This window comes from Tepidimonas alkaliphilus (assembly GCF_007556595.1).
GTDB classification, from domain to species: domain Bacteria; phylum Pseudomonadota; class Gammaproteobacteria; order Burkholderiales; family Burkholderiaceae_C; genus Tepidimonas; species Tepidimonas alkaliphila.
In genome coordinates, this window is the sequence record NZ_VJNB01000001.1 from 167,112 (window position 1) to 277,893 (window position 110,782).

The following is a 110,782-nucleotide window of genomic DNA, read 5'->3' on the forward strand; positions in this document are numbered from 1 at the left end:
CGCAATCGACGAGCCGGTGCGCGTCTGCTCGAGAAGCGTTTGCAAGTCGCTGCGCCGCAGCCCCTGCTGCAGTTTGGCCTCGAAGGCGCGCAGGTGCTCCAGCAGCGTCGAAAGCGCCATGCGCGCGTTGCCGATCGGGGTGTTGAGCTCGTGGGCCACGCCGGCCACGAGGCTGCCCAGCGCGGCCAGTTTTTCCGATTGCACCAACTGCTGCTGGGCTGCGCGCAGTTCATGCAGAGTTTGCTGCAGTTCGCGGTTGGTGAGTTCCAGGTGCTGCGTGCGTTCCTGCACCTTGTGTTCCAACTCGCGGTTGAGGGCGCGCAGCTGCTCCTCCAGTTGCTTCTGCGCAGTGATGTCCACGTCCATGCAGACAAACCAGTGGCGGCTGTCGCCGTCGCCCGGAATGGCAAAGAGCGTGGACAGCACCCAAAGCGTTCGCCCCTGCGCGTCGGTGAGCTGGCTCTCAAACGGGCCGGCGTAGCCCCCGCTTGCGTCGAGCTGCGCCAGCAGTTCCATGAAAGCTTGGTGTTGCGCTTCGCCGTAATAAAGCTCGCGCGGCGTGCGCTGCAGCGCTTGCGCTTTGGGGATGCCCAACAGCCGCTCCGTGGCGGGGTTCCAATCCAGCACCCGGCCTTGGGCGTCATACACCTGGATCAGCACGCGCGGGGTGGTTTCGATGATGCCGCGCAGGCGCTCCTCGCGTTTTTCGATTTGCGCGGCCATGTCGGCGATGGCTTGGTCGAGCTGGGCGACGTCGCGGCTGGCCTGGCGGCGCAGCAAGTCGCGGCGGCGTTCGTAGCGCCCCTGGGCGATGCTTTGCGCGACGTCGATCAAGTCGTGCAGCTCGCGGCCCATTTTGCGGGCCGCCCAGGTCATCAGCAGCAGGCCGGTGGCGGTGCCGGCCAGAATCGTCAGGCCAAAGATCAGCCAGGCGGCGCGCACCGGCTCTTCGGCGATGTCGTAGCGGTTGCCCAAAAACAAGATCCACTGCGGGTTGGGCAAGCGCAGCGCCTGCCCGATGTAGCGCTGGCCGTGGTAGTCCAGCGTGCCATACCAAGCGCCGGTGCTTTGGATGCGCTGCAACGTTTCCAATGAGAAAAACGTTTTGCGCTGCAGCCGGTCTTGTGGGCGGGGCGACTCGATGGTCAGCCCTGTCACGTCGGTGACCAGCAGCAGCTGGGCGCCGCCGTGCTGGGCGTCGCGTTGGCGGTGGCGTTCAAAAGCGCTTAAGTGCTGCAGCCCAAGTTCGATGACCAGCCAGCCCCCGCCGCTGGGCAAGCTGTAGGCGATGACGGGCTTTTGCGTCAGCGGCGATAGGTAGAGGTCGCTCCAAGCCGCTTGCCGGGTGGGCAGCGTGCGGCGTAGCGCTTCGGTTTGGCTGAAGTCAAAGCCGCGCTCCAAATAAAGATCGTGATGGCGGCGCGCGCGCGGATCCTGAAACAGCAGGTAGTCTTGCACCACGCCGTTGGCATCGGTCAGGATGATCGCTTCGGCCAGTGGCAGCCCATGCTCAAAAAATGGCAGCTGCACGCGCTGGCGTTCTTGCTGCGGTCGCTCAACCAGCAAGGCTGCCAGCGTAGCGGCAACCTGCTCGATGGTGCGCAGCTCGCTTTGCAACAGCGTGGCAATGTCGTCGGCTTGGCGCTCGATAGCCTCTTGCTCGTTAAGCCGCAGCTGCGGCAGCCGCCACACCAGCATCAGCGCGGTTACCACCGCCGCGCTGGCCAGCGCCACCGCGATGAAAACAATCAGCATCAGACGCGGCAGCGACAGCCGCGTCCACAGGCGGGTCCAAACTGGCGCCGACATCGACAAGCCGTTTTCGTCAGGCCAAGCGCCGCAGCGCGCCTTCCGCGATGGTACAAAGAACCATGGGGCGTTGGCAGTCGCCAAAGGCATCGAAGCGAATCATGCTTTGCAGTCCTTCAAAGGTTTGCAAACGCAAGAGGGTGTTTTTAAGCGACTCGGCGGGGCGCTGGGCGCGCAGGGCGCTCAGCAGGGTGAAGGCCGCGTCGTAGCTGCGCACGTCGTTGGCCATGGGCTCGCGGCGATAGATGCGCAGGAAACGTTCGCGAAACTGGCGGTAGCGTTCGCCCGGGTGGCCCGGGTCAAAGTCTCCCACCAGCCACACGCCCTCGGCGCCGCGGCCGCCCCATTGCAGCAACACTTCCGGGCTGACCCAGTCGGTGACCATCAGCTGAGCGGACCAGCGGCGCTTCAGCCGCTGCTGCGCCAGGTAGGCCGCATCGATGGAGGGGGTGACCAGCACGATCAGCTCGGGCCGCAGTTGCTCGATGCGGTCGGGCAATTGCTGCAGCCGTAGGCCCTGATGCGCGTGGTAAGCCAGCGTGCAGACATCGGCTCGCGGGTGATGGCTGAGGTAGTCGGCGCGAAAGTGCGTCTCCCAGCTTTCGGCAAACACCGGGTTGCGGTCGCTGCGCACGATGCAGACCCTTTTAGCGGGGCGTGGTTGCAGGGCGGCAAAGCGCGCCGCTTGCAGCGCGTCGGCGCGCGTGGAGGAGCAGGTGCGAAAAAACCAATCGTCGCGGTGACCCAGCACCTCCGCAGTGGCGGTGGCCGACATGGTCAGCAGCTTCAGTTCCTCGGCCCAAGGCAGCCAGTGCAGCGCCAAGGTGCTGGTGGCAGGGCCCAGCAGCGCCACCGGTTGCTCCTGCGCGATGCGCGCAGCCAGCGCCGGCAAAGAGCTGAGGTCATCCTGGTCGTCGTATTCCAACCATTCCACTTCAGGTTGCGGCGGCGGCAGATCTTGCAAGGCCATCCATGCGGCATGGCGTTGCGCCAAGCCCGCATCGGCGTTGGGGCCGGAGAAGGTGTTGAGGATTCCAATGCGCCAGCGCGGCACCGAGCGCGGGCAGCCCGCTAGCAAGGCCGCTGCGCCGCCACCCAGCAGGAAGCGGCGCCGGCTCACGCGGGGCGGGGCGGTCCGTCTGGCCATCTTGGCCCCCCAAGCAGGTAGGGGTGAACTAATTCGCGCTGCGAGCCTGGCGGGTGATGTGTTCGGCGCACCAGGCGTGCAGATCCGCGGCGGGCATGGGCCGCGCGATGGCCCAGCCCTGGCCTTCGTGGCAGCCCATGGTCTGCAAGCGCGCCAGCACCGCTTCGTCTTCGATGCCTTCAGCGGTGACCCGCAGTTGCAAATGGTCGGCCAGCTGCACGATGGTTTCAACAATGCGCTCGCACGACCGGCTCTGCAGCATGCGTTGAATGAAAGAGCGATCGATCTTCAGCCCGTCGATGGGCAGCTCCTGCAGCCGCTGCAGGTTGGAGTAGCCGGTGCCAAAGTCATCGATGACGATCGACAAGCCCAGCTTTCGCAGCGCCTGCAGCACCGGCAGGGTTTGCAAATGATCGGGCAGTCCCACCGTTTCGGTGATTTCAAGCTCCAACGCCTGAGCCGGCATCCCATGCTGTTGCAGCGCGTCGGCCACCTCATCGACTAACGCGGGGCGGCGCAACTGAATCGGCGAGAGGTTGATCGCCACGCGCGGCAGCGGGCAGCCCTGCGCTTGCAGCCACGCCCAGTCGCGGCAAGCCCGTTGGATGACCCACGAGCCGATGGCTTCGATCAAGCCGGATTGCTCGGCCAGCGGGATAAATTGATCCGGCCCGACGGCCAGCCCCTGTGGATGACGCCAGCGCAGCAGCGCCTCAGCCCCAACCAGGCGCCGCCCGTCCAGTGCCAGCTGCGGTTGATAGGCCAGATAGAGCTCGCCGTCGGCCAGCGCATGGTGCAGCTGCTCCAGCAGCTGGGTGCGCTGACGGGTGTCATGGCTCATGGCGGGGTCGTAGCGCAGCGCCGAGCCACGGTGATGGGTTTTCGCGGTTTTCAGCGCGGTGGCCGCGTTGCGCAGCGTATCGGCTCCGCTGCGGCCAAAATCGTGGCCTTCGCACCAGGCCATGGTCGTCTGGATTTTGAACGGTTGCTGGCGAACTTGCAGCGGGCGCTGCACGGCCTGGCGCAACGCCTGCAGCCACGTGCAGGGCGAAGGCCCCAACACCGCCAGGGTGTCGGAGCCCACGCGCGCAACCTCCATGGCTTCGTGGGCCTGGGGCGCGCTGCGGGCAAACTCGTGCAGCCGCGCCGCCAGCGCGCGCAGCACATCGTCGCCGAATTCGGCGCCCATACATTCGTTGATGCCGCTGAAGCGGTCGATATCCAACAGCGCCAGCGCGTGCGCCGACGCTTGGCCTCGGGCGATCAAGTCCTGCAGTTTTTGCTCCAGCCAGGTGCGGTTGTGCGCTCCCACCCGCGGGTCGTGGTAGGCCAGCTCGCGCAGCCGCTCGATCAGGTTGAGGTTGCGCAGGTAGGCGCTTAGGTTGAGGCAAAAAACATCAATTAGGCGCTGCGTGTCGGGGTCCAGGTGGTGCGCCATCGGCAGGTACACCGCCATGTCAACCTGATCATCCCCCGCGACGAACAGCACCGTCTCCTGCGGCAGAAAGAGGCTGCGCCGTTGACGCAGCGCTTCCAGCAAGTGCTGCGTCGATGGGTGGCCGCGCAGCGCTTCCAGGGGCTGCCCGATCAGATGGGCATACATGCCCGCAGCGGCCAAGATCAAGCAGGGCTGGCCGTCATCGGGGTGATGGGCGCAGACCAAGCCTTCCGGATCGACGTCGAGCAACGCGGCCAGCTGCGTGAGCACGCCGTCGGCAAACGCCTGCAGCCCGCGGCGCTCCAACAAGTCCGCCGAGGCGTCAATGATGCGCTGCAAGCCCAAACGGTGCGTCTCGATGCTGCGGATTTGCTGATACGAGCGCACCGCAGAGGTGATGGCGGCCAACAGGCGCGGTCGCGTCAGCTCAGATTTCGACTTGTAATCGTTGATGTCGTAGCGCTCCAGCGTCTGTTGCTCAGGAGCGTAGCCGGGCTGGCCAGTGCGCAGGATGATGCGCGTGGCGTGCATGCCGAGCTGCTGGCGGATGAAGGGCACCAGCTGCAGACCGGCGTCGGCGGTTTCCATCACCACATCCAGCAGCACCACCGCGATGTCGCGTTCGCGCTGCAAAATGTCACGCGCCTGCGCCGCGCTGTAGGCGTGCAGCAGTTGCACCATGCGGCCCAGCACTTCGGTGTATTCGAGCGCGAACACCGTGGCGGTGTGCACATCCTCGTCGTCATCCACCACCAGGACGCGCCAGATTGACCGATCGGCTCTTGAGAGCTCGTCAGGCCCATCGTCGAGAAATTCGACAGGCCGATCATCCGCGGGCGCTGGGGGCACGGTCGCAGTCATGGTGGCGTTGTCATCGCGAAGCATCGGAGAAGTGGCCTTCAACCTTAACACGGTGGTTTGCTAACCGACAAGCGTGCGCCGACGCAACGCCTCGGCGGCGTTGCGCGGGCGTTGAAACGCGAACGTTCGTCCTGTGCAAGGGGGCGTTTTCCCCGCGGCGGCGGTGTCGGTTCGCCCCCACTAGAATCACAAGCATCTCGTGTGCGTCACCGCCGGACTTCCAATTCGGAAATGACGCGCAGCATCTGACAAAACTGTGGCATTTCCATGACGCTTACCCCTCATCCAGCGGCGCCCCAGCATGACCCGTCGGCTGCGCCGGCGAGCTACGAGGCGGCGGTGCAAGAGCTCGAATCCCTGCTTGCGCGTCTGGAGTCCGGTCAAATGCCGCTTGACGATTTGCTGGGGGCGTACCAGCGGGCGGCGCAGTTGCTCGATTGGTGCCGCCAGCGGCTGGATGCCGTCGAGCAGCAAATTCGCCTGATCGATGCGCAAGGCGAGCGGCCTTGGGAAGGCGACGCATGACGTTTGTTGCCGCACCCGAGCAGGCCGCCTGGGTCGCCCGCGTGTTGCAGCGGCTGGAGGCTTGGCTGGAACGGCGCTTGCCCCAGCAGGCGCCGGCGCAGCTGCACGAGCCGATGCGCTATGCCGTGCTGGACGGCGGCAAGCGCTTGCGTCCGCTACTGGTGTGGGCGGCTTGGGAGGCTGTCGGTGGCGCGTCCGACGCAGACGAAGAGGCGCCGGTTTGGTCTGTGGCCGGCGCGGTGGAGTTGATCCACGCCTACTCGCTGGTGCATGACGATCTGCCCTGTATGGACAACGACGTGCTGCGGCGGGGCAAGCCGACGGTGCATGTGCGTTTTGGTCAGGCGCAGGCGCTGTTGGCTGGCGATGCGCTGCAGGCGCTGGCGTTTGAGTGGCTGTCGTCTCCGTCGTGGGCCCAGCGCGATCCAGCCCGCGCGCTGCGGCTGGTGCACGAGCTGGCGCAAGCAGCCGGCTGGCGCGGCATGGCGGGCGGGCAGGCGATCGATCTGGCCGTGGTTGGCTGCACGCTGGATCAGAATGCTTTGGAAGACATGCACCGCCGCAAGACCGGTGCGTTGTTGCGCGCCAGCGTGCGCATGGGGGCGCTGGCCGCTGGCGCCAGCGGCGCTCAGCTGGCCGTTTTGGATGCGTATGCGCAGGCGCTCGGCCTGGCATTTCAGGTGGTGGACGACGTGCTGGACGCCACCGCCGACACCGCGACGCTGGGCAAAACTGCGGGCAAGGATGCCGCCGCCGGCAAGCCGACCTTTGTATCGCTGTTGGGTTGCGAGGGCGCGTGCGGTTACGCTGAGGCGCTGCTTGAGCAGGCGTTGGCGGCGCTGAAGCGGCTGGACGCCGACACGGCACAGCTGCAGGCGTTGGCCCGGTGGGTGGTGCGGCGCGGCCGCTGACGCCAGTGGCCGCATCGGGTGGGCGCGACCCGGGAGCTCCTAGCGATGACCTCAGGTTTGTTGGCTTCGATCCACAGTCCGGCGGATTTGCGCCGCCTGCCGCGCGCGCAGTTGCGACCGCTGGCCGACGAGCTGCGCGAATTCATCGTGCAGAGCGTGGCGCGCACCGGCGGCCACTTCAGCTCCAACCTCGGCACGGTGGAGCTCACCATCGCCGTGCACTATGTGTTCGACACCCCGCACGACCGGCTGGTGTGGGATGTGGGTCACCAGACGTACGCGCACAAGATCCTGACCGGCCGGCGCGAGCGCATGGCCACGCTGCGCCAGCTGGGGGGCTTGAGCGGCTTTCCGGTGCGCAGCGAAAGCGAATACGACGCCTTCGGCACCGCGCATTCGTCCACCAGCATCTCGGCGGCGCTGGGCATGGCGGTGGCCGCGCACGCCAAGGGCGAGCGCCGGCGCGCCATCGCCATCATCGGCGACGGGGCGATGACCGCCGGCATGGCGTTCGAGGCGCTCAACAACGCCGGGGTCACCAAGCTGCCGCTGCTGGTCATCCTCAACGACAACGACATGTCGATCAGCCCGCCGGTGGGGGCGCTCAACCGCTACCTGGCGCAGCTGATGAGCGGGCGCTTCTACGCCGCCGCACGCCACGTCGGCAAGCAGGTGCTCAGCGTGGCGCCGCCGCTGCTGGAGCTGGCGCGCCGCTTCGAGGAGCACGCCAAGGGCATGGTGGCGCCGGCCACGCTGTTCGAGAAGTTCGGCTTCAACTACATCGGCCCGATCGACGGCCACGACCTGGACGCGCTGATCCCGACGCTGGACAACATCCGCCGGTTGCTCGACGACGGCGCCGGGCCGCAGTTCCTGCACGTCGTCACGAAAAAAGGACAGGGCTACAAGCTGGCCGAGGCCGACCCCGTCACCTACCACGGCCCGGGCAAGTTCGACCCCAAGGTCGGCATCGTGCCGCCGGCGCAGCCGCCCAAGCCGACGTTTTCGCAGGTGTTTGGCCGCTGGCTGTGCGACATGGCCGAGCGCGACCGGCGGCTCGTCGGCATCACGCCGGCGATGCGTGAAGGCTCCGGCATGGTGGAGTTCCACCAGCGCTTCCCCGACCGCTACCACGACGTCGGCATCGCCGAGCAGCACGCGGTGACGTTCGCCGCGGGCCTTGCGTGCGAGGGGATGAAGCCGGTGGTGGCGATCTACTCGACCTTCCTGCAGCGCGCCTACGACCAGGCGATCCACGACGTGGCGCTGCAGAACCTGCCGGTGGTGTTCGCGCTGGACCGCGCCGGCATCGTCGGCGCCGACGGGCCGACGCACTGCGGCGCCTACGACATCGCCTACCTGCGCTGCGTGCCCAACATGGCGATCGCCTGCCCGTCCGACGAGGCCGAGTGCTACCAGCTGCTGACCACCGCGTTCGGGCGCGACCATCCGGTGGCGGTGCGCTACCCGCGCGGCGCCGGCATCGGCGCGCCGATCCCCTCGGAGCCCCAGGCGCTGCCGTTCGGCAAAGGGCAGCGGCGCCGCAGCGGGCGGGGCGTGGCGATCCTGGCTTTCGGCACGCTGCTGCACCCGGCGCTGCAGGCCGCCGAGGCGCTGGACGCCACCGTGGCCGACATGCGCTGGGCCAAGCCGCTGGACCGCGAGCTGGTGCTGGAGCTGGCCGCCACGCACGAGGCGCTGGTGACGCTGGAGGAGGGCAGTGTGGCCGGCGGCGCCGGCAGCGCCGTGCTGGAGTTGCTGGCCGCCGAGGGCGTCGTCAAGCCAGTGCTGCAGCTCGGGCTGCCGGATCGCTTCATCGAGCACGGCGACCCCGGAGTGCTGCTGTCGCGGCTAGGCTTGGACGCCGAAGGCATCGAGCGCCAGGTGCGAACCCGCTTTGCGGCGCTGTGCCGGGCCAAGACCTGAAGTGGCGGCGGATGGGGCATGCGTGGCGCGCTTGGCGGCCTGTCGTCCGTGCGCGGCTCGCATCCTTCCGTCTGGCCGATCGTCGCAGCGTGAAAGGGCTGCAAGCCGGTTTTGAAATGATTTCAAAACTGCGGCGGCCGCTCCTAGGGTTTACACGTTGCCGAAACGCGTGTTGCGCTGCACTACACTAAGCATTGTGCCTGTCAGGAAGCGCGGCGCCGCTTCCCGAGCTGGTTTCCCCTTTTAGCAAGGAGACTTCATTCATGGATCGTCGTTCTGTCCTCAAACATGCCGGTCTTGCCGGTGTCCTGGCCGCGGCGGCGGCTCCCGCCGTGCACGCTCAGCCGACCGTGCGCTGGCGCCTGACTTCCAGCTTTCCGAAGTCGTTGGACACCATCCACGGCGGCGCCGAAGTGTTTGCCAAAGCGCTCAACGCCATGTCGGGCGGGCGCTTCCAAGTGACCGTGCATGCGCCGGGCGAGCTGGTGCCGGCGTTTGGCGTGGTCGATGCCGTGCAGCAAGGCACGGTGGAAGCCGGCCATACTTGCGCGTATTACTACTTTGGCAAAGATGACACCTTCGCCATCGGGACGGCTATTCCCTTTGGCATGAACAGTCGACAGCTGACGGCGTGGTATTATGAAGGCAATGGCCTGAAGCTGTTCCGGGAGTTTTACGATCAATACAACATCGTGAGCTTCCCCGGCGGCAACACCGGCGCTCAGATGGGCGGCTGGTATCGCAAGGAAATCAAAGGCCCGGCGGACATCAAAGGGCTTAAGATGCGCATCGGCGGCTTTGCCGGTAAGGTGCTGAGCCGCATGGGGGCGGTGCCGCAAAACATCCCTGGCGGCGAGATTTACCAGGCGCTCGAAAAAGGCACCATTGATGCCGCTGAATGGATTGGGCCCTACGATGACGAGAAGCTGGGCTTCTTCAAGGTCGCCAAGAACTATTACTACCCGGGCTGGTGGGAAGGCGGCGCGCAAATCGATTTTTACATCAACAAAAAAGCCTACAACGACCTGTCCGCTGAATACAAAGCCATGGTCGAGGCGGCAGCCGCGCAAGCGCACGTAACAATGCAGGCCATGTATGACGCCCGCAACCCGGCAGCGCTCAAGCGCCTGGTGGCCAACGGCACCAAGGTGCTGGCACTGCCCAAGAGCGTCATGGACGAAGCGTTCAAGCAAGCCATGGAGCTCTACAGCGAGCTCAGCAACAGCAACCCGAACTGGAAAAAGATCTACACCGACTACCGCAACTTCCAGCGCGATCAAAACCTGTGGTTCCGCTTCACCGAGGCGCGCTTCGACAGCTACATGCAAGCAGCCAAGCTGTGACTGCAGGCGGCGGGGGCGGGCGTTCTGGCGAGCCGCCACGCCCTCGCGTCCGGGCGTGACCCCGCGCAGGCGGGGTTTTTACGTTCACGGGCCGCAAACCGCGCACCCTGTGGCGACACCCCACGGCAGGGTAAGTATGCGGCCCCTCAAATTGTGGAGAGAAGCGATGACCTCGCTGTTGCGATGGGCCCGCTGGATTGATGCGCTCAACCGCGCCATTGGCTGGCTGGCGATGTGGCTGATTTTGGCGGCAACCCTGATCAGCGCGGGTAATGCCATCGTCCGCCGGGCGTTGGGTACCAGCTCCAATGCGTGGCTGGAGGTGCAATGGTATTTGTTTGCGGCCGTCTTTATGCTCGGCGGCGGCTACGCTTTTTTGCGCAATGCCCATGTGCGCATTGACTTTGTCTCAAGTCGGCTGAGCGCGCGCACGCGCAACTGGATTGACATCGTCGGAATTGTGGTGTTCATCTTGCCTCTGTGCGCGCTGATGATCAAGCTGGGCTGGCCTTTGTTTGAGCGCGCTTGGGCCAGCGGTGAAATGTCGTCCAATGCCGGAGGGTTGATCCGCTGGCCGGTGTATCTGCTGATTCCAGCGGGCTTTGCCTTGCTGGCGCTGCAAAGTTTTAGCGAGCTGATTAAACGGGTCGCGTTTCTGACGGGGCACGGGCCCGATCCGCTGGAGCATGAGGGTCCGAGCGAAACCCAGCGGTTGGCCAAGGACATTGCGGCGGCGGAAGCGGCGCGCCAATCCCAAAGTTCATTGACCAGCAAGCCGTGACGCACGGCGGAGTGCGATGTCATGATGGCTTTTTTGCATGACAACTTTGTGCCGGTGATGTTTGCCGGTCTGCTGTTCTTTTTGCTGACCGGCTTTCCGGTGGCGTTTGCGCTGGCGGCCACCGGGCTGTTCTTTGGCTTCATCGGCATGGAAATCGGGTTGTTCCCGGACAACCTGTTTCAGGCGCTGCCGCTGCGGGTGTTCGGCATTATGCAAAACGAAACCCTGCTGGCGATCCCGTTCTTTACGCTGATGGGCATCATCCTGGAGCGCAGCCGCATGGCCGAGGACCTGCTGGAGACGGTGGGTCAGGTGTTCGGCCCGGTGCGCGGCGGGCTGGCGGTGGCGGTGGTGCTGGTCGGCGCGCTGCTGGCCGCCACCACCGGCGTGGTGGCCGCGGCGGTCATCTCCATGGGCCTGATCTCGCTGCCGATCATGCTGCGCTACGGCTACAACCGCTCGATTGCCACCGGCGTCATCACCGCCTCGGGCACGCTGGCGCAGGCGATCCCGCCATCGTTGGTGCTGATCGTGCTGGCGGATCAACTAGGCCGCTCGGTAGGGGATATGTATGCCGGCGCGCTGATCCCCTCTCTGATGTTGGTCGGGCTGTATTTGCTTTTTATTGTCACGGTGGCGATCGTGCGTCCGTCATGGGTTCCGGCGCTGCCGCCTGAAGCGCGTATTTATCATGAACCTAACGGCGCCAGCGGGCACCGTTCGCTGCTGGCGCTGTTGGTTTTGGTGGCTGCCGCCGGTTGGGCTTGGGCCCAGGTGCACGCGGAGATCATGAACCCGCTGATGGGCCGGGCAGCCGATGCGCCGGCGCCGACCGATGAGGTGGTGGTGCTGTCCACCACCGTGGCGGCTTTGCTGGCGCTGGTGTTGGCCGCGCTCAACCGCCTGCTGCGGCTGGGCTTGCTGTCGCGTCTGGCCGAGCAGGTCACCTTCGTGCTGATCCCGCCGCTGGTCCTGATTTTCCTGGTGCTGGGCACCATTTTCCTTGGCGTGGCCACGCCGACCGAGGGCGGCGCGATGGGGGCGGTGGGCGCACTGGCGATGGCGGCAATCAAGCGCCGGCTGACCTGGCCGATGGTGCGCCAGGCGCTGGAAAACAGCACCAAATTGTCGATCTTCGTGCTGTTTATTCTGATTGGATCGACCGTCTTTAGCTTTACTTTTAACGCTGCCGATGGCCATATTTGGGTCGAGCATTTGTTCGACAAACTGCCCGGCGGGGAGTTGGGCTTCCTGCTGGTGGTCAACCTGCTGGTGTTCGTGCTCGGGTTCTTCATCGACTTCTTCGAGATCGCCTTCATCGTCATCCCGCTGCTGGCGCCGGTGGCCGACAAGATGGGCATCGACCTGATCTGGTTCGGCGTGATCCTGGCGATGAACCTGCAAACGTCGTTTTTGACGCCGCCCTTTGGATTTGCGCTGTTCTACTTACGCAGCGTGGCGGCGCGCGAGGATTACACCGATCCCGTGACGGGGCAGCGCATTGGCGCGGTGACCACGCCGCAAATTTACAAAGGCGCGGTGGCCTTTATCGCCCTGCAGCTGATCATGGTGGCGGTCTTGCTGGCTCGGCCCGAGTTGGTGACCAGCAGCCTGACCAAGGCGGTGGAGGGCGACACCGAGGCGGTGCGCCAGCAATTGCTGGAGATGCAGGTCGGCGACCCCGACGATGCCGATCCGTGGGCGGACGAGAAGGCCGGCGAAGCCGACAGTGAGGGTCAGGCCAGCGCTGATGGCCTGCCGCAGCCGCAGGCCGACGACAAGCCTGCCGAGGAGGACCCGCTGGAGGCGCTCAAGCGCTCCATGCAGGGCGGCGGCAAGCCCTGACGGAGCCGGCGCGATGCACGTCGAGCTCAAGATCCTGGACGAGCGGCTGCGCGCGCAGCCGCCGGTCTATGCCACGCCGGGCAGCGCGGGGCTCGACCTGCGCGCCTGCCTGCAGGCGCCGCTGGAGCTGGCGCCCGGCGCCTGCGAGCTGGTGCCCACCGGCATGGCGATCCATCTGGCCGACCCGGGCTATGCGGCGCTGATCCTGCCGCGCTCCGGGCTGGGGCACCGCCACGGGCTGGTGCTCGGCAACTTGGTCGGCCTGATCGACAGCGACTACCAAGGCGAGCTGATGGTCAGCGCGTGGAACCGCGGTCCGGCGCCGTTCACGATCCAGCCGCTGGAGCGCATCGCGCAGCTGGTCATCGTGCCGGTGGTGCAGGCGCAGTTTCGCGAGGTCGAGGCGTTTGGCCAGCCGAGCGTCCGAGGCAGCGGCGGCTACGGTTCCACGGGCCGGTCATAAGGCTCGCATCGATGGCCGGATGCGCCCGCGCCGCCTCTGGCGCATGGGGGGCTCAACGGGCGGCTGGCAGCGACAACAGTCCGCCGCCCACCGAGCCGCGGGCCAGCTCCTCAGGGGTGGCTGGGCGAACCCCGTGGATTTGCAGCGCGACCCTCAGCGCCATGCCGGCAAGGGGGTGGTTGCCATCCAGCACCACGTGGTCGGGGTAGATCTCGCTGACAAAGTAGATTCGATCGCGTGGAGCGTCGGCTGAGCAGCCTGGTGGAAGGCCCTCAAACGCCATACCGACTTCCAGTTCGGCTGGAAACGCGCTGCGCGGCTCCAGAAAAATCAAGCGATCATCAAAGTCGCCAAAGGCGTCCTGGGGCTCCAGGTGCAGCTCCAGCCGCTCGCCCGGCTCGCGCCCCTGCAGCGCGCGCTCGATGCTGGCCAGCAGGTCACGTCCGCCGACCAGGAACTCCACCGGCTCGTCGCTCTCGTCGAGCACGTCGCCCAAGGTGTCGGCGAGCGTCCAGGTCAGGCTCACCACGCAGGGAGGGGTCACGTTCATCGGACAATTGTCCCATGAAGTCAAGCTCCACCGCATCCCTGGCCCCCTGTGGGCTGGACCTCGAGGCGCCGACGCCGCTGCTCGGGGGACTGTCGCCGGCCGCCTTCATGCAGACGCACTGGCAGCGCCAGCCGCTGCTGATCCGGCAGGCCATCCCGGGCTTCGCGCCGCTGCTCAGCCGCGAGGCGCTGTTCGAACTCGCCACGCGCGACGACGTCGAGTCGCGCATCATCGAGCAGCACCCCGAGGCGGACGATCCGGCGCGCAGCTGGACGCTGCGCCACGGCCCGTTCGACCCGCGGGCGCGGCGCGGCCAGCAGGCCTTTCCGCCGCTGTCGCGCCCGAACTGGACGCTGCTGGTGCAGGGGGTGGATCTGCACGACGACGGCGTGCACGCGCTGATGCAGCGCTTCCGCTTCGTGCCGGACGTGCGGCTGGACGACGTGATGATCTCGTGGGCCAGCCAGGGCGGCGGCGTCGGGCCGCACTTCGACAGCTACGACGTCTTCCTGCTGCAGGCCAGCGGCCGGCGGCGCTGGCGCATCGGCCGCCAGAAGGACCTGAGCCTGCGTCCCGAGCTGCCGTGCAAGATCCTGCAGCGCTTCGAGCCGCAGCAGGAATGGGTGCTGGAGCCGGGCGACATGCTGTACCTGCCGCCGCGCTGGGCGCACGACGGCGTGGCGCTGGACGACGGCTGCATGACCTATTCGATTGGCTTTCGCGTGCCGCAGCGCGGCGCGCTGGCCGCCGAGCTGGTGCAGCGCATGGCGGAAGAATGGGAGGACGACGTGCTCTACACGGATGCGCGCCAGCCCGCCACCGACGAGCCGGCGCGCATCCCGCTGCCGCTGCGGACCTTCGCGGAAGTGGGGCTGCACCGCCTGCTGGCCGACCGCGACGCGTTGTCGGTGGCGCTGGGCGAGATCCTGACCGAGCCAAAGCCGCGCGTCTGGTTCGACCCGCCCGCGCAGCCCTGGCAGGAAGGGCCGCTGTCGCTGGATCGCCGCACCCGCATGGCGTGGGACGATGACCACGTCTTCATCAACGGCGAGGCCTACCGCGTGCGTGGCCGCGACGCCACGCTGCTGCGCCGCCTGGCCAATCGCCGCCGTCTGACCGCCGGCGAAGTGGGCCGCCTGAGCGAGCCGGCGCGCGAGGCGCTGCGCCAGTGGTGGGAGGCTGGTTGGCTGCGCCCTGGGCCAGCGCGCGTATGACAGGCTCGGTAGCATTCGTTACGATTGCTTACACGGGAAAACCCTGAGTTTTCTCGCATAATTCGCACTCTAAAGCGGCGCGCAAGCCCGACGGCGCGCCCTGCTGTAGAATTCTTAGCCCAGCGTCGAGCCGGCGGCGTCTGGGCGCGCCCCCAACCGGTGCTTTCCCAACCCTAACGGAACGACAATGAACAAGACCGCTTTGATGGCCGCTTTGTTGGCCGCTGCCTCGCTGACCGCCTGCGGCAAGAAAGAGGAGGCTCCTGCTGCCGCGCCGGCGCCCGCTCCGGCGCCTGCGGCCGCTCCGGCTGAGCCGGCTCAGCAGCCCGCTCAACAGCCCGCCGATGCGGCCCAACAGCCGCAGCCTGCGGGCGATCAAGCTCAGCAGCCTGCCGGTGAGCAAAAGCCGGCCGAGCAGAAGCAGTAACGCCAGCCTGGCCCGCGTGCCGGCAGGCGCTGCGGGTTCGCTCGCGCGACAGACGACCGCCCTTTACGGGGCGGTTTTTTTTGGAGGGGCGATGCCGAGCGCCAAGTGCAAAGCCGATCAGGGGTGTTGCACTTGATTATTGACTCCGCCCATCGAAATGATCGGCATGATTGCTCCCGGCGTGTCCGTGCGGAGGTCAGACCAGCCGCTTGACCAGCACTTGGCTGCGACGATCCCAGTTGTATTTGCGCTTGCGGGCTTCGGGCAGCCAGTCGGGCGAGACGGGCTGAAAGCCGCGCTTGAGGAACCAGTGCATCGTGCGCGTCGTCAGCACGAAGATGCTTTCCAGCCCCATCAGGCGCGCGCGCTGCTCGATGCGCTTGAGCAGCTTTTCGCCGTCGCCCTGACCCTGCGCCTGGGGCGAGACGGTCAGCGCCGCCATCTCACCGGTTTTGGCCTCGGGGTAGGGGTAGAGCGCGGCGCAGCCGAAGATGACGCCGTCGTGCTCCAGGATCGTGTAATTGGCGATGTCGCGCTCAATCTCGGTGCGGCTGCGCTTGACCAGCGTGCCGTCCTTTTCGAACGGTTCGATCAGCTGCAGGATGCCGCCGACGTCGTCCGGCGTGGCCTCGCGCAGGTTTTCCAGCCGCTCGTCCACCACCATCGTGCCGATGCCGTCGTGCACATACACCTCCAGCAGCAGCGAGCCATCGACCGCAAACGGGATGATGTGGCTGCGCTCCACGCCGCCCTTGCAGGCGCGCACGCAGTGCTGCAGGTAGAACGCCGGGTCGGTGGGGTGCGTCGGCGCCGGCGCGCGCGCCAGGATCGCCTCGGCGTCGGCCAGCGACAGCTCGGTGTCGATGGGGTTGTCGTCGCCGGGGGGGTCGAAGGGACGCACCCGAATGCCAGGGATTTCGGTGATGAAGATGAGCTTGTCGGCCTGCAGCGCCACCGCCACGCTGGTGGCCACTTCCTCCATCGCCAGGTTGAACGCCTCGCCGGTCAGCGAAAAGCCAAACGGCGACAGCAGCACCAGCGCGCCCATATCCAGCGCGCGCGTGATGCCGGCCACATCGACTTTGCGCACGACGCCCGAGTGCTGAAAATCGATTCCATCGACGATGCCGACCGGACGTGCGGTGATGAAATTGCCGGAAATCACCCGCACGCGCGCATCGGCCATCGGCGTGTTGGGTAGTCCCATGCTGAAGGCGGCCTCGATCTCGAAGCGCAGCTGGCCGGCGGCCTCCTGCGCGCAGTCCAGCGTGATGCCGTCAGTGATGCGGATGCCATTGTGGAAGCGCGCCTTGTGCCCTTTGGCGCGCAATTGCTCGTCCACCTGCGGGCGAAAGCCGTGCACCAGCACCACACGCACGCCCATGCTCTGGATCAGGGCCAGATCTTGCACGAGATTGGGCAGCTTGCCAGCGGCGATGGCCTCGCCCGCGACAGCCACCACGAAGGTCTGGTGCCGGAATTTGTGGATGTAGGGCGCCACCGCGCGGAACCACGGCACGAAGGTAAAGTTGAACACGGTGGACATGGCAACGCTGGGGCAGGGGGATAATCGCGCACCCATGCGCGACGAAGCGATAGTGTGCCACCAGCCGGCCGGCGGGCCGGTGCTGACCTTCCCCGAGACGTTGCCGGTGTCGGCGCGGCGCGCCGACATCGAGGCGGCGCTGCGCGACCATCAAGTGGTGGTGGTGTGCGGCGAGACGGGCTCCGGCAAGACCACCCAGCTGCCCAAGATCGCGCTGGCGCTGGGGCGCGGCGGCGGCGTGGACTGGCAGCCGCAGCCCGGGCGGCGCCGGCCGCTGATCGGCCACACGCAGCCGCGGCGGCTGGCGGCCACGTCGGTGGCGGCGCGCATCGCCGAGGAGACGCAGACCGAGCTGGGCGAACTGGTCGGCTACCAGATCCGCTTCCACGACCGGCTGCAGCCCGGCGCGGCGATCAAGCTGATGACCGACGGCATTTTGCTCGCCGAGACGCAGCGTGATCCCCTGCTGCGCGCCTACGACACGCTGATCATCGACGAGGCGCACGAGCGCAGCTTGAACATCGACTTCCTGCTCGGGTATCTCAAGCAGCTGCTGCCGAAGCGCCCGGATCTGAAGCTCATCATCACCTCGGCGACGATCGACGCGGAGCGCTTCGCGCAGCACTTCGCCGGGCCGCACGGGCCGGCGCCGGTCATCCACGTCAGCGGCCGCACCTATCCCGTCGAGATCCGCTGGCGCCCGTTCGAGGAAAGTCGCGATTACGGCTTGAATGAGGCGATCGCCGACGCGGTGGACGAGCTGTGGCGCGGCGGCGCGCACGATGGCGACATCCTGGTCTTTTTGCCGGGCGAGCGCGAGATCCGCGACGCCGCCGACCACCTGCGCCGCCACCTGAGCCGCCAGCCGGCGCTGCGCGGTGCCGAGGTGCTGCCGCTCTACGCGCGCTTAAGCGCCGCCGAGCAGAGCCGCATCTTCCACCCCAATGGGGCGCGGCGCATCGTGCTGGCCACCAACGTCGCCGAGACGTCGCTGACCGTCCCGGGCATCCGCTACGTGATCGACTCCGGGCTGGCGCGCATCAAGCGCTACAGCCTGCGCAGCAAGGTCGAGCAGCTGCTGGTGGAGCCGATCAGCCAGGCGGCGGCCCACCAGCGCGCCGGCCGCTGCGGCCGCGTCGCCGAGGGCATCTGCATCCGCCTCTACGACGAGCAGGACTTCGCGCGCCGGCCCCGCTTCACCGATCCGGAGATCCTGCGCTCGTCGCTGGCCGGCGTCATCCTGCGCATGAAGGCGCTGGGGCTGGGGGACGTGGAGGCGTTCCCGTTTCTGGAAGCGCCGTCGCGCCGCGCGGTGGCCGACGGGCTGCAGACGCTTGCCGAGCTCGGGGCGCTCGATGCCCAGGGGCAGCTGACCGAGACCGGCCGCCAGCTCGCGCGCCTGCCGCTGGATCCGCGCATCGGCCGCATGCTGATCGAGGCGCAGCGCCGCGGCGCGCTGCGCGAGGTGCTGGTGATCGCCAGCGCCCTCTCCATCCAGGACGTGCGCGAGCGCCCGCTGGAGCAGGCCGCCAAGGCCGACGCCGCGCACGCGCGCTTCGACGACGAGCGCAGCGAGTTCGTCGGGCTGCTCAAGCTCTGGGACTGGCTGCAGCAGGCGCGCGGCGGCCAGCATGCGCCGGGGCAGCCGCCGACGCCCAAGCTGTCCAACCGGCAATACGAGGCGCTGCTGCGCGAGCATTTCATCAGCGTCAAGCGCGTGCGCGAGTGGCGCGACGTGCACCAGCAGCTGCACACGCTGGCCGCCGAGCACGGCTGGCGCGAGCAGGCCGAGCCCGCCAGTTACGAAGCGCTGCACCTGAGCCTGCTGGTGGGGCTGCTGCCCAACGTCGGCCTCAAGCACGACACGGAGGACCACTACCAGGGCGCGCGCGGCATCAAGTGGTGGCCGCACCCGGGGTCGCGGCTCAAGCGCAGGCCGGCGCGCTGGATTGTCTGCGCCGAGCTGGTGGAGACCACCCGCCTGTATGGTCGCGGCATCGCCGCCATCGAGCCCCAGTGGCTGGAGCAGGTGGCCGCGCACCTGATCCAGCGTGAGCTGTCCGAGCCGCTGTGGGACCGCCGCAGCGCCGAGGTGATCGCGCACGAACGCGGCTCGCTGTGGGGCCTGCCGGTTTACAGCGGGCGGCGCGTGGCCTACGCGCGCATCGACCCGGTGGCCGCGCGCGAGGTGTTCATCCGCGAGGGGCTGGTGGCGGGCCTCACCGAAGACACCTGGGATTGCCGGCTGCCGTTCTGGGCGCACAACCGGCGCGTGCTGCGCGAGGTGCAGGCGCTGGAGCACAAGGCGCGCCGGCAGGACGTGCTGGTGGACGAAAGCCTGATCTTCGCCTTCTTCGACCGCCACCTGCCACCCGACGTGGCCAGCGGGCGCGACCTGGAGCGCTGGTGGCGCCAGGCCAGCGCCGAGCAGCGCCAGCGGCTGTTCCTGAGCCGCGACGAGCTGATGCGCCACGAGGCCGCCGGCGTCACCACCGACGCCTACCCGCCGCTGATCCGCCTGGGGGGCGTGGATTGCCGCGCGCACTACCTGCACGAGCCGGGCCATCCGCGCGACGGGGTCACGGTGGAGGTGCCGCTGTTCGCGCTCAACCAGGTCGATCCGCAGCGGCTGGCGTGGCTGGTGCCGGGGATGCTGGCCGAGAAGGTGCAGGCGCTGCTGAAGACGCTGCCTCAGAAGGTGCGCGCGCGGCTGGTGCCGCTGCCGGCCACCGCGCAGGCGATGGCCGAGCGCTGGGTCGAGGAGGGCCGCTTCGGGCAGGGCGACCTGCTGCAGGCGCTGCTGCAGGAGGTGCGCCAGCGCAGCGGCCTGCCGGTGCAGCCGGGTGACTTCAAGCTCGACGGCCTGCCGCCGCACCTGCTGATGAACGTGCGGGTGGTGGACGAGCACGGCCGCCAGCTGGCCATGGGGCGCGACCTGGCGCTGCTGAAGACCCAGTGGGGCGACCAGGCGCGCGGGGCGTTCGCGGCGCTGGCGGCGCTCAGGCGCCCGCCGGCCGCCGTACCCTCCGGGACGGCGGGTGGGGGGCGAGGGTCACACGGCGCCGCGTCGGCGCCCCCGTCCTCCGTGGGTGACGCGGCCCCATCTCCCGCCGCGGCCTCACCAGCCGGGGCGGGCGTCGCCGCCGACCCCGGCGTCTGGGACAGCGCCGCGCGCCACACGCGCTGGGTGTTCGGCGCATGGCCGGAGCTGGTCGAGATCCGCCACGGGCGGCAGACGCTGGTCGGCTACCCGGCGCTGCGCGACGCGGGCGACGCCGTCACGGTGGCGGTGTTCGACGAGCCGGAGGTGGCGGCGCGCGAGCACCGCGGCGGCCTGCGGCGGCTGTTCGCGCTGCAGCTGCGCGATACGCTCAAGGCCCTGGAGCGTCAGCTGCCGGAGCTGGCGCGCATGGCGGTGCTCTTCATGCCGCTGGGCACGGCGGAGGCGCTGCGCCAGCAGATCGTGGACTTGGCCCTGGAGCGCGCCTTCCTGGCCGGGCCGCTGCCGGCGGACGAGGCCGCGTTCGAGGCCCGCCTGAAGGAGGGGCGCACGCGCCTGGTGCTGATCGCGCAGGAGGTGGCGCGGCTGGCGCAGCAGATCCTTGCCGAATGGAGCGCCGCGCAGCGCAAGCTGAAGGAGGCGCGCCACCTGCCGCCGGCCAGCGCCGCCGACCTGCAGCAGCAGCTGCAGCGGCTGGTGGGCCCGCGCTTCCTGCTGGAGACCCCGTGGGAGCAGCTGGCGCACCTGCCGCGCTACCTCAAGGCCGTGCAGTTGCGCATCGACAAGGCGCGCCAGGATCCGGCGCGCGAGCAACAGCGCCTGGCCGAGCTGCGCCCCGCCGAGCAGCGCGTCTGGCGCCTGCTGCAGGAGCGCCGCGGCGCCGCCGACGAGCGGCTGCAGGCGCTGCGCTGGATGGTGGAGGAGCTGCGCGTCAGCCTCTTCGCGCAGGAGCTGCGCACCCCGTATCCGGTCAGCGTCAAGCGCCTGGACAAGGCGCTGGCGCAGTGGCAGGCCTGATGGCCAAAAGGTTTTCGGACGACATCGCAGGTGATACCATCCGCCGACGATGAGGCTGGTGCTCGATACCGACGTGGTGGTTGCGGCCCTGCGCAGCCCGGCGGGCGCCTCGGCGGAAGTGCTGCGGCTGGCCCGGCGGGGGCGGCTGGTGCTGGCCGCCAGCGTCAGTCTGTTCATGGAGTACGAGGCGGTCTGCCGCCGACCGTCGTATCGGGAGGCTGCGGGCCTGTCGGAGGCGGACGTCGAGGTCTTTCTCGACGCGCTGGCGCTGTTGGTCGAGCCGGTGCCGATCCATTACCTGTGGCGGCCGCAGCTGCGCGATCCGGCCGACGAGCTGGTGCTGGAAGCGGCCGTCAACGCCGGCGCCAACACCCTGCTGACCTTCAACGTTCGGCACTTTCGTGCTGCGGCGGGACGGTTCGGCCTGCCGGTTTCGCCACCCGGGCCGTGGCTGGCCCGCTTTCTGCAGAGGGATCCACGATGAGCGACGTCCGAACCTACCCGCTGCGGCTGCCGCAATCGCTGCGCGCCGGGGTCGACCGGGTCAGCAAGCGCGAGGGCGTCAGTGTCAACCAGTTCATTGCGCTGGCCGTGGCCGAAAAGCTGGCCGCGCTGGAGGCCGAGCGGTACCTCGAAGAGCGCCGCGCACGCGCCGATCTGGCCGCCTTCGACGCCCTGATGGCGCGCCGAGGCGGGGAGCCGCCGCGCCCCGGCGACGAGCTGCCGCCTTCGGCCACGCGTTCATAACCGCGCCAGCCGCCGCAGCGCCTCCTCCAGCGTCGCGTCGCGCTTGGCGAAGCACAGCCGCACGATGCCCTGGCTGCGGCCGTCGCCGTAGAAGGCCGACAGCGGAATGGCCGCCACGCCCACCTCGCGCGTCAGCCATTCGCAGAACGCCGCTTCGTCCAGCTGGCGCTCGGGCACGGCCAGCTCGCCATAGCGCACGCACTGAAAGTAGGTACCCTCGCACGGCAGCAGGCGCAGGCGCGTGCGCTGCAGCCCGGCGCGGAAGCGGTCGCGCTTGGCCTGGTAGAAGGCGCTCAGGCCCAGGTACGGCGCCGGGTCGGCCATGTAGGCCGCGAGGCCATGCTGCATCGGCGCGTTGACGGTGAAGACGTTGAACTGGTGCACCTTGCGGAACTCGGCCATCAGCGGCGCCGGGGCCAGGCAGTAGCCGACCTTCCAGCCGGTGACGTGGCAGGTCTTGCCGAAGCTGCTGACGATGAAGCTGCGCGCGGCCAGCCCCGCGTGCGTGGCCAGGCTGGCGTGCGGCTGGCCGTCATAGACCATATGCTCATAAACCTCGTCGCCGATCAGCAGCACGTCGGTGTCGCGCAGCAGCGTCCACAGGGTCTGCAGGTCGTCGGCGCGCCAGACGGTGCCGCTCGGGTTGTGCGGGGTGTTGAGGACGATGGCGCGCGTGCGCGGGGTCAGCGCCGCAGCCAGCCGCGCGAAGTCGGGGCGGAAGCCCTCCCCAAGCGGCACGCGCACCGGCACGCCGCCGGCCAGCTCGATGCCGGGCACGTAGCTGTCATAGCACGGCTCCAGCACGATCACCTCGTCGCCCGGCTGCACCACGGCCAGCAGCGCGGTCAGGATGGCCTGCGTGGCGCCGGCGGTGACGGTGACCTCGGCGTCGGGGTCGTAGGCGCGGCCATAGAGCGCGGCGGCCTTGCGCGCGATCGCCTGGCGCAGCGCCGGCACGCCAGCCATCGGCGGGTACTGGTGGTGGCCGGCGCGCATCGCCTCGGTCACCGCCTGCGGCAGCGCCGGGTCGGGGTCGAAGTCCGGAAAGCCCTGGCCGAGGTTGACCGCGCCGACCTGCTGCGCCAGGGCCGACATGACGGTGAAGATGGTGGTGCCGACGTTCGGCAGGCGGCTGGGCGGCGCCGGGGTGCGCAACGCGGCCTCACAGTCGATCGTCATCGTCATGCCCTTCCAGCGCTTTGTAGATCAGGTCGCGCGACAGCCGCTCGCTGAGCAATTCGGCAAAGCGCAGGACAAAGTGCCGCAAATATACGCCGCGTTTGAACGCCACGCGCGCCACGTTGGTGCCGAACAGGTGCCCGGCCGGGCGCACCGCCAGCTCCGGCGGACGCTCGTCACCGGCCACCGCCATCTCGGCGACGATGCCCACGCCCAAGCCCAGCTTGACGTAGGTCTTGATGACGTCCGAGTCAATCGCCTCCAGCACGATTTGCGGGGTCAGGCCGCGCTGCGCGAACGCCTGATCGATGCGCGTGCGGCCCGTAAAGGTCGGGTGATAGGTGATCAGCGGGTGCGCGGCCAAATCATCCAACGTGATGCGCTCAAGCTCCAGCAGCGGATGCGCGCTGGGCAGCACCAGCGCGTGCTGCCACTCATAGCACGGCAGCGTCACCAGGTCGGGGTAATGGGTCAGCGCCTCGGTGGCGATGCCCAAATCCGCCACGTCGTCCAGCACCCAGCGCGCCACCTGATCCGGCGCGCCTTGATGCAGGCTGATGTTGACTTTGGGGTAGAGCTGGCGCAGCCTTGCCACCGGCGCCGGCAGCACGTAGCGCGCTTGCGTGTGCGTGGTGGCGATCGACAGCGTGCCGCTGTCTTGCGCCGCGTATTGCTCGCCGATGCGCTTGAGGTTGGCCACCTCGCGCAGGATGATCTCGATGCTGCGCACGACCAATTGGCCGGGTTCGGTCAAGCGCTTGATGCGCTTGCCGTGGCGCGCGAAGATGTCAATCCCGAGCTCGTCTTCCAGCTCCAGAATCGCCTTGGAGACCCCTGGCTGCGAAGTGTGCAGGGCCTTGGCCGCCTCGGTCAGGTTGAGGTTGCGGCGCACGGCCTCCAGCACGAAGCGAAATTGATGCAAATTCATGTTCGATCATGCGCGTGCATATCAGCGGCGCAGCACCAGCCAGGCAAACGCCGCCAGCGACAGCCCCAGATACAGCGCTGCCGGCGCGCCCGCGGCCAGCCACGGCGCCCAGCCCAGCAGGTTGCCGATGTGGCCAAACAGGCCGTTGAGCAGCGCGTAGCTGATGCCCATCATCACCCCCACAAAAACCTGCGCCGACAGCGCCCGTTGACGGAAGTGCAGATAGGCAAACGGCAGGGCCAGCACCACCATCACCACGCATCCCAGGGGGTAGAAAAGCTTGCGCCAGAACTCAATCGCATAGCGCTGAGCATTTTGGTCGTTGCGCTCCAGATGGCGCACGTAGCGAAACAAGTCCAGCGTACCCATGCGCTCGGGCTTGAGCAGCGCCACTTGCAGCATCTCGGTGGTGAGTTCGGTCGGCCATGTGAGGCTGGCCAGAGCGTCCAGTTGCATAGCCCCGTCGGGCAGGTAGCGCTCGATGCGCACCTGCTGTAGCGTCCATGTCCGCGACGGCAAGGCTTGGCCGCGCTCGGCTTCCATGATTTCCCGCAGCCGGCCTTCGGCGTCAAAGCGGTAAACGCGCACGTGGCGCAGCTCGCCCTGCGGCGTCAAACCTTGCACGTTGACGATGCGCACGCTGTCGTCCTGCCGCTCGCGCAGCCAAGCTCCCGTGGCGCCGGCGCTGATGCCGCCCCGGTATTGCGCCTTGAGCAGTTGGGCTTGGCGGGCCGCCGCCGGCGCCACATAGTCGCCGATGACAAACGTGAGCAGCGCAAACCCCAGTCCTAAACCGATCACCAGGCGCAGCGCCAGCCCAGGCCCCAAGCCGCTGGTGCGCAGAATCACAAATTCGCTGTCGCGCGCCAACCGCGTCAGCGCCCACACCGTGCCGATCAGCACCGCGATCGGCAGCAGCTCGTAGGCGCGCGAGGGCAGCAACCAACCCACCGTGAGCAGCGCCTGCGGCCAGCCATAGCGCTGCCCGGGCTGGGTCAGCGACGGCGTGCCGAGCTCGCCGAGCTCCTCCACCAAGTCGAAGAACGCAAACAGCGCCAGGAAGCCCAACAGCACCCCGAGGGTGGCCTGAATGGCCTCGCCGTGCACCAGCCGGCGCACGATCAGCATGCCAGCGCTCCCCTCGGCAGCCTGCGCAGCCCGCCGTGGTCGCGCCAGGCGATCCAGCCCAGCGTGAGTGCCGCCACGCCGCCGTGCAAAGCCAGCGCCAGCATCCAAGGGTCGCCTAGGCCACGGCTGGCCCAGCCCTGAGTGGCCCCGAGCAAGTTGTAGTAAACCACAAAGGCCAGCAGCATAAACATCAAGTGTCCGGCGCGTCCCATCCGCGGCTGCGCGGCGGTGGCGGTCAAACCCAGCAGCGTCAGGTTGATGGCGCTCAACGCCAGTCCAACGCGCCACGCCAATTCGGCTTGATCGGCTGCGTCGCCCCGGCTCAACAGCCTCCAGGTGGGCGTGGCGCTGCGTCGGCGCAACTCCAGCTCCGGGGGTGCAGCGTCGGCCAGACGCAGCATATGCCGTTCAAATTGCGCTAGCTCGCGCTGCTGGCCGTCGGCGCTGCGCTGCCAGCGTTGACCCTCGTGCAGCGTCAGCCAGGTGCCGCGCTCGTCTCGATGCAGCTCGCCAGCGCGTGCTGTGATCACGGTCAAGCTGCCGTCGGGTTGGGTGCCGCTGACGAAAATGTGACGCCCGCTGCGGTCGGCTTCGGCGTTGCGATCGATAAACAACACGCGTCGACCATCCGCCGACTCTTGGAATTGGCCCGGAGTCACCCGCTGCAAATCGCCGCGCTGTTCATAGCGCTGGCGCAGCTCGTCGCGTTGCTGCTGTGCCCACGGAGCGGCCAGCAGCGCCAGCGCGCCCACCGCCAACCAAATCGGCCAGGCGACGCGCACCACGGGCCGCGCCAACCGGGTCAAACTGATGCCGCAGGTGCGCCAGATGATCCATTCGTGGTCGCGCTGCAGCCGCGCCAACGTGGCCACCACCGCCACCAGCAAGGCGACGGTCAGCACCACGCCGAGCTGGCCGATCAGGGCATAGGTCAGAAACAGCAGCAGCGCCTGGGGATCGACTTCGCCGCGGCTGGCTTGGCGCAACGTGCGCACCAGCGCCATCGTCAGCACCACGGTGAGAATCACCACCAGCGCAGCGCCAAAGGCACGCGCCAGTTCGCGGCGCAGCGACGATTCGAATAACATCCAAGGCTCCCATGGGATAACAAGCGCCAATTATGGACTTTGAACTTCGCCCCCTCGAGTGGTCTGAAGCCGCCCAGGTCGAGGTCGATGCCCTGGTGGTGGTGAGCTTCGATGGCTCTGTCGCCGCTGAGGCGGACGGGCCTTTGCAGCGTTGGATCGCGCAGGCTCAGCAGGCCGGCGATCTGGGGCAAGAGCCCGGTCAGTGGCTCGCGGCGTATCGGTTGCCTGAGGTGGCGGCGCGTCGGGTGGTGGCGGTGCGCGCAGGCGACGGCAGTCCGCGCCACGTGCGGCAGGCGGTGGCGGCCGGCTGGGGCGCGCTGCAGGGCGCGGCCCCGCGCACGCTGGGGCTGGTGCTGCCGCGCGCCGACGAGGCGGCGGTGACGGCGGCGGTGCTGGCCATCGCCGAGGCCAGCTACCGCTACACGACGACGCTGTCCAAGCCGAAGCCGCGCGTGCTGGAGCGCGTGCTGCTCGGCGTGCCGCAGGCCGCCGCCGTGCAGCGGGCGTTTGAGTGGGCTGCTGCCACCGTGCACGGCGTGGAGCTGGCCAAGGAGTGGGCCAACCGCCCGGCCAACCACGCGCGGCCGGCCGATCTGGCGGCGGCGGCCGAGGCGCTGGCCGGCCCCGACCTGGACGTGGAGGTGCTGGGGCCGAAGGAGGTCGAGCGGCTCGGCATGGGGGCGCTGCTGGCGGTGGCGCGCGGCAGCCGCGAGCCGCTGCGCTTCATCGTCTTGCGCTACCAGGGCGCCGGCAAGCGCCAGGCGCCGGTGGCGCTGATCGGCAAGGGCATCACCTTCGACACCGGCGGCATCTCGCTCAAGCCCGCCGCCGAGATGGACGAGATGAAGTTCGACATGAGCGGGGCGGCGGCGGTGCTCGGGGTGTTCGCGACGCTCGCCCAGCTGCGCCCGGCGGTCAACGTCGTGGGCCTCATCCCGGCGTGCGAGAACATGCCCGACGGCGGCGCCATCAAGCCCGGCGACGTGGTGCGCAGCCTGAGCGGCCAGACCATCGAGATCCTCAACACCGACGCCGAGGGGCGGCTGATCCTGTGCGATGCGCTGACCTACGCGCAGCGCTTCAAGCCGCGCGCCATCGTCGACGTGGCCACGCTGACCGGCGCCTGTGTGATCGCGCTGGGCGGCGTGCGCAGCGGCCTGTTCGCCAGCGACGACGCGCTGGCGCAGGCGCTGCTGGCCGCCGGCGAGGCGGCGCAGGATCCATGCTGGCGGCTGCCGCTGGACGACGAGTACGCCGAGGCGCTCAAGAGCCGCTTTGCGGACGTGGCCAACGTCGGCGGCCGCCCGGCCGGGGCGGTGACGGCGGCCAAGTTCCTGCAGCGCTTCGCCGGCGACGTGCCGTGGGCGCATCTGGACATCGCCGGCACCGCCTGGAAGGGCGGCAAGGACAAGGGCGCCACCGGGCGGCCGGTGCCGCTGCTGGTGCGCTGGCTGTTGGAACAGCAGGCTGAACCGGAGGTCGTGCTGCGACGTGCGCGGCGCGGGGCGCGCGCATGACGTCGGTGGCCTTCCACCTTCATGTTGGGGCCGATGAGCGCGCGGTGCGCGGCTATCTTTGTCGCTTGCTGGCCAAGGCGTATGCCGCCCGGGCGCGGGTTTGGGTCGTCGTGGAGCCGCCAGCCGTGGCCGCGTTGGATGAGGCGCTGTGGACGCTGCCCGCGGACGACTTTGTGCCGCACGTGCGCGCCGACCAGCCTGAGATGCTGCTGCGGCGCTCCCCGATTGTGATCGCGGCGCCGCAGCAGCCGCCGCAAGGCGTGCGCGACGTGCTGGTCAACGCGCAGCCGCAATGGTTGGCCTGGATTGAAGCCGCTGCGCCGGCGCGGGTGATCGAGGTGGTGGGCTCAGACGAGCAACTCAAGGCTCAAGCGCGGCTGCGCTGGCGGCGCTATCAACAGCTCGGCTGGCCGCTGCAGGTGCACGATCGCGCTGCCCGCAGCGCCGCGATGTCAGAATTGGCTCAGGAGGGGTGACGGCCATGGGCGCACACCGCCAGCCTCCGGCGCTGGTGCCGACGCTGACCGACATGGTGGAGCCGGCGCCCGAGCCGACCGCAGAGGCCGCGACCGCACTGTTGAACGGCTCAGCGGGTCCGCTGCAACCGTGCCAGGCCGAGGCCGCTCTCACGTCCCTCACGTTCGACGAGGCGGCCTTGGACGAGGTGGTGGAGCGGGTGCTGGCCCGTTTGCAGCCCCATCTGCAACAACAACTGCAGGCGGCCTGGGCGCGTTGGCTGCAGCAGCGCCTGGCGGAGGAGGGGCCGGCCTTGCATCAAGCGCTGCTGCGCGAGCTGGCTGGCTCCCTGCGGGCGGAGTTGACGCGGATCGGGCGCGAAGCCTTGGCGAACCGAGGAGGCTTGCATGGCCAGCATGATCCGAAATGACACTGGTTTTGGTGTATCTTTGTGAACCTGCGGGCATCAAAGCCGATGGTGCCCAGATCTTGTATCGTTGCTCATCCACAGAAAGGTCACCATGCAAAACTACACCAAAGTGGCGTTGGCCGCGGCTGCGGCGCTGGCGCTGACGGCGTGCGGCAAAAAAGAAGAAGCTCAGCCTGCGGCGCAGGGCAGCGCGGTGGAGCCGCTGATCGTCAAAATTGGTCACGTCGGGCCCACCAGCGGCCCGATCGCGCACTTGGGTAAAGACAATGAAAACGGCGCGCGCATGGCCATCGACGAACTCAACGCGGCGGGCATTCAGCTGGAGGGCCGTCCGGTCAAATTTGAGCTGCTGGCCGAAGACGACGCCGCCGACCCCAAACAGGGCACCGCGGCTGCCCAGAAGCTGGTGGATGCCAAGGTCAACGGCGTGATCGGCCACCTCAACTCCGGCACCACCATCCCGGCGTCGCAAATTTACAACGCCGCGGGCATTCCCCAGATTTCGCCGTCGGCCACCAACCCGAAATACACGCGGCAGGGCTTCAACAACGTATTCCGCGTGGTGGCCGACGACACGCATCTGGGCGGCACGTTGGGCAAATACGCGGTGGAAAAACTCGGCGCCAAGAAAGTGGCGGTGATCGATGATCGCACCGCTTACGGCCAAGGCGTGGCCGACGAGTTCGAAAAAGGCGTCAAGGCTGCCGGCGGCGAGGTGGTGGATCGTGAATTCACCAACGACAAGGCCACCGACTTCAACGCCATCCTCACCAAAATCAAAGCCAAGAAGCCTGATGTGATCTTCTTCGGCGGCATGGACGCCGTGGCCGGCCCGATGCTCAAGCAAATGAAGCAGCTGGGCATCAATGCCAAGTTCATGGGCGGCGACGGCATCTGCACCAGCGAGCTGCCGAAGCTGGCCGGCGACGGCATGGCCGACGAGCAGGTTTATTGCGCGGAAGCCGGCGGGGTGGAAGGCGAGCAAAAGGCTGCCATGGAAAAATTCCGTGCCGATTACAAAGCCAAGTTTGGCATGGATGTGCAGGTCTATGCGCCCTATGTGTATGACGCCGTGCACGTGATGGCCAAGGCGATGCAAAACGCCAACTCGGCCGACCCGGCCAAGTATCTGCCCGCGCTCAAGCAAATCAGCTACAAGGGCGTGACCGGTCTGATTGAGTTCGACGAGAAAGGCGACATCAAAAACGGCGCCTTGACCCTCTACACCTACAAGGGCGGCCAGCGCACCGAAATTGCGGTGGTGCGCTGAAGCGCGGGACAGCGGCGGCTTCCCATCTTAGCCGCCGTGTGGTCGGCTTAAGTTCGCGAGCAAACCCCGCTTTAAGCGGGGTTTTTTGTGGACGATGGCGGCGGCCAGTGCGCGGCTGCGGCGCTGCCATGCCAGCCTGACGACCAAAGCAAAAGCGCCCCGGCCAAGCGGCGGGGCGCTGACGGCTGTGTCCGCTTGCCGTGACAACCGGTTCAAGCGGCTACAGCGGTTCATTCCCTCAGGACAGGTGCGTGCTGATGATCTTGGTCATCTCAAACATGGAAACTTGCGGTTTTTTTAGCACCGCCTGCAGCTTGGCGTCGGCGTTGATCATGCGTTTGTTGGCCGCGTCCTGCAGTTTGTTTTTCTTGATGTAGTCCCACACCTTTTTCGTGACTTCCGTGCGCGGCAGCGGTTTGGAGCCGACGATGGCGGCCAGCTCGGCGCTCGGGGTCATCGGCTTCATGAAGGCCGCATTGGGCGTGCGCTTGGTCGCGGAAGAGGCCGCCGCACTTGGGGCCGACTTGGTGGTGGACGTGGACTTGGTCGCAGCAGCTTTTTTTGCAGTGGCCATGTGAGTCGATCCTTGGTTGGTTGCAAGCTCCCCAAGCGCGGCGCGAACGGCACGCCCGCCGGGATTTGCGCATCGTAATGCCAACGAAGCCGGTTTTCCAGCTTCGCGGCGTTCTTGGGCTTCAAAGGGTGCGTTTTCCCGGGGTTGTATGGTGCGCAGCGTTGCGTGGCGCAGACGCTTGGGGGCAGCGCCGCAATCCTCGCAGGCCGTTTCAACCTGCCCGCAGCGCTTCCCAGGTCATGGTAGCCGCCAGCGCATACAACAGCAGGGCAAAGACCCGCTTGAGCGCGGCCACAGGCAGCGCATGAGCCAGCCGCACTCCCAGCGGCGCCATCAGCACGCTGGCGGTGGCCAGAACCGCCAGCGCCGGCAAAAAGACATAACCCAGCGACCCAGGCGGACGTCCGGCCACGCTGGCTCCCGACCACAGATAACCCGCTCCGTTGGCCAGGGCGATGGGAAAACCCAGCGCCGCGCTGGTGGCCACGGCCTGGTGCATGACCACCCCGCACCAGGTCATGAAGGGCACGCTGATGAAGCCGCCGCCTGCCCCCACCAAGCCAGAGACGAACCCGATGGCGCCGCCGGCGGCAAACTGCCCTGCGGGGCCCGGCAAGCCGCGACTGGGCTTGTCCTGAGACTGACCTGCCGAGCGCAGCATCTGCGTGGCCGAAAACGCAATAAACGCCGCAAACAGCAGCGCCAACCAACGTCCCGGGATGACATGGAAAACGCCGGCGCCAGCCAGCAGCGAGCCGATCACGATCCCGGGCGAAAGGTTGCGCACCAAATCCCAGCGCACCGCGCCGCGGCGGTGGTGCGCGCGCACGCTGGATAGGGAGGTGAACAAAATGGTGGCCATCGAAGTGGCGATGGCCATTTTGACCGCCAGGTCCGACGCCACTCCACGCTGGGTTAGGATGAAGGTGATGAATGGCACCATCAGCATGCCGCCGCCGATGCCCAGAAGTCCGGCCAGCAGCCCCGTGACCAAGCCAAGTGCGGCCAGCTCAGCAATCAACCAGGTTTCAAGCATGATGAAAAGGGCGGGACGCATCCGCCTGAACGTCGAGCAGCGGGGGGCGGGATGAGCGCGGCAGCCCGCAGAAGGAGGGTGTCTGCCAAACCGCCGGGCTGGCATCCTGAACGCAGGGGTTCAGGTGGGCGAGGGCAGCGTGGCTTCGGGTTCGTCTGACGCGAGACGATCGCGCCCGCCACGCGATGTACCAAGCCCGAGCTCAATGAGCATTGGTTCAAGGAATTTAGAGCCCGAGGGCTGGCAGACGAACCAATTGTACCCCGCAGGGGATCGGCTGTCTTGATCGATTGCCCTTACTGCGACTGTTCATGGCTGCCCAGCGCCTCATCCAGCCGCTGGATCAAGCGGCGCAAGCGCTCCTCGATGCCAGCAGGCAAAGCCGCCGGGTCTTTGGCAGGGGGCTCCGGTTCTGGGGTGCCGAAGGAGGAATGCCGAAAGGCGAGCGCTGGGTCGCGGTGCGCGGCGTCAAATGCGATGTTGAGCGCCGCCAACACCGCAATGCGGTCACGGGCTTTGACTTTGCCGGCATCGCGGATGCGGCACATCGCCGTGTCCACTTGGGCGACGGCCTCGCGCAGGGCCGCCTCCCCGTCGGCAGGGCAGGCCAGCACGTAGGTCTGGCTCATGATCTGCACTTCGACCTGCTTGATGGGGGCTGCGGCCGTCATGGCTGCGTCTCCGCCCCATCCAGGGCCGTGGCCAGCGCCTGCAGGCGCTGGCGCGCTTGCTGGCATTGCGCAAGCAGCTGATCACGCTCTTGCTGCAAGCGCTGAATTTCTTGTTCGAGCAACGCCTCGCGGCGCTGCAGCGCCTGGTAGCGCTGCACCAATCGCTCCACGCGCGTGGTGAGTTCGTCGATCAGAGGGATTTCCATTAGGCCAAGATTGTAGGCGGTGCGCTCGCCCCGGCGCTACAATCAGACTGCGTTGGTGCTCGCGCTGCTCGATCGTAGCGGCGCAGTTAAACGGGAAGCTGGGAGGCGGCGGCCGCTCGAGGTACGCCGCCCAACCAGCGCTGCCCCCGCAACGGTAAGTGGACGTCGCCGTGCCTGTCCGGCACGGCGGCCGCTTCCGGCCCCACGCCACTGGGTGCCCGCCGCGCCCGGGAAGGCGCCGGAGGTTGTTTCCACCAGCCCGGAGACCGGCCAACGTGGTGGCGTGGCGTGTGCAGCGCTGCGCTGGTTCGCCTGCGCACCGTCGGGGTTGGCGGTGAGGGTTCGTCGATGCCCTTCGATCCGACATGATCCATTCCGCTCTTGCCGGCCGCCTGCGGCCGGTGGCGCTGGCGTGCGCGTGCGCCAGCTTCGCCCTGTCTGCCCGCGCGGCCGAGCCGGCCGCCAAGCTCGAGGCGGTGGTCGTCACCGCCAGCCGAACCGAGACCGCCAGCCGCGACCTGGTGGCCGACGTGGTCGTCATCGACCGCGACACGCTCGACCAGTCCGCCGGGGCGACGCTGACGGAGGTGCTGCGCCAGCACGCCGGCGTGCAGATCGCCAGCAACGGCGGCTGGGGCAAGCAGGCCAGCGTCTTCCTGCGCGGCACCGAGGCGCGGCATGCGCTGCTGCTGATCGACGGCGTGCGCTACGGCTCGGCGACGCTCGGCCAGCCGAACTGGGACAACCTGCCGCTGGAGGCGATCGAGCGCATCGAGGTGCTGCGCGGCCCGGCGGCGGCCCTCTACGGCAGCGACGCGGTCGGCGGCGTGGTGCAGATCTTCACCCGCGCCGGCGCCGAGGGACCGGCACGGCCCCATGCCGGCGCCACGGTCGGCAGCTATGGACGGCGGGAGACGCGCGCCGGCGTCTCCGGCGGCACGGCCCAGGTGCGCTACGCGCTGGGCGTCTCGGCGGGCCGGGAGGATGGCTTTTCCGCCACCAACGAGCGCGTGCCGTTCGGCAACTTCAACCCCGACCGCGACGGCTTCGAGCAGCGCGCGCTGCACGCCCGCCTGGACGCCGACCTCGCGCCGGGTCTGCGGCTGGCAGCGCACGCGCTGGTCTCCAGCGGCGACAGCCAGTTCGACAGCAGCCTGAACGGCTCGGCCAGCTTCGACGTGCATGGCCTGACCACCACGCGGGTCTGGGGCGTGACGCTGACGCAGGCGTGGACGGGTGGCGGGCGCACGCAGCTGAAGTTCGGGCGCGCCGACGACCTGACGCGCAACCTCTATCGCACCGCCACCACCGTGTTTGACACCGAGCGCCGCCAGTGGACGCTGCAGCACGACCAGCCGACCTCGCTGGGGACTTTCACCGTCGGCGTGGACCATGTGCGGGAAGAGGTCAACAGCACCACCGCCTACACGGTGCGCGACCGCAATCTGGATGGCGTTTTCGCCGGCTGGCACGGGCGCGCTGGCGCGCACCGTTGGCAAGCCAATGTGCGGCGCGACGACAACTCGCAATTTGGCGGCGCCACCACCGGCTCGCTGGGCTACGGCTACGACGTGGCGCCGGGCTGGACGGTGCTGGCCGCGGCCGGCACGAGCTTCAAAGCGCCGACGTTCAATCAACTTTACTTTCCGCAGTTTGGCAACCCCACCACTCAGCCGGAAAAGGGCCGCAGCCGTGAGCTGGCGCTGCAGTGGGCCCAGGGGCCGCACCAGTGGCGGCTGACCTACTTCGAGCAGCGCATCCGCGGCTACATCACGACGACGCCCGTGGTGGTCAACCTGCCCAAGGTCGCCATCGACGGCTGGAGCTTCACGGGCCAGACCGTGCTGGATGGTTGGCGCATCGGCGGCAGCTTGGAGCTGCTGGAGGCGCGTAACCGCACACCAGGATCCAATTTTGACCGTCGGCTGCCGCGCCGCGCGGAAGAGCAGCTGACGCTGACGGTGGAGCGGTCGCTGGTGGGCTGGTGGGTGGGGGCGCAGGCGCTGCTGGTTGGGGATCGCTTCGACGACGTGGCCAACACGCGCCGCATGGGCGGTTTTGGCACCTTGGGTTTAACCGCCCAACGCGCGCTGGCCCCTGGCTGGACGCTGCGGCTGAGGCTGGATAACCTGGCCGACAAGCGCTACGAGACCGCCTGGGGTTACAACCAGCCCGGGCGCGCGGCTTACGTGACGCTGCAGTGGCAGCCACCGCGCTAGACCCTGACCGCGCCTTGCCATGCGCTGCCCCGCGCTGCTGATCGCCGCCCCGGCCTCCGGTCAGGGCAAGACCAGCGTCACCGCGGCGCTGGCGCGCTGGCACGCGCGCCAGGGGCGGCGCGTGCGGGTGTTCAAGTGCGGGCCGGATTTTCTCGATCCGCAGTGGCTGGCGCTGGCCAGCGGCCACCCGGTGGACAACCTCGACCTCTGGATGAACGGCGAGGCCGACGTGCGCGCGCGGCTGGCGCGCGCGGCGCAGCAGGCCGACCTGATCCTGATCGAGGGGGTGATGGGCCTCTACGACGGCGAGCCCAGCGCCGCCGAGCTGGCGCAGCGGCTGGGCATCCCGGTGCTGGCGGTGGTGGACGCGGGGGCGATGGCGGGCACCTTTGGCGCGCTGGTGCACGGGCTGCGCCACTACCGGCCCGGGCTGCCGTGGGCCGGGGTGCTGGCCAACCGCGTCGCCGGCGCGGGGCATGCGCAGATGCTGCAGGCGGCGCTGCGCGACGGCGACGGCCCCTGGTGGGGGGCGCTGCCCCGCGACCAAAGCATGGCCCTGCCTGAGCGCCATCTGGGCCTGACCCAGGCCGGCGAGCTGCCGGATGCGCGGGCGCGGCTGGACCGGCTGGCCGATGCGCTGCAGGCCACGCCGCTGGGCCGGCTCGCCTGGCCCGATTGGCAGCGCTGGGCGGTGGAAATGCAAGCGTCCGTCGAGCCGCCCTTGGTGGAGCCGTGGCTGGCCGGGCGGCGCATCGCGGTGGCGCGCGATGCGGCGTTCGGCTTTCTCTACCCCGCCAACGTGGAGACGCTGCAGGCGCTGGGGGCCGAGGTGGTGTTCTTTTCGCCGCTGGCGGACGAGCCGCTGCCCGAGGCCGACGCGCTGTGGCTGCCGGGCGGCTACCCGGAGCTGCACGCCGACCGTCTCGCCTCCGCGGGTCGCACGCGCGCCAGCGTGCAGCGCCACGTGCAGGCGGGCCGGCCGGTGTGGGCGGAGTGCGGCGGCATGCTGGCGTTGCTGGAGGCGCTGACGTTGGCCGATGGGCGGCGCGTGCCGATGTGGGGGCTGCTGCCCGGGCAGGCCGTCATGCGCCTGCGGCTCGTGGCGCTCGGGCCGCACGCCTGGGCCACGCCGTGGGGCGAGCTGCGCGGGCACACCTTTCATTACTCGGAGGCGCAGATCCCGCTGGCGCCCGTGGCGCACACCACCCCGGCGCGGGCGCATGGCCGGCCCGAGGCCATCTGGCGCCACGGGCCCATCCTGGCGAGTTATTTCCACGCCTGGTTCGCCTCGGCCCCGCGCGCGGTGGCGCAGCTCCTTTCGCCGCAGCATGAGCGGGTGCCAGCCGTGTCGCAGGAGGCCGCCGCATGACCCGGCCCGATCTCGGCCCGCAGCGCATCGTCTGCCTGACGGAGGAGACCACCGAGTGGCTCTACCTGCTCGGGCAGCAGCACCGCATCGTCGGCATCAGCGGCTACACGGTGCGTCCGCGGCAGGCGCGGCAGGAAAAGCCGCGCGTCAGCGCCTTTCTGAGCGCGAAGATCGACCAGATCCTGGCGCTGCGGCCCGATCATGTGTTTGGCTTTTCCGACCTGCAGGCCGACATCGCCGCCGCGCTGATCCGCGCGGGTGTGGCCGTGACGGTGTTCAACCAGCGCAGCGTCGAGGAGATCTTTGCCATGCTGTGGCAGGTGGCGGCGCTGGTCGGCTGCGCGCAGCAGGGCGAGCGGCTCTTGGAGGCGATGCGGGCGCGGCACGCCGCGATGCGCGCGGAGATCCAGCGGCGGCTGCAGCAAGGGGCGCGGCGCCCGCGCGTCTATTTCGAGGAGTGGGACGACCCGCCGATCACCGCGATCCGCTGGGTGTCGGAGCTGATCGAGCTGGCCGGCGGGCAGGACATCTTTCCCGAGCGGGCGCGCGAGCCGCTTGGCAAGGACCGCGTGCTGCCCGATCCGCAGGAGGTGGTGCGGCGCGCCCCGGACCTCATCATCGGCTCGTGGTGCGGCAAGAAGTTCCGGCCCGAGCGCGTGGCCGCGCGCCCCGGCTGGCAGGACGTGCCGGCGGTGCGCGACGGCCAGCTGCACGAGATCAAGAGCGCCGACATCCTGCAGCCCGGCCCGGCGGCGCTGACGGACGGCGTGGCGCAGTTGCACCGCCTCATCCTGGCCTGGATGGACGGGCCGGGACGGGCCGCGGAGGGCCAGCGCCCGCGGGAGGGCGGCGATGCGTGAGCTGGTGCTCGGCGGCCAGAAGAGCGGCAAGTCGCGCTGGGCCGAGGGGCGCGCGGCGCAGTGGCTGGCGGCGGATGCGCGCCACCGCGCGGTGCTGCTGGCCACCGCCCAGCCGCGCGACGCCGAGATGCGCGCGCGCATCGAGCGCCACCGGCGCGAGCGGGCTACCCGCGTGCCGGGGCTGGAGACGCTGGAGGTGGCCGGCGCCGAGCTGCCGCAGGCGCTGCAGCGCCAGAGCTCGCCGCAGGCGCTGGTGGTGGTCGATTGCCTGACGCTGTGGCTGACGCAGCTGGCGTGGCCGCCGGGGCGGGCGGCGGCGGTGGAGCCCGAAGCGCTGGAGGCGCCGATGCAGGCGCTGGAGCAGGCGCTCATGGCCGCCAGCGGCCCGGTGGTGCTGGTCGGCAACGAGATCGGCCTGGGCGTCATCCCGCTCGGGACGGAGGTGCGCGCCTTCGTCGATGCGCTGGGCACGCTGAACCAGCGCGTGGCGGCCTGCTGCGAACGCGTCACGCTGATGGTGGCGGGCTGCGCGCTCACCGTGAAGGGGGCGGCCTGATGGCCATCCGGCGCTTGGCGCGGCTCGGCTGGGGGCGGGCGCTGCTGCTGGCCGCCGCGCTGCTGGCCGGCGGGCCGGCGCGCGCCGAGGTGCGTCTCACCGACGACCAGGGCATGGAGGTGCGGCTGGCGCAGCCGCCAACGCGCATCGTCAGCCTGCTGCCGTCGCTGTCGGAGGCGGTGTGCGAGCTGGGCCGCTGCGACCGGCTGGTGGGGGTGGACCGCTACACCAACTGGCCGCCGGCGCTCGCGGGCGTGCCGCGCGTCGGCGGCGGGCTGGACCCCAACATCGAGGCGATCGTGGCGCTGCGGCCCGACGTGGTGCTGGCGGCCACCTCCTCGCGCGCGATCGAGCGGCTGCGTGCGCTGGGCCTCAAGGTGGTGGCGCTGGAGCCGCGCACGCACCAGGACGTGCAGCGCGTGCTGCTGACGCTGGGCGCGCTGCTGGAGGTGCCGGATGCGGCGCGCGTCTGGCGCGCCATCGACGCGGCGGTGTCGGCGGCGGCGCAGTCGCTGCCGCCGGCGGCGCGCGGGCTGCGCGTCTATGTCGAGGTCAGCCCGGGGCCCTACGCGGCGGGGGAGGCGTCGTTCATCGGCCAGACGCTGCAGCGCCTGGGGGCGCGCAACGTGGTGCCGGCCTCGCTGGGCCCCTTCCCGAAGCTGAACCCGGAGTTCGTCGTGCGCGCCGACCCGGACGTGATCCTGGTCAGCAGCCGCGCCGCCGAGGCGTTGGCGCAGCGGCCCGGCTGGGCCGCCTTGCGCGCGGTGCGGCAGGGGCGGGTGTGCGCGTTCGACGCCGCGCAGTCCGACGTGCTGGTGCGGCCGGGGCCGCGCATGGCCGAGGCGGCGCGGCTGATGGCCGACTGCCTGGCGCGCGCCGCCGGGCCGGCGCGCCCGACGGCTGCGGCGGCGGGAGGTCGCCCGTGAACGCGCGCCGCGCCGCCGGGGTGCTGCTGGCGCTGCTCGTGGCGGCGGCGGCGCTGCTGGGGCTGGCCGTCAGCGTCGGCAGCCAGGGGCTGGAGCCGGTGTGGACGGTGTTGGCGCCCCCGTCCGACGCGGGGCAGGCGGCGCTGGCGGCGCAGATCGTGTGGGAGATCCGCCTGCCGCGGGCGCTCGGCGCCTGGGCCGCCGGGGCGCTGCTCGGCGTGGCCGGCGCGGTGGCGCAGGGGCTGTTTCGCAACCCGCTGGCCGATCCGTTCCTGCTCGGCAGCGCGGCGGGGGCGTCGCTGGCGGTGGCGCTCGCCTTGGTGGCGCTGGGCGGCTCGGCTGGCATGCTGGGCGGCGCCGGCGCACCGGGCTGGAGCGTGCTGTCCTCCAGTCTCTGGGTGCGGCTGGGCCTGACCGGGGCGGCGTTTGTCGGGGCACTGGCGGCGGTGCTGCTGACGCTGGCGCTGGCGCGCGGCGTGCAGCACACGCTGCGGCTGCTGCTGGCGGGCGTGGTGGTCGGCGTGGTGCTGGGGGCCGGCACGCAGTTCGTGCTGCTGCAGGCGCCGGATGCGCTGCAGGCGATGCAGGCGTTTCTGCTCGGCTCCACGGCGTTCGTCGGCTGGTCCTCGGCCGGGCTGATGCTCGTGGCGGCCGTGCTGTGCACCGCGGCGGCGACGCTGCTGGCGCGCGCGCTGGACGCGCTGGCGCTCGGCGAGGCCACCGCCGCGAGCCTCGGCCTGCCGCTTGCGACGCTGCGTCTGGCGCTGGTGGCGGTGCTGGCGCTGGCCACCGCCAGCGCGGTGGCGCAGACCGGGCTGATCGCCTTCGTGGGGCTGGCAGCGCCGCACCTGGTGCGCGCGCTGGCGCCGACGACGCACGGCTGGCTGATGGCGCTGGCGGCGGCGATGGGCGGCGCGCTGCTGCTGGCCGCCGACACGCTGGCGCGCGGGTGGCTGGCGCCGCAGGAGCTGCCGGTGGGCGTGCTGACGGCGGTGCTGGGCGGCGGCTATCTGCTGTGGCTGATGCACCGGGGGCGGCTGCGGGGGCAAGGGGCATGACGGGCACCGTGCATTCCGCCACCGACATCGCGCTGGCCGCGCAGGGGGTTCGCGTCGCCCTCGGTGGCCGCCCGGTGCTGCACGGCGTGACAGCGGCGCTGCCGCGCGGGCGCTGGACCTGCCTCGTCGGCCCCAATGGCGCCGGCAAATCCACGCTGCTGAAGGCGCTGGCGGGCCTGCTGCCGTTGCAGGGCGGGCGCGTCGAGCTGCTGGGGCGGGCGTTGCAGGACTGGCCGCGGCGGGCGCGCGCCCGTACGGTGGCGTGGCTCGGGCAGGCCGAGCCCGGCGGCGACGACCTCACCGCCTGGGACGTGGCGATGCTGGGCCGCCTGCCGCACCAGCCGTGGCTGGCCACCCCCAGCGCCGCCGACCGTGCGGCGGTGGAGCAGGCGCTGCGCCAGACGCAGGTGTGGGACTGGCGCGCGCGGCCTTTGGCGCAGCTCTCCGGCGGGCAGCGCCAGCGCGTGCTGCTGGCGCGGCTGCTGGCGGTGCAGGCGCCAATCCTGCTGATGGACGAGCCGCTGGCGCACCTGGATCCCCCGTATCAGGCCGACTGGCTGGCGCTGGTGCGCGCCCTGATACGCCAGGGCCACACGGTGGTGACCGTGCTGCACGAGCTCAACCTCGCGCTGCACGCCGACGAGCTGCTGATCCTGGACGCCGGCCGCGTGCGCCACCACGGGCCGGCGCACGAGCCGGCCACGCACCGCGCGCTGGAGCAGGTGTTCGACCAGCGCATCGCGGTGCGGCCACTGGATGGCCAGACCGCCGTCGCGGGCGATATTGGGGCGCGTTGGGTTGTGTTGCCCAAGGTGCCTGTTGAGGCCGAAGGCGGCATGGCCGCTGAGGTTGCCCGCGCCCACCCGGGCGCATTCATCTGTAAGGAGGTCTGTCATGCACATCGAACCGGGAGTTGTTGAAGGCGGCAAAGCGCTGCTGGGCTATGCCACGGGTACCGCTGCCTTGGCGTGGGCCGGCAAGCTGGCTTGGGACATGCTGCGACAGGAGGGGGCGCAGGCGTTGCTGCTGCGCTCGCTGCTGACCACCGCCCTGGTGTTTTGCTTTTTCGAGGTGCTGCCGCACCATCCGGTCGGCGTCTCGGAGGTGCACCTGATCCTGGGCACGACGTTGCTGCTGCTGTTTGGGGTGGCGCCCGCTGCCCTGGGGCTGGCCGGCGGGTTGCTGATTCAGGGGCTGTTTTTCGCGCCGGCGGATTTGCCGCAGTATGGGATGAACGTCACCACGCTGTTGGCGCCGCTGTATGCCACCGCGGCGCTGGCGCAGCGGGTCATTCCGCAGCAGGTGGCCTACGTCGATCTGCGCTACGCGCAGGCGCTCAAGCTGTCCGTGGCCTATCAGGGCGGCATCGTGGCCTGGGTGGCGTTCTGGGCGCTGTATGGTCATGGCCTCGAGGCGGACAACCTGGCCAACATCGCAGCATTCGGCGCGGCGTATGTGGCGGTGATCGTGGCCGAGCCGCTGATCGACCTGGCGGTGCTGGCGGCGGCCAAAGCTCTGCATGCCCTGAAGCGCAGCGTGGCGGTGCAGCGCCGGCTCTACCATGCCGCTTGAGGCTGTGGAGCCGATGGCGCCGGGGTGGGTGTCGATCGTCGGCGCCGGCCCCGGGCCGTTGGATTTGCTGACCCTGCGCGCCCTGGATCGGCTGCGTTGCGCCGAGGTGGTCATCCACGACCGCCTGATCGGCGCCGACATCCTGGCCGAGATTCCGGCGCAGGCGCTGCGCTACGACGTCGGCAAAGCGCGTGGTCGGCACACGCTGCCGCAGGCCGACATCCACGCGCTGATGGTGGCGCATGCCCGCGCCGGGCGGCGCGTGGTGCGGCTGAAAGGCGGCGATCCCTTCATCTTTGGCCGCGGCGGCGAGGAGATGCAGGCGCTGCTGGCCGCGGCGGTGCCGTTTGAGGTCGTGCCCGGGGTCAGCGCCGCACAGGGCTGCGGGGCCGCCGCCGGCATCCCGCTGACGCAGCGCGAGCTGGCAAGCCTGTGCGTCTTCTTGCCGGGGCACGCGGACCGCGGCGACGGCGGCTACGACTGGGCGGCGCTGGCGCGCCCCGGCCAGACGTTGGTGTTTTACATGGGCGTGGCGCGGCTGGCGCGCATCGCCGAGCGCCTGATGGCGCATGGATTGCCCCCTGACACGCCGGCGGCGCTGGTGCTGGACGGCACGCGTCCGACCCAAACCGTGCTGGCCCGTCCGCTGCAGGTGTTGGCCAGCCAGGCTCCGCCGTATGGGCCGCGGCCTGGACTGGTGATCATCGGCCCGACGGTGGCCTTGAGCCCGCACTATCGAGCGCACGCAACGGTTTCTTTGGAGGAATTGGCGCGATGAGCACGCTGGATGCGGGCCTAAACCGGGCGGCGCTGCGCCGCGGCTGGTGCCCGGGGGCCTGGCGGCCGATGCCATCGGGCGACGGCTGGATCCTGCGCATCCGCGTGCCGCTGGGGCGGCTGTCGCGGCGGCAGGCCGAGGGGCTGGCCGAGCTGATGCAGGCGCAGCGGCTCGACGTCATCGAGCTGACCCAGCGTGCTCACTTGCAGTGGCGTGGTGTGCGGCCGGCCCAGCACGCCGCGCTGCTGAGTGGCCTGCGGTCGCTCGGACTGCTGGACGAGGATGCGGCGCAAGAGGCACGGCGCAACGTGCTGGTGCAGCCGTGCTGGCAGCCGGGCGACGCCACGCACCGGGTGGCGCAGGAGCTGCTTCAACGGCTGCGCCAGCCTGATGTCCCGCCGCTGCCCGCCAAATTTGGCTTTGCCGTCGATCTGGGCCAGCGCCCCTGCCTGCGCGCCGCCAGCGCCGACGTGCGCATCGAGCTCCTGCAAGACGGATGGGCGCTCGTGCGGCCCGACGGTAGCCCGCATGGCGTGGCGGTGCCGCTGGAGCGTGCGGCTGAGGAAGCGATGACGCTGGCGGCGTGGTTCGCCAAATGCGCCCAAGGGCCAGATGCCCCGCGGCGAATGGCGGTCTGGATGGCGCAACGGCTCCGACCCGCCAATGACCCCTCGTCTGCAGCCGCTGCCGACGCCAAGCCGCAAGCGTTTCAGCCTTGGTGGGCCACGCTGCCATCAGGTATGGCCTGGGTGGCTGTGCCGTTGGGGCGGCTCAGCGCCGCGGCGTGGGCGCGGCTGGCGCAGCTGGCGCCGCTGCGGCTGACGCCGTGGCGCGCCGTGTTGCTGGAGCGCCGCGCCCAGGCCCCACACGATGAGGCGTGGATCATTGAGGCGTCGGATCCGCGGCTGCGCGTGGCCGCGTGCGTCGGCGCCCCTGGCTGCGTGCAGGCCGCGGGCCCCACGCTGCCGTTGGCCGAGCGGTTGGCGGCTCACGTGCCGCCACGGAGCTGGCTGCACATCAGCGGCTGCGCCAAGGGATGCGCGCATCCCCATCCAGCGCCCACGGTGCGCGTGCGTCCCGACGGCTGGGATTGGATCGAATGGGGGCGGGCCGATGCCGCAGCCGAGGCCCATTTCAGCGAAGTGGAGCCGCTCATCGACGCGGTGCGCCGCGGCGTTCCGCGGCGCGCAGGGCCCCGATCGGACAAGGAACGGGTGGCGCGATGACGACTGAGACGCTTAACGATTACGAGCGCGACGGCGCGGCGATCTACCGCCGCTCGTTCGCCATCATTCGCGCCGAGGCCGATCTGGCGCGCTTCGATGCCGAGCAAGAGCCGGTGGTGGTGCGCATGATCCACGCCTGCGGCCTGGTGGAGCTGGCCAGGGACGTGGCGTTCACGCCGGACTTGGTGCCGGCGGCGCGCGCCGCGCTGCGCCGCGGTGCGCCCATTCTGTGCGACGCGCAGATGGTGGCCGTCGGCATCACGCGCAGGCGCCTGCCCGCCGACAATCCGGTGCTGTGCACGCTGCACGACCCGCAGGTTGGCGCCTTGGCGCAGCGGCTGGGCACCACGCGCAGCGCGGCGGCGCTGGAGCTGTGGCGGCCCCATCTGGCCGGCGCGGTGGTGGCGATTGGCAATGCGCCGACGGCCTTGTTCCGCCTGCTGGACATGCTGCGCGAGCCCGACTGCCCGCGCCCGGCGGCCATTGTGGGCTGTCCGGTCGGGTTCGTCGGGGCGGCCGAGTCCAAGGCGGCGTTGATGGCGCAGCCGCCTGCGCCTGCGCTGACGGTGCACGGGCGTCTGGGTGGCTCGGCCATCGTGGCGGCGGCGCTCAACGCACTGGCCAGCGAGGAGGAGCGCTGATGGGCCGCATCGTCGGCGTCGGTTTGGGGCCAGGCGACCCGCAGTTGGTGACGGTGCGCGCCCAGCGTTGGCTCACCCAGGCGCGTCAGGTGGCGTATTTCCGCAAGCGCGGCCGCCCCGGACGTGCGCGGCGCATTGCACAAACCTGGCTGGCACCGCAGGCGGTGGAGCACGCGATGGAGTATCCCGTCACCACCGAGCTGCCATTCGACAGCCCGGCCTACATCGATCGGCTGGCCCGGTTTTATGACCACTGGGTCGAGCGGCTGGAAGCGCTGGCCGCGCAGGACGACGTGGTGGTGCTCTGCGAGGGCGATCCGTTTTTCTACGGCTCGTTCATGCATCTCTATGAACGGCTGCGCCGCCGGGGACGCGTGCCGGTGGAGGTGGTGCCGGGGTTGCCGGGCATGGTCGGTTGCTGGTCGGTCTGCGGCCAGCCGATGGCTTGGGGCGATGATGTGCTGACCGTCCTGATGGGCACGCTGCCCGAGGACGACCTGGTGCGGCACATGCGGCAGGCCGACGCGCTGGTGGTGATGAAAGTGGGCCGCTACCTCGGGCGGGTGCGGCGCGCGCTGGCGCGGGCGGGCCTGCTGGCGCGCGCGTGGCTGGTGCAGGAAGGCACGATGGAAGGGCAGCAGGTGCAGCCGCTGGCCGTCGTGGACGAGCAGGCGCCTTGCCCCTATTTCGCCCTGGTTCTGGTGCCGGGGCAGGGGCGCCGGCCGGAGGTCGAAGCATGAGCGGCTGGCTGTGCGTGGCCGGTCTGGGTCCGGGGGATGCGGCGCTGGTCACCCCGCAGGTGCAGCAGGCGTTGGAGCAGGCCACCGACGTGCTGGGCTACGGCCCATATCTGGCGCGCGTGCCACGGCGGGCGGATCAAGCGTGTCACGCCAGCGACAACCGCGAAGAGCTCGAGCGCGCGCGCCACGGGCTGCGGCTGGCGCAGGCAGGACGGCGGGCGGTGATCGTCTCTTCCGGCGATCCGGGGGTGTTTGCCATGGCCGCTGCGGTGTTCGAGGCCATGGAGGCCGAGCCAGCCTGGCAGCGGCTGGACGTGCGCGTGCTGCCCGGGGTGACGGCCATGCTGGCGGCGGCGGCGCGGCTGGGCGCGCCGCTGGGTCACGATTTTTGCGCCATCAACCTGAGCGACAACCTCAAGCCGTGGGCGCTGATCGAGCGGCGGCTCGTGCTGGCGGTGCAGGCCGACTTGGTGCTGGCGCTCTACAACCCGCGCTCGCGCAGCCGCCCTGAGGGTTTTGCCCGCGCGCTGGCGGTGCTGCGCCAGCACTGCGAGCCGCAGCGCTGGGTGGGGTTGGCGCGCGCGGTCTTCACGCCCCAGGAGTCGGTGCGGCATCTGCCGCTGGCCCAAGTGCAGCCGGACATGGCCGACATGCGCACGCTGGTCATCGTCGGCAGCCGCGCCACGCGCACGGTCGGGCGCTACCTCTACACCCCGCGGAGGGCTGATTGATGGGGCGGTCTAGGGCGTTTCGCATGCCGCATCGATGCGGCTCAAGCTGGTGGAGCGTCGGTGGGCGGGTCTGCGCTGGGGGCGGCGCGATCCTCGTGCGCGGGCAGCCCGAGCCACTGCAGCGCCTCGGCGACGGTTTCGGCGATGGGCCGCGGCGGCAGCGCCGGGCGCTCGATCAGCAGCACCGGCAGGCCCAGGGCGCGCGCGGCCAGCAGCTTGGCCTGGCCGCCATGGCCGCCCGAGTTTTTGGCCACCACCCACGCGATGCGGTGGGTGCGCAGCAGCGCCAGGTCGCCCTCCAGCGCGTAGGGGCCGCGCTGCACCACCACCGCGCCGCGCTGCGGCGGCACCTCAAGCCCTGGCTCGACGATGCGCAGCAGATACCAATGCGGGGTGCGCTGCAAGAACGGCTGCACGTGCTGGCGCCCGATGGCCAGAAAGACCCGGCTCGGTGTGGTCGGCAGCGCGTGCAAGGCGGCGTCGAGGTCAGGCACGCGGTGCCAGCGGTCGCCGGGGCCGGGACGCCACGGCGGGCGCTGCAAGGCCAGCAGCGGCACGCCCGTTTGCGCGCAGGCCTGGATGGCGTGGCGGCTCATCTGCGCGGCAAAGGGGTGCGTGGCGTCGATGACGTGCGTGACGCGCTGCTGGCGCAAATAGGCGGCCAGCCCCTCAGGGCCGCCGAAGCCGCCGACGCGGGTCGGCAGCGGCTGCGCGATCGGCTGCGCGGTGCGCCCCGCGTAGGAAAACGTCGCGGGCACGCCGGCGTGGGCCAGCGCCTGCGCCAGCTGCGAGGCTTCGGTGGTGCCGCCAAGCAGGAGGACGTGCATGGCTGAAGCGTGGCTGTCGATCATCGGCATCGGCGAAGACGGTCTGCAGGGTTGCAGCGAGTCTAGCCGCCGTTTGCTGGCGCATGCGCGGCGCGTCTTTGGCGGGCCGCGCCATCTGGCGCTGGCCGGCATCGAGCCCGAGCGCGCCGAGCCGTGGCCGGTGCCGTTTGACATCGCCCCGCTGCTGGCCTGGCGCGGCCAGCCGGTGGTGGCGCTGGTCTCGGGCGATCCGTTCTGGTTTGGCGCGGGCAGCGTGCTGGCGCGCGCCTTGCCGCGTCAGGAGTGGCAGGCCATCCCTGCGCCTTCGACGTTCACCCTGGCCGCCAGCGCCCTGGGCTGGCCGCTGGAGGAGGTGCGCTGCCTGGGGCTGCACGCGCAGCCGCTGCGCGCGCTGTGGCCGCATCTGGGGCGGGGGCGGCGCCTGCTGTGCCTGCTGCGCGACGAGGCGGCGCTGCACGCGGCGGTGGCGCTGCTGCGCGAAGAAGGCTTTGGCGCCAGCACCGCCTGGGCGCTGCAGCGGCTGGGCGGCCCGCGGCAGCGCATCGAGCGCTTTGCGATCCAGGACGGCGCGCCGGCGGGTTTGCAAGCGCCGCTGGCGCTGGCGCTGGATCTGCACGACGGCCCGGAGGGCTTGCCCGCGTGCCCCGGCTTGCCCGATGCGCTGTTCGAGCACGACGGCCAGCTCACCAAAGCGCCGATGCGGGCGTTGACGCTGCAGGCGCTGGCGCCGCGCCCCGGGCAGCGGCTGTGGGACTTGGGCGCGGGCAGCGGCTCGGTCAGCGTCGAGTGGTGCCTGGCCGGCGGCGTGGCCGAGGCGGTGGAGCGGGACGCGGCGCGCGCCGAGCGCGTGCAGCGCAACGCCGAGCGCTTTGGGCTCACCCCGCGCCTGCGCGTCTGGCCAGGCGAAGCCTTGGCGACGCTGGCGCAACTGCCCGAGCCGCAGGCGGTGTTCATCGGCGGCGGCATGGATGCGGCGCTGTGGCAGGCGCTGCGGCCCCGGCTGCCGGCGGGCTGCCGGGTGGTCGTCAATGCCGTGACCACCGCCACCCAAGCCTTGTTGGCGCAGCTGCACGAGCGCCACGGCGGCCAGCTGCGGCAGATGGCCTTGGCCGAAGCGCAGCCGCTTGGACCGCAGCAGGGCTTTGTGCCGTGGCGACCGCAGTGGCAATGGGTGTGGCAGGCGCCGCCTGTTGACGCTGAAGGGAATACGGCATGACCGTGCATTTCATTGGTGCGGGGCCCGGCGCCCCCGATCTGCTGACGCTGCGCGCGCGCGACCTGATCGCCCGCTGCCCGGTGTGCCTGTATGCCGGCTCGCTGGTGCCGCCACAGGTGCTGGCGCACTGCCCGCCGCAGGCGCGCGTGATCGACACCGCGCCGCTGTCGCTGGAGCAGATCCTGGACGAAATCCGTGCCGCCCATGCCCGCGGGCAGGACGTGGCCCGGCTGCACTCGGGCGATCTGTCGGTGTGGTCGGCGCTGGCGGAGCAGCTGCGCGCGCTGCGGGCCGAGGGCATCCCTTACACGATCACGCCCGGCGTGCCGTCGTTTGCCGCCGCGGCGGCGGCCTTAGGTTGCGAGCTGACCTTGCCTGGCGGCAGCCAGACGGTGGTGCTGACCCGCGCCCACGGGCGCGCCACCCCGGTGCCCGAGCGCGAGCGCCTGGAGGTCTTGGCCGCCACCGGGGCCACGCTGGCCATCCACCTGAGCGTTCACGTGCTGGAGCAGGTGGTGCAGACGCTGCTGCCGCACTACGGCGCCGATTGCCCTGCGGCGGTGGTCTGGCGCGCCAGTTGGCCGGATGAGCGCATCGTGCGCGCGCCGCTGGGCGAACTGGTGCAGGCCGCGCAAGGCGGGTTGGAGCGCACCGCCCTGATCCTGGTCGGGCGCAACCTGGCCCAAGACGGCTTTGGCCGCAGCCGCCTGTATGCGCCGGATTACGAGCGCCGCTACCGCCGGGCCGCATCCGGGGAGGGCTCCACATGAGCGCGCGCTGGCATTTGAGCCTCATCGGCATGGGCATGGGCAGCCCCGCGCACCTGACCCGCCAGGGCGAGCAGGCGCTGCGTCGCCTGGATCTGCTGTTGCTGCCCGACAAAGGCGAAGACAAGGCCGAGCTGGCCGCGGCGCGGCTGCGCCTGCTGCAGGCGGTGCGCCCGGATTTCGACACCGACGCGGGTGGCGACCTGCGTGTGGCGCGCTACGCCGTGCCGCCGCGCGACGGCTCGGACGCCGCCGACACGCCGCGCTACCTCGATGGCGTGCGGCGCTGGCACGACGCGCTGGCCCGCGCCTGGGCGCAGGCGCTGCGCGACCATCTGCCGCACGGCGGGCGAGCGGGCGCGCTGATCTGGGGCGACCCGGCGCTGTTCGACAGCTCGATGCGCATCGCCCAGCGCGTGGCGCGCGAGCTGCCGCTCGAATGGGAGGCGGTGCCCGGCATCAGCGCGCTGCAGGCGCTGACCGCCGCGCACGGCGTGCCGCTCAACGAGCTGGCCAGCCCAGTGCTGATTACCACCGGGCGGCGGCTGCGCCAGCACGGCTGTCCGCCGGACGTGCCGGCGCTGGCCGTCATGCTCGACGGCGGTACGGCGTTTGAGACGCTGCCCGACCCGCACGCCTGGCGCATCTGGTGGGGAGCTTACCTCGGGCTGCCGCAGCAGACCCTGGACAGCGGCCCGCTGGCGCAAACCGGTCCGCGCATCGCGCGCGCCCGCGCGGCCTTGCGGCAGGCGCACGGCTGGATCCTGGACATCTACCTGCTCAAGCGCCACGGCGCCGACGACTGCTGACCCCCTACAACCTTGGGAGCTTGAACCGATGGAATTGCTCACCCCCCCGCTGCAGCGCACCACCCCCAAGCCGCAAGGCCCGCGCCGTGGCCTCATCATCGTGCACACCGGCCACGGCAAAGGCAAAAGCACCGCGGCCTTCGGCCTGGCGATGCGCGCGTACGGGCGCGGCAAGGCCGTCAAGATCTTCCAGTTCATGAAAGTGCCCAGCGCCCGCTTTGGCGAACACCGCGTCTTTGAGCAGCTGGGCATCCCGATCGAAGGGCTGGGGGATGGCTTCAGCTGGAAAAGCCGTGACCTGGAGCACTCCGCCGAGCTGGCGCGCCAGGGCTGGGCGCGCGCCGAGGCGGTGATCCGCGCTGGCCAACACTTCATGGTGGTGCTCGACGAAATCATGTACCCGCTGCGCTACGGCTGGATCCCGCTGCAGGTGGTGCTGGACGCGCTGCGCCAGCGCCCGCCCGAGACGACGGTGGTGCTGACCGGCCGCCATGCCCCGCAGGAGCTCATCGACCTGGCTGACACCGTCACCGAAATGGTCAAGCACAAGCACCACTTCGACGCCGGCGTGCCGGCGCAGCGCGGCATTGAAGATTGACCTCCTTGAGGCTTTTTTACGACGTTTCACGCCATGAACCTCAACAAAATCCCCGCTACCATCGTCACCGGCTTTCTGGGCGCCGGCAAGACCACGCTGCTGCGCCACCTCCTGACCCAGGCGCAGGGGCGGCGCATCGCCGTGATCGTCAACGAGTTCGGCGAGCTGGGCATCGACGGCGAATTGCTCAAAGGCTGCGGCATCGGCTGCGACGAGACCGGCGCGGACAACGGCCAGCTCATCGAGCTGGCCAACGGCTGCCTGTGCTGCACGGTGCAAGAGGAATTCGCGCCGGTGATGGAGCAGCTGGCCCAGCGCCGCGACCAGATCGACCACCTGGTCATCGAGACCTCCGGCCTGGCGCTGCCCAAGCCGCTGGTGCAGGCGTTTCAGTGGCCCACCATTCGGCATGCTTTCACGGTTGATGCGGTCGTCACCGTGGTGGATGCGCCGGCAGTGGCCGAAGGCCGCTTTGCCCATGACCCTCAAGCCGTCGATGCCCAGCGCCGCGCCGACCCCGAGCTTGACCATGACACGCCGCTGGCCGAGCTCTTTGAGGATCAGCTGGCCACCGCCGACCTGGTCGTGCTCAACAAAGCCGATCAGCTCGATGCCGATGCGCTGCAGCGTGTGCGCGCGATGGCGGCGGCGCGCGCCCCGGCGGCGGTGCAGACCGTGGTGGCGCGGCACGGTCAAGTGCCGCCCGAGGTGCTGCTGGGCCTGGGCCGCGCCGTGGAAGACGTGATCGAGGGCCGCCGCACCCACCACGACGACGAGGACGACGACCACGACCACGACGCTTTTCAATCGGTGGCGCTGGCGCTGGAGGTGCGCGACCGGCAGCACCTGCTGCAGACGCTCTCAACCCTGGTGGCGCGCCACGGCCTGCTGCGCATCAAGGGTTTTGTGGCGCTGCCGCAGGCGGCGCTGCGGCTGGTGGTGCAGGGCGTGGGCCCGCGGCTGGACAGCCACTTCGACCGCCCCTGGCGCACGGACGAGCCGCGTCGCAGCCTCCTGGTGTGCATCGGGCAAGGGCTGGACGAGGCGGCGCTGCGCGCGGATCTGCGCCAGGCCGGGTTGCTGGCGGCGTCCGCCACGTAAGCCCGGGGGGCAGACGCATGCACCTGTTGGCCACCCGCGCCGGCGGATTGATCGACGACACCAGCCGCGCGGTCGTGCGGCTGGAGCAGGCCCCCGCGCCGGTGGTGGTGCTCAGCGCCGCCGATACCACGCTGGCGCTGCTGGCCGCGGCGCTGCCGCCGGACTACCCCGAAGTTCGGCTGGCCAACCTGATGGCGCTGCGCCAGCCGGCGACGGTGGATTTCTACGTGGAAGACGTGCTGCAGCATGCGCGCGCCGTGATCATCGACCACCTGGGGGGGTACCACGACTGGGCCTACCTGGTGGAGCGCTGCGCGGCGCTGGCGCGTCAGCGCGGGCAGTGGCTGGCGGTGTTTTCCGGCGACGGGCAGGATGACCCGCAACTGCTGGCGCAGGGCACCGCCGACTGGGACGACGCGCGCATGCTCTGGCGCGCGCTGCGCTACGGCGGGGCCGCCAACGCGGCGCGCTTTTGGGCACTGATCGCGCAACGCGCCTTGGGGCTGGATCGCCCCTGCACGCCGCCGCAGCCGCTGCCGCCGATGGTGGAGCACCACGTCGAGGGTTTGCCGCCGGTGCCGGCCGACGCACCCCAGGCGCTTGTGCTCTTTTACCGCGCCCACGTGCAAGCCGGCAACACCGAGCCGTTCGATGCCATGCTGCGGGCGCTGCACGCGCGGGGGCTGCGCGCGCGCGCTTGGGGCGTGGACAGCCTCAAAAACCCCCAGGTGCGCCAACGCCTGCACGACCTGGCGCAGGCCGGCGGCGTGGATGTGGTGCTCAACGCCACAGCTTTTGCCCTCGGACTGGAAGACGGCCAGACGCTGGCGGGCGACGCCCCGGTGCTGCAGCTCATCACCGCGGGCGTGCCGCGCCAGCGCTGGGACGACGACCCGCACGGCCTGCCGCCGCGCGACATGGCCATGCAAGTGGTGCTGCCGGAGCTCGACGGGCGCATCGCCACGCGCGCCATCAGCTTCAAGGCGGTGCAGCGCCACGACCCCCGCACGCAAACCGACCTGATCCGCTACGCCGCCGACCCCGAGGCGATTGACTGGGTCGCCGAGCTGGCCTGGCGCTGGTGCCGGCTGCGCCGCCGGGCGCGCGCCCAGGTGCGGCTGGCCCTGGTGCTGACCGACTACCCGAGCGACGATGCCCGCATCGGCATGGCGCTGGGGTTGGACGTGCCGGCCTCGGTGGTGCGTCTGCTGCAGGCGTTGCACGATGACGGCTACGACCTTGGCGACGCCCAGGCGCTGCCGCGCGACGGCGACGAGCTGATGCGCTGGCTGCGCAGCGGCGTCACGCATGCCTTCGACGACAACGATGCGCGTCCGGCCTGGCAAAGCCTGGCGCTGCCCGACTACGAGCGGATGCTGGCCGCATGGCCGGCGCCGCTGGTCGAAGCGCTGCGCCAGCGCTGGGGAGCGCCCGAGCGCGATCCCATGGCGCGCGCAGGCCGGCTGATGATCCCGGGTATCCGGCTTGGTCGGGTGTTCATCGGCCTGCAGCCGCCGCGCGACCCGCAGCAGCACCGCGCGGCCTACCACGACGCCGAGCAGGCGCCGCCGCACGCCTACGTGGCGTTTTACCTCTGGCTGCGCGAGGTTTGGCAGGCCGATGCCATCGTGCAGATCGGCACGCACGGCAACCTGGAGTGGCTGCCGGGCAAAAGCGTGGCGCTGGGCCCGTTGTGCTGGCCGCAGCGTTTGCTGGGGCCGCTGCCGCACCTCTACCTCTACATCGTCAACGATCCAGGTGAAGGCGTGCAGGCCAAGCGGCGCACGCAGGCGGTGATCATCGACCACCTGATGCCGCCGCTGGCCGACGCGCAAGACAGCGGCACGCTGCGTCCGTTGGAGCGCCTGGTGGAGGAGTATTACGACGCGCTGACGCTCGATCCCCCGCGCGCACGGCGGCTGCGCCAAGCGATCGTGGAAGAAACCTTGCGGCTGGGCGTGCACGAGGAGCTGGGCTTGCAGGGCGATCCGCAGGACGCGGCGGTGCTGGCGCAGTGGCTGCAGCGCCTGGACGCCTACCTCTGCGAAATCAAGGAAAGCCAACTTCGCGCTGGCTTGCACGTCTGGGGCACGTCGCCTCAGGGGTTGGCGCGCGCACAGACCCTGCTGGCCTTGCTGCGTCAGCCGCGCGGCAGCCGCGCGCAGGACGACAGCCTGCTGCGCGCCATGGCGCAGGACTTCGGCCTGGACGGCTTCGACCCCCTGCAAGCCGACCCGGCTGAACCTTGGCGCGGGCCACGCCCGGCGCTGCTGCAGGCCATCGACCCTGGAGGGCCATGGCGTCACGCCGGCCATACGCGCCAGCGGCTGCAGCAGCTGGCGTTGGCGTGGCTGCAAGATCCGGCGCGGGCCGCTCAGCAGGCCGGCCCGTGCGCCCAGCAGGTGCTGCGGTCGGCCTGGCAGGATCTGGCGCCGCGGCTGGATGCTTGCGGAACGAACGAGACGACCCAACTGCTGCGCGGACTGCGGGGCCGGTTTGTGCCGCCCGGCCCCAGCGGCGCGCCGTCGCGCGGGCGCGTCGATGCGCTGCCCACCGGGCGCAATTTTTATGCCGCCGACCCGCGCAGCCTGCCGACCCCGGCGGCTTGGGACAGCGGCCAGCGCATCGCGGCGCGCCTCATCGAGCGCTACGCCCAGGATCACGGCGTTTTCCCCAGCGCCATCGGCCTGTCACTGTGGGGCACCACCACCTTGCGCACCGGCGGCGAGGACGTGGCCACGGCGCTGGCGTTGCTGGGGGTGCGGCCCCGCTGGGCCGACGGCAGCGGCCGCGTGGTCGAGGTGGAGGTGCTGCCGGCGTCGCTGCGGCCCTATCCGCGCGTGGACGTGACGCTGCGGGTCTCCGGCCTGTTCCGCGACGCGTTTGCGCACCTGATCGATTTGCTCGACACCGCCGTGCAAGCGGTGGCCGCCATCCCGCCGGAAGACGAGCCCGACGAGCTCAACCCCGTGCGCGCGCGCGTGCAACGGGAGGCGCAAGCGCTGCGCGCACAAGGGCTGGAGGCCGCGCAAGCGCAGCGCCAGGCCAGCTGGCGCTTGTTTGGCCCGCGCCCCGGCTCGTATGGCGCCGGCATCGGCGAGCTGGCGCAAACCGACGCCGCGCTCGATCGGGACGCGCTGGTGCGCGCCTACCTCGGCAGCGGCGCCTACGCGTATGGGCGGGGCGCGCATGGGGTGGCGGCGCAGGCAGCGTGGACGCAGCGGCTCGCGCAGCTGGATCTGGCCGCGCAGATCCAGGATCACCGCGAGCACGATGCACTGGACATCGATGGCTTTGTCGAATACCTTGGCGGCATGGCCGCTGCCGTGCAGGCCCTGCGCGGGCAGGCGCCCGCGGTCTATCACGCCGACAGCAGTGCAACCGCGGTACGCGTGCGTCCGTTGCGCGAAGAGCTGGCGCGCATCGTGCGCGCGCGCGTGACGCACCCGCGCTGGCTGCAGGCGATGCAGGCGCACGGCTACGCCGGCGCGGCCGAGATGGCCGCCACGTTGGAGCACCTGCTGGGCTGGGCGGCGCTGGACCTGGGGGTGGCGGCGCATCAGCTCGATCTGGTTGCCGAAACGCTGGTGTTCAACGAAGCCAACCAGCGCTTTTTGCGTCAGCACAACCTGCCGGCGTTGCGCCGTATGGCGCAGCGCTTGGGGCAGGCCATCGAACAAGGGCTTTGGACGCCCTCGGCGGCGCAGCGGCAGCGCTTGCAGGAACTGCGGCTGGCCTTGGAGGAACAGCTGGAACACCCAGGAGCATGAATGTGATCCAACCCGATTCGGCAACCGTTTCATCCCCCGGCCTGACCTCGGAGACTCCACGCTATCCCTTTGCGGCGCTGGTGGGTGTTCCGGATGTGCAGTTGGCGCTGCTGCTGGTGGCCATCGACCCCACAATCGGCGGCGTGCTGATCCGCGGCCCGCGCGGCACGGCCAAATCGACGGCGGCGCGCGCGTTGGCCGACTTGCTGCCCGGCGCCCCGTTCGTGCAGTTGCCGCTGGGGGCCACGCTGGAGCAGCTTGTCGGCACCTTGGAGCTGCAAGACGCGCTGCGCGACGGGCGCATCGCGTGGCGGCCCGGGCTGCTGGCGCGCGCGCACGGCGGCGTGCTCTATGTGGATGAGGTCAACCTGCTGCCCGATGCGCTGGCCGATGTGCTGCTGGACGCTGCGGCCAGCGGGGTGCACACGGTGGAGCGCGACGGCATCTCGCAGCGCCATGCCGCGCGCTTTGCGTTGATCGGCACGATGAACCCGGAGGAAGGCGAACTGCGCCCGCAGCTGCTGGATCGCTTTGGCCTGTGCGTGGAGCTGAGCAACCCGAGCACGGCGGCGGCGCGCGCCGCCATCGTGCGCGCGCGGCTGGCCTTCGAGGCCGACCCGGCGGCCTTCGTCGCGGTCCACCACCTCCAGCAACAGGCGCTGCGGCAACGTTTGCAGCGCGCGCGGCAGGCGCTGGGGGCGCTCATCTGGTCGGACGAAATCGTCGCGCAAGCCTGCGCGCTGGCGCTGCAAGGCGGCGCGGATGGTCTGCGCGGCGATTTGACGCTGCTGAAGGCGGCGCGCGCGCATGCAGCCTGGCAAGGCAAGACTGCCATCGAATTCGCCGATCTGCAGGCCGTGGCCCCGTGGGCGCTGGCGCATCGGCGTGGCGGCGTGGCGCAAGCCGGCGCTCAGGATGCGGCCAGCGCGATCACGCCTCCCTGGCAGTCGGCGCCACCGCAGCGCACGTCTGCCGCGCTGCCGGATGGCGCTGCGCCGCAGGCCAGCAAGCCGCAGGGTCCGTTATCCTCGCACGCCGAGGCAGCAGGCGAGGCCGACTGGGGCGCGTTACCACCGCAGCCGGTGGGCGTCGCGCCGCCGCTGGCCCAAGTGCCCGGGGGCTGGCCTACCCCAAAGCCCTGAGCCCCACCGGCGTGCGCAGACCGCACGCTGAGCTGGGGCTGTTGTTGACTGACGATGCCGCTGCGTCCGCCTGGCGCGACGGTGCGACGCGGGTGAGGTTGGATTGGCCCGCCACCCTGGCGCGCAAAGGGCCCCGTTCGCTGCGGCCTGCCGACTTGGTATGGCGCGCCGTGGCGCCCGAGCCAGCGTGCCTGCACGTCGTCGTGCTGGATGCCTCCGGGTCGATGCTGCGCCGCGGGCGTCTGGCGCGCGCCAAGGCGGTGGCGCTGGCGCTGCTGCAGCGCGCCGCGCGCTGCGGCCATCATGTGGCGCTGCTGCTGGCCAGCGGGCAGGGCGCGCAGGTGCTGCAGCCGCCTGCGCCGGCGCGGCGCGCCTTGGGGGTGACCGTGCGCGCGGTAGGAGGAGGCGGCGGCACGCCGCTGGCGGCGGCTCTGCAGCGCGCCGAGACGCTGGCGAAAGGGTGGGCGCGGCGTGTCGGCGGGCGCGCGCAGCGGGTGCTGTGGCTGCTCACCGACGGGCGGGTGCGGCAGGCGCCGCCGCGCCCGGCTTTGGAGGTCTGCGTGGTGGTGGACGCCGACGACGATCGGCCCCCGCTCGGCCAGGCTCGCCAGTGGGCGCAGCGTTGGCAAGCCCATCACGTGGCGTTGAACGATTGGAACTGAAGCTTGCCATGTCTGCGCTCTCATCCCATGCGCAACCCGAGGTTGCCGAACACGCCTTTGACCCCGCTTCGCGCGCGGCGGTCTATCGCGCCATGGAATTGCGGCGCGACATGCGCCACTTTGCGGGCGGTCGCGTGGAGCCCGACGTGCTGGTGCGGCTGCTGCGCGCGGCGCACTGGGCGCCCAGCGTCGGCTTCATGCAGCCGTGGCGCTGGATCCGCATCACGCAACCGGAGCTACGTCAACGCTTGCACGCGCTCGTGCAGCAGGAGCGGATGCGCACGGCCGAGGCGCTTGGTGAGCGCGGCGCGGCGTTTGCGCGCCTGAAGGTGGAAGGCATTCTGGAAGCCGCCGAGCTTTGGGCCGTGGTGCTGATGCCTGAACGTGAGCGGCATGTCTTTGGCCGGCGCACCTTGCCGGAGATGGACGTGGCCTCCGTGGCTTGCGCCATCCAAAATCTATGGCTTGCTGCGCGTGCCGAGGGGCTGGGCATGGGCTGGGTGTCGATCTTCGACCCGCAGCAGGTGGCCGATTGGCTGGGCTGTCCGCCAGGGTCGCGTCCGCTGGCGCTGCTGTGCTTAGGCCCGGTGCACTCGTTCTATGATGAGCCGATGTTGCAGCGCGAGCGCTGGGCTAAGCGCCTGCCGCTGCGCGAGGTAGTGTTTGAAAACCGCTGGGGGCAGCCCAGCGCGTTGCCGCTGCGCGACGATGCGCCTGCTGCGTAAGGGCGACACGGCCTAGCGGTTCAGGATCGCCGCTGCTTGGAACGCATGGGATCGGCGGCGTTGGGGGTTGGCATGAAGGAGTTCAACAGCATGAGCGAAGCTTGCCGGGCTGCGGCCAAGGTGGCTGGCGAATCGACTTGCAGCGCTGCACCGGCGGTTCTGCCGCCAGCTGCTCAGCGCTGGACACCGCAGGCTGTGCTGGCGTTGCTGGAGCAGCCACTGCCGGAACTTTTGTTTCAGGCGCAGCAGGTGCATCGCCAGCACCACGATCCCACCGAGATGGAGCTGGCCACGCTGCTGTCGGTCAAGACCGGCGGCTGCCCGGAAGACTGCGCCTACTGCCCGCAGTCGGTGCACCACGACACCGGGGTCAAGGCCACCAAGCTGATGACGCCGCAGGAGGTGCGCGCCGCAGCGCGCGCCGCGCGTCAAGCCGGGGCGCAGCGCTTTTGCATGGGCGCCGCGTGGCGCGCGCCGACCGACCGCGACCTCGACAAGGTCGCCGAGCTGGTGCGCGTCGTGAAAGAGGAGGGCCTGGAGGCCTGCTGTACGCTGGGCATGCTGAGCGCCGGGCAGGCGCAGCGGCTGCGGCACGCCGGCCTGGATTACTACAACCACAATCTCGACACGGCGCCGGATTTTTACGGCGCCATCATCCACACGCGCGACTACGAGGATCGGCTGCGCACGCTGGAGCACGTGCGCGCGGCCGGTATCCGCGTCTGCTGCGGCGGCATCGTCGGCATGGGCGAATCGCGCCTGCAGCGCGCGGGGCTCATCGCGCAGCTGGCCAACCTCGACCCTTATCCGGAATCGGTGCCGATCAACCACTTGGTCAAGGTGGCGGGCACGCCGTTGGCCGACCAGCCAGATCTCGATCCCCTGGAAATCGTGCGCACGATCGCCGCGGCCCGCATCGCCATGCCGCGGGCCAAGGTGCGGCTGTCGGCAGGCCGGCGCGACATGGACGAATCGACCCAGGTGCTGTGCTTCCTGGCCGGCGCCAATTCGATCTTCTACGGCGACAGGCTGCTGGTCACCGGCAACCCCGACGTGGAGGCCGACCGTGCCTTGCTGGCGCGATTGGGCTTGCGCACGCGTTCGGTGCCGGTTGAGGGGTGAGGGACGGCTCAGGCGATGGAGCAGGCAGCGCTCGCATGGCCGCCGGCGGGCGCGCTGGCGTTGGCGGTTGCGGTCGCCCTGGCGTGGGACGCTCGCTTCGGCGAGCCGCCGGCGCGGCTGCACCCGGTGGTTGCCATGGGCTGGGTGCTGGCGGCGCTGGGGCGAGGCGTGGCCCCGCTGGCCGCAGCGGCGGCGCGCCCCGAGCGCAGCTTCGCCACCGGGGCGCTGGCATGGACGCTCGGGGCCGCTGGGGTGGCGGCGCTGGCGTGGGCGGTGCAGGCGCTGCTGAGCGGCCTGCCGTGGTGGGCGCAGGGGCTGGCGCTGGGCGTGCTGCTCAAGCCGCTGCTGGCCTGGCGGATGCTGCGCGACGAGGTGGCCGCGGTCGAGGCGGCGCTCAAGCAAGGGCTTGAGGCCGGGCGTGCCCAAGTGGCGCGGCTGGTCAGCCGCGACGTGCAGGCGCTGGACGAGGCCGGCGTGCGGCAGGCGGCGCTGTCCACCCTGGCGGAAAACCTCAACGACTCGGTGGTGGCGCCGCTGTTCTGGTTTGCGCTGGCGGGCCTGCCGGGGGCGGCGCTGTACCGCTGGGCCAACACCGCCGATGCGATGTGGGGCTACCGCGGCGTGCGCGGCGGGCGCGACTGGACCTGGGCCGGGCGCTGGGCCGCGCGCGCCGACGATGCACTCTCATGGCTGCCGGCGCGGCTGAGCGCTCTCCTGCTGCTGGCCGCCTCGGGCCGCGGCGTGGCGTGGCGCGCGCTGCGCGCGCAGGCGCGGCGCACGCCGTCGCCCAACGGCGGTTGGCCGATGGGGGCGCTGGCGCTGCGGCTCGGGGTGCGGCTCGTCAAGCCCGGCGTGTATGCGCTCCACGAAGACGGGCGGTTGCCGCAGCCTGCGGACACCGCGCGGGCTCTTGCGTGGTGCGGGCGTGCGGTCGTGGGGTGGGGTGCGCTGCTGGTGGCCGGGATGGCGGCGCTGGAGGTTGTCGGGAGGCCGTCATGAAGGAGGAGCGGCTGGATCACCCCGCTGTCGAGGCCGGCGGGCCAGGGCCCCAGGCCGGGCACGGGTCGCGCGCGGCGTCGAAGCGGACGTCTGCCGCGCTGCCGCCGCGCACCCACGGCGGCCCCGACGCCGACGGTGTGCCGCCGTGGGACTTCTCCACCAACGCCAACGCCTGCGGGCCGTGCCCGCACGCCTGGGCGCGCGTGCAGGCGGCGGTGCGGCGTCACTATCCCGACCCGACCTATGCGGACCTGCGCCGGCGGCTGGCGGACTGGCATGGCGTGGCGCCGCAGCGGGTGCTGCTGGCCGCCAGCGGCAGCGAGTGGATCCTGCGCTTTGCCGCCTGGTGCGCGCGGCGGGGTCTGACGCGCCTCTGGTGGCCGATGCCGGGCTACGGCGACTACGCGCACGCGGCCCACCTCTGGGGTCTGGCGCGCGCATCCGGCCCGGCGCAGGCGCGCGCCGGCTGGCTGTGCGACCCGGGCAGCCCGCTCGGCCAGCCGGAGGAGGCCGCCGCGGCCGAGGCGCTGCTGGCCGCCGGGGCGCAGGTGACGCTGGATCTGGCCTACGCGCCGCTGCGGCTGCAGGGCGAGGCGGCGCTGACCGAGCGGCAGCGCGCGCGCTGCTGGCAGCTGCACAGCCCCAACAAGGCCCTGGGCCTGACCGGCGTGCGCGCGGCCTACGTGCTCGCGCCGGAAGATGCCGAACCCGGCCAGCTTGCCGAGCTGCAGGCGCTGGCGCCGTCGTGGCCGGTCGGGGCCGACGGCGTGGCGTTGCTGGCCGCGTGGATCGAGCCCGCGACGCAGCGCTGGCTGCAGGCCACGCACGCCACGCTCGCGCAGTGGAAGGCGGCGCTCGTGCAGACGCTCGAGGCGCGCGGCTGGGACGTCACCGCCAGCGTCACGCCGTTCGTCTGTGCCCGCCCGCCGCAGCCGCTGGAGGCGGCGGCGCTGCGCGCGCGCGGCGTCAAGCTGCGCGATGCGGCGTCGTTCGGCCTGCCGGGTTGGTGGCGCCTGTCGGCGCAGCCGCCGCAGGCGCTGCAGGCGCTGGCCGACGCGCTGGACGCGCCCGCGGCGACCGCCCCCGCGACCAGCCGGCGGAGGCCGCCGCGATGACCGCGCGCGGCCTGATGGTCTGGGGCGCCAGCAGCGGCGCCGGCAAGAGCTGGCTCGCCACCGCGCTGTGCCGCTGGTACGCGCGCCAGGGCCTGCGCGTGGCGCCGTTCAAGGCGCAGAACATGAGCAACAACGCCCGTGTGGTCGCCACCCCCGACGGCGCGGAAGGCGAAATCGGCGCGGCGCAGTATTTCCAGGCGCTGGCCGCCGGCGTGGAGCCCGACGTGCGCATGAACCCGCTGCTGCTCAAGCCCGAGGCCGACACGCGCAGCCAGGTGGTGCTGCTGGGCCGCGTCGATGCCGGGCTGACCGCGCTGCCGTGGCGGCAGCGCTCGGCCCGCGTCTGGCCGGTGGTGCGGCAGGCGCTGGACGAGCTGCGCGCGCAGCACGACCTGATCGTGATGGAAGGCGCCGGCTCCCCGGCGGAGATCAACCTGCAGGACACCGACATCGTCAATCTGGCGCCGGTGCGCCACGCGCAGGCGCGCGCGCTGCTGGTGGCCGACATCGACCGCGGCGGGGCGTTCGCGCACCTCTACGGCACCTGGGCGCTGCTGCCCCCTGACGTGCGTGGCGCGCTGCGCGGCTTCGTGCTGAACAAGTTCCGCGGCGACGCGGCGCTGCTGGAGCCCGCCCCGCAGCGGCTGCAGCAGCTCACCGGCGTGCCGACGCTGGCCACGCTGCCGCTGCGCTGGGGCCACGGCCTGCCGGAAGAGGACGGCGTGTTCGACGACCGCGCGACGCGGGGGGGCGGGCCGGTGCGCACCACGGTGGCCGTGGTGGCTTACCCGCGCATCAGCAATCTGGACGAATTCCAGCCGCTGAAAAACGCCGCCGGCGTGCGGCTGGTGTGGGCGCGCACGCCGGCGGATTGCGTCGGGGCGGACTGGATCATCCTGCCCGGCTCCAAGGCCACGGCGGCGGATCTGGCGTGGCTGCGCGCGCAGGGGCTGGACGCGGCGATTGCCGCGCACGCCGCGCGCGGCGGGGCGGTGCTGGGCATCTGCGGCGGCCTGCAGATGCTGGGCGAGGCGCTGGTCGATCCACACGGGGTGGACGGCAACGCCCCGGGGCTCGGCCTGCTGCCGCTGGTGACCGTGTTCGAGCGCGACAAGACCGTGCGCCGCAGCGCCGCGACGTTCGCCGCGCTGCCGCCCGGGCCCTGGGCGGCCCTGGGCGGCGTGCGCGTGCGCGGCTACGAGATCCACCACGGCCGCACCGTGCCGCACCCGGCGCTCGTGGCGCGCGGCGAGGTGGCGCACGAGGTGCTGCCGGGGCTGGCGTGGTGCCACCCCGCCGGCCACGTGCTGGGCCTGTATCTGCACGGCCTGTTCGAGGACGAGGCGGCGCTGCGCGCGCTGCTGGGTGCGCGCGCCCGGCCGCTGGCGGACGTGTTCGACGGCCTGGCGGATCTGATGGAGGCGCACTTCGCCCCCGGGGCGCTGGAGGCGCTGGCCGGGCCCTGACCCTTTCGACGCAGCGATGAGGAGCCTCCCGATGACGAAGCTGAATCCCGACGACCTGCCCGCCGTGCCCGACCTGCACGACGCCGCGCTGGCCGCGCGCCTGCAGGCGCTGCTGGACGACAAGACCAAGCCGCTCGGATCGCTGGGCCGGCTGGAGGCGCTGGCGCAGCGGCTCGGCCTGATCCTCGGCACCGAGGCGCCGGCGCTGCGCGAGCCGCAGCTGGTGGTCTTCGCCGCCGACCATGGACTCGCCGCGCACGGCGTGTCGGCCTACCCGAGCGACGTCACCTGGCAGATGGTGGAAAACTTCCTGGCCGGCGGCGCGGCGGTCAGCGTGCTGGCGCGCCAGCACGCGCTGGCGCTGACGGTGGTGGACTGCGGCGTGCGCCATGCCTTTGCCCCGCGGCCCGGCCTGGTGGACGCCAAGGTGGCCTGGGGCACGGCGGACGCGCTGCAGCAGCCGGCGATGACCGACGCGCAATGCGCGCAGGCGCTGCGGCACGGCATCGACCTCGTGCGGCGGCTGCCCGGCAACGCGCTGCTGCTGGGCGAGATGGGGATCGGCAACACCTCCGCCGCGGCGCTGCTGATGAGCCGGCTGACGGGCCTGGACATCGCCGACTGCACCGGCGCCGGCACGGGGCTGGACGCCGCCGGGGTGCAGCGCAAGATCGACGTGCTGCGCCGGGTGCTCGCGCGCCACGCGCAGGCCACCGCGCCGCTGCAGGCGCTGGCGGCGCTGGGGGGCCTGGAGATCGCCGCCATGACCGGCGCCGTGCTGCAGGCCGCCGCGGAGCGGCGCGTCATCGTGGTGGACGGCTTCATCACCACCGCCGCGGTGCTGGTGGCGGCGCGGCTGCGCCCGCACGTGCTGCAGCGCTGCGTGTTCGCGCACCGCTCCGGCGAGCGCGGCCACGCGCTGCTGCTGGCGCATCTGAAGGCCGAGCCGCTGCTGGACCTAGGCCTGCGGCTCGGCGAGGGGTCGGGTGCGGCGCTGGCCTGGCCGCTGCTGGTGTCGGCCTGCGCCATCCTGCGCGAGATGGCCAGTTTCGGCGCCGCCGGCGTGGCGCGCGCCAGCGCCCCGGCCGGCGCCGGGGCCTGAGCCAGGCAAGGGATCGCCGCGATGGACGCCCCCGACGCCGGCCCGCATCAGCCGCCGCGCTGGGCGGCGCTGCGGCACTTTCTGCTCGCGCTGCAGTTCTTCACCCGCATCCCCGTCACCGGGCGACTGGCGGCGTGGGTCGGTTACTCGCCGGCCATGCTGCGCGCCAGCGCCGTCTGGTTTCCACTCGTCGGCGCGGTGGTCGGCGCCTGGGCTGGCGGGGTGCTGGCGCTGGCGCTGGCGCTGCTGCCGGCGCAGCCGGCGGCGGCCTGGGTGGCGGCGGCGCTGACGCTGATGGCCAGCGCGTGGCTGACCGGCGCGTTCCACGAGGACGGCTGGGCCGACACCTGGGACGCGCTCGGCGGTCACGTGCCGCGCGAGCGGGCACTCGCGATCATGAAGGACTCGCGCATCGGCAGCTACGGGGCGCTGGCGCTGGCGCTGATGGCGCTCCTGCAGGCGGCGCTGCTGGCGCTGCTGGCGCAGGCGCTGGGGGCAGCCGCAGCGGCGGCGCTGTTGGCTGCGGGGCACGTGGCCTCGCGCTTGGCGCCGCTGGTGGTGATGCGCACGCTGCCCTACGTCGGCGAAGCCGACGGCCGCAAGGCCAAGCCGCTGGCCGACGCCATCGACGGGCGGGCGCTGGCCTGGGCCGGCGGGCAGGCCGCGCTGTTGCTGGCTGGGGTTGGCTGGCTGGCGCCGCTGGCCGCGCCGGTGTGGGGTGCGGCGCTGACGCTGGCGGCGCTGGCGACGTGGCGCGTGCGCGCGTGGCTGGCGCGGCGGCTGCAGGGCTTCACCGGGGATGCGCTTGGCGCCACGCAGCAGGCGGCGCTGGCGGCGTTTCTGCTCGGCGCGGCGCTGGGGGCACGGGGCTAGCCGATGCGGCTGTGGCTGGTGCGCCATGCGGCCCCCCGCCTCGAGCCGGGGCGCTGCTACGGCCGGCTGGACGTGGAGGCCGACGAGGCCGCCACGCAGGCCGCCGCCGCGGCGCTGCGTGCGGCGTTGCCGCCGCGCTGGGCGGGCTGGCACTCCACACGGTCGCGCTGCCGCCAGCTGGCTACGGCGCTGGGCGAACCCCCGGCCGGGGCGTGGCGCGAGGATGCGCGGCTCGACGAGCTGGACTTCGGCGCCTGGGAGGGGCGTGCGTGGGAGGCGATCGGCGCGGCGGCGCTGGACGCCTGGGTGGCCGACTTCGCCCACCACCGTCCCGGCGGCGGCGAGTCGGTGGCCGGGATGCTGGCGCGCGTGCGGGCGGCGCTGGGCGAGGCCGCCGCGGCCGGCGCCGACGACCTGGTCTGGATCACGCACGCCGGCGTCATCCGCGCCGTGCAATGGCTGCGCGCGCACGGCGAGCGCTTGCCCAGGGCCGACGTATGGCCGCAGCGGGCTCCAGCGTGGGGCCAGTGGGTGGCGCTGGAGCTCACGTCGCCTTCCATGTGAAGGGCTGGGTTACGCTGCCCGCGCTCACCCCCGTGTTTTCCCTAGGTTTGGCGTTGAAACGCGGTTTCGTTAGCCGGCTGTAAGGCTGTAACCGGATAGTGGGCCTGACACGCTGTCGGCGCTGTGCCAAAGAACCGCGGCGTGCGCGTGGGCAGCGTGCTGCCTGCTTGGACTCTCATCCATCATCCGAGGAGCGACCATGTCCCTGAACGACAACGCACGAGCCTACTGGGCCGCCACACTGGGGCTGCTGGCCAAAGTGCTGGTCATCTGGTTCTTGGTGTCGTATGGCGCCGGCATTTTGTTTGCCGATGCGCTCAATGCCATTAAATTAGGCGGCTACCCGCTCGGCTTTTGGTTTGCCCAGCAGGGTTCGATTTACGTCTTTATCGCGCTGATCTTTTGGTATGCGGCGCAGATGCGAAAAATCGATCGCCAATTCGGCATGGCTGAAGACTGATCAGGAGGGTTGCGCATCATGAGCCTACAACTTTGGACTTATTTGGTCGTCGGCGCGACGTTTGCCCTTTACATCGGCATTGCCATCTGGTCGCGCGCCGGCAGCACGTCGGATTTCTATGTCGCCGGCAGCGGGGTGCATCCCGTGACCAACGGCATGGCCACCGCGGCCGACTGGATGAGCGCGGCCTCGTTCATCTCGATGGCCGGGCTGATTTCCAACATGGGCTACGGCGGCGCGGTGTTCCTGATGGGCTGGACGGGCGGCTACGTGCTGCTGGCCTGCCTGCTGGCGCCTTACTTGCGCAAGTTTGGCAAGTTCACCGTGCCGGAGTTCATCGGTGATCGCTACTACTCGCAGACCGCGCGCAACGTCGGCGTGATTTGCCTATTGATTGCGTCGATTACCTACATCATCGGCCAAATGACCGGCGTCGGCGTGACGTTCTCGCGCTTTTTGGGCGTTTCCAGCGACATGGGCATCTACATCGGCATGGCCATTGTGTTCGCCTACGCGGTGTTTGGCGGCATGAAGGGCATCACCTACACCCAGGTGGCGCAATACATCGTGCTGATCCTGGCCTATCTGGTGCCGGCGTTTTACATTTCGCTGGCGCTGACCGGCCACGTGCTGCCGCAAATCGGATTGGGCGCCAACCTGAGCGGCACCGATGTGTCGCTGCTGGACAAGCTCAACCAAGTGCTGGTGGACCTCGGGTTTGGCGAATACACCTCGCAGGTGGCGGGCAGCAAGCTCAACATGTTCTTCTTCACCGTGTCGTTGATGATTGGCACGGCGGGCCTGCCGCACGTGATCGTGCGCTTCTTCACCGTGCCGAAGGTGGCCGACGCGCGCGCCTCGGCCGGTTGGGCGCTGGTGTTCATCGCGCTGCTCTACACCACCGCGCCGGCGGTCGGCGCGATGGCGCGCCTCAACCTTATCGGCACCGTCAACACCGCCGTTGGCGTCGAGCCCGATCCAGCTGGCGGCGTGCGCATCAACGCCGACAAGGTCAAGGCCGGCGGCGACTTGATGAGCCCCGAGGCTTCGCTGCCGTATGAGCAGCGCCCGGAATGGTTCAAGCGCTGGGAAAAGACCGGCCTGCTGAAATTCGAGGACAAGAACGGCGACGGCCGCATCCAGTTCTACAACGACAAAACCAGCAATGAAGCCGTCAAGGCCAAGGCTGAGGCCGCTGGCTTCAAGGGCAACGAGCTGACTGTGAACGCCGACATCATCGTGCTGGCCAACCCGGAGATCGCGCTGCTGCCGAACTGGGTGATCGCGCTGGTGGCCGCCGGCGGTCTGGCCGCGGCGCTGTCCACGGCGGCGGGCCTGCTGCTGGCGATCTCGTCGGCGATCTCGCACGACCTGATCAAGGGCGCCATCAACCCCCACATCAGCGAGAAGGGCGAGCTGCTGGCCGGCAAGATCGCCATGGCCGGCGCCATCGTCGTGGCCGGCTACCTGGGCCTGAACCCGCCGGGCTTTGCCGCCGGCACCGTGGCGCTGGCCTTCGGCATCGCCGCCTCGACGATCTTCCCGGCGCTGATGATGGGCATCTTCAGCAAGAAGGTGACCAGCGCCGGCGCGATCGCCGGCATGCTGTCGGGCCTGTTCGTGACGCTGTTCTACGTGTTCGCGCACAAGGGCATCTTCTTCGTCAAGGGCACCGAGTACCTGGACCTGATCGGCGGCGCCAACAGCTTCTTCGGCATCACGCCGGAGGCGTTCGGCACCGTGGGCGCGATCGTCAACTTCATCGTGGCGTTCGCCGTGAGCAGCATGTCCAAGCCGGTACCGGCGCACATCCAGGAGCTGGTGGAATCGGTGCGCGTGCCCAAAGGGGCTGGCGCGGCGATCGGCCATTGAGTCTTGGCTTCAAGGCCGCGGCGCTCTGGCGAGGGCCGCGGCGAAGCCGGCCCGGCGGGCTGGGCTTGGCCTGCCAGGCCGGTCGTTGCCGACCCGCGAGGGCAAACCGATGGTCACGCTCTACCCGATCAAGATCTTTTTCTTCCTCGTGCTGTTTCCGGTGGCGTTTTTTTGGCTGCGCCGGGCTTGGCGCATCGCGGTCAAGCGCGATTTTTCCGAAGTGGCGCTGCGCCGCGGCGAGCCGCCGCCGGATGCGGCCCGCTGGGCGCCGTATGAGCTGGCGCTCAACCTGGTGGCCGGCGGCGTGTTGGTGGGCGTCATCGTGACGGTGCTGCTAGGCTGGCTGGCGTATGAAGAGTGGGTGGCGCTGGCCGGCTCCACGCTGTGGATGAAAATTTTTTTGTCTTTCGCGCTGGCGCGCCACGCGCATGCAATGGCGGCGCGAAAGACCGCGTCGGGCAGCGCTCGACGGGCTTGAGAGCTGCGGCTTCTTGGCCTGCCCAACCAGCCGCCTAGGTGGCGGCTGCGCTGTGGCGCGCCTCCAAATCCTGCCGGATCAGGGTGGCGATTTCCTCGATCGATTTGTGCGTGGTGGACAGCACTCGAATCCCCGCGCGGCGCATCAGCGCCTCGGCCTCGCGCACTTCGTAGCGGCACTGCTCTAAGCTGGCGTAGCGCGAATGGGGGCGGCGCTCGTGGCGAACTTCGCTCAAACGCACCGGATCGATGGTCAAGCCAAAGAGCTTGGTGCGATGCGGCAGCAGCGCCGAGGGCAGTTGCCCGCGCTCGAAATCGTCGGGAATCAACGGGTAGTTCGAAGCTTTAAGCCCGAACTGCAACGCCAGGTAGAGCGAGGTGGGCGTCTTGCCGCAGCGGCTGACGCCGACCAGAATCACATCCGATTGCTCTAGGTTGGCGTCGGTTTGGCCATCGTCGTGCTCCAACGTGAAATGGATGGCTTCGATGCGGTCGTGGTATTCGCGGCTGCGCGTCACGTCCGAAAAGCGCCCCACCCGATGGTTGGATTTCATGCCGAGCTCTTGTTCCAGCGGGGCGATGAAGGTGCCAAACATGTCGATCAGCATGCCTTGGCAGTGTTGCTGCAGCACCTGCATCACTTCGGGATTGACCACGGTGGTGAACACCAGCGGGCGGGCGCCATCGACGGCAGCCGCATGATTGATTTGGCGCACCGCCTGATGGGCTTTGTCCGCATCATCCACAAACGGCAGCCGCACCCGCCGCGGGCGGATTTCAAATTGCTTCAACAGCGCATCGGCAAAGGTTTCGGCGGTGATGCCCGTGCCGTCCGAGACAAAAAACGCAGTGCGGTGGGACATGGCGGTGGATGGTAACCGGTTCGTGCCGCCGTTGGGGCGGGACTTACAATCGGCCCCAGTTCAGGGCAGATGGCGCGCCAGCGCAGCGCGCCGCATCGGCGCCTTCCGCTCCAGGCTGCGGGCGCGCGTCATTCAGATGGCGGCGCAGGCGGCAGGGCGCCCGAGTGTTCTGCTCCAAAGTTTTTCTTTTCAACCATCCGGAGTGTAGTTCCCATGTCTGAGCGCTTTCCCCCTGACGCCCTGGTGGTGCCCTTCGAGCAGCTGCGCATGGCCGACGTCGAGATCGTCGGCGGCAAGAACGCCAGCCTCGGCGAGATGATCTCGCAGCTGCCGCAGGGCGTGCGTGTGCCCACCGGCTTTGCCACCACCGCGCACGCATTCCGTCTGTTCCTCAAGCACGGCGGGCTGGATGCGCGCATCGACGCGATGCTCGCCAAGCTCGACGCGGATGACGTCAAGGCGCTGGCGGCCACCGGCGCCGAGATCCGCGCGCTGGTGCAGGCGCAGCCGTTCCCGCCGGAGCTGGAGGCCGCCATCCGCGACGCCTACGCGCGGCTGGACGGGGGCTTGAACGCCAGCTACGCAGTGCGTTCCTCGGCCACCGCGGAGGATCTGCCCGACGCATCGTTCGCCGGCCAGCAGGAGACCTTCCTCAACGTCGTCGGCATCGAGCAGATCCTGCACAAGATCAAGGAGGTCTTCGCCAGCCTCTACAACGACCGCGCGATCAGTTACCGCGTGCACAAGGGCTTCGCGCACAGCGAGGTGGCGCTCTCGGCCGGCGTGCAGCGCATGGTGCGCTCGGACCTGGGCGCCTCCGGCGTCATGTTCACGATCGACACCGAAAGCGGCTTTGCGGACGTGGTGTTCATCACCGCGAGCTACGGCCTGGGCGAGACGGTGGTGCAGGGCGCCGTCAACCCCGACGAGTTCTACGTCCACAAGCCGATGCTCAAGGCCGGCAAGCACGCCATCATCCGCCGCAACCTCGGCAGCAAGCTGATCCAGATGGTGTTCGCCACGCCCGAGGAGAAGGCCGCCGGCGGCAAGCTGGTCAAGACGGTGGACGTGCCGGTGGAGCAGCGCAACCGCTACAGCCTGACGGATGCCGAGGTGCTGGAGCTGGCGCGCTACGCGCTGGTCATCGAACAGCACTACGGCCGTCCGATGGACATCGAATGGGGCAAGGACGGCGTCGACGGCCAGATCTACATCCTGCAGGCGCGGCCCGAGACCGTCAAGAGCCAGGCCGCCGGGCAGGTGGAGCTGCGCTACAAGCTCAAGGCCAAGGGCCCGGTGCTGGCCAGCGGCCGCGCCATCGGCCAGAAGATCGGCACCGGCAAGGTGCGCATCGTGCACTCGATCGCCGAGATGGACAAGGTGCAGCCCGGCGACGTGCTGGTCACCGACATGACCGACCCCAACTGGGAGCCGATCATGAAGCGCGCCAGCGCTATCGTCACCAACCGCGGCGGGCGCACCTGCCACGCGGCCATCATCGCGCGCGAGCTGGGCATCCCGGCGGTGGTCGGCTGCGGCCACGCCACCGAGGCGCTCAAGGACGGCCAGCTCGTCACGGTCAGCTGCGCCGAGGGCGACACCGGCCACATCTACGAGGGGCTGCTGGAGACCGAGGTCACCGAGGTCAAGCGCGGCGAGATGCCGCCGCTGCCGGTCAAGATCATGATGAACGTCGGCAACCCGCAGCTGGCGTTCGACTTCGCGCAGATCCCCAACGGCGGCGTCGGCCTGGCGCGGCTGGAATTCATCATCAACAACAACATCGGCGTGCACCCGCAGGCGATCCTCGACTACCCCAACGTCGATGCGGACCTCAAGCGCGCCGTGGAGTCGGCCGCGCGCGGCCACGCCAGCCCGCGCGCCTTCTACGTTGACAAGGTGGCCGAAGGCGTGGCCACCATCGCCGCGGCGTTCTGGCCCAAGCCCGTCATCGTGCGGCTGTCGGACTTCAAGAGCAACGAATACCGCAAGCTGATCGGCGGCAGCCGCTACGAACCCGACGAGGAAAACCCGATGCTGGGCTTCCGCGGCGCGGCGCGCTACCTGAGCGCCGAGTTCGTCGAGGCCTTTGCGATGGAGGTGGAAGCGATCAAGCGCGTGCGCGGCGAGATGGGCCTGACCAACGTGCAGGTGATGGTGCCGTTCGTGCGCACGCTGGCGCAGGCCAAGCGCGTCACCGAGCTGCTGGCCTCGATGGGCCTGAAGCGCGGCGAGCAGGACCTCAAGCTCATCATGATGTGCGAGATCCCGAGCAACGCCGTGCTCGCGGAGCAGTTCCTCGAGTTCTTCGACGGCTTCTCGATCGGCTCCAACGACCTGACGCAGCTCACGCTCGGGCTGGACCGCGACTCGGGGCTGGAGCTGCTGGCGCACGACTTTGACGAGCGCGACCCGGCGGTGCTGGCGCTGATCGAGCGCGCCATCGCCGCCTGCCGCGCGCAGGGCAAGTACATCGGCATCTGCGGCCAGGGGCCCAGCGACCACCCGGACTTCGCGCGCTGGCTGATGGACCAAGGCATCAGCTCGATCTCGCTGAACCCGGACACGGTGATCGACACCTGGCACCGGCTGGCCGGCTCGGCTTAAGACGCCCCGGGCGGCGCGCTGCCGGCCTGGAGCGAGCTCTGGGGAGCGGACGTGCCACGTCGCTTCGACCCACGTTGGGCTTGGCTGCTGCTCGGCGCAGCCGTCGTCTCGCTGGTGTGGCTGGCGGCCACCGTCGGGTTGATCGCCCTTACGCTGGAGCCGCCCGCCCGCCAGCGCATGCTGGCGTTGCTGGGCGATCGCTGGACGCTGGCGCTGCTGATGTGGCTGCTGGGCATGGCAGCTATCGCCTGGGGGTTGCAAAAGGCCTTTGAAGTTGCGGTGCACCCCTGGCGGCGGTTGGCCGAGGAGGCGGCGGTGCGGTTGACCTCGCCGGCGGCGCCGGCGCTGCCGGAGCGCGGCCCCGCCGACGTGCGTCGGGTCGCGCGGCTGTTCAACGAGCTGCTGCGGCAACGCGATGAATGGCGCAGCGAGGTGCAAACGCGCGTGCGCGAGGCCGCGCGCGCCATCGAGCAGGAAAAGCAGCGGCTGGCGGCGTTGATGGCCGAGCTGACGCAAAGCGTCATCGTCTGCAACCTCGACGGACGCGTGCTGCTCTACAACCAGCGCGCGCGCTGGCAAGTGCGCGCCCTGTCGCAGGCGCCGGCGGCGCTGGCCGGCGCTGAGTTGCTTGGGCTGGGGCGCTCGATTTACGCGGTGCTGGATCGCAGGCTGATTGCCCATGCGCTGGAGGAGCTGCGCCAGCGCTTGCGCAAAGGCGCCGTTCAGCCCAGCGCCCAGTTCGTCACCGCCACGCGCAGCGGCCAGCTGTTGCGCGTGCAGGTGGCGCCCGTGCGCGACCTCGGCGATGCCGGGCAAGGGGAGGGGATCAGGGACCCGGCGGCGCTGGCGGGGTTTGTGTTGCTGCTGGACAACATCACCCGCGAGTACGAGCAATGGCAGCAAGCCCTGCAGCGGTGGAACGAAGCGCTCCACAAGGTCGAGGCGGAATGGGCTGACGTGGCCGCCGCGTGGCAACTCGCCGCCGACGGGGCGCGGTCGGCAGAGGTTCAAGGCGCGCTGCCGCAACGCCTGCACGCGCTGCGCCAGCAATTGCAGCAGGCGCTGCGGGCTGCGCAGGCGCAGGCGCAGGCGTGGGTGCATTGGCCCGCCGAGGAGTTGCGCGGCGCCGACTTGCTGGCGGTGTTGCAGCGCCGCTTGTCCCAGCTCGAGGGGTTGCAAGTCGAAGTGGAACCCTGCGCGTTGGATGAGGTCGTGCGCGTGGAACCCTTGGGCCTAGCCCATGCGTTGGCCGGCGTGCTGCAACGGCTGTGCAACCACCGCCCCAACCACGGCGCTTGTTTGCGACTGCGGGCCCTGCAGGGCGATTCAGGATGCATCCGGCTGGAGGCGGTATGGCCCCAGCCCGCTGGCGCGGATTGGCCGCTGCACGCTTGGCTCGAAGAGGCGGACGCAGCGCCGCTGAGCCTGCGCGAGCGGCTGCAGCCATTCGGTGGCGGCTGTCGCTGGCAACTTGACGAAGAGGGGCTCCGTCTTTGCCTGGATCTGCCGCTGGCGCCGCATCCGGCGCCGCCGCCGCCCGAGATGCCGATCACCAGCCGGCCTGAGTTTTATGATTTTGATTTGTTTTCCTCGACGCCGGCAGCGCTGGCCTGGGATGAACGACCGCTGGCCAGCCTTTCTTACACGGTGTTCGACACCGAGACCACCGGTTTGCAGCCGTCCAAGGGCGATCAGATCCTTCAGATCGGCGCCACCCGCATCGTCAACGGTCGCCTGCTGCGCCATGAAAGCTTCGAGCAGCTGATCGATCCCCAACGCCCGATTCCGCCTGAGAGCACCGCTATTCACGGCATCACGCCTGCCATGGTGCGCGGCCAGCCCACCATCGAGCAGGTGCTGCCCGCCTTTCATGCCTTTGCGCGCGACACGGTGCTGGTGGCCCACAACGCGGCCTTTGACCTGCGTTTCTTGCAGCTCAAAGCCCGCAGCGCGGGTGTCACGTTCGACCAGCCGGTGCTGGATACCTTGCTGCTGTCGGCGGTGGTGCACCCGCAGCAGCCGTCGCACAGCCTGGAGGCGATCGCGGCGCGTTTGGGCATCCCGGTGCTGGGACGCCACACGGCGTTGGGCGACGCCCTTGTCACGGCAGAGGTGTTCCTGCGCCTGATCCCGCTGTTGGAAAAGCAAGGCATCGTCACGCTGGGGCAGGCGCGTCGCGCCGCGGAGCGCACCTACTACGCGCGCCTGACATATTGATTGATCGGCCAGCCAACCCGTGCAGCAGGTCTTGCGCGTGAACTCAGAAGCGTCCGGCAAGGTAGCGCTTTTCCAACACGCTTTGCAAATCTTTGACCACCGCGAAGGCGTCTTTGAGGTGGCGCCGCTCCAGCGCCGACAGCTCCGCCGGTCGCAGATGGTTGTTGGCCGCATGCCCGGCCTCCAGCTGCCGTGCTTGATGCCGCACGCGCAGCGTGCTCAAAAATTCCAGCGCATCGACCAGGTCGCGCGCCCGATCGGGGCTGATTTCGCCGCTGTCGGCGCCGCGCAGCAGCCGCTCGCGCGTGTTGACCGCGGCGATGCCACCGGCCAGCGCATACACCCGCGCCAAATCCACAATCGGCACGATGCCGCTGTGTTTGAGGTCGATGGCGCCGGCGTGCTCGCCGTCGCGCAGGGTCTGAATGCGGCCAAGCCAGTTCAGCGGCGGCGTGTGCGTCAGCGCGTTGGCGACCATGTGCGCAAGGAAAATGCGCTGCCCCGGCGTGCGCGCCAGCACTTCGGCGCGCAGCGTCTCCAGCAGCCCGCGCTCGCCAGCGACGAAGCGCTGGTCGAAGAACACGCAGGTCAGCATCAGCGCCTTCGGGTCCGGCGTCTCGATCCAGCTGCGAAACAGTTCTTGCCAGCGCGCCCGCGGCAGGCGCCACTGGGGCGTCGTCGCCATCATCTCGCCAGGGCAATAAACGTAGCCGCAGGCATGCAGTCCATCGCATACCCAGCGGGCCAGCGCCGCAAAGTAAGCGCCATGGCGCGCCTCGTCATAGGCATCGTCCAGCACCAGGCAGTTGTCTTGGTCGCTTTGGGCGGTTTGCTCGTTGCGGCCCTGCGAGCCGGCTGCGACCCACGCGTAAGGCACCGGCGGTGGCCCGAGCTCGCGCTCGGCCAGCTGCAGCAGCCGCATCGTCAGCGCATCCGTCAGCGCCGAGACCACCCGCCCGATGGCGTGCGCCGAGGCGCCGGCGGCCACCAGCTGGCGCTGCAATGCACCGACGCGTTGGGTCACTCTGCGCAGGTCTTCCACCGTGTCTTGCTGGTGGAGGGCGTGCGCCAGCACCACCGCCGAGTCGCTCTGGCGCTGCTGCAGGTCGGTGCTGGAGATCAGCCCGACCACGCGTCCGCCTTCGGTCACTGGCACGTGATGGATGTTGTGCCGCGCCATCAGCAGCAGCGCATCGAACGCAGCGTCGCCAATGTCCACTGTCTGCAGCGCCGTGGTGGCAATCTCGATCACCGGCCGCGCCGGGTCGAGCCCGGCGGCCAGCACGCGGTTGCGCAGGTCGCGGTCGGTGACGATGCCGCGCAGCGCCCCCTCTTCGGCGATCAGCACCGAGGAGACGCCGTGCTCGCGCATGCGCTGGGCGGCGGCGCGGATCGGCAGCTGGGGCGGCACGCACAATGGCGCGCGGCGCAGCAACGCGCGCACCGGAGTGGCCGACAAGATCGGGGTGTCGTCGTGCGACGGGGCTGACATAAGGCGACAACCTGACAGGTGGCGCTAACATCGCCATCCTACCGCGCCTGCCAGCCGATTCACTCATTTGGGCATGTCCGCCTCCCCACCCCACACCGATTTGACGCGTCCCTTGCTGGCGCTGTATGCGCGCTTTGCGCTGGCGTTCGTGCTGTTCATCGTGCTGCTGGGGGCACTGGAGCAGCTGGGCTGGCCGCGCACCTGGATCGGCATGCTGCTGTTGCTGGCCACGCTGGCCGTCTATGCCACCATCGGCGTGTGGGCGCGCACCGTCGATCCGGTGGAGTATTACGTCGCAGGTCGGCGGGTGCCGGCGCTGTTCAACGGCATGGCGCTGGCGGCGGATTGGCTGTCGGCGGCGTCGTTCATCGGCCTGGCCGGCACCTTGTTCATGCAGGGCTATGGCGGGCTGGCGTTTGTGCTGGGCTGGTCGGGTGGTTTCGTGCTGGTGGCCTTGCTGTTGGCCCCCTATTTGCGCCGCTTCGGTCAATTCACGATCCCGGACTTTCTCGCCGAGCGCTACGGCGGCGTTTGGCCGCGTCTGATCGGGGTGGTGGCGGTGTTGCTGTGTTCGTTTGTCTATGTGGTGGCGCAGATCGTCGGGGTCGGGCTGATCACCTCGCGGCTGACCGGGCTGGCGTTTGAGGTGGGCGTCTTCCTCGGACTGGGCGGCATTCTGGTGTGCTCGTTCTTGGGCGGGATGCGCGCCATCACCTGGACGCAGGTGGCGCAATATATCGTGTTGATCGTGGCGTTTGTCACGCCGGTGCTGTGGCTGTCGTTGAAGCAGACCGGCTCGTGGCTGGCTCCGTTGGCTTACGGCACGCAACTGCAGCTGGTGACCGCACGCGAACAAGCGCTGCGCGACGCGCCCGAGGAGCGGCACGTGCAGCGCATCTGGGCCCAGCAGGCGCAGGTATTGGAGCAGCGACTGCGCGACCCTGCCGCGGCCTTGCAGCGCGAGCGCGCCCAGCTCGAAGGTCATTGGCAAGCGCTGCAGCAGATGGGGGCGGATCCGGCAGAGATCGCGGCGGTGGAGCGGGCGCTGGCGCGCCTGCCGCGCGATGAGGCCAGCGCCCGCCAGCTCTGGAGCCAGCAGTGGGCGCAAGCGCAAGCGCGCGCCCAGCCGCTGGGCGGCCTGCCGCCCCATGCGCAGCCGTTTGCGGGTGATCCCGACGGCTCGCCACAGGAGCGCGCCGCGTTTGAGCACAGCCGGCGCAATTTTTTGGCGTTGGTGCTGTGCTTGGTGCTGGGCACCGCTTCGTTGCCCCATTTGCTGATGCGCTTTTACACCGTGCCCAGCGTGGCCCAAGCCCGCACGTCGGTGGCGTGGGGCATTGTGTTCATCGCCATCCTGTATTGGACGGCGCCGGCGTTGGCGGTGCTGGTGAAATACGAAGTTTTTACGCAGCTGGTTGGCACCCGCTTTGAGGCGCTGCCGTCGTGGGTGGCGGCGTGGAGCCAGGTTGATCCATCCCTGCTGTCGGTGCACGACGTCAACCGCGACGGTGTGCTGCAGTTGGGCGAAATCACGCTGGGTGGCGACATCATTGTGCTGGCTGCGGCCGAAATTGCGGGCCTGCCCTATGTGGTCGCCGCGCTGGTGGCCGCCGGGGGCTTGGCTGCGGCGCTGTCCACGGCGGATGGTCTGTTGCTGACCATCACCAGCGCCCTCAGCCACGATGTGTATTACAAGACCCTGGCGCCGGCAGCGGTGACGGCGCGCCGGGTGGCGTTGTCCAAAGTGGTGCTGCTGTTGGTGGCCTTGCTGGCGGCGTATGTGGCTGCGCAAAAGCCGGCGGACATCCTGTTGCTGGTGGCCGCGGCGTTTTCGATCGCGGCCGCAGCCTTGTTTGCGGCGCTGGTGCTGGGTATTTTTTGGTCCCGCGCCAATGGCGCTGGGGCGGTGGCGGGCATGCTGGTCGGCATGGGCGTCACGCTGGGCTACTTGGCATGGAACCAGCCGTGGCTGCGCGGGGTGCTGGGCATCACCGGCGAGCCGCGCCTGTGGTGGGGAATCGACCCGATTGCCGCCGGCGTGTTTGGCGTTCCCGCCGGGGCGCTGACGCTGGTGGTGGTCAGCTTGCTGACGCGCCCGCCTTCGCCTCAGCGACGCGCGTGGGTGCGGAAGTTGCACGTTCCTGGCCCGGACGAGCTACAATAGAGGGCTTCCTTGCCGCACCCGACCGACGCCGGGGCGGCAGTTTTTCCATAAGGAGTGTGCATGCGTCATTACGAAATCGTGATGTTGATCCATCCGGATCAGAGCGAGCAAGTGCCCGCGATGCTGGAGCGCTACAAGGGCATGATCACCGCCGGTGGCGGCATCATCCACCGTGTGGAAGACTGGGGGCGGCGCCAGCTGGCCTATCAAATCAACAAGCTGTCCAAGGCGCACTACCTGTGCCTCAACATTGAGGCCAGCAAAGAGGTGATGGCCGAATTGGAAACGGCGTTTCGCTTCAACGACGCCGTGCTGCGCCACCTGGTGGTGCAGAAGAAGAAGGCGGAGACTGCCCCGTCGGCCATGATGAAAGCCGTGGAGCGCGAAGAGGCGCGCAAGGCCCAGGCGCAACAGGAGGCGGCCGCCTGAGCGAAGTTGAGCGCGACCCGCCGCGGTTGCCTGCGGTCAATTGTTTTTGTCTGCAGGCCAAGATGGTCGAGCGGGCTGCCTTGCGCTACACCCCTGCCGGGTTGGCGGTGCAAGAGCTTGTCCTCGAGCACCAGTCGTGGCAGGAGGAGGCCGAGGGTCAGCGCTTGGTGAATTTGCGGATTCAGGCTGTGGCGATGGGGGTGCTGGCTGAGCGTCTTGCTCATGGTAACTTGGGTGCAGCCTTGCAATGCCAGGGTTTCTTGCTCTCGCCGCGGCGTGGCCGAAGCGTTGTTTTTCATATCCAGTCTTTTGAATTGCTACAGGAAAGTTGATCATGGCGACAGCTCCACGCAACACGAGCGCACGTCCAAAGCGCGCCAGCAATAACCTGCTGTTTAAGCGCAAAAAATATTGCCGTTTCACAGTCGCCGGCGTTGAAGAAGTTGATTACAAGGATATTGAGACCTTGAAAGACTTTATCGCCGAAAACGGCAAGATCATTCCGGCGCGCTTGACTGGCACGCGCTCTATTTACCAGCGACAAGTGGCCAAGGCCATCAAGCGGGCGCGCTTCCTGGCTTTGCTGCCGTACACCGATCAGCATCGCGTTTGAAGGAGCCCGCAACATGCAAGTGATTTTGCTTGACAAGGTCGTGAATTTGGGCAACCTGGGCGACATCGTCAAAGTTAAAGACGGTTACGCCCGCAATTATTTGATTCCAACCGGACGCGCGCGTCGCGCAACCCAGGCAGCCATTGAGGAATTCAACGCCCGCCGCGCCGAGCTGGAAAAAGCCGCTGCAGCCAAGCTGGCCGAAGCCAAGGCGTTGGCAGAGAAGATGTCAGGTCACACGGTGCGCATCGTGCAAAAGGCAGGGGTGGATGGGCGCCTTTTCGGCTCGGTGACCAACCATGACATCGCGGCGGAACTTGCCAAAGCGGGGTTCCCGGTGCATAAATCGCAAGTGCGCATGCCCAACGGCGTCTTTAAAAACGTGGGCGATTACACCGTGCAGATTGGCCTGCACACCGACGTGACGGTGGAGGTCAATGTGCAAGTGCTCGGTGAAACCGTCTAAAACGTCGATCGCGCAAAAGTTTAAACGGGCCGCCATTCAAAGGTGGCCCGTTTGATTTGAAGACGGCTGCTTTGGGGAGTCGTCAGCTTGGATGGCTAAGCTCACCAAAGCCGCCACCACGGCCCGCGGTCGATTGTCAAGCCCCGGGTCAGCAAAGTGCTTTGCGGAAAATTCAATTCCAGCACGCGGCGCGCATCATGCGCCTGTTGCTCCATGCCAAGCGCCTCATACGATTTGTAGAGCAGATACAGCGCTTCCTCGTTGGCGGGGGCGTTGGGGTAGTCGCGAATCGCCAGTTGCGCTCGGTTGATCGCCGCCACATAAGCGCCGCGCCGAAAATAATAGCGAGCAATGTGCACCTCCGATTGCGCCAGCGCATTGACAATATAGACCATGCGCTGGCGGGCATCGGCGGCGTAGCGCGAATCAGGAAAGCGCTCGACCAGTTGCTTGAACGCTTCAAACGAGTCTTTCGCTGCTTTTTGGTCGCGTTCCGAGAGATCTTGCTGGGAGATAAACCCGAACAGGCCCAAGTTGTCGTTAAAATTGACCAGGCCTTTCAGATACAGGGCGTAATCGAGCGCTGGGCTGGTGGGATGCAGCCGCATGAAGCGATCCAGCGTCGCCAGCGCTTGCGCGGGCTCGCCATTTTTGTAGTGCGTGTAAGCCTTCTCAAGCTGGGCTTGTTGCGCCAAAGGCGTCCCGGCGGCGCGGCCCTCGAGCTTTTCAAAGTATTGGATGGCCTTGTCGTAATTGCCGGCGGCGCGCTCATCCATCGCCTCGGCATAGAGTTTGTTGGGGCTCCAGTTGGCCGTGGCATCTTTGGGGGGGCTGCTGGCGCAGCCGGCCAGTGCGGCGGTCAGCACTGCCAGTGCGCAGGCCCGGCCAGGCCATGACAGTAGGGTAGGGAAGCGAGGTCTCATCGATGGGCCGCAAGGGGGCGGGGCGTCCCGCCATAAAGAGGAAATGAGGCAATCCATTATAGAGATCGACCACGCCGACGACATGCTGGACGAGGCCAGCGTGGAGACCCGCGTGTTGAGGGTGGACGCCGACGGCCATGGCCAGCGGCTGGATCGCTGGCTGGCGCAGGTGATGCCCGGCTTGTCGCGCTCGTATTGGCAAACCGGCATCGAGCAGGGGCATGTGTCGGTGGATGGGCTGCCGGTCACCAAATGCGCGCGTCGCTTGGCGGCAGGGCAGACGGTGACGGTGCAGCTGCATCCGGTGCCGCAGGCCCAGGCGTATGCGCCGCAGCCAATGCCGCTGTCGGTGGTGCATGAAGATGACCACCTGCTGGTGCTCGACAAACCTGCGGGCTTGGTCGTGCATCCTGGCGCAGGGCATTGGAGCGGCACGTTGCTCAATGGCTTGTTGGCTTACCATCCGGGGGCTGCCGGTTTGCCGCGCGCCGGCATCGTGCATCGACTGGACAAAGACACCAGCGGGCTCATGGTGGTGGCCAAAAGTCCGCACGCTTATGAGACCTTGGTGGCGGCCATCGCCGCGCGTCAGGTGCAGCGTCTTTATGTCGCACTGGCTTGGGGGGCGTGGCGCCGCCCTGCGCAGTGCACGGTGGAGGCGCCGATCGGGCGCGATCCTCGCCAACGCTTGCGCATGGCCGTGCTGGCCTGCGGCGGCGCGGGGGCGCGGGCGGCGCGCACCGACCTGCGCGTCCTGGATGGCCACGCGTCCATGACTTTGCTGGCCTGTCGGCTGCATACCGGACGCACGCACCAAATCCGGGTGCATCTGGCCTGGCTTGGGCATCCGTTGGTGGGAGATGCGCTCTACGGCGGACGCGCGTTCGATGGGCTGAGCCGCCAAGCGCTGCACGCGGCGCAGCTTGGCTTGCGTCACCCGGTCACTGGGGCGTGGCAGGTGTGGCGCAGCGCGCTGCCGCACGATTTGGCGCAAGCGCTTCAGCGCAGCGGTCTGCACTACAATGCCGCGCTTCTTGACGAGCATGAGCCGGGCGGCGCAAGCGGAGACAGGGCATGGATCTAGACGAGGCGCAGCCGGTGCTGGAGGCCGCGTTGCTGTGCGCGGGCCGTCCGCTGAGCGTGTCGGAGTTGGCGGCGCTGTTCGACGGCGCACTGTCCGCCAGCGATGTGCAGGCTGCCCTGCAGCGGCTGCAGCAGAGCTGGCAGGGCCGTGGCCTGACGCTGGTTTGCGTGGCAGGCGGGTGGCGCTTTCAATCGCGTCCCCATATGCACGCCTTTCTACAGCGGCTGCATCCCGAAAAGCCGCCTCGTTACAGCCGCGCGGTGCTGGAGACGCTGGCCGTCATTGCCTACCGTCAGCCCGTCACCCGGGGCGACATCGAAGCCATCCGCGGCGTGACGGTGGGCACGCCGATCTTGCGTCAGCTTGAGGAACGCGGCTGGATCGAGGTGGTGGGCCATCGCGACACGGTAGGGCGGCCCGCGCTTTACGCCACCACGCAGCAGTTTTTGCAAGATTTGGGCTTAGAGTCGCTGCAAGCGCTGCCGGCGCTGGATGGCGCCGTCCCCGAGCCTCAACCCGATTTACCTGGCTTGGCTGCGTCCGAGCCGATGACGGAACAACCGGCATGAAACGATCCCGATCTGCCGCGGCATCAGCGCCGCGCGAGCCACGCTCGGCGGCCGGCTTGCCGTCGGCCAAGCTGCATAAGGTGCTGGCGCAGCTAGGGCTGGGCTCGCGGGCGGACATGGAGGCCGCGATTGCCGCCGGGCGCGTGAAGGTCAACGGTCAACCCGCGCACGTGGGGCAGCGCGTCACTGTGCGCGACACCATCCATTTGGATGGCCAGCAGGTGCGCTGGCGCGCGCAGCGTTCGCGCTTGCCGCGCGTGCTGGCCTACCACAAACCGGTGGGCGAGGTGGTGACGCTGGACGATCCGCAAAACCGTCCGACGCCGTTTGCTCGTCTGCCGGCGTTGCGGCAAGGCAAATGGATGGCGGTCGGGCGGCTGGACATCAACACCGAAGGCTTGCTGTTGCTGACCGACAGCGGCGAGCTGGCCAACCGGCTCATGCACCCTCGATTCGGCCTGGAGCGCGAGTATGCCGTGCGGGTGCTGGGCGCGTTGTCCAGCGACGAGCGCGAGCGCTTGCTCAGCGGGGTGGAGCTGGATGACGGCCCGGCCCGGGTGCAGGCGCTGGAGGAGCTTGGCGGCACCGGAGCCAACCGCTGGTATCGGGTGGTGCTGACCGAGGGGCGCAACCGCGAGGTGCGGCGGTTGTTTGAGGCGGTCGGGCATGCGGTCAGCCGCTTGATCCGGGTGCGGTATGGCACGGTCACGCTGCCGCGCGGCGTGCGGCGTGGCACGTGGTGGGAGCTGGAGCCGCAGGCGGTGGCCGATCTGATGGCGCAGGCCGGCTTGCCGCTGCCCGCAGACCAGCAGCCTCGGCCACGGGCCGCCGCCACCTCGCCGGCGACAGGATCGCCCCGTTCACGAGCCAGCGCCAGCGGCGTGGCGGCGGCTGTCAACAAGGCGTCCAGGCCCGCGGCACCCCAAGCGCCGACCTCGGCGCGCAAGTCAGGTTCGCGTTTGTCCGCGCGACGTCAAAACGGCTAAAATCGCAGTTTTTGCAAAAGCAATCATCATTTCACCATGGCTCTTGAACGCACGCTTTCGATCATCAAGCCCGACGCCGTCGCCAAGAACGTGATCGGCCAGATCTACAGCCGCTTCGAGGCGGCCGGCCTCAAGATCGTCGCCGCCAAGATGGTGCACCTTTCTCGCCGGGAGGCCGAGACCTTCTACGCCGTGCACCGCGAGCGGCCCTTTTTCAAGGATCTGGTCGATTTCATGGTGTCGGGCCCGGTGATGGTGCAAGTGCTGGAAGGGGAAAACGCCATCGCCAAAAACCGCGAGCTGATGGGGGCCACCGACCCGAAGAAGGCCGCCCCTGGCACCATTCGCGCCGACTTTGCCGACAGCATCGACGCCAACGCCGTGCACGGCTCGGACGGCCCTGATACGGCAGCCGCGGAAATCGCCTTCTTCTTTCCCGGCATGGCGATTTACTCCCGCTGATCTTATGGTATGACGGCCAATTTGCTCGACTTCGACCTCGAGGGGTTGGCCGCCTTCTGCGAGCGGCTGGGCCACAAGCGCTTCCGCGCGGTGCAGCTGTTTCGCTGGATCCACCAGAAGGGGGTGGCGCGCTTCTGGGACATGACCGACCTGGCGCGCGACCTGCGCGCGCGCCTGGCCGAGGTCGCCGAGGTGCGCGCGCTGCCGGTGTTGGCCGAGCAGGTCTCGGCCGACGGCACGATCAAGTGGCTGTTCGACGTCGGCGACGGCAACGCCGTTGAGTCGGTCTTCATCCCGGAGGACGACCGCGGCACGCTGTGCGTGTCCAGCCAGGCCGGCTGCGCGGTCGGCTGCCGCTTCTGCTCCACCGGGCACCAGGGCTTCAGCCGCAACCTCACCACCGGCGAGATCGTTGCCCAGCTCTGGCACGCCGAGCACGCGCTGCGGCGCCGCTTGGCCACGTCCGAGCGCGTCATCTCCAACGTGGTGATGATGGGCATGGGCGAGCCGCTGCAGAACTACGCCGCGCTGGCGCCGGCGCTGCGCGTGATGCTGGACGACCACGGCTACGGCCTGTCGCGGCGGCGCGTCACGGTTTCGACTTCGGGCGTCGTGCCGATGATGGAGCGCCTGGCGCAGGACTGCCCGGTGGCGCTGGCGGTGTCGCTGCACGCGCCGGACGACGCGCTGCGTGACGAGCTGGTGCCGCTGAACCGCAAGTATCCGCTGGCCGAGCTGCTGGACGCCTGCCTGCGCTACCTGCCGGCGGCGCCGCGCGACTTCATCACCTTCGAATACTGCATGCTCGACGGCGTCAACGACACGCCGGCGCACGCCGAGCGGCTGATCGCGCTGCTGCGCGGGCACCGCGGCCGCGGCGTGCCGTGCAAGGTCAACCTGATCCCGTTCAACCCGTTCCCGCAGTCGGGCCTGCGGCGCTCGCCGCGCGAGGCGGTCAAAGCCTTTGCCGACCGGCTCAACGCTGCCGGGATCGTGACCACCATCCGCAAGACGCGCGGCGACGACATCGACGCTGCCTGTGGCCAGCTGGCTGGCGAGGTGCGCGACCGCACGCGCGCGGCACAGCGGCTGGCGCGCCGGCGCGTGGTGCCGCTGCGCGTCGAGCGTGGTCGCTCGCCCGCCCCGGAGGTGGCGTCATGACCCGGGCGCGCGCCCGCGCAGCCGCTTGGGGGCTGCTTGTGCTGGCGTTGGCCTCCACGCTGGCCGGCTGCGCCGGCGCGCCGCGGCCCGGCACCGCCGGGCAGGACTGGATCACCGAGTCGGACGAGCCGCCGCAGCGCAAGCGCGCGCGCACGCGGGTGGAACTCGCCTCCGGCTATTTCGAGCAGGGCCAGCTGACGGTGGCGCTGGACGAGGTCAAGCAGGCGATCCAGATCGACCCGACCTACGCCGCCGCCTTCAACTTGCGCGGCCTGATCTACACCGCGCTGCGCGACCCGCGGCTGGCGGAAGACAGCTTTCAGCAGGCGTTGCGGTTGAATGCGCGCGATGGCAACACCTGGCACAACTATGGCTGGATGCTGTGTCAGGATGGGCGCTATGCGGCTGCATTCGACGCGTTTGCTCGCGCCCTGGATGCGCCTGCTTATCAAGGCGCCGCCCGCACTTGGTTGGCTAGGGGGGTGTGTCAGGCGCGGGCCGGCCAGCCGCTGGAGGCCGAGCGCTCGCTGTTGCGCGCGTTTGAGCTGGATCCAGGCAACCCCGTGACCCTGTTCAACCTGGCGCTGCTGCTGCACCAACGCGGCGACGATGCTCGCGCCCAGTTTTACGCACGCCGGCTCAACAACTCCGAGCTGGCCAACGCCGAGTCGCTCTGGCTCGGTCTCAAGATTGAGCGCCGGCTCGGCAACAAGGATACGGTGGCGCAGCTGGCCGAACAGCTGCGGCGGCGCTTTCCGGCCTCGCGCGAGGCTGGGGCGCTGGAAAGGGGGGCTTGGGATGAGTAGCGGGCCATCCGCGGAGACGGTGGCGACAGCCTACCTGGATGCGGGGACGCGACTGCGCCAGGCGCGCGAGCAAGCAGGGGTGCCCATTGAGGCGCTGGCTGCCACCCTGAAGGTGCCGGTGCAGCGCCTGCAAGCGCTGGAGGCCGGGGCTTATGAGGCGCTGCCAGATGCCACGTTCACGCGCGCGTTGGCCTTGTCGGTGTGTCGGGCGCTCAAGATCGAGCCGGCGCCGGTGCTGGCCGCTTTGCCCAGCGGGGAAGCGCCGCGCTTGACGCCATCCAGCGGGGATTTGGGCGCGCCGATGCCGCGCAAGGAGGCCGCGCCGGCGTTTGCCAACCCTCCCGCCGCGCGGCGTCGCCGTTGGCCTTGGGCGCTGGCCGCCGGGCTGCTGGTGGCTGCGCTGCTGGTTGGGCTGTGGCCTGATGAGGAGGGCGCATGGCTGGCGCTGTCGCCCAGCTCAGAGCCTGAAGGCTCAACCGACCTTTCATCAAGCGGCGGTCAAGATCCTGCGCCGGCGCTTGCCGCGGCTCTTCCTCCAGCGAAACAGGATCAGGGTCGGCAGTCAGCCTCCAGTGCAGGCGGCTCCGTCGGGACATCCGCCCCGGCGACGCCTTCCGGTCAAGCAGTCTCGGTGACCACGCCGGCGGCCGACGGCCCCGGGGCGGCGGCGCAGGCGGCGCCGGGCTCGGCGTCGGTGCAGACCGCAGCGGTTCCCGCTCCAACGCAGTCGGGCGGCGGCGGGGCGCTGGTTTTGCGCACGTCGGCCACCAGTTGGATCCAAGTCACCGGCTCGTCAGGGCGCGTCTGGTTGCAGCGCAACGTGCAGCCGGGTGAGACGCTGCGTTTTGACGACGACTTGCCGCTGGCGGTGGTGGTGGGGCGCGCCGACGCCACCACAGTGGAAGTGCGTGGCCGGCCTTTGGATTTGACGCTGATGGCGCGCAACAACGTGGCCCGCTTCGAGGTTCGCTGACCGGTTCATGGACGCCTCCATTCCTGCCGCCGCGGCGGCTGATGATGATCGACCGATCCCGCTTGCGCGCCCCGCCGCGCGGCGCACGCGCCAGGGCGTGGTCGCCTGGGGCTCGCACCGCGTCACGGTGGGCGGCGACGCTCCGGTGCGCGTGCAGTCGATGACCAACACCGACACCGCCGACGTCATCGCCACCGCGATCCAGGTCAAGGAACTGGCGCTGGCCGGCTCGGAGCTGGTGCGCCTGACCGTCAACCACGATGAGGCCGCGCGTGCGGTGCCGCACATCCGCGAGCAGCTCGACCGCATGGGCGTGCCGGTGCCGCTGATCGGCGACTTTCACTTCAACGGCCACCGCCTGCTGCACGACCATCCAGACATGGCGCAGGCCCTGTCCAAGTACCGCATCAACCCCGGCAACGTGGGCCGCGGGGACAAGAAGGACAAGCAGTTCGCGTTGATGGTGGAGGCCGCGCTGCGCTGGGGCAAGCCGATCCGCATCGGCGTCAACTGGGGCAGCCTCGATCAGGAGCTGCTGGCCGAGCTGATGGACGCCAACGCGCGCCGCGCGCAGCCGTGGGACGTGCGCCAGGTCATGTATGAGGCGCTGATCACCTCGGCGCTGGCCTCCGCCGAGCGCGCGCAGCAGCTCGGCATGAAGCCCGAAGATATCGTGCTGTCGTGCAAGGTGTCGCACGTGCAGGATTTGATCGCGGTCTATCAGGAGCTGGCGCGCCGCTGCGACCACCCGCTGCACCTGGGCCTGACCGAGGCCGGCATGGGCACCAAGGGGGTGGTGGCCTCCACCGCGGCGCTGGCGGTGCTGCTGCAGCAGGGCATCGGCGACACGATCCGCATCAGCCTGACGCCGCAGCCTGGCGAGCCGCGCACGCAGGAGGTGGTGGTGGCGCTGGAGATCCTGCAGGCACTGGGGCTGCGCGCCTTCGTGCCGAGCGTGACCGCCTGTCCGGGCTGCGGGCGCACCAGCAGCACGCTGTTCCAGGAGCTGGCCAAGCAGATCGACGACCACCTGCGCGCCGCCATGCCCGAATGGCGCCGGCGCTACCCCGGGGTCGAGAACCTGAAGGTCGCGGTGATGGGCTGCATCGTCAACGGCCCGGGCGAGAGCAAGCACGCCGACATCGGCATCAGCCTGCCCGGCACCGGCGAGGCGCCGGCCGCCCCGGTCTACGTCGATGGCCAGAAAGTGGCCACGCTGCGCGGCGAGCGCATCGCCGAGGATTTCCGCCAGATCGTCGAGGACTACGTGGCGCGCCGCTGGGGCGCGGGCGCCACCCCCCAACCGCACGCATGAGCGAACGCATCACCGCCGTCAAGGGCATGAACGACATCGCGCCGCCGCAGTCGGCGCATTGGGAGTGGCTGGAGGCGCGCGTGCGCGCGCTGCTGCAGCGCTACGGTTACCGCAACATCCGCACGCCGATCGTCGAGCCGCTGGCGCTGTTCGTGCGCGGGCTCGGCGAGGTCACCGACATCGTCGAGAAGGAGATGTACGCCTTCGAGGACCGGCTCAACGGCGAGCAGCTGGCGCTGCGTCCGGAGGGCACGGCCGGCGTCGTGCGCGCGGTGGTGGAGCACGCGCTGCTCTACGACGGGCCCAAGCGCTTCTACTACATGGGGCCGATGTTCCGGCACGAGCGGCCGCAGCGCGGGCGCTACCGGCAGTTTCACCAGATCGGCGTGGAGGCGCTCGGCCTCGCGGGGCCGGAGGCCGACGTCGAGCTGATCACGCTGGCCGCGGATCTGTGGCAGGAGCTCGGCGTGCAGGACGTGACGCTGGAGCTCAACACGCTGGGCCAGCCGGCCGAGCGCGCGGCGCACCGGCAGGCGCTGATCGCCTACTTCGAGCAGCACCGCGACCAGCTCGACGAGGACGCGCGCCGCCGCCTCTACACCAACCCGCTGCGCATCCTCGACACCAAGAACCCGGCGATGCAGGCGCTGGTGGAAGGCGCGCCACGGCTGCTGGATCACCTCGGCGCAGCCTCGCGCGCGCACTTCGACGCGGTGTGCGCGCTGCTGGACGCGCAGGGCATCGCCTACCGCGTCAACCCGCGGCTGGTGCGCGGGCTGGACTACTACCACCACACGGTGTTCGAGTTCGTCACCACGTCGCTGGGGGCGCAGGGCACGGTGTGCGCCGGCGGGCGCTATGACGGGCTGGTCGCCGAGCTGGGCGGCAAGCCCGCGCCCGGCGTCGGCTGGGCGATGGGGGTGGAGCGGCTGCTGGCGCTGCTGGAGGCGCAGCAGCGCCTGCCGGCCCCGCCGGTGCCGGACGCCTACGCCATCGTGCCGGACGAAGCGGCTTGGCCGCGCGTGCTGCCGGCGCTGCGCGCGCTGCGCGCCGCCGGCCTGCAGGTGCTGATGCACGCCCGCACCGCCGACGGTCTGGCCGGCATGAAGGCGCAGTTCAAGAAGGCCGACGCCAGCGGCGCGCGCTACGCGCTGATCTTCGGCGCCGACGAGCTGGCGCAGGGCATGGTGGCGGTCAAGCCGCTGCGCGCCGAGCCGGGCGGCGCCATCACCGAGCAGGTGCGCCGCCCGCTGGACGAGGCGGCCCAGTGGGCCTCGGAGTTGCTGTCACCGTCAATTTCGTGAAGGCTGCCGACCGCACCCCCTACAATGCGGGGCGACGCACCACACCAAGGTTTCATGGCCGCATACGATTGGGAAGAACAAGAGCAGCTCGCGCAGCTCAAGGCGTTTTGGTCGCGCTGGGGACAGGCGATCCTGTGGACGTTGACAGCGCTGCTGCTGGCTTACGCCGGCTGGCATGGCTGGCAGTTTTGGCAAAACCGTCAGGCGCTGCAAGGGGCTGCTTTGCTCGACGAGCTGGAGCAAGCCGTTGACGGAGCCGACACCGACCGCGTGCAGCGCGCATGGGCTGACCTGCAGGCGCAGGCTGGAGGTACCGCGCAGGCGCGCCTGGGCGCTTTGCTGGCCGCGCGCACGTTGGCCGAAGCGGGGCGAGCTGAGGAGGCGCGCGCGGCGCTGCGCTTTGTGCTGCAGCGGCGTGACGACGATGAACTGGCCGCCGTAGCCCGGCTGCGGCTGGCGGGCTTGGCGCTGGATGCCCAGCAGTGGGACGAAGCCCAGCGCCTGCTGGAAGCGCCGGTGCCAACGGCCTTGCAGCCGTGGCGTGACGATCGTCTGGGCGATTTACGGCAGCGTCAGGGCCAGCCCGAGGCGGCGCGCGAAGCCTATCTGAAAGCGTGGCGAGGACTGTCAGCCGACATCGGCTGGCGAGCCATCGTCGAGGCCAAGTTGAACGCGCTTGGCGTCGATCCAAGCGAGAAGGAAGGGCAGCCATGAGACCGTCCGTTCGGCGTGCCATCCTTCGCGGGGCGGGGCGTCCCGCGCTGGCGCTGGCTGCCGCCTGGCTGATGTCGGCCTGCTCCAGCGGCCCTCCCAAACCGCAGCCAGCGCCGCTGGAGCCGGTGGTGCCGCTGGTGGAGGCGCGTCAGGTCTGGACGCAGTCGATCGGCCCGGTGGACGCGCTGTTGACCCCTGTGGTGCGCGACGGTCAGCTGGCGCTGGCCAACGCCGCCGGCGAGGTCAGCGTCCTCGACGGCGAGACCGGACGGCTGCGCTGGCGCGCGGCGGCCGGCGCGCCCATGGCCGCCGGCGTCGGCTTCGACGGCCGCCGCGTGGCGCTGGTGACGCGCGCTTCCGAATTGGTGGTGCTGACCGAAGCCGGCGTGGCGTGGCGCCAGCGCCTGCCGGCGCGCGTCTTCACCGCGCCGCTGGTAGCCGGCGAGCGCGTCTTCGTGCTGGCCGGCGACCGCAGCGTCACCGCGTTCGACGCGCGCAACGGTGCGCGCTTGTGGCAGCAGACCAGCCGCGGCACCGAGCCGCTGGTGCTGCAGGAGCGCGGCGTGCTGACCGCGGTCGGCAACACGCTGGTGGCCGGCATTGGCGGCCGCATGGTCGGGCTGAACCCGGACAACGGCAACATCCGCTGGGATGTGGCGGTGGGCCGCACGCGCGGCGCCACCGAGGTCGAGCGGCTGGTGGATCTGGTTGGCCGCACCGGGCGCGACGGCGACGTGCTGTGCGCGCGGGCGTTTCAGGTCGCCATCGGCTGCGTCGATGCCGCGGCCGGGCGCCTGCTGTGGACGCAGAGCGCCGACGGCGCCACCGGCGTGCAGGCCGACGCCGAGCGCGTCTATGGCACCGAGGCCAACGGGCGCGTGATCGCGCTGGCGCGGCGCGACGGCGCGCGGCAGTGGGTCAACGAGCGGCTGCTGCACCGGGGCCTGAGCGCGCCGCTGGCGATCGGGCGGTCGCTGGCCATCGGCGACGCGCAGGGCTACGTGCACCTGCTGGCGCGCGCTGACGGCGCCATGCTCAACCGCCTGTCCACCGACGGTTCGGCGATCGTCGAGGGACCGCTGGCGGTCGGCAACACGCTGATCGCCGTCACGCGCAACGGCGGCGTTTTTGCCTGGCGGCCGCAATGACCGCGCCGACCCCCGTGGTGGCGTTGGTCGGGCGACCCAACGTCGGCAAGTCCACGCTGTTCAACCGCCTCACGCGCAGCCGCGACGCGCTGGTGGCCGACCTGCCGGGCCTGACGCGCGACCGCCACTACGGCCAGGCGCGCTGGGGCGGGCGCGACTTCATCGTCGTCGATACCGGCGGCTTCGAGCCGAGCGCCGAGCAGGGCATCGTGCGCGAGATGGCCAAGCAGACCCGCCAGGCGGTCGCGGAGGCCGACGTGGTGCTGTTCGTGGTGGACGTGCGCGCGGGCCTCACCGCACAGGACCACGACATCGCCGCCTACCTGCGCCGGCTGGGCAAGCCGGTGGTGCTGGTGGCCAACAAGGCCGAAGGCATGCGCGAAAGCGGCCAGTGGGCTGAGTTCTACGAGCTGGGGCTGGGCGACGTGGTGCCGGTGTCGGCGGCGCATGGGCAGGGCCTGCGCTCGCTGGTGGAGGCGGCGCTGGCGCGGCTGAACCTGCCGGAACCGGACGAGGCGTCCGCCGAGGGGAACCAGGCGCGCGGCGACGACGGCGTGATCCGCTTGGCGGTGGCCGGCCGGCCCAACGTCGGCAAATCCACGCTGATCAACGCCTGGCTCGGCGAGGAGCGGCTGGTGGCGTTCGACCTGCCCGGCACGACGCGCGACGCCATCCGCGTGCCGTTCGAGCGCCAGGGCCGGCGCTTCGAGCTGATCGACACCGCCGGCCTGCGCCGCAAGGGCAAGGTGTTCCAGGCGGTGGAGAAGTTCTCGGTCGTCAAGACGCTGCAGGCGATCGAGGGGGCGCACGTCGTGCTGCTGCTGCTGGACGCCACCGAGGGCGTCACCGAGCAGGACGCGCACATCGCCGGCTTCATCCTCGACAGCGGTCGCTCGGTGGTGCTGGCGGTCAACAAGTGGGACGCCGCCGACGACTACCAGCGGCAGTTGGCGCAGCGCTCGATCGAGGCGCGGCTGGGCTTTCTCAAGCACGCGCCGCTGCACTTCATCTCGGCGCGCCAGCGCCAGGGTATCCAGGCATTGTGGGGCTCGATCGTGCGCGCCTACGAGTCGGCGATGATCAAGATGCCCACGCCCTTGCTGACCCGCCTGCTGCACGAGGCGGTGGCGTTTCAGGCGCCCAAGCGCGTCGGCCACGTGCGCCCCAAGCTGCGCTACGCGCACCAAGGCGGCAGCAACCCGCCGGTCATCGTCATCCACGGCAACGCGCTGGAGCACGTCGGCGACGCCTACCGCCGCTACCTCGAGGCGCGCTTCCGCAAGGCGTTCGACCTGGTCGGCACGCCGCTGCGCATCGAGCTGCGCACGCAGGACAACCCCTTTGTCTGACCGCAACGCGTGGCGCGGATGATTGTGGTAACTTTGGTTTTGCGTTTCTGCACTTCACTCACACTTACACGGACGATATCGTGAGCAACAACAAGGCCCAACTCCTTCAGGATCCGTTTCTCAACCAGCTGCGTCGCGAGCACGTGCCGGTTTCCATCTATCTCGTCAACGGCATCAAGCTGCAAGGGCAAATCGAGTCGTTCGATCAGTATGTCGTCTTGCTGCGCAACACAGTGACACAGATGGTCTATAAGCACGCCATCTCCACCATCGTGCCAGGACGCCCGGTTCAATTCACCCCAGGCCAGGCCGCTGAGGGGGGTGCGTAAGCGCTGTGCATCGTGGCGTCAGCGCTGTGCCGGCTGCGTCCGCGCCGGGGGTGATCCTGGTCGGGGTTGACCTGGGGCAGCGATCTTTCGATCCGACGCTGGCCGAGCTGGCCGAGTTGGCGCGTAGCGCGGGCTTTACGGTGCTTGACCGTGTGGTTTGTCGGCGTCAGGCACCCGATGCGGCTCTCTTCGTTGGCAAAGGCAAAGCCGACGAGATTCAAGCCTTGGCTGCCGCTCATGGGGCCAGCGAAGTGCTGTTCGATCAGGCGCTCAGCCCCGCGCAGCAGCGCAACCTCGAGCGGCACCTGAAGCTGCCGGTCAACGACCGGGTGCTGCTGATCCTCAACATCTTCGCGCAGCGCGCGCGCAGCCACGAAGGCAAGCTGCAGGTGGAGCTGGCGCGTCTGCAGTACCTGCAGACGCGGCTGGTGCGGCGCTGGACGCACCTGGAGCGGCAAAGCGGCGGCATCGGCCTGCGCGGCGGCCCGGGCGAGACGCAGATCGAGCTGGACCGCCGCATGATCGCCGAGGCGATCCAGCGCACGCGCAAGCGGCTGGAGCTGGTCAAGCGCCAGCGCCACACCCAGCGCCGCCAGCGCCAGCGCCGCGGCACCTTCGACGTCTCGCTGGTGGGCTACACCAACGCCGGCAAGTCCACGCTGTTCAACGCGCTGGTCAAGGCGCGCGCCTACGCGGCCGACCAGCTTTTTGCCACGCTGGACACCACCACTCGCCAGCTCTACCTGGGCCCCGAGGCCGGCCACGTGTCGCTGTCGGACACGGTGGGCTTCATCCGCGACCTGCCGCACACGCTGGTGGAGGCGTTTTCCGCCACGCTGCAGGAGGCGCGCGAGGCCGACCTGCTGCTGCACGTGGTGGACGTGGCCAACCCTCAGCACCCGGAGCAGATCGAGGACGTGCAGCGCGTGCTGCGCGACATCGGCGCCGATGGCATCCCGCAGGTGCTGGTGGCCAACAAGCTTGACGCGCTGCCGCCGGCGCAGCGGCCGCGGACGCTGCGCGACGAGGTGGAACTCGAAGGGCGGCGCGTGACTCGGGTGTTTGTCAGCGCCCTCACCGGCGAGGGCCTGCCGCAGTTGCGGCAGGCGTTGGCCGAAACCGTGGTCGCGCGCTCACCCAGGCTGACCGCGCATCCGGGCGATGCGGCACAATTGGCCTATCCCTCATGAGGAACGCAAGCCGATGAACGACCATAACCCCGTGGGGCTCGGGGCCGTGGCTGCGCCACTGTCAAGCCTGCGCTCGCAGGCGCAAGCCAGGTGGCGCCGATGGCGCGGTGTCTTCAACCTCAATGACCCGCGCTGGGGCCGCGGCGACGATCCATCCCCCCCTGAAGAGCCGCGCCGCCCGCGCGGCCAAGGCGCCCAGCCCCCGGATCTGGATGAGCTCTGGCGCGATTTCAACCGCAAGTTGGGCAGCCTTTTCGGCGGTCGCGGCGGGCGCGGGCAGGGCGGTGACGGCGATCGAGGCGGGTGGGGGGAAGGCGGGCCGCGCCGCCCCGACCCGAAGGGCGCTGGCATCGGCGTCGGTCTCATCGCCGGCGTGGCGGTGCTGATCTGGCTTGGCACCGGTTTTTTCGTCGTGCAGGAAGGCCAGCAGGCCGTCATCACCCAGTTTGGTCGTTACCACAGCACGGTGGGCGCCGGCTTCAACTGGCGGCTGCCGTACCCGATCCAGCGTCACGAGACGGTGTTCGTGACGCAGATTCGCTCCGTGGATATCGGGCGGGACGCCATCGTGCGCGCCACCGGGCTGCGCGAGTCGGCCATGCTGACCGAGGACGAGAACATCGTCGAAATCAAGTTTGCGGTGCAATACCGCTTAAGCGACGCGCGCGCCTACCTGTTCAACAGCCGCGACCCGGACGCCGCCGTCGTCAAGGCGGCGGAGACGGCGGTGCGCGAGGTGGTCGGCAAGATGAAGATGGATGCGGCGCTGGCGGAGGAGCGTGAGCAGATCGCCCCGCGCGTGCGCACGCTGATGCAGACCATCCTGGATCGCTACAACGTCGGCATTGAGATCGTCGGCATCAACCTGCAGGCCGGCGGCGTGCGCCCGCCGGAGCAGGTGCAGGCCGCCTTTGACGACGTGCTCAAGGCCGGCCAGGAACGCGAGCGCGCCAAGAACGAGGCCGAGGCTTACGCCAACGACGTCGTGCCGCGCGCGCGCGGTGCGGCGTCACGCTTGTTGGAGGAAGCCGAGGGCTACAAAGCCCGCATCATCGCCCAGGCGCAGGGTGATGCGCAGCGCTTTGCGCTGGTGCAGGCGGAGTATGCGAAGGCCCCGCAGGTCATGCGCGAGCGCATGTATCTGGAGACCATGCAGCAAATTTACGCCAACGTGACCAAGGTGCTGGTGGACACTCGCGCGCAGTCCAGCTTGCTGTATCTGCCGCTGGACAAGATCATGCAGCAGGTTAGCGCAGGCGAGGCGCCGTCGGCGGCGACGTTGCCGGCCTCACCGTCGGCTTCCGGCGCCGTGTCCCATTCCGCGGCGCGCGATGCCCGCACGCGTGACGACGGGCGCAGCCGTGAGCGCGAAAGTCGCTGATCCGCTTGGAGCGCAGCCATGACCAACCGCATGGGTTTTTTTGTTTCGTCGTTGCTGGTCTTGCTGGCGGTGCTCAGCTCCACGATGTTCGTGGTCGATCAGCGCCAATATGGGGTGGTGTTTCAATTTGGCCAAATTCGCCGGGTGGTCACCGAGCCGGGCCTCAACTTCAAGTTGCCGCCGCCATTCCAGAATGTCTCTTACATCGACAAGCGGCTGCTGACGCTGGAGAGCACCGACACCGAGCCGACGCTGACCGCTGAGAAGCAGCGCGTCGTCATCGACTGGTATGTGCGCTGGCGCATCTCCGACCCGTCGGCCTACATCCGCAATGTCGGGCTGGATGAGCGCGCCGGCGCGGCGCAGCTCAACCGCGTGGTGCGCAACGCTTTTCAGCAGGAGGTCAACAAGCGCACGTTGCGCGAGCTGCTGTCCACCAAGCGCGAGGAACTGATGGCCGCGGTGCAGCGCGAGGTGCTGGCGGCGGTGCGCGGCGCTGAGAAGCCCTGGGGGATCGACGTGGTGGATGTGCGCATCTCGCGCATCGACTACGCCGAGTCGATCACGCGCTCCGTTTATGACCGCATGGAGGCCGAGCGCAAGCGCGTGGCCAACGAGCTGCGCTCCACCGGCTTTGCTGAGGGCGAAAAAATCCGTGCGGAGGCCGACCGCCAGCGCGAGGTGATTTTGGCCGAAGCCTACCGGCAGGCGCAAAAAATCAAGGGCGAGGGCGATGCCGAGGCGGCGCGCATCTACAACCAAGCCTTCGGGCGCGACCCGGCCTTTGCGCAGTTTTATCGCAGCCTGGAAGCTTACAAAGCGAGCTTCAATGGCAAAGGCGATGTGCTGGTGATCGACCCTTCCTCCGAGTTTTTCAAGGCGTTCAAGGGCTCGAGCGCAGCCGGGGGGGGCGGCGCTGGACGATAGGCTCTGCGGGCAGCTCGCGCCGCGCCTTGTCCTGCTGGCGAGCTTGCAGGGCATAGAATCGCCGACTTTGTTGTGTTGCTTGCGTGTCCACGATGTCCGCCTGGCTGCTGCCGGATCAAATTGCCGATGTGTTGCCTTCCGAGGCGCGTCACCTGGAGGAGCTGCGCCGAACGCTGCTGGAGGCGGCGCGCCGCTACGGCTACGAGCTCGTCATCCCGCCGCTGTTGGAGTATCTGGAGTCGCTGCTGACCGGCACCGGCGAGGCGCTGGAGCTGCAGACCTTCAAGTTGGTGGATCAGCTGTCCGGTCGCATGTTGGGCTTGCGCGCCGACACCACGCCGCAGGTGGCGCGCATCGACGCTCACCTGCTCAACCGCCAGGGGGTCACGCGCCTGTGCTACTGCGGCCCGGTGCTGCACACGCGCGCCGGCGGCGTGCATGGCACGCGCGAGCCGTTGCAATTTGGTGCGGAGATCTATGGCCATGCCGGGCGCGAGGCCGAGCTCGAAATCCTGGAGCTGGCGCTGGATGCGCTGGGTGGCGCCGGGTTGGCGCACTTGCAGGTGGATTTGGGCGATGTGCGCGTGGTGCAAGCTGTGTTGGAGGGTTGCGCCTTGCCCGCGGCGCGAGTGACGGCGTTGCACCATGCCTTGGCCGCCAAGGACGTCGCCACGCTCGATGCCCTGACCCATGAATTGCCCCGCGCGGTGCGGGACGCTTTGCGCGCGTTGCCGCAATTGTGGGGCGACGTGGAGGTGCTGGCCGAGGCTGCCTGCCGCTTGCCTTCCAACCCGGCGTTGGAGGCGGCCTTGGACGATTTGCGCTGGCTGCACGACCGGTTGCGCGAGCTGGAAACACCGCCGCGCGTCACGTTTGATCTGGCGGATTTGCGCGGCTACGCCTACTACACCGGGGTGCGCTTCTCGGTGCTGGGCGGGGCGCAAGGGCGATGCGAAGTCGCGCGCGGCGGGCGCTACGACGCAGTGGGCGCGGCTTTCGGGCGCCAACGTCCGGCGGTGGGCTTCAGCCTCGACGTCAAGTCGCTGGTTGGCTTGGTGCCCGCTGCCCCCCTGCGCGCCGCCATCCGCGCGCCGTGGCGGCATGACGACCGTGCGCTGCGCGCCACCGTGGCGGCGTTGCGCGCGCAGGGCGAAACGGTGGTCTGCGTGCTGCCGGGCCACGAGCACGAGGTGGACGAGTTCGCCTGCGACCGCGAGCTGGTGCTGCGCGCCGGCGCCTGGGTCGTGCAGCCGCTGGCGGCGCCGTGACGCCGCGCCGTGGCACCCCCCCTGATGAATGGCCGCTGGCCGCCTGGGACGGACACGAGTGATGACGAACCGAGCTTTTCAGCCCCAGCCGGGGCGCAACGTGGTGGTGGTCGGCACCCAGTGGGGTGACGAGGGCAAGGGCAAGCTGGTCGATTGGCTGACCGAGACCGCGCACGGCGTGGTGCGTTTCCAGGGCGGCCACAACGCCGGCCACACGCTGGTCATTGGCGGCGTCAAGACCGCGCTGCACCTGATCCCGAGCGGCATCATGCGCCCGGGCGTGAAGTGCTACATCGGCAATGGCGTGGTGCTGTCGCCAGCCAAGCTGCTGGAGGAGATCGAAGGGCTGGAGCGTGCGGGCGTCGAGGTGCGCAGTCGCCTGCGCATCAGCGAAGCCTGCCCGCTGATCCTGCCGTTCCATGCGGCGCTGGACGTGGCGCGCGAGGCCGCCAAGGAAAAGGCTGGCGCGGCCAAGATCGGCACCACCGGCCGCGGCATCGGCCCGGCTTACGAGGACAAGGTGGCGCGCCGCGCGCTGCGCGTGCAGGACCTGCGCTACCCCGAGCGCTTCGCCGAGCGGCTGCGCGAGCTGCTGGAGCTGCACAACCACGTGCTGGTGACGTTGCTCGGCTCCGAAAGCCTGGAGTGGAGCCCGGCGCTGGCACCCTACATCGAGCGCGGACGCGTGCGCTTCGAGCCGGTCTATGAGGAAGCGATGCGCCAGGCCGAGCAGCTGCTGCCGATGGTGGCCGACGTCTCGCGCGAGCTCAACGACGCGCACCGCGCCGGCGCCAACCTGCTGTTCGAGGGCGCGCAGGGCACACTCCTGGACATCGACCACGGCACTTACCCGTTCGTGACCTCCAGCAACTGCGTGGCCGGCAACGCCGCCGCCGGCTCCGGCGTCGGCCCGGGGCTGTTGCACTACGTGCTCGGCATCACCAAGGCGTACTGCACGCGCGTCGGCGGCGGGCCGTTTCCGACCGAACTCGACTGGCAGACCGAGGGCACGCCCGGCTGGCACATGGCCACCGTCGGCGCCGAGAAGGGCACCACCACGGGACGTGCGCGCCGCTGCGGCTGGTTCGACGCCGCGCTGTTGAAGCGCTCGGCGCAGGTCAACGGCCTGTCGGGCCTGTGCATCACCAAGCTGGACGTGCTGGATGGCCTGCCGGAGCTCAAGCTCTGCGTCGGCTACCGTCTGGACGGGCGCGAGATCGACCTGCTGCCGCTCGGGGCGGACGAGATCGCGCGCTGCGAGCCGATCTACGAGACCCTGCCGGGCTGGAGCGAGCCCACCGCCGGCATCACCCGCTACGAGGACCTGCCGGCCAACGCGCGCCGCTATCTGGAGCGCATCGAGGCCGCCATCGGCGTGCCGATCCACGTCATCTCGACAAGCCCGGATCGCGACCATACCATCCTGCTGCGGCACCCCTTCGCCGCCTGATCCTCGGCCCGCGCCGCGAAAGGCCTCCGCCATGCTGACCGAAGACGGCAAGCACCTGTACGTTTCTTACGAGGAATACCACAACCTGATCGAAAAGCTTGCGCTCAAGATTCATCTTTCGGGTTGGGATTTCGACACCATTCTGTGCCTGGCGCGCGGCGGCATGCGCCCCGGCGACATCCTCAGCCGCATCTTCGACAAGCCGCTGGCGATCATGTCCACCAGCTCCTACCGCGCGGGCGGCGGCACGGTGCGCGGCCAGCTGGACATCGCGCGCTACATCACCACGCCCAAGGGGGAGATCGCCGGCCGCGTGCTGCTGGTCGATGACCTGGCCGACTCCGGCCATACGCTGAAGGCGGTGGTGGAGCTGCTGCGCACCCACTACGCGCCGATCACCGAGCTGCGCACCGCCGTCATCTGGACCAAGGCGGTGTCGATCTTCACGCCGGACTACTCGGTCGAATACCTGCCGACCAACCCCTGGATCCACCAGCCGTTCGAGTGCTACGACAACCTGCGGCCCGAGCAGCTGCTGGCCAAATGGAAGGTCTGAGCACCCGCCTGATCCACCACCCGTACCGCGCGCCGGACGGCTTCGACGCTGCGCCGGTGGCGGTGCACAAGGCTTCCACCGTCTTTTTCCCGAACGTGGCGGCGCTGCGCACGCGGCGCTGGCAGGACAAGAGCGGCTACACCTACGGCCTGCACGGCACGCCCACCACCTTCACGCTGGAGGAGCGGCTGGCCACCCTGGAGGGCGCGCGCCACTGCGTGCTGGCGCCCAGCGGCCTGGCCGCGATCGCGCTGGTGGACTTGGCGCTGCTGCGCGCCGGCGACGAGGTGCTGATCCCCGACCACGCCTACGGCCCGAACCTGGCGCTGGCGCAGCACGAGCTGGCCGGCTGGGGCATCACGCACCGCATCTACGACCCGATGGATCCGGCCGACCTGGCCGCTTCGATCGGCGAGCGCACGCGCCTGGTGTGGCTGGAGGCCGCCGGCTCGGTGACGCTGGAGTTTCCGGACGTGCCGGCGCTGGTGGAGGTGGTGCGCCGCGCCAACGCTGGGCGCACGCGCCCCATCGTCACCGCGCTGGACGACACCTGGGGCGCCGGCGTGGCCTACCAGCCGTTCGATTGGGGCGTGGACGTGACGATGCAGGCGCTGACCAAATACGCCAGCGGCGGCGCCGACGTGCTGATGGGGGCGGTGTGCACGCGCGACGAGGCGCTGCACCACGCGCTGCTGATGACGCACATGCGGCTGGGGCTGGGTGTCGGCGCCAACGACGCCGAAGCCGTGCTGCGCGGGCTGCCGAGCCTGGAGCTGCGCTACCGCGCGCAGGACGAACGCTGCCGCACGCTGGCGCAGTGGCTGGCGCGGCAGCCGCGCGTGGCGCGCGTGCTGCACCCGGCGCTGCCCGGCTCGCCCGGCCACGAGCACTGGCGGCGCCTGGCGCGGGGGGCGGCGGCGCTGCTGACCGTGGTCTTCGAGCCGGACGTGGCGCCGCAGCGCGTCGACGCCTTCTGCGACGCGCTGCGGCTGTTTCGCCTTGGCTACAGCTGGGCGGGGCCGGTCAGCCTGTGCATGCCGTACGACATCCCCGCCATGCGCCAGCGCCCATGGCCGCACGCGCCGCGCGTGGTGCGGCTGGCGATCGGATTGGAGGACGTAGAGGATTTGCGCCAGGACTTGGCCCAAGCTTGGCGAAAGCTTGGATGACGTGGCGGAAAACAAACCAGGGGAAGGGCTCCTGCCTGGCGATCCCATCGCTGGTTGGGCCTCTTGGCTGAAGCCCAGCCATCCCAACTCGAGGCTTCTTGTCAGGTTGCAGACGTGCGACTGCGTGAGGGGCCTATATCCCTGTTTGGAGAAGCAGTCCCCTGATGACGATTGTGGCAGCCCAATTTTCCGCCATCATGCAGGCGTCAGAAAGAGGCAGCCGGTTGTCTCGCAGCCGGCTGAGACCGATGTCCCGTCTTGTAGAGAGTCGCCAGCCGGTCGCAGTGCGCACAGCCGGTAAGCAAAACGTGCCGTGAGCCCGCATCAGAGGCGAGGATTGATCAGGCCTTCTCAAACCGCGCAGCCTACCCCTCGGACACGAAAAAACCCGCTGACGGCGGGCTTGGATGAGGGAGTGCGGTTGGCTCCCCGACCTGGGCTCGAACCAGGGACCTACGGATTAACAGTCCGGCGCTCTACCGACTGAGCTATCGGGGAACGGACAGCCCTGCATTATAGCCGCTGCGCAGGGCCTGCCAACGTTGCATCAGCTCGCGCGCTGTGGCCTCGGGGTCGGCGGCTTGCACCAGCGCACGCACCACGGCGAAGGAGCCGACGCCGCTTGCGGCCACCTCCGGCAGCTGCTCCAGCCCGATGCCGCCGATGGCCACCGTCGGCACCGCCCGCGCGAGCCGAGCGTAGGCGCGCAGCCGCCCCGGGCCCTGCGGGGCGGTCGGCATGGCCTTCAGCGTCGTCGGGTAAACCGCGCCGAGCGCAAGGTAGCTCGGCCCCAGTCGCCAGGCGCGCACCATCTCGGCGTAGCCGTGTGTGCTGATGCCCAGCCGCAAGCCGCTTTCGCGCAGCTCGGCGATGTCGTCAGGCGTGAGCGCCTGCAGGTCTTCCTGGCCCAGGTGCACGCCGTAGGCGCCGGCCTGTAGCGCCGCGCGCCAATGGTCGTTGATGAACAGGCGCGCGGGCGTGCCCTGCACGGCGCGCACCGCGGCTTCCACCTCCGCGGCGATGCGGGCCGGGTCGTGGTGCTTGAAGCGCAGCTGCAGCGTCGGCACACCGGCAGCGGCCATGCGCGCCACCCAGGCGGCGTCGGGCAGCACGGCATAGAGGCCCAGTTCGTGCGGACAGGGCGCAAACGGCTGTGGGTGCGCCGTCAGGCCGAAGTCGTCCACCGCTTCATCCGGCCAGTCACGCGGGTCAAAGCCCAGGCGCGCGGCGCGCCGCACCCAGGCGCTGGCCAGCACCGCGGCGTCGTCCGGCACGAAGCCTAGGCGCCGCGCGGCGGCGTAGGTGACGGCGTAGATGCTGCCGTCGGCGGCGTGCGCGTCCGGGGCTGCGTCGCGTTCGATGGCCTTGTCGGCGTGGGCGGCGACCAGCGCGGCCACCGCCGCTTCAGGGTTGGCAACGGTTGGATGACGCGGCATGGGGTTTGGGGCTTGGATCGATCAGGTCTGGTGCCAAAACGGGGTGCCGAGCACCGGCGTGCTGGGTTGGGCAGCGATTTGCGGCTCGATCGCGCCAGCACGGTAAGCTGCGCGGCCCGCCGCCACGGCGTCGGCGAACGCGCCGGCCATGGCCACCGGGTCGCGCGCCAGCGCCACCGCGGTGTTGAGCAGCACGGCATCAAACCCCCACTCCATCACCTGACAGGCGTGCGAGGGCCGCCCGAGGCCGGCGTCGATGATCAGCGGCACGTCCGGCAGCCGCTCGCGCAGCAGCCGCAGAGCGTAAGGATTGACTGGGCCTTGCCCGGTGCCGATCGGCGCCGCCCACGGCATCAACGCCTGGCAACCTGCATCCAGCAGGCGCTGGCCCAGCACCAAGTCCTCGGTGCAATAGGGCAGCACTTTGAAGCCGCGGCGCACCAGCTCGGCGGCGGCGGCGGGCAGCTGCAGCGTATCAGGCTGCAGCGTGTAGTCGTCGCCGATCAGCTCCAGCTTGATCCAGTCGGTGGCGAAGACCTCGCGCGCCATCTCGGCGGTGGTGATGACCTCCTGCACGCTGTGGCAGCCGGCGGTGTTGGGCAGCACCGGGATGGCCAGCCGCTGCAGCAGCTGCCAGAAGCCGTGGCTGGCGTCGGCCCCAAGCGCCCCGTGGCGGCGCAGCGAGGCGGTCAGCATGCAGGGGCGCGCGCGGCGCACCGCCTGCTCCAGCACGGCGGGGGAGGGGTAGCGGGAGGTGCCCAGCATCAAGCGGGAGCCGAAGGGCTGCCCGTACAGCGTCAGCGCATCGTCGTCGTTGGTATCGGTCATGGCGGGGTCAGCCCCCGGTGATCGGGGTGATGATTTCGAGGCGGTCCCCTTCGCGCAGGGGGATGGCGGCGTATTGTGCCCGTGGCACGAACTGCAGGTTCAGCGCCACGGCAAAGGGCGGGCGCAGGTTCAGCTCGCGCTCGGCGCACGCCACCGCGTCGGCCACGGTGGCACCGTCGGGCAGCGGCAGCGGGCGGCCGTTGAGTTCCACGTTCATGCCGGTTGCTCGGCGGCGCACTCGTGCCCCGCGAAGGTCAGGCCCAGCCGCCCGGCCAGCGTGCGCGTGCCGTGCTGGATGAATTCCACGACGGCGTCGTGCACCGCCGGGGCGATCAGGTAGCCGTGGCGGTAGAGGCCATTGATCTGCATTGCGCGTGGGCCGGCCAGCCGCACCGCCGGCAGGTTGTCCGGCAGGGTCGGGCGGCACTCGGCGTTGAGCTCCAGGATGCGCGCCTCGGCAAAGCCGGGGTGCACGGCGTAGGCGGCGCTGAGCAGCTCCAGCGTCGAGCGCACGCTCGCGGGCGAGCGGTCGTCGGCCTCGATCTCGGTGGCACCGATGACGAACAGGTGGTGTTCCTTGGGCGCGATGTAGATCGGGTAGCGCGGGTGCAGCAGCCGCGTGGGGCGCTGCAGCGTCACGTCCGGCGCGTGCAGGCGCACGACTTCGCCGCGCACGCCGCGCAGCGGACCGGCGCCGGGGGCGGCGTCGCGCGGCCATTCGTCACGTGCGCCCAGGCCCCGGCAGTCCAGCACCCAGGCGCCGGGGTGGTCGCGCTGCCACGCCTGCGCCTGCGTCAGCGTCATCGCTCGGTCCCAGTGGATCGGCACGCCGCGCTGGTGCAGTTCCGCGAGCAGCGCTTGCAACAGCTGGCGGCCATCGAGCTGGCCTTCGTCCGGCAGATACAGCCCCTGCGCGAAGCGGCCCGCCACCGCCGGCTCGCGCTCCGCGAGCGCGGCCGCATCCAGCGGCTGCGGCGTCGGCAGATCCGGCAGGCGCGCCGCGGTGTCGCGCAGCAGCGCCTCGAAGCGGGTGGCCTCGCGCGCATCCTGCCGGTGCCACAGGATCAGCGTGCCGTTTTGCTGAAAAAACACCGGCGTCGGCAGGCTCGCACACAGCTCGCGCCAGCGTGGCAGCGCGTAGCGGCCCATCGCGACGACGTTGGGCTCGGTAACCGCCGATTCCGCCAGCGGCGCCAGCATCGCCGCGGCCACGCGGGCGGCGCCGCCGGCTTGCTGCGCGTCGGCGGCGGCCTCGGCCACTTCCACGCGCCAGCCGGCGCGCGCCAGCGTCACGGCCAGCATCCGGCCCAGCAGGCCAGCTCCCAGGATCAGCACGGTGTTGGCAGCAGGCATAACCCTGATCGTAACCCAGCCCTGCCGCCGTATGATTTGACCTATGTCGCACCTCGACGAGCTGGCTCACCCCCAACCCTGGCGCTACGCGCGTGTGCTGTCAATCGCCGGCAGCGACTCCGGCGGTGGCGCCGGCATCCAGGCCGACCTGAAGACCATCGCGGCGCTGGGCTGCTACGGCATGACGGCGATCACGGCGTTGACGGCGCAGAACACGCTGGGCGTGCGTGCGATCCACCCGGTGCCGGCCTCGTTCCTGAAGGAGCAGATCGCCGCGGTGGTGGAGGATATCGGGGTGGACGCGGTCAAGATCGGCATGCTGCACGCGTCCGACATCGTCGAGGCGGTGGCCTGGGCGATCGACACCTACCGGCTGCCCCACGTCGTGCTCGACCCGGTGATGGTGGCCACCAGCGGCGACACGTTGATCGAGCCGGCCACGATCGAGCGGTTGGTGGCGGAGCTGTTCCCGCGCGCGGCGCTGGTGACGCCCAACCTCGATGAGGCCGGGCTGTTGCTCGGCCGCGCGCTGACCGAGGAGGCGCAGTTGGAGGCCGCGGCCGCCGAGCTGCTGGGCCGCGGGGCGCGTGCGGTGCTGATCAAGGGCGGGCATCTGCGCGGCGAGGTCGTCACCGACCTGCTGGCGCTGGCCGGCGAGCCACCCGCCTACTGGACGTGGTTGCGCGGCGAGCGCATCGCCAGCCCCAATTTGCACGGCACCGGCTGCACGCTGTCGTCGGCGATCGCCGCGTTCCTGGCGCTGGGGCAGACGCTGGAGGAAGCGGTGCAGTCCGCGCATGGCTGGGTGCGCGGGGCGCTGCAGGCCGGCGCGCACGTGCGCACCGGGCAGGGCAGCGGCCCGCTGAACCACGGCTGGGCGCCGGCGCCGATGCGGCTGCTGCGCTGACGGCCTGGCGGTCCGTCCGCGGCGCCCTCAGCCCACCCCGCGCAACAGGGCCAGCAGGCGCGGGCTGGTGGTCGTGTACTCCAGCGGCACCGGCCCGCCGCGCAGGCGCTCGGCGATCGCGAAGGCCGCCAGGGTCGCCTCGTGGAACGCGCAGACGACCAGCTTGCGTTTGCCGGGGTAGTGGACGATGTCGCCGACCGCATGGATGCCGGGGCGGGAGGTCTGCAGGGTGGCGGCATCCACCACCAGATGCTTGCGCTCCAGCGCCAGCCCCCAATCGGCGATGGGCCCGAGGCGCGGGTGCAGCCCGAGCCGCGGCAGCAGCAGATCCAGCGGCAGCGTGAAGCGCTCGTCGCGCGCGGTGGCGATGTCCAGCGCCTGCAGCGTGCCATCGTCCGCAGCCAGCGCCGCGATCGGCTGGCCCAGGCACAGCCGGACGCCACCGGCGCCGAGGGCCGACTGCAGCTGCTCGTCCAGCGCAGCGTCGATGGCGAAGCGGTCGGTGCGGTGCAGCAGCGTGACGCGCGCGGCACCGCCCTGCGCCAGCCGCAGCGCCAGGCGCACCGCGGCCTCGCCGCCGCCGGCGACCACGACCTCGCGGTCCAGCCACGCGCCGTCCGGCGGATCGCGGTGAAACACCTGCCGGCCTTCCCACGCCTGCAGCCCCGGCACTGGCAGCGTGCGTGGCAGAAAGGCGCCGACCCCGGCGGCGATGACGACCGCGCGGGCCGTAAGCACAAGCCCGCCGTCGGTGCCGAGCCGCCAGCGCGGGGCGGCCTGCGGGTCGTCTCCTTCGATCGGTTGCAGGGAGGTGACGACCTGCCCCAGGTGCAGCGGCACGTTCAGCGGCGCCAGCTGCTGCAGCAGTCGCTGCGTCAGCTCGTGCGCCGCCAGCGCTGGCGCGGCCGGCACGTCGTAGATCGGCTTGTCCGGGTACAGCTCAGCGCACTGCCCGCCGGCGTGCGGCAGGCTGTCCAGCACGTGCGTGCGCAGCTCCTGCAGGCCGAGCTGGAACGCCGCCCACAGCCCGGCCGGCCCGGCGCCGATGACGGCGACGTCGGTGTCGATGGCGGTGTGCGCAGCGCCCATCGGGTGGCGGTCAGCGCTGCAGCAGGTGCAGCTTGCCGGTCATGTCCTTGTATTTGTCGGCGTCGGGCAGCGGCGCTTTGCGCTTGGTGATGCTCTTCCAGGTCGGCAGCTTGGCCAGCTCGGCGTTGAGGGCAATCATGTGTTGCTGGTCGCGCGGCACGTCTTCCTCGGCGTAGATGGCGCCGACCGGGCACTCGGGGATGCAGACGGCGCAGTCGATGCATTCATCCGGATCGATGGCCAGGAAGTTGGGGCCCTCGCGGAAGCAGTCCACCGGGCAGACATCAACGCAGTCGGTGTATTTGCAAGCGATGCAGGCTTCGGTGACGACGTGGGTCATGGTGTGGAGTTCCTTCAACGGGCCGCTGCCGCGCAGGTTCGCACGGGGCGCCGCCTAGCATGGGTGGTGAATTGTAGGCTTGACCGGTGTGGCCATGGCCGCATGAGGCCATCCAGCCCAGGGGCTTACCCAGCAGAAGCCGGCTCGATCGACGTCGCCGGCACGCTCCAACGTCGCGCCAGCAGTTTTTCCGCTAAAACGGACTCCAGCGGCCATGGCTCGCCATGCAATTCAGCCGCCAGCACCTCGCCGGTCAGCGCCGACAGCGTCAAACCTCGCGCGCCCAGCCCGGTCAGGATGTGCAGACCCGGCAAGCGCTGCGGATCCACCGCCCCGACCGCGGGAAAGCGATCGGGCAGCGTGCAGCGCACGCCAGCCCAGGCTTGGGCTTGTGGCCAATGCGGCGCGAGTTGGTTTGCGATCTTGGGCAGCAGGCGTTGCAGCTTGGCGAAATTGGCGGCGTGCTCCTCGGCGGTGGGGACGGTGTCGGTGCGGCCACGCACAAAGGTCGAGCCCATGCACCAGATCGGTTCGCCCTGCGGGCCGGCCGGCACGCCAGCCACCAGCGAGCCATGGCCGTTGACCGGCCACGCCGGCAGCGCCGCGCCGATGTGGGGGGGCAGATCGGCCATGGGCGCCCAGGCGACTTGGCCGCGCAGCGCGTGCAGCGGGACGTCCGCGCCGAGCGTCCGCAGCAGGGCGCGCGTGGCAGGGCCAGCCGCCAGCACGACGAGGTCGGCCTCCAGCAGCGGCGCGTCTGCAATCCCAAGAAGCCGCCAGCCACCGGATGGCATCGGTAGCAGTGCCGTCACCTCCGCGCCGCCGCGCCACGCGGCGTCCGCAGCCGCCAGCTGCGCCTGCACCAGCCGCGCCGGGCGCAGCCAAGCGCCGGCAGCGTGCCACAGCGCCGACGCCTCAGGGGGCAGGCTGGCGGCGGCGCGCTCGCTGGGGGTGGCTGGGCGGCTCCAATCCTCGCCCCAGGGCTGCCATTGTTCAGCCGGCGGCAGGGCGTGTTTGTCTTCGACACGGTGCTCCAACACGCCGCTGGCGCCCCAGTCCAGGCCCTCGACGAGCAACGCTTGCACGCGCTGGCGCGCGAGCGCCAGTCCGGCGCGCGTCAGCCGCGACAGCGGCGCGTCGTCTGGGGAGGTGTGGGGCGCGAGCAAGCCCACCGGCAGTCCGGAGGCGCCGGCGGCAGGCTCCGCGGCGCGGTCCAGCACCGTAACGCGCCAGCCGCACCGCGCCAGGCTGTAGGCCGCCGCCGCGCCGGCCAGCCCGCCGCCGACCACCGCCGCGTGCCCGGCGCGTTCGCCCCACGGCAGCGGCGCGCGCAGTGGCCGTCGTGGCTCCCAGGGCGGGTCGAACACGGCGCGCAGGCATTCGCGCTTGGGCGGCAGGCCCGCGGCTTTGCTGACCCGGCAGCCGACGGCGGCGAGCCCGTCGCGCACCGCGCGCGCCACGCTCCAGGTCGCCAGCCGCGCGCCGCGGCGGCACGCCCGCACCGCCGCGCGCAGCACCTCGGGCGTCCACATTGCCGGGTTGCGCGCCGGGGCAAAGCCGTCGAGGAACACGCTGTCCACCGGCGCATCCAGCGCCGGCAGCCACCGCGCCGCTTCACCGACGCACAACGTCAGGTGCAGGGTTCGCGGCGCGCCATCCGGCCCGGCATCCGTCCACGTCCAGCGGTGCACGCCGGGCAGCAGTCCGCGCCAAGCGGCGGCCAGCCGCGCGGCCAACGGCTGCAGGGGCGCAAACGGCGCTGCGCTGCGCACGATGTCTTCGGCGTTGCAAGGGTGCGCCTCGATGCCGGTGTAGAACAGCGCCGGCGGGGCAGACGGATCGTCCCGCCAGACCTGCCACGTGGCCAGAAAGTTCAGGCCAAGCCCAAAACCGTTTTCCAGCACGTGCCAGCGCGCCGCGCCGGCCCACGCCGGTGGTTGGCCGTCATCGGGCAGCAGGCCGCAGCCGCGCAAGAAAACGTGGCGTGCCTGCGCCAGCCCGCCCAGCCCGTCGGTGCCGCGGGAGCGGTAGAGGTCGCCGTATAGAAGGCTGCGTGGCGTGCCGTCAGGCTGCCATTCAACGACGCCAACCACCTCAAGCGGCGCTGGGAGGCACGTAGCCGGGGGCGATGTCGGCGCCGTCGCCGAAAAAGTGCTTCTCCATCTGGCGGGCCAGATACTGCCGCGCTCGCGCGTCGGCCAAGTTCAGCCGGTGCTCGTTGACCAGCATGGTCTGGTGGCGCAGCCAGTCCTGCCACGCCTGCTTGCTGACGTTGTCGTAGATGCGTTTGCCCAGCTCGCCGGGGTAGGGCGGAAAATCCAAGCCCTCGGCTTCAATGCCGAGTTTGATGCATCGAACCATGCGCGCCATGGGGATCAACTCCTTGAATCTGCACGCCAAAGGGAATAACTGCCCAACATAACCTCAAGTGATATCGCTCGAGACGAGATTGGATTTGGGCTTTGGTAGGATTCGACTCGATCCATCACTGTAGCCGACGGTTGCGCTCCACGGGAGGGTTAGGGGAGTTGACCCCCATCAACACGCTATTTCCGGGGACGCGTAACCTTACCTCGACTGGCCCGCTCTTTGGAGGCGGGGTTTTTGTTGCCACCCACTGCGTTGTCATCATGAGCGCGTTTGACGAAGAGCGCGTGCTGAGCGTGCACCATTGGACCGACCGGCTGTTCTCGTTCACCACCACGCGTAACGCGGGCCTGCGCTTCCTCAACGGGCAGTTCACGATGATCGGCCTGCGGCTGGAAAACGGCAAGCCGCTGCTGCGCGCCTACAGCATCGTGTCGGCCAATTATGAGGAGCACCTGGAGTTCCTCAGCATCAAGGTGCCGGACGGGCCGCTGACGAGCCGGCTGCAGCACATCCAGCCTGGCGACCCCATCATCGTCGGCCACAAACCCACCGGCACGCTGGTGATCGACTACCTGCTGCCGGGCAAGCACCTGTATCTGTTCGGCACCGGCACGGGGCTGGCGCCGTTCATGAGCATCATCCGCGACCCCGCCACCTACGAGCGCTTCGAGCAGGTCATCCTGGTGCACGGCGTGCGGCTGGTGGCGGAGCTGGCCTACCGCGACTACATCACCCGGGAGCTGCCGCAGCACGAGTTCCTCGGCGAGATGGTCAGCCGCCAGCTGCGCTACTACCCCACCGTGACGCGCGAGCCGTTCGAGCGCCAGGGGCGCATCCCGCAGCTGGTGGAAAGCGGCCAGATGGCGCGCGAGCTCGGCCTGCCGCAGCTCAACCCCGAGACCGACCGCGTGATGATCTGCGGCAGCCCTGCGATGCTGCGCGACCTCAAGGCGATGTGCGAGCGCTACGGTTTCGTCGAGGGCAACACCAGCACGCCGGGGCAGTTCGTCATCGAGCGCGCGTTCGCCGAGGCGAATTGAGCGGACGGCACCGCGATGAAGGCTGCGCTGCGCTGGCTGGCCGACCACCCCCGCGCGCTGCCGGCCGCGGTGGTGGCGTGGTGCCTGGGGTTGCTGGGCTTCGGCCTTTACCTGCAGCACGGGGTCGGGCTGGAGCCGTGCCCGATGTGCATCGTGCAGCGCTACGCGCTGGTCGGCGTGGCGCTGCTGGCGCTTGCGGCGGCGCTGCTGCCGCGCGCGGGCCGGCTGGCGCTGCAGGCGCTGGCGGCGGCGCTGGCCGGGTTCGGGGTGTTCGTGGCGGCTCGGCAGTCGTGGCTGCAGTGGTTCCCGCCCGAGATCCAGACCTGCGGGCGCGATTTCTACGGCATGATCGAGGCGTTTCCGCTGCGCCGTGCGATCCCGATGATCTTCCGTGGCACGGGTGACTGCAGCGCGGTGGACTGGACGCTGCTGGGCCTGACGATCGCCAACTGGTCGTTCCTGAACTTCGTCGCGCTGGCGACGGTGCTGCTGGCCGGGCTGGCGCTGGGGCGGCGGCGCTAGCGCCATGGAGCGGGTCGGAGCGCTGGTCGTCGGCGCGGGCGTGGTGGGCCTGGCGGCGGCGCGCGCGCTGGCCCGCGCCGGGCGCGAGGTCGTCGTGCTGGAGCGCGAGCGCGCCATCGGCCAGGGGGTGAGCTCGCGCAGCAGCGAGGTGATCCACGCCGGACTGTACTACCCGCCCGGGTCGCTGAAGGCGCGGTTGTGCGTGCAGGGCAAGCACGCGCTGCTGGACTACGCGGCGCGCGCCGGCGTGGCGCACCGCATCTGCGGCAAGCTGGTGGTGGCCACCGAGGACGCGCAGCTGCCGGCGCTGGAGGCGCTGCAGCGCCGCGCCGAGGCCAACGGCGTGCCGGTGCACTGGCGCTCGGCCGACGAGGTGCGGCGGCGCGCCCCGGCGCTGCGGGTGCAGGCGGCGCTGGCGTCGCCGACCACCGGCATCGTCGACAGCCACGGCCTGATGCAGGCGCTGCTGGGCGACCTGCAGCGCGCCGGCGGCCTGCTGGCGTTGGGGTCGGTGTTCGAGGGCGCCGAGCCGCTGGGCCGCGCGGGGCAGGGCGGCTGGCGCGTGCGCGGCCGCACGTTGCAGGGCGAGGCGTTTGCGCTGCAGGCCGACGTGCTCATCAACGCCGCCGGCCTGTGGGCCTGCCACGTGGCGCGCGCGGTGGCCGGCCCCGACCCGGCGCGCTGGCCGCAGCCGCGTTACGCCAAGGGGCACTACTTCGCGCTGCGCGCTCCGGCCCCGGCGGACTGCCTGGTCTATCCGGCGCCCCAGGATGCCTGGCTCGGCATCCACCTGACGCTCGACCTGGCGGGGCAGGTGCGCTTCGGCCCCGACCTGGAGTGGCTCGACGCCGATGACCCGGCGCGGCTGGACTACGCCGTCGACGAGGGGCGGCGAGCCGCGTTCGTGCAGGCGATCCGGCGCTACTGGCCGGGCCTGCCGCAGGCGGCGTTGAGCCCGGCCTATGCCGGCGTGCGGCTCAAGATCCACGGCCCGCACGAGCCGGCGCCCGATTTTCGCGTCGAAGGCCCGGCCGAGCACGCTCATGCGGGGCTCGTGCACCTGCTTGGCATCGAGTCGCCGGGGCTGACCGCCGCGCTGGCGCTGGGCGAGGAGGTGGTGCGGCGGCTCGCCGGCGCCTGATCGGTTCCAGCCGCAGTGCGCGTCCTTGATCTTCGTCAAGCAGCGGGCGGGAACCACCCCCCGCCGCGACGGCTCGTTCAGGCATGGAACTCACGCCGTTTGCCGAGCTGGCCGCGCTGTTGCTGATCGCCGCGCTGGCGGGGGCGGTGTTCGTGCGGCTGCGCCAGCCGGTGCTGATCGCCTATCTGGTGCTCGGGCTGGTGCTGGGGCCGGCCGGGCTGGGCCTGGTCAAGGCGCACGACCAGGTGGCGCTGCTGGCGCAGATCGGCGTGACGGTGCTGCTGCTCATCGTCGGCCTCAAGCTCGATTGGCACCAGGTGCGCCACATCGGCCCGGTGGCGCTGGCCACGGGTCTGGGACAGCTGGCGTTCACGATCGCCGGCGGCTTCGTGCTGGTGCTGCTGCTCGGCAAGGACGTGATGACGGCGCTCTACGTGGCGGTGGCGCTGACCTTTTCCAGCACCATCATCATCGTCAAGCTGCTGACCGACAAGCGCGAGCTCGACACGCTGCACGGCCGCATCGCGGTGGGCTTCCTGATCGTGCAGGACCTGGCGGTGGTGCTGGCGATGATGGCGATGAGCGCGCTGCGTGCCCCGCAAGGGCAGGAGGTGGCCTGGGGGCCGGTGCTGCTGTCGCTGCTGGGTCGGCTGGCGGTGGCGGTGGCGCTGGTCGCGGCGCTGATGCGCTGGGTGCTGCCGCGGCTGGTGGCGGCGATGGCGCGCTCGCAGGAGCTGCTGCTGGTGTTCGCGCTGGCCTGGGGCACGGCGCTGGCGGCGCTGGGGGAATGGGCCGGTTTTTCGATGGAGGCCGGCGCCTTCATCGCCGGCTTCACGCTGGCCTCCACCGCCTACCGCGAGGCGATCCACGCGCGCCTGGGCGGCGTGCGCGACTTCCTGCTGCTGTTCTTCTTCATCCACATGGGCGCGGAGCTGGATCTGTCCACGCTCGGGCAGGAGCTGCCGGCGGCGCTGGCGCTGTCGGTGTTCGTGCTGGTCGGCAACCCGCTGATCGTGATGGCGATCATGGGCTGGATGGGCTACCGCAAGCGCACCGGGTTCCTCGCCGGGCTGACGGTGGCGCAGATCAGCGAGTTCTCGATCGTCTTCGTCGCGATGGGCATCTCGCTCGGCCACGTCGGCGTGGAGGCTCTGGGGCTGACGACGCTGGTGGGGCTGGTCACGATCACGCTGTCCACCTACATGATCCTGTACTCGCAGCCAATGTACGAGCGGCTGGCGCCGTGGCTCGGCGTGTTCGAGCGCCGCCGGCCGTTTCGCGAGCTGCAGCCCGACGACGGCGCGGGCGAGCTGCGGCCCGAGGTGGTGATCTTCGGTCTGGGCCGCTATGGGGTGGAGCTGCTGCGCCAGCTGCACGCGCGCGGCGTGCGCGTGCTCGGGGTCGATCACGACCCCGAGGCGGTGCGCCACCTGCAGCGCGCCGGGCTGCCGGTGCTCTACGGCG

At 70.0% G+C, this 110,782-nt stretch carries 104 protein-coding genes, 1 tRNA gene, 1 pseudogene and 1 riboswitch (2 of these 107 only partly in view); of the genes and pseudogenes, 80 read left to right on the top strand and 26 right to left on the bottom strand.

The genetic code is table 11. From position 1 onward, the window contains the following. The 3 genes in view from Talka_RS00825 to Talka_RS00835 are tightly spaced (at most 55 nt apart) and all read right to left on the bottom strand, a layout consistent with a single transcriptional unit that may run on beyond the window. Positions 1 to 1,809 carry the 5' portion of an ATP-binding protein gene (locus Talka_RS00825; protein WP_185970008.1) on the bottom strand. It extends 597 nt beyond the left edge of the window, so 1,809 of the gene's 2,406 nt are visible here — the first part of the coding sequence; it begins with the start codon at positions 1,807 to 1,809; its stop codon lies beyond the left edge, outside the window. Positions 1,810 to 1,825: 16 nt separating this feature from the next. Next, complete coding sequence (locus tag Talka_RS00830; RefSeq protein ID WP_185970009.1) at positions 1,826 to 2,929, bottom strand: ABC transporter substrate-binding protein; 1,104 nt, start codon at positions 2,927 to 2,929, stop codon at positions 1,826 to 1,828. A gap of 55 nt (positions 2,930 to 2,984) precedes the next feature. Then, positions 2,985 to 5,255, bottom strand: a complete 2,271-nt coding sequence (locus Talka_RS00835; RefSeq protein ID WP_185970010.1) for a putative bifunctional diguanylate cyclase/phosphodiesterase — start codon at positions 5,253 to 5,255, stop codon at positions 2,985 to 2,987. A gap of 267 nt (positions 5,256 to 5,522) precedes the next feature. Here Talka_RS00835 and xseB point away from each other — a divergent pair, with 267 nt between their 5' ends. The 7 genes from xseB (at position 5,523) to dut (ending at position 13,049) form a co-directional block, all read left to right on the top strand. Beyond that, positions 5,523 to 5,780 carry an exodeoxyribonuclease VII small subunit gene (gene xseB, locus Talka_RS00840; RefSeq protein ID WP_143889125.1) on the top strand — a complete coding sequence of 86 codons (258 nt, stop codon included), beginning with the start codon at positions 5,523 to 5,525 and terminating at the stop codon, positions 5,778 to 5,780. Beyond that, positions 5,777 to 6,691, top strand: a complete 915-nt coding sequence (locus Talka_RS00845) for a polyprenyl synthetase family protein (protein WP_143889126.1) — start codon at positions 5,777 to 5,779, stop codon at positions 6,689 to 6,691. Before xseB ends, Talka_RS00845 begins: the two co-directional genes overlap by 4 nt. A 45-nt stretch (positions 6,692 to 6,736) precedes the next feature. Then, positions 6,737 to 8,617: a 1-deoxy-D-xylulose-5-phosphate synthase gene (gene dxs, locus Talka_RS00850; RefSeq protein ID WP_143889127.1), complete on the top strand. Its 1,881-nt coding sequence runs from the start codon at positions 6,737 to 6,739 to the stop codon at positions 8,615 to 8,617. 263 nt (positions 8,618 to 8,880) lie between these two features. Further along, positions 8,881 to 9,960 (top strand): TRAP transporter substrate-binding protein, encoded by a 1,080-nt coding sequence (locus Talka_RS00855; protein WP_143889128.1) that lies wholly within the window; start codon positions 8,881 to 8,883, stop codon positions 9,958 to 9,960. Positions 9,961 to 10,126: 166 nt separating this feature from the next. Next, on the top strand, positions 10,127 to 10,741 hold the full coding sequence (locus Talka_RS00860) for a TRAP transporter small permease subunit (RefSeq protein ID WP_143889129.1): 615 nt from the start codon (positions 10,127 to 10,129) through the stop codon (positions 10,739 to 10,741). A 21-nt stretch (positions 10,742 to 10,762) separates the two neighbouring features. Continuing rightward, positions 10,763 to 12,586, top strand: a complete 1,824-nt coding sequence (locus tag Talka_RS00865; RefSeq protein WP_143889130.1) for a TRAP transporter large permease — start codon at positions 10,763 to 10,765, stop codon at positions 12,584 to 12,586. A gap of 13 nt (positions 12,587 to 12,599) precedes the next feature. Beyond that, positions 12,600 to 13,049, top strand: coding sequence for a dUTP diphosphatase (gene dut / locus Talka_RS00870; protein WP_143889131.1), 450 nt, complete (start codon positions 12,600 to 12,602; stop codon positions 13,047 to 13,049). Between the two features lie 52 nt (positions 13,050 to 13,101). On the opposite strand, the gene Talka_RS00875 is transcribed toward dut, so the two are convergent. Further along, positions 13,102 to 13,599 carry an FKBP-type peptidyl-prolyl cis-trans isomerase gene (locus tag Talka_RS00875; protein WP_143889132.1) on the bottom strand — a complete coding sequence of 166 codons (498 nt, stop codon included), beginning with the start codon at positions 13,597 to 13,599 and terminating at the stop codon, positions 13,102 to 13,104. 14 nt (positions 13,600 to 13,613) lie between these two features. Here Talka_RS00875 and Talka_RS00880 point away from each other — a divergent pair, with 14 nt between their 5' ends. Then, positions 13,614 to 14,813, top strand: coding sequence for a cupin domain-containing protein (locus Talka_RS00880; RefSeq protein ID WP_425472619.1), 1,200 nt, complete (start codon positions 13,614 to 13,616; stop codon positions 14,811 to 14,813). A 187-nt stretch (positions 14,814 to 15,000) separates the two neighbouring features. After that, positions 15,001 to 15,240 carry a hypothetical protein gene (locus Talka_RS00885; protein WP_143889133.1) on the top strand — a complete coding sequence of 80 codons (240 nt, stop codon included), beginning with the start codon at positions 15,001 to 15,003 and terminating at the stop codon, positions 15,238 to 15,240. 196 nt (positions 15,241 to 15,436) lie between these two features. On the opposite strand, the gene argA is transcribed toward Talka_RS00885, so the two are convergent. Continuing rightward, a complete protein-coding gene (gene argA, locus Talka_RS00890) occupies positions 15,437 to 16,786 on the bottom strand; it encodes an amino-acid N-acetyltransferase (RefSeq protein ID WP_143889134.1) in 1,350 nt (449 codons plus the stop codon). 34 nt (positions 16,787 to 16,820) lie between these two features. Between argA and hrpA the strand changes: the two genes are divergently transcribed. The 3 genes from hrpA to Talka_RS00905 are packed head-to-tail and all read left to right on the top strand — an operon-like array spanning position 16,821 to position 21,551. Continuing rightward, positions 16,821 to 20,804, top strand: a complete 3,984-nt coding sequence (gene hrpA / locus Talka_RS00895) for an ATP-dependent RNA helicase HrpA (RefSeq protein WP_143889135.1) — start codon at positions 16,821 to 16,823, stop codon at positions 20,802 to 20,804. 49 nt (positions 20,805 to 20,853) lie between these two features. Further along, on the top strand, positions 20,854 to 21,288 hold the full coding sequence (locus tag Talka_RS00900; RefSeq protein WP_143889136.1) for a putative toxin-antitoxin system toxin component, PIN family: 435 nt from the start codon (positions 20,854 to 20,856) through the stop codon (positions 21,286 to 21,288). Then, positions 21,285 to 21,551, top strand: coding sequence for a toxin-antitoxin system HicB family antitoxin (locus Talka_RS00905; protein WP_143889137.1), 267 nt, complete (start codon positions 21,285 to 21,287; stop codon positions 21,549 to 21,551). Before Talka_RS00900 ends, Talka_RS00905 begins: the two co-directional genes overlap by 4 nt. Here Talka_RS00905 and Talka_RS00910 read toward each other — a convergent pair. Genes Talka_RS00910 through lptF form a run of 4 tightly spaced genes read right to left on the bottom strand, consistent with a single transcriptional unit; the run spans position 21,546 to position 25,874 of the window. Beyond that, a complete protein-coding gene (locus tag Talka_RS00910) occupies positions 21,546 to 22,730 on the bottom strand; it encodes a pyridoxal phosphate-dependent aminotransferase (RefSeq protein ID WP_425472621.1) in 1,185 nt (394 codons plus the stop codon). The genes Talka_RS00905 and Talka_RS00910 overlap by 6 nt on opposite strands. Further along, positions 22,714 to 23,658 (bottom strand): CysB family HTH-type transcriptional regulator, encoded by a 945-nt coding sequence (locus tag Talka_RS11860; protein WP_185970011.1) that lies wholly within the window; start codon positions 23,656 to 23,658, stop codon positions 22,714 to 22,716. The genes Talka_RS00910 and Talka_RS11860 overlap by 17 nt, the downstream gene beginning before the upstream one ends. Positions 23,659 to 23,679: 21 nt before the next feature. Further along, a complete protein-coding gene (gene lptG / locus Talka_RS11865) occupies positions 23,680 to 24,786 on the bottom strand; it encodes an LPS export ABC transporter permease LptG (RefSeq protein WP_185970012.1) in 1,107 nt (368 codons plus the stop codon). Continuing rightward, entirely contained in the window at positions 24,780 to 25,874 is a 1,095-nt protein-coding gene (gene lptF, locus Talka_RS00920; protein WP_143889139.1) for an LPS export ABC transporter permease LptF, read from the bottom strand. The genes lptG and lptF overlap by 7 nt, the downstream gene beginning before the upstream one ends. A gap of 32 nt (positions 25,875 to 25,906) precedes the next feature. On the opposite strand from lptF, the gene Talka_RS00925 reads away from it, so the two are divergent. The 4 genes from Talka_RS00925 to Talka_RS00940 all read left to right on the top strand — a co-directional run bounded on the left by Talka_RS00925 (position 25,907) and on the right by Talka_RS00940 (position 29,547). Next, positions 25,907 to 27,391 carry a leucyl aminopeptidase gene (locus Talka_RS00925; protein WP_143889140.1) on the top strand — a complete coding sequence of 495 codons (1,485 nt, stop codon included), beginning with the start codon at positions 25,907 to 25,909 and terminating at the stop codon, positions 27,389 to 27,391. Then, positions 27,388 to 27,867 carry a DNA polymerase III subunit chi gene (locus Talka_RS00930; protein ID WP_143889141.1) on the top strand — a complete coding sequence of 160 codons (480 nt, stop codon included), beginning with the start codon at positions 27,388 to 27,390 and terminating at the stop codon, positions 27,865 to 27,867. The genes Talka_RS00925 and Talka_RS00930 overlap by 4 nt, the downstream gene beginning before the upstream one ends. A gap of 5 nt (positions 27,868 to 27,872) precedes the next feature. Then, the gene (locus Talka_RS00935) at positions 27,873 to 28,277 is read left to right on the top strand and encodes a hypothetical protein (protein WP_143889142.1); all 405 of its coding nucleotides are present in this window, start codon (positions 27,873 to 27,875) and stop codon (positions 28,275 to 28,277) included. Positions 28,278 to 28,368: 91 nt separating this feature from the next. Then, positions 28,369 to 29,547, top strand: coding sequence for a branched-chain amino acid ABC transporter substrate-binding protein (locus tag Talka_RS00940; RefSeq protein WP_143889143.1), 1,179 nt, complete (start codon positions 28,369 to 28,371; stop codon positions 29,545 to 29,547). 238 nt (positions 29,548 to 29,785) lie between these two features. Here Talka_RS00940 and Talka_RS00945 read toward each other — a convergent pair whose 3' ends face one another. From Talka_RS00945 to Talka_RS00960, 4 genes are all read right to left on the bottom strand, one after another. Next, complete coding sequence (locus Talka_RS00945; protein ID WP_246100511.1) at positions 29,786 to 30,205, bottom strand: SWIB/MDM2 domain-containing protein; 420 nt, start codon at positions 30,203 to 30,205, stop codon at positions 29,786 to 29,788. A 127-nt stretch (positions 30,206 to 30,332) separates the two neighbouring features. Next, positions 30,333 to 31,157 (bottom strand): sulfite exporter TauE/SafE family protein, encoded by an 825-nt coding sequence (locus Talka_RS00950; RefSeq protein WP_143889145.1) that lies wholly within the window; start codon positions 31,155 to 31,157, stop codon positions 30,333 to 30,335. A gap of 296 nt (positions 31,158 to 31,453) precedes the next feature. Further along, entirely contained in the window at positions 31,454 to 31,810 is a 357-nt protein-coding gene (locus tag Talka_RS00955; protein WP_143889448.1) for a cell division protein ZapA, read from the bottom strand. A gap of 14 nt (positions 31,811 to 31,824) precedes the next feature. Beyond that, positions 31,825 to 32,034: a DUF904 domain-containing protein gene (locus Talka_RS00960; RefSeq protein ID WP_143889146.1), complete on the bottom strand. Its 210-nt coding sequence runs from the start codon at positions 32,032 to 32,034 to the stop codon at positions 31,825 to 31,827. Between the two features lie 36 nt (positions 32,035 to 32,070). Continuing rightward, positions 32,071 to 32,323, top strand: a riboswitch (cobalamin riboswitch). 76 nt (positions 32,324 to 32,399) lie between these two features. Between Talka_RS00960 and Talka_RS00965 the strand changes: the two genes are divergently transcribed. From Talka_RS00965 to cobJ, 13 genes are read left to right on the top strand one after another with little or no spacing between them, the layout of a single operon-like run. Continuing rightward, positions 32,400 to 34,253: a TonB-dependent receptor domain-containing protein gene (locus tag Talka_RS00965; RefSeq protein WP_143889147.1), complete on the top strand. Its 1,854-nt coding sequence runs from the start codon at positions 32,400 to 32,402 to the stop codon at positions 34,251 to 34,253. Between the two features lie 19 nt (positions 34,254 to 34,272). Continuing rightward, a complete protein-coding gene (locus Talka_RS00970) occupies positions 34,273 to 35,622 on the top strand; it encodes a cobyrinic acid a,c-diamide synthase CobB (protein WP_143889148.1) in 1,350 nt (449 codons plus the stop codon). Next, entirely contained in the window at positions 35,619 to 36,482 is an 864-nt protein-coding gene (locus Talka_RS00975) for a cobalamin-binding protein (protein WP_143889149.1), read from the top strand. Before Talka_RS00970 ends, Talka_RS00975 begins: the two co-directional genes overlap by 4 nt. Then, positions 36,475 to 37,038 carry a bifunctional adenosylcobinamide kinase/adenosylcobinamide-phosphate guanylyltransferase gene (locus tag Talka_RS00980; RefSeq protein ID WP_143889150.1) on the top strand — a complete coding sequence of 188 codons (564 nt, stop codon included), beginning with the start codon at positions 36,475 to 36,477 and terminating at the stop codon, positions 37,036 to 37,038. The genes Talka_RS00975 and Talka_RS00980 overlap by 8 nt, the downstream gene beginning before the upstream one ends. After that, the gene (locus Talka_RS00985) at positions 37,038 to 37,964 is read left to right on the top strand and encodes an ABC transporter substrate-binding protein (protein ID WP_143889151.1); all 927 of its coding nucleotides are present in this window, start codon (positions 37,038 to 37,040) and stop codon (positions 37,962 to 37,964) included. Before Talka_RS00980 ends, Talka_RS00985 begins: the two co-directional genes overlap by 1 nt. Then, entirely contained in the window at positions 37,961 to 39,022 is a 1,062-nt protein-coding gene (locus Talka_RS00990) for a FecCD family ABC transporter permease (protein WP_143889152.1), read from the top strand. The genes Talka_RS00985 and Talka_RS00990 overlap by 4 nt, the downstream gene beginning before the upstream one ends. Beyond that, positions 39,019 to 39,942 (top strand): ABC transporter ATP-binding protein, encoded by a 924-nt coding sequence (locus tag Talka_RS00995; protein ID WP_143889153.1) that lies wholly within the window; start codon positions 39,019 to 39,021, stop codon positions 39,940 to 39,942. The genes Talka_RS00990 and Talka_RS00995 overlap by 4 nt, the downstream gene beginning before the upstream one ends. Then, entirely contained in the window at positions 39,917 to 40,594 is a 678-nt protein-coding gene (locus Talka_RS01000; RefSeq protein WP_143889154.1) for an energy-coupling factor ABC transporter permease, read from the top strand. Before Talka_RS00995 ends, Talka_RS01000 begins: the two co-directional genes overlap by 26 nt. Next, the gene (gene cobA / locus Talka_RS01005; protein ID WP_143889155.1) at positions 40,584 to 41,372 is read left to right on the top strand and encodes a uroporphyrinogen-III C-methyltransferase; all 789 of its coding nucleotides are present in this window, start codon (positions 40,584 to 40,586) and stop codon (positions 41,370 to 41,372) included. The genes Talka_RS01000 and cobA overlap by 11 nt, the downstream gene beginning before the upstream one ends. Beyond that, positions 41,369 to 42,598: a precorrin-3B synthase gene (locus Talka_RS01010; protein ID WP_143889156.1), complete on the top strand. Its 1,230-nt coding sequence runs from the start codon at positions 41,369 to 41,371 to the stop codon at positions 42,596 to 42,598. Before cobA ends, Talka_RS01010 begins: the two co-directional genes overlap by 4 nt. After that, positions 42,595 to 43,239 carry a precorrin-8X methylmutase gene (locus Talka_RS01015; protein WP_143889157.1) on the top strand — a complete coding sequence of 215 codons (645 nt, stop codon included), beginning with the start codon at positions 42,595 to 42,597 and terminating at the stop codon, positions 43,237 to 43,239. Before Talka_RS01010 ends, Talka_RS01015 begins: the two co-directional genes overlap by 4 nt. Continuing rightward, positions 43,239 to 43,979, top strand: a complete 741-nt coding sequence (gene cobI, locus Talka_RS01020; RefSeq protein ID WP_143889158.1) for a precorrin-2 C(20)-methyltransferase — start codon at positions 43,239 to 43,241, stop codon at positions 43,977 to 43,979. Before Talka_RS01015 ends, cobI begins: the two co-directional genes overlap by 1 nt. Further along, positions 43,976 to 44,710, top strand: a complete 735-nt coding sequence (gene cobJ / locus Talka_RS01025; protein ID WP_143889159.1) for a precorrin-3B C(17)-methyltransferase — start codon at positions 43,976 to 43,978, stop codon at positions 44,708 to 44,710. Before cobI ends, cobJ begins: the two co-directional genes overlap by 4 nt. Positions 44,711 to 44,751: 41 nt before the next feature. Here the strand turns inward: cobJ and Talka_RS01030 are convergent, their stop codons facing one another. After that, complete coding sequence (locus tag Talka_RS01030) at positions 44,752 to 45,537, bottom strand: cobalt-precorrin-6A reductase (RefSeq protein WP_143889160.1); 786 nt, start codon at positions 45,535 to 45,537, stop codon at positions 44,752 to 44,754. On the opposite strand from Talka_RS01030, the gene cbiE reads away from it, so the two are divergent. The 19 genes from cbiE (at position 45,536) to Talka_RS01125 (ending at position 66,378) form a co-directional block, all read left to right on the top strand. Continuing rightward, positions 45,536 to 46,753, top strand: coding sequence for a precorrin-6y C5,15-methyltransferase (decarboxylating) subunit CbiE (gene cbiE / locus Talka_RS01035; RefSeq protein ID WP_143889161.1), 1,218 nt, complete (start codon positions 45,536 to 45,538; stop codon positions 46,751 to 46,753). The genes Talka_RS01030 and cbiE overlap by 2 nt on opposite strands. Beyond that, positions 46,750 to 47,523 (top strand): precorrin-4 C(11)-methyltransferase, encoded by a 774-nt coding sequence (gene cobM, locus Talka_RS01040; protein WP_143889162.1) that lies wholly within the window; start codon positions 46,750 to 46,752, stop codon positions 47,521 to 47,523. Before cbiE ends, cobM begins: the two co-directional genes overlap by 4 nt. Continuing rightward, positions 47,520 to 48,329 (top strand): precorrin-6A synthase (deacetylating), encoded by an 810-nt coding sequence (gene cobF, locus Talka_RS01045; RefSeq protein ID WP_143889163.1) that lies wholly within the window; start codon positions 47,520 to 47,522, stop codon positions 48,327 to 48,329. Before cobM ends, cobF begins: the two co-directional genes overlap by 4 nt. Before the next feature lie 28 nt (positions 48,330 to 48,357). Further along, positions 48,358 to 48,927: a cob(I)yrinic acid a,c-diamide adenosyltransferase gene (cobO, locus tag Talka_RS01050; RefSeq protein ID WP_143889164.1), complete on the top strand. Its 570-nt coding sequence runs from the start codon at positions 48,358 to 48,360 to the stop codon at positions 48,925 to 48,927. A gap of 33 nt (positions 48,928 to 48,960) precedes the next feature. Next, positions 48,961 to 50,028, top strand: a complete 1,068-nt coding sequence (gene cobW / locus Talka_RS01055; protein ID WP_143889165.1) for a cobalamin biosynthesis protein CobW — start codon at positions 48,961 to 48,963, stop codon at positions 50,026 to 50,028. Positions 50,029 to 50,045: 17 nt separating this feature from the next. Further along, positions 50,046 to 53,798 carry a cobaltochelatase subunit CobN gene (gene cobN, locus Talka_RS01060; protein ID WP_143889166.1) on the top strand — a complete coding sequence of 1,251 codons (3,753 nt, stop codon included), beginning with the start codon at positions 50,046 to 50,048 and terminating at the stop codon, positions 53,796 to 53,798. Beyond that, positions 53,795 to 54,940: a magnesium chelatase ATPase subunit I gene (locus Talka_RS01065; protein ID WP_143889167.1), complete on the top strand. Its 1,146-nt coding sequence runs from the start codon at positions 53,795 to 53,797 to the stop codon at positions 54,938 to 54,940. The genes cobN and Talka_RS01065 overlap by 4 nt, the downstream gene beginning before the upstream one ends. Positions 54,941 to 55,110: 170 nt before the next feature. Then, entirely contained in the window at positions 55,111 to 55,602 is a 492-nt protein-coding gene (locus tag Talka_RS01070; RefSeq protein WP_185970013.1) for a vWA domain-containing protein, read from the top strand. Between the two features lie 8 nt (positions 55,603 to 55,610). Beyond that, positions 55,611 to 56,327: a 5,6-dimethylbenzimidazole synthase gene (bluB, locus tag Talka_RS01075; protein WP_143889169.1), complete on the top strand. Its 717-nt coding sequence runs from the start codon at positions 55,611 to 55,613 to the stop codon at positions 56,325 to 56,327. Positions 56,328 to 56,417: 90 nt separating this feature from the next. Further along, the gene (bioB, locus tag Talka_RS01080) at positions 56,418 to 57,449 is read left to right on the top strand and encodes a biotin synthase BioB (RefSeq protein ID WP_143889449.1); all 1,032 of its coding nucleotides are present in this window, start codon (positions 56,418 to 56,420) and stop codon (positions 57,447 to 57,449) included. A gap of 15 nt (positions 57,450 to 57,464) precedes the next feature. Then, positions 57,465 to 58,448 (top strand): adenosylcobinamide-phosphate synthase CbiB, encoded by a 984-nt coding sequence (gene cbiB, locus Talka_RS01085; protein ID WP_143889170.1) that lies wholly within the window; start codon positions 57,465 to 57,467, stop codon positions 58,446 to 58,448. After that, positions 58,445 to 59,563: an aminotransferase class I/II-fold pyridoxal phosphate-dependent enzyme gene (locus Talka_RS01090; protein ID WP_143889171.1), complete on the top strand. Its 1,119-nt coding sequence runs from the start codon at positions 58,445 to 58,447 to the stop codon at positions 59,561 to 59,563. The genes cbiB and Talka_RS01090 overlap by 4 nt, the downstream gene beginning before the upstream one ends. Beyond that, the gene (locus Talka_RS01095) at positions 59,560 to 61,029 is read left to right on the top strand and encodes a cobyric acid synthase (protein WP_143889172.1); all 1,470 of its coding nucleotides are present in this window, start codon (positions 59,560 to 59,562) and stop codon (positions 61,027 to 61,029) included. Before Talka_RS01090 ends, Talka_RS01095 begins: the two co-directional genes overlap by 4 nt. 31 nt (positions 61,030 to 61,060) lie before the next feature. Beyond that, the gene (gene cobT / locus Talka_RS01100) at positions 61,061 to 62,131 is read left to right on the top strand and encodes a nicotinate-nucleotide--dimethylbenzimidazole phosphoribosyltransferase (protein ID WP_143889173.1); all 1,071 of its coding nucleotides are present in this window, start codon (positions 61,061 to 61,063) and stop codon (positions 62,129 to 62,131) included. A gap of 21 nt (positions 62,132 to 62,152) precedes the next feature. After that, positions 62,153 to 63,004, top strand: coding sequence for an adenosylcobinamide-GDP ribazoletransferase (locus Talka_RS01105; protein ID WP_143889174.1), 852 nt, complete (start codon positions 62,153 to 62,155; stop codon positions 63,002 to 63,004). A 3-nt stretch (positions 63,005 to 63,007) separates the two neighbouring features. After that, positions 63,008 to 63,568 carry a histidine phosphatase family protein gene (locus Talka_RS01110; protein ID WP_143889175.1) on the top strand — a complete coding sequence of 187 codons (561 nt, stop codon included), beginning with the start codon at positions 63,008 to 63,010 and terminating at the stop codon, positions 63,566 to 63,568. Between the two features lie 199 nt (positions 63,569 to 63,767). Continuing rightward, complete coding sequence (locus Talka_RS01115) at positions 63,768 to 64,028, top strand: DUF4212 domain-containing protein (protein ID WP_185970014.1); 261 nt, start codon at positions 63,768 to 63,770, stop codon at positions 64,026 to 64,028. 18 nt (positions 64,029 to 64,046) lie between these two features. Then, positions 64,047 to 65,900, top strand: a complete 1,854-nt coding sequence (locus Talka_RS01120; protein WP_143889176.1) for a sodium:solute symporter family protein — start codon at positions 64,047 to 64,049, stop codon at positions 65,898 to 65,900. A gap of 109 nt (positions 65,901 to 66,009) precedes the next feature. Then, the gene (locus tag Talka_RS01125) at positions 66,010 to 66,378 is read left to right on the top strand and encodes a hypothetical protein (RefSeq protein WP_143889177.1); all 369 of its coding nucleotides are present in this window, start codon (positions 66,010 to 66,012) and stop codon (positions 66,376 to 66,378) included. 34 nt (positions 66,379 to 66,412) lie between these two features. Here Talka_RS01125 and ppsR read toward each other — a convergent pair whose 3' ends face one another. Beyond that, positions 66,413 to 67,240, bottom strand: coding sequence for a posphoenolpyruvate synthetase regulatory kinase/phosphorylase PpsR (gene ppsR, locus Talka_RS01130; protein ID WP_143889178.1), 828 nt, complete (start codon positions 67,238 to 67,240; stop codon positions 66,413 to 66,415). 213 nt (positions 67,241 to 67,453) lie between these two features. Between ppsR and ppsA the strand changes: the two genes are divergently transcribed. Together ppsA and Talka_RS01140 are read left to right on the top strand one after the other, a co-directional pair. Then, positions 67,454 to 69,847: a phosphoenolpyruvate synthase gene (gene ppsA, locus Talka_RS01135; protein WP_143889179.1), complete on the top strand. Its 2,394-nt coding sequence runs from the start codon at positions 67,454 to 67,456 to the stop codon at positions 69,845 to 69,847. A 51-nt stretch (positions 69,848 to 69,898) separates the two neighbouring features. Next, entirely contained in the window at positions 69,899 to 72,064 is a 2,166-nt protein-coding gene (locus Talka_RS01140; RefSeq protein ID WP_143889180.1) for a 3'-5' exonuclease, read from the top strand. A gap of 43 nt (positions 72,065 to 72,107) precedes the next feature. Here Talka_RS01140 and Talka_RS01145 read toward each other — a convergent pair whose 3' ends face one another. Then, complete coding sequence (locus Talka_RS01145) at positions 72,108 to 73,556, bottom strand: DUF294 nucleotidyltransferase-like domain-containing protein (RefSeq protein ID WP_143889181.1); 1,449 nt, start codon at positions 73,554 to 73,556, stop codon at positions 72,108 to 72,110. A gap of 73 nt (positions 73,557 to 73,629) precedes the next feature. Between Talka_RS01145 and Talka_RS01150 the strand changes: the two genes are divergently transcribed. The 5 genes from Talka_RS01150 to rplI are packed head-to-tail and all read left to right on the top strand — an operon-like array spanning position 73,630 to position 77,228. Continuing rightward, the gene (locus Talka_RS01150) at positions 73,630 to 75,720 is read left to right on the top strand and encodes a sodium:solute symporter family protein (RefSeq protein ID WP_143889182.1); all 2,091 of its coding nucleotides are present in this window, start codon (positions 73,630 to 73,632) and stop codon (positions 75,718 to 75,720) included. Between the two features lie 60 nt (positions 75,721 to 75,780). Continuing rightward, a complete protein-coding gene (gene rpsF, locus Talka_RS01155) occupies positions 75,781 to 76,149 on the top strand; it encodes a 30S ribosomal protein S6 (RefSeq protein ID WP_143889183.1) in 369 nt (122 codons plus the stop codon). A gap of 26 nt (positions 76,150 to 76,175) precedes the next feature. Beyond that, on the top strand, positions 76,176 to 76,481 hold the full coding sequence (gene priB, locus Talka_RS01160; RefSeq protein ID WP_342781009.1) for a primosomal replication protein N: 306 nt from the start codon (positions 76,176 to 76,178) through the stop codon (positions 76,479 to 76,481). Between the two features lie 2 nt (positions 76,482 to 76,483). After that, positions 76,484 to 76,762 (top strand): 30S ribosomal protein S18, encoded by a 279-nt coding sequence (rpsR, locus tag Talka_RS01165; RefSeq protein WP_143889185.1) that lies wholly within the window; start codon positions 76,484 to 76,486, stop codon positions 76,760 to 76,762. A 13-nt stretch (positions 76,763 to 76,775) separates the two neighbouring features. Then, entirely contained in the window at positions 76,776 to 77,228 is a 453-nt protein-coding gene (gene rplI, locus Talka_RS01170) for a 50S ribosomal protein L9 (protein ID WP_143889186.1), read from the top strand. 101 nt (positions 77,229 to 77,329) lie between these two features. Here the strand turns inward: rplI and Talka_RS01175 are convergent, their stop codons facing one another. Next, positions 77,330 to 78,151, bottom strand: a complete 822-nt coding sequence (locus tag Talka_RS01175; RefSeq protein WP_143889451.1) for an outer membrane protein assembly factor BamD — start codon at positions 78,149 to 78,151, stop codon at positions 77,330 to 77,332. Positions 78,152 to 78,194: 43 nt separating this feature from the next. Between Talka_RS01175 and Talka_RS01180 the strand changes: the two genes are divergently transcribed. The 20 genes and pseudogenes from Talka_RS01180 (at position 78,195) to Talka_RS01275 (ending at position 98,292) form a co-directional block, all read left to right on the top strand. Continuing rightward, positions 78,195 to 79,235 (top strand): RluA family pseudouridine synthase, encoded by a 1,041-nt coding sequence (locus tag Talka_RS01180; protein ID WP_143889187.1) that lies wholly within the window; start codon positions 78,195 to 78,197, stop codon positions 79,233 to 79,235. Further along, positions 79,226 to 79,783 (top strand): annotated as a pseudogene (gene scpB / locus Talka_RS01185) (SMC-Scp complex subunit ScpB); the annotation flags it as partial. The gene Talka_RS01180 and the pseudogene scpB, both read left to right, overlap by 10 nt. Before the next feature lie 17 nt (positions 79,784 to 79,800). Then, positions 79,801 to 80,790, top strand: a complete 990-nt coding sequence (gene rluB, locus Talka_RS01190) for a 23S rRNA pseudouridine(2605) synthase RluB (protein ID WP_143889189.1) — start codon at positions 79,801 to 79,803, stop codon at positions 80,788 to 80,790. A 36-nt stretch (positions 80,791 to 80,826) separates the two neighbouring features. Then, the gene (ndk, locus tag Talka_RS01195; RefSeq protein WP_143889191.1) at positions 80,827 to 81,252 is read left to right on the top strand and encodes a nucleoside-diphosphate kinase; all 426 of its coding nucleotides are present in this window, start codon (positions 80,827 to 80,829) and stop codon (positions 81,250 to 81,252) included. Positions 81,253 to 81,261: 9 nt separating this feature from the next. After that, a complete protein-coding gene (gene rlmN, locus Talka_RS01200; RefSeq protein ID WP_143889193.1) occupies positions 81,262 to 82,413 on the top strand; it encodes a dual-specificity RNA methyltransferase RlmN in 1,152 nt (383 codons plus the stop codon). After that, on the top strand, positions 82,410 to 83,219 hold the full coding sequence (gene pilW / locus Talka_RS01205) for a type IV pilus biogenesis/stability protein PilW (RefSeq protein WP_143889195.1): 810 nt from the start codon (positions 82,410 to 82,412) through the stop codon (positions 83,217 to 83,219). Before rlmN ends, pilW begins: the two co-directional genes overlap by 4 nt. A gap of 19 nt (positions 83,220 to 83,238) precedes the next feature. Further along, entirely contained in the window at positions 83,239 to 84,192 is a 954-nt protein-coding gene (locus Talka_RS01210) for a helix-turn-helix domain-containing protein (RefSeq protein WP_185970015.1), read from the top strand. A gap of 7 nt (positions 84,193 to 84,199) precedes the next feature. Then, complete coding sequence (ispG, locus tag Talka_RS01215) at positions 84,200 to 85,507, top strand: flavodoxin-dependent (E)-4-hydroxy-3-methylbut-2-enyl-diphosphate synthase (protein ID WP_143889198.1); 1,308 nt, start codon at positions 84,200 to 84,202, stop codon at positions 85,505 to 85,507. Beyond that, on the top strand, positions 85,504 to 86,811 hold the full coding sequence (gene hisS, locus Talka_RS01220; protein WP_143889200.1) for a histidine--tRNA ligase: 1,308 nt from the start codon (positions 85,504 to 85,506) through the stop codon (positions 86,809 to 86,811). The genes ispG and hisS overlap by 4 nt, the downstream gene beginning before the upstream one ends. A gap of 54 nt (positions 86,812 to 86,865) precedes the next feature. Next, the gene (locus Talka_RS01225) at positions 86,866 to 87,525 is read left to right on the top strand and encodes a YfgM family protein (RefSeq protein WP_185970016.1); all 660 of its coding nucleotides are present in this window, start codon (positions 86,866 to 86,868) and stop codon (positions 87,523 to 87,525) included. Continuing rightward, positions 87,522 to 88,673, top strand: a complete 1,152-nt coding sequence (bamB, locus tag Talka_RS01230) for an outer membrane protein assembly factor BamB (RefSeq protein WP_143889204.1) — start codon at positions 87,522 to 87,524, stop codon at positions 88,671 to 88,673. Before Talka_RS01225 ends, bamB begins: the two co-directional genes overlap by 4 nt. Continuing rightward, a complete protein-coding gene (der, locus tag Talka_RS01235; protein ID WP_143889206.1) occupies positions 88,670 to 90,022 on the top strand; it encodes a ribosome biogenesis GTPase Der in 1,353 nt (450 codons plus the stop codon). The genes bamB and der overlap by 4 nt, the downstream gene beginning before the upstream one ends. 80 nt (positions 90,023 to 90,102) lie before the next feature. Further along, positions 90,103 to 90,351, top strand: coding sequence for an RNA chaperone Hfq (hfq, locus tag Talka_RS01240; protein WP_143889208.1), 249 nt, complete (start codon positions 90,103 to 90,105; stop codon positions 90,349 to 90,351). Positions 90,352 to 90,377: 26 nt separating this feature from the next. Next, complete coding sequence (gene hflX / locus Talka_RS01245) at positions 90,378 to 91,541, top strand: GTPase HflX (RefSeq protein WP_246100513.1); 1,164 nt, start codon at positions 90,378 to 90,380, stop codon at positions 91,539 to 91,541. Positions 91,542 to 91,554: 13 nt separating this feature from the next. Then, a complete protein-coding gene (hflK, locus tag Talka_RS01250; RefSeq protein ID WP_143889211.1) occupies positions 91,555 to 92,922 on the top strand; it encodes an FtsH protease activity modulator HflK in 1,368 nt (455 codons plus the stop codon). An 18-nt stretch (positions 92,923 to 92,940) separates the two neighbouring features. Next, positions 92,941 to 93,849, top strand: coding sequence for a protease modulator HflC (hflC, locus tag Talka_RS01255; protein WP_143889212.1), 909 nt, complete (start codon positions 92,941 to 92,943; stop codon positions 93,847 to 93,849). Between the two features lie 92 nt (positions 93,850 to 93,941). After that, positions 93,942 to 95,117 (top strand): ATP phosphoribosyltransferase regulatory subunit, encoded by a 1,176-nt coding sequence (locus Talka_RS01260; protein ID WP_143889214.1) that lies wholly within the window; start codon positions 93,942 to 93,944, stop codon positions 95,115 to 95,117. A 61-nt stretch (positions 95,118 to 95,178) separates the two neighbouring features. Then, entirely contained in the window at positions 95,179 to 96,567 is a 1,389-nt protein-coding gene (locus Talka_RS01265) for an adenylosuccinate synthase (protein ID WP_143889216.1), read from the top strand. Positions 96,568 to 96,598: 31 nt separating this feature from the next. Continuing rightward, complete coding sequence (locus Talka_RS01270) at positions 96,599 to 97,123, top strand: phosphoribosyltransferase (protein ID WP_143889218.1); 525 nt, start codon at positions 96,599 to 96,601, stop codon at positions 97,121 to 97,123. Next, complete coding sequence (locus tag Talka_RS01275; protein WP_143889220.1) at positions 97,111 to 98,292, top strand: PLP-dependent transferase; 1,182 nt, start codon at positions 97,111 to 97,113, stop codon at positions 98,290 to 98,292. The genes Talka_RS01270 and Talka_RS01275 overlap by 13 nt, the downstream gene beginning before the upstream one ends. Before the next feature lie 422 nt (positions 98,293 to 98,714). Here the strand turns inward: Talka_RS01275 and Talka_RS01280 are convergent. The 5 genes from Talka_RS01280 to Talka_RS01300 form a co-directional block, all read right to left on the bottom strand. After that, positions 98,715 to 98,790 (bottom strand) — tRNA-Asn (locus Talka_RS01280). Continuing rightward, the gene (locus tag Talka_RS01285; RefSeq protein ID WP_143889222.1) at positions 98,781 to 99,728 is read right to left on the bottom strand and encodes a thiamine phosphate synthase; all 948 of its coding nucleotides are present in this window, start codon (positions 99,726 to 99,728) and stop codon (positions 98,781 to 98,783) included. The genes Talka_RS01280 and Talka_RS01285 overlap by 10 nt, the downstream gene beginning before the upstream one ends. 21 nt (positions 99,729 to 99,749) lie before the next feature. Further along, complete coding sequence (locus Talka_RS01290) at positions 99,750 to 100,556, bottom strand: thiazole synthase (RefSeq protein WP_143889223.1); 807 nt, start codon at positions 100,554 to 100,556, stop codon at positions 99,750 to 99,752. 7 nt (positions 100,557 to 100,563) lie between these two features. Beyond that, positions 100,564 to 100,773: a sulfur carrier protein ThiS gene (gene thiS / locus Talka_RS01295; protein ID WP_143889225.1), complete on the bottom strand. Its 210-nt coding sequence runs from the start codon at positions 100,771 to 100,773 to the stop codon at positions 100,564 to 100,566. Continuing rightward, positions 100,770 to 101,909 carry an FAD-dependent oxidoreductase gene (locus Talka_RS01300; protein WP_143889226.1) on the bottom strand — a complete coding sequence of 380 codons (1,140 nt, stop codon included), beginning with the start codon at positions 101,907 to 101,909 and terminating at the stop codon, positions 100,770 to 100,772. The genes thiS and Talka_RS01300 overlap by 4 nt, the downstream gene beginning before the upstream one ends. A 43-nt stretch (positions 101,910 to 101,952) precedes the next feature. On the opposite strand from Talka_RS01300, the gene thiD reads away from it, so the two are divergent. Further along, positions 101,953 to 102,816 (top strand): bifunctional hydroxymethylpyrimidine kinase/phosphomethylpyrimidine kinase, encoded by an 864-nt coding sequence (gene thiD, locus Talka_RS01305; RefSeq protein ID WP_143889228.1) that lies wholly within the window; start codon positions 101,953 to 101,955, stop codon positions 102,814 to 102,816. A gap of 27 nt (positions 102,817 to 102,843) precedes the next feature. Here thiD and Talka_RS01310 read toward each other — a convergent pair whose 3' ends face one another. The 4 genes from Talka_RS01310 to Talka_RS01325 form a co-directional block, all read right to left on the bottom strand. After that, positions 102,844 to 103,905, bottom strand: coding sequence for an NAD(P)/FAD-dependent oxidoreductase (locus tag Talka_RS01310; RefSeq protein WP_143889230.1), 1,062 nt, complete (start codon positions 103,903 to 103,905; stop codon positions 102,844 to 102,846). 10 nt (positions 103,906 to 103,915) lie between these two features. Then, the gene (gene fdxA, locus Talka_RS01315) at positions 103,916 to 104,245 is read right to left on the bottom strand and encodes a ferredoxin FdxA (RefSeq protein WP_143889232.1); all 330 of its coding nucleotides are present in this window, start codon (positions 104,243 to 104,245) and stop codon (positions 103,916 to 103,918) included. A gap of 125 nt (positions 104,246 to 104,370) precedes the next feature. Beyond that, complete coding sequence (mnmC, locus tag Talka_RS01320; protein WP_143889234.1) at positions 104,371 to 106,338, bottom strand: bifunctional tRNA (5-methylaminomethyl-2-thiouridine)(34)-methyltransferase MnmC2/FAD-dependent 5-carboxymethylaminomethyl-2-thiouridine(34) oxidoreductase MnmC1; 1,968 nt, start codon at positions 106,336 to 106,338, stop codon at positions 104,371 to 104,373. Between the two features lies 1 nt (position 106,339). Further along, positions 106,340 to 106,615 (bottom strand): oxidative damage protection protein, encoded by a 276-nt coding sequence (locus Talka_RS01325; protein WP_143889236.1) that lies wholly within the window; start codon positions 106,613 to 106,615, stop codon positions 106,340 to 106,342. Positions 106,616 to 106,875: 260 nt separating this feature from the next. Between Talka_RS01325 and Talka_RS01330 the strand changes: the two genes are divergently transcribed. The 4 genes from Talka_RS01330 to Talka_RS01345 form a co-directional block, all read left to right on the top strand. Continuing rightward, positions 106,876 to 107,655 (top strand): ferredoxin--NADP reductase, encoded by a 780-nt coding sequence (locus Talka_RS01330; protein WP_143889237.1) that lies wholly within the window; start codon positions 106,876 to 106,878, stop codon positions 107,653 to 107,655. A 15-nt stretch (positions 107,656 to 107,670) separates the two neighbouring features. Continuing rightward, on the top strand, positions 107,671 to 108,177 hold the full coding sequence (locus Talka_RS01335) for a disulfide bond formation protein B (protein ID WP_143889239.1): 507 nt from the start codon (positions 107,671 to 107,673) through the stop codon (positions 108,175 to 108,177). Positions 108,178 to 108,181: 4 nt separating this feature from the next. Then, positions 108,182 to 109,318: an NAD(P)/FAD-dependent oxidoreductase gene (locus Talka_RS01340; RefSeq protein WP_143889241.1), complete on the top strand. Its 1,137-nt coding sequence runs from the start codon at positions 108,182 to 108,184 to the stop codon at positions 109,316 to 109,318. Positions 109,319 to 109,401: 83 nt separating this feature from the next. Beyond that, positions 109,402 to 110,782, top strand: the 5' portion of a protein-coding gene (locus Talka_RS01345; RefSeq protein WP_143889243.1) for a cation:proton antiporter. 278 nt of this gene lie beyond the right edge of the window; 1,381 of the gene's 1,659 nt are visible here — the first part of the coding sequence; it begins with the start codon at positions 109,402 to 109,404; its stop codon lies beyond the right edge, outside the window.

Excerpts from the sequence above, each read along its gene's own strand:
- Talka_RS00860 (WP_143889129.1), top strand. The coding sequence starts at position 10,127 with ATGACCTCGCTGTTGCGATGGGCCCGCTGGATTGATGCGCTCAACCGC.
- bamB (WP_143889204.1), top strand. The coding sequence starts at position 87,522 with ATGAGACCGTCCGTTCGGCGTGCCATCCTTCGCGGGGCGGGGCGTCCC.
- Talka_RS01265 (WP_143889216.1), top strand. The coding sequence starts at position 95,179 with ATGACGAACCGAGCTTTTCAGCCCCAGCCGGGGCGCAACGTGGTGGTG.
- Talka_RS01115 (WP_185970014.1), top strand. The coding sequence starts at position 63,768 with ATGTCCCTGAACGACAACGCACGAGCCTACTGGGCCGCCACACTGGGG.
- cobM (WP_143889162.1), top strand. The coding sequence starts at position 46,750 with ATGACCGTGCATTTCATTGGTGCGGGGCCCGGCGCCCCCGATCTGCTG.
- Talka_RS00845 (WP_143889126.1), top strand. The coding sequence starts at position 5,777 with ATGACGTTTGTTGCCGCACCCGAGCAGGCCGCCTGGGTCGCCCGCGTG.
- Talka_RS01300 (WP_143889226.1), bottom strand. The coding sequence starts at position 101,909 with ATGCCTGCTGCCAACACCGTGCTGATCCTGGGAGCTGGCCTGCTGGGC.
- Talka_RS00985 (WP_143889151.1), top strand. The coding sequence starts at position 37,038 with ATGGCCATCCGGCGCTTGGCGCGGCTCGGCTGGGGGCGGGCGCTGCTG.
- Talka_RS00970 (WP_143889148.1), top strand. The coding sequence starts at position 34,273 with ATGCGCTGCCCCGCGCTGCTGATCGCCGCCCCGGCCTCCGGTCAGGGC.
- cbiB (WP_143889170.1), top strand. The coding sequence starts at position 57,465 with ATGGAGCAGGCAGCGCTCGCATGGCCGCCGGCGGGCGCGCTGGCGTTG.
- Talka_RS01120 (WP_143889176.1), top strand. The coding sequence starts at position 64,047 with ATGAGCCTACAACTTTGGACTTATTTGGTCGTCGGCGCGACGTTTGCC.
- Talka_RS01335 (WP_143889239.1), top strand. The coding sequence starts at position 107,671 with ATGAAGGCTGCGCTGCGCTGGCTGGCCGACCACCCCCGCGCGCTGCCG.
- ispG (WP_143889198.1), top strand. The coding sequence starts at position 84,200 with ATGGACGCCTCCATTCCTGCCGCCGCGGCGGCTGATGATGATCGACCG.
- Talka_RS00940 (WP_143889143.1), top strand. The coding sequence starts at position 28,369 with ATGCAAAACTACACCAAAGTGGCGTTGGCCGCGGCTGCGGCGCTGGCG.
- hflC (WP_143889212.1), top strand. The coding sequence starts at position 92,941 with ATGACCAACCGCATGGGTTTTTTTGTTTCGTCGTTGCTGGTCTTGCTG.
- lptG (WP_185970012.1), bottom strand. The coding sequence starts at position 24,786 with ATGCTGATCGTGCGCCGGCTGGTGCACGGCGAGGCCATTCAGGCCACC.
- Talka_RS00930 (WP_143889141.1), top strand. The coding sequence starts at position 27,388 with ATGACGTCGGTGGCCTTCCACCTTCATGTTGGGGCCGATGAGCGCGCG.
- rluB (WP_143889189.1), top strand. The coding sequence starts at position 79,801 with ATGAAACGATCCCGATCTGCCGCGGCATCAGCGCCGCGCGAGCCACGC.
- Talka_RS00925 (WP_143889140.1), top strand. The coding sequence starts at position 25,907 with ATGGACTTTGAACTTCGCCCCCTCGAGTGGTCTGAAGCCGCCCAGGTC.
- Talka_RS11860 (WP_185970011.1), bottom strand. The coding sequence starts at position 23,658 with ATGAATTTGCATCAATTTCGCTTCGTGCTGGAGGCCGTGCGCCGCAAC.
- thiD (WP_143889228.1), top strand. The coding sequence starts at position 101,953 with ATGTCGCACCTCGACGAGCTGGCTCACCCCCAACCCTGGCGCTACGCG.
- cobW (WP_143889165.1), top strand. The coding sequence starts at position 48,961 with ATGAACCTCAACAAAATCCCCGCTACCATCGTCACCGGCTTTCTGGGC.
- Talka_RS00995 (WP_143889153.1), top strand. The coding sequence starts at position 39,019 with ATGACGGGCACCGTGCATTCCGCCACCGACATCGCGCTGGCCGCGCAG.
- Talka_RS00835 (WP_185970010.1), bottom strand. The coding sequence starts at position 5,255 with ATGACTGCGACCGTGCCCCCAGCGCCCGCGGATGATCGGCCTGTCGAA.
- Talka_RS01180 (WP_143889187.1), top strand. The coding sequence starts at position 78,195 with ATGAGGCAATCCATTATAGAGATCGACCACGCCGACGACATGCTGGAC.
- ndk (WP_143889191.1), top strand. The coding sequence starts at position 80,827 with ATGGCTCTTGAACGCACGCTTTCGATCATCAAGCCCGACGCCGTCGCC.
- rplI (WP_143889186.1), top strand. The coding sequence starts at position 76,776 with ATGCAAGTGATTTTGCTTGACAAGGTCGTGAATTTGGGCAACCTGGGC.
- rpsR (WP_143889185.1), top strand. The coding sequence starts at position 76,484 with ATGGCGACAGCTCCACGCAACACGAGCGCACGTCCAAAGCGCGCCAGC.
- xseB (WP_143889125.1), top strand. The coding sequence starts at position 5,523 with ATGACGCTTACCCCTCATCCAGCGGCGCCCCAGCATGACCCGTCGGCT.
- Talka_RS00935 (WP_143889142.1), top strand. The coding sequence starts at position 27,873 with ATGGGCGCACACCGCCAGCCTCCGGCGCTGGTGCCGACGCTGACCGAC.
- Talka_RS01105 (WP_143889174.1), top strand. The coding sequence starts at position 62,153 with ATGGACGCCCCCGACGCCGGCCCGCATCAGCCGCCGCGCTGGGCGGCG.
- Talka_RS01000 (WP_143889154.1), top strand. The coding sequence starts at position 39,917 with ATGCACATCGAACCGGGAGTTGTTGAAGGCGGCAAAGCGCTGCTGGGC.
- Talka_RS00900 (WP_143889136.1), top strand. The coding sequence starts at position 20,854 with ATGAGGCTGGTGCTCGATACCGACGTGGTGGTTGCGGCCCTGCGCAGC.
- Talka_RS01010 (WP_143889156.1), top strand. The coding sequence starts at position 41,369 with ATGAGCACGCTGGATGCGGGCCTAAACCGGGCGGCGCTGCGCCGCGGC.
- dut (WP_143889131.1), top strand. The coding sequence starts at position 12,600 with ATGCACGTCGAGCTCAAGATCCTGGACGAGCGGCTGCGCGCGCAGCCG.
- dxs (WP_143889127.1), top strand. The coding sequence starts at position 6,737 with ATGACCTCAGGTTTGTTGGCTTCGATCCACAGTCCGGCGGATTTGCGC.
- Talka_RS00865 (WP_143889130.1), top strand. The coding sequence starts at position 10,763 with ATGATGGCTTTTTTGCATGACAACTTTGTGCCGGTGATGTTTGCCGGT.
- Talka_RS01260 (WP_143889214.1), top strand. The coding sequence starts at position 93,942 with ATGTCCGCCTGGCTGCTGCCGGATCAAATTGCCGATGTGTTGCCTTCC.
- Talka_RS01110 (WP_143889175.1), top strand. The coding sequence starts at position 63,008 with ATGCGGCTGTGGCTGGTGCGCCATGCGGCCCCCCGCCTCGAGCCGGGG.
- cobO (WP_143889164.1), top strand. The coding sequence starts at position 48,358 with ATGGAATTGCTCACCCCCCCGCTGCAGCGCACCACCCCCAAGCCGCAA.
- Talka_RS01125 (WP_143889177.1), top strand. The coding sequence starts at position 66,010 with ATGGTCACGCTCTACCCGATCAAGATCTTTTTCTTCCTCGTGCTGTTT.
- cobI (WP_143889158.1), top strand. The coding sequence starts at position 43,239 with ATGGGCCGCATCGTCGGCGTCGGTTTGGGGCCAGGCGACCCGCAGTTG.
- Talka_RS01310 (WP_143889230.1), bottom strand. The coding sequence starts at position 103,905 with ATGGGCGCTGCGCACACCGCCATCGACACCGACGTCGCCGTCATCGGC.
- rlmN (WP_143889193.1), top strand. The coding sequence starts at position 81,262 with ATGACGGCCAATTTGCTCGACTTCGACCTCGAGGGGTTGGCCGCCTTC.
- Talka_RS00885 (WP_143889133.1), top strand. The coding sequence starts at position 15,001 with ATGAACAAGACCGCTTTGATGGCCGCTTTGTTGGCCGCTGCCTCGCTG.
- cobT (WP_143889173.1), top strand. The coding sequence starts at position 61,061 with ATGACGAAGCTGAATCCCGACGACCTGCCCGCCGTGCCCGACCTGCAC.
- bioB (WP_143889449.1), top strand. The coding sequence starts at position 56,418 with ATGAGCGAAGCTTGCCGGGCTGCGGCCAAGGTGGCTGGCGAATCGACT.
- Talka_RS01095 (WP_143889172.1), top strand. The coding sequence starts at position 59,560 with ATGACCGCGCGCGGCCTGATGGTCTGGGGCGCCAGCAGCGGCGCCGGC.
- Talka_RS01285 (WP_143889222.1), bottom strand. The coding sequence starts at position 99,728 with ATGCCGCGTCATCCAACCGTTGCCAACCCTGAAGCGGCGGTGGCCGCG.
- Talka_RS01330 (WP_143889237.1), top strand. The coding sequence starts at position 106,876 with ATGAGCGCGTTTGACGAAGAGCGCGTGCTGAGCGTGCACCATTGGACC.
- Talka_RS01145 (WP_143889181.1), bottom strand. The coding sequence starts at position 73,556 with ATGTCAGCCCCGTCGCACGACGACACCCCGATCTTGTCGGCCACTCCG.
- Talka_RS01150 (WP_143889182.1), top strand. The coding sequence starts at position 73,630 with ATGTCCGCCTCCCCACCCCACACCGATTTGACGCGTCCCTTGCTGGCG.
- Talka_RS00975 (WP_143889149.1), top strand. The coding sequence starts at position 35,619 with ATGACCCGGCCCGATCTCGGCCCGCAGCGCATCGTCTGCCTGACGGAG.
- Talka_RS01030 (WP_143889160.1), bottom strand. The coding sequence starts at position 45,537 with ATGCACGTCCTCCTGCTTGGCGGCACCACCGAAGCCTCGCAGCTGGCG.
- Talka_RS01275 (WP_143889220.1), top strand. The coding sequence starts at position 97,111 with ATGGAAGGTCTGAGCACCCGCCTGATCCACCACCCGTACCGCGCGCCG.
- ppsR (WP_143889178.1), bottom strand. The coding sequence starts at position 67,240 with ATGTCCCACCGCACTGCGTTTTTTGTCTCGGACGGCACGGGCATCACC.
- cobN (WP_143889166.1), top strand. The coding sequence starts at position 50,046 with ATGCACCTGTTGGCCACCCGCGCCGGCGGATTGATCGACGACACCAGC.
- Talka_RS00855 (WP_143889128.1), top strand. The coding sequence starts at position 8,881 with ATGGATCGTCGTTCTGTCCTCAAACATGCCGGTCTTGCCGGTGTCCTG.
- Talka_RS01270 (WP_143889218.1), top strand. The coding sequence starts at position 96,599 with ATGCTGACCGAAGACGGCAAGCACCTGTACGTTTCTTACGAGGAATAC.
- Talka_RS01225 (WP_185970016.1), top strand. The coding sequence starts at position 86,866 with ATGGCCGCATACGATTGGGAAGAACAAGAGCAGCTCGCGCAGCTCAAG.
- bluB (WP_143889169.1), top strand. The coding sequence starts at position 55,611 with ATGTCTGCGCTCTCATCCCATGCGCAACCCGAGGTTGCCGAACACGCC.
- Talka_RS00880 (WP_425472619.1), top strand. The coding sequence starts at position 13,614 with ATGAAGTCAAGCTCCACCGCATCCCTGGCCCCCTGTGGGCTGGACCTC.
- Talka_RS00905 (WP_143889137.1), top strand. The coding sequence starts at position 21,285 with ATGAGCGACGTCCGAACCTACCCGCTGCGGCTGCCGCAATCGCTGCGC.
- cobF (WP_143889163.1), top strand. The coding sequence starts at position 47,520 with ATGAGCGCGCGCTGGCATTTGAGCCTCATCGGCATGGGCATGGGCAGC.
- Talka_RS00960 (WP_143889146.1), bottom strand. The coding sequence starts at position 32,034 with ATGGAAATCCCTCTGATCGACGAACTCACCACGCGCGTGGAGCGATTG.
- Talka_RS01175 (WP_143889451.1), bottom strand. The coding sequence starts at position 78,151 with ATGAGACCTCGCTTCCCTACCCTACTGTCATGGCCTGGCCGGGCCTGC.
- hflK (WP_143889211.1), top strand. The coding sequence starts at position 91,555 with ATGAACGACCATAACCCCGTGGGGCTCGGGGCCGTGGCTGCGCCACTG.
- cobA (WP_143889155.1), top strand. The coding sequence starts at position 40,584 with ATGCCGCTTGAGGCTGTGGAGCCGATGGCGCCGGGGTGGGTGTCGATC.
- Talka_RS00980 (WP_143889150.1), top strand. The coding sequence starts at position 36,475 with ATGCGTGAGCTGGTGCTCGGCGGCCAGAAGAGCGGCAAGTCGCGCTGG.
- Talka_RS01015 (WP_143889157.1), top strand. The coding sequence starts at position 42,595 with ATGACGACTGAGACGCTTAACGATTACGAGCGCGACGGCGCGGCGATC.
- Talka_RS00950 (WP_143889145.1), bottom strand. The coding sequence starts at position 31,157 with ATGCTTGAAACCTGGTTGATTGCTGAGCTGGCCGCACTTGGCTTGGTC.
- der (WP_143889206.1), top strand. The coding sequence starts at position 88,670 with ATGACCGCGCCGACCCCCGTGGTGGCGTTGGTCGGGCGACCCAACGTC.
- Talka_RS01325 (WP_143889236.1), bottom strand. The coding sequence starts at position 106,615 with ATGGCGCGCATGGTTCGATGCATCAAACTCGGCATTGAAGCCGAGGGC.
- lptF (WP_143889139.1), bottom strand. The coding sequence starts at position 25,874 with ATGTTATTCGAATCGTCGCTGCGCCGCGAACTGGCGCGTGCCTTTGGC.
- hisS (WP_143889200.1), top strand. The coding sequence starts at position 85,504 with ATGAGCGAACGCATCACCGCCGTCAAGGGCATGAACGACATCGCGCCG.
- Talka_RS01090 (WP_143889171.1), top strand. The coding sequence starts at position 58,445 with ATGAAGGAGGAGCGGCTGGATCACCCCGCTGTCGAGGCCGGCGGGCCA.
- ppsA (WP_143889179.1), top strand. The coding sequence starts at position 67,454 with ATGTCTGAGCGCTTTCCCCCTGACGCCCTGGTGGTGCCCTTCGAGCAG.
- fdxA (WP_143889232.1), bottom strand. The coding sequence starts at position 104,245 with ATGACCCACGTCGTCACCGAAGCCTGCATCGCTTGCAAATACACCGAC.
- Talka_RS01340 (WP_143889241.1), top strand. The coding sequence starts at position 108,182 with ATGGAGCGGGTCGGAGCGCTGGTCGTCGGCGCGGGCGTGGTGGGCCTG.
- Talka_RS00965 (WP_143889147.1), top strand. The coding sequence starts at position 32,400 with ATGATCCATTCCGCTCTTGCCGGCCGCCTGCGGCCGGTGGCGCTGGCG.
- thiS (WP_143889225.1), bottom strand. The coding sequence starts at position 100,773 with ATGAACGTGGAACTCAACGGCCGCCCGCTGCCGCTGCCCGACGGTGCC.
- rpsF (WP_143889183.1), top strand. The coding sequence starts at position 75,781 with ATGCGTCATTACGAAATCGTGATGTTGATCCATCCGGATCAGAGCGAG.
- Talka_RS00910 (WP_425472621.1), bottom strand. The coding sequence starts at position 22,730 with ATGACGATCGACTGTGAGGCCGCGTTGCGCACCCCGGCGCCGCCCAGC.
- hrpA (WP_143889135.1), top strand. The coding sequence starts at position 16,821 with ATGCGCGACGAAGCGATAGTGTGCCACCAGCCGGCCGGCGGGCCGGTG.
- Talka_RS00875 (WP_143889132.1), bottom strand. The coding sequence starts at position 13,599 with ATGAACGTGACCCCTCCCTGCGTGGTGAGCCTGACCTGGACGCTCGCC.
- cbiE (WP_143889161.1), top strand. The coding sequence starts at position 45,536 with ATGGCTGAAGCGTGGCTGTCGATCATCGGCATCGGCGAAGACGGTCTG.
- pilW (WP_143889195.1), top strand. The coding sequence starts at position 82,410 with ATGACCCGGGCGCGCGCCCGCGCAGCCGCTTGGGGGCTGCTTGTGCTG.
- cobJ (WP_143889159.1), top strand. The coding sequence starts at position 43,976 with ATGAGCGGCTGGCTGTGCGTGGCCGGTCTGGGTCCGGGGGATGCGGCG.
- Talka_RS01290 (WP_143889223.1), bottom strand. The coding sequence starts at position 100,556 with ATGACCGATACCAACGACGACGATGCGCTGACGCTGTACGGGCAGCCC.
- Talka_RS01065 (WP_143889167.1), top strand. The coding sequence starts at position 53,795 with ATGAATGTGATCCAACCCGATTCGGCAACCGTTTCATCCCCCGGCCTG.
- argA (WP_143889134.1), bottom strand. The coding sequence starts at position 16,786 with ATGTCCACCGTGTTCAACTTTACCTTCGTGCCGTGGTTCCGCGCGGTG.